110 protein-coding genes, 1 tRNA gene, 1 other RNA gene, 3 pseudogenes, 2 riboswitches and 1 other annotated feature (2 of these 118 running past the window's edge) are annotated in these 115,343 nt (G+C 36.6%); of the genes and pseudogenes, 22 read left to right on the top strand and 93 right to left on the bottom strand.

Features of this window, described 5'->3' with window-relative positions:
• Together IGJ04_RS13870 and IGJ04_RS13865 are read right to left on the bottom strand one after the other, a co-directional pair.
• Positions 1-139 carry the start of an aldo/keto reductase gene (locus IGJ04_RS13870; protein WP_002393437.1) on the bottom strand. It extends 734 nt beyond the left edge of the window, so only the first 139 of its 873 coding nucleotides appear in the window; it begins with the start codon at positions 137-139; its stop codon lies beyond the left edge, outside the window.
• Positions 140-167: 28 nt separating this feature from the next.
• The gene (locus IGJ04_RS13865; RefSeq protein ID WP_002358008.1) at positions 168-530 is read right to left on the bottom strand and encodes a hypothetical protein; all 363 of its coding nucleotides are present in this window, start codon (positions 528-530) and stop codon (positions 168-170) included.
• A 169-nt stretch (positions 531-699) separates the two neighbouring features.
• On the opposite strand from IGJ04_RS13865, the gene IGJ04_RS13860 reads away from it, so the two are divergent.
• A complete protein-coding gene (locus IGJ04_RS13860; RefSeq protein ID WP_002382128.1) occupies positions 700-1,620 on the top strand; it encodes a mechanosensitive ion channel family protein in 921 nt (306 codons plus the stop codon).
• Between the two features lie 44 nt (positions 1,621-1,664).
• Here IGJ04_RS13860 and IGJ04_RS13855 read toward each other — a convergent pair whose 3' ends face one another.
• The 10 genes from IGJ04_RS13855 to ulaG form a co-directional block, all read right to left on the bottom strand.
• A complete protein-coding gene (locus IGJ04_RS13855) occupies positions 1,665-2,834 on the bottom strand; it encodes an N-acetyldiaminopimelate deacetylase (RefSeq protein WP_002393436.1) in 1,170 nt (389 codons plus the stop codon).
• A gap of 36 nt (positions 2,835-2,870) precedes the next feature.
• Entirely contained in the window at positions 2,871-3,572 is a 702-nt protein-coding gene (gene dapD, locus IGJ04_RS13850) for a 2,3,4,5-tetrahydropyridine-2,6-dicarboxylate N-acetyltransferase (RefSeq protein ID WP_002371325.1), read from the bottom strand.
• Positions 3,573-3,652: 80 nt separating this feature from the next.
• Positions 3,653-4,141: a cyclic-di-AMP-binding protein CbpB gene (gene cbpB / locus IGJ04_RS13845; protein WP_002358013.1), complete on the bottom strand. Its 489-nt coding sequence runs from the start codon at positions 4,139-4,141 to the stop codon at positions 3,653-3,655.
• Between the two features lie 258 nt (positions 4,142-4,399).
• Entirely contained in the window at positions 4,400-5,110 is a 711-nt protein-coding gene (locus IGJ04_RS13840) for an L-ribulose-5-phosphate 4-epimerase (RefSeq protein WP_002363709.1), read from the bottom strand.
• On the bottom strand, positions 5,100-5,960 hold the full coding sequence (locus tag IGJ04_RS13835; protein WP_438840299.1) for an L-ribulose-5-phosphate 3-epimerase: 861 nt from the start codon (positions 5,958-5,960) through the stop codon (positions 5,100-5,102). Before IGJ04_RS13835 ends, IGJ04_RS13840 begins: the two co-directional genes overlap by 11 nt.
• 4 nt (positions 5,961-5,964) lie before the next feature.
• Positions 5,965-6,603: a 3-keto-L-gulonate-6-phosphate decarboxylase UlaD gene (locus IGJ04_RS13830; protein ID WP_002388019.1), complete on the bottom strand. Its 639-nt coding sequence runs from the start codon at positions 6,601-6,603 to the stop codon at positions 5,965-5,967.
• 13 nt (positions 6,604-6,616) lie between these two features.
• Positions 6,617-6,916 carry a PTS sugar transporter subunit IIB gene (locus tag IGJ04_RS13825; protein ID WP_033626820.1) on the bottom strand — a complete coding sequence of 100 codons (300 nt, stop codon included), beginning with the start codon at positions 6,914-6,916 and terminating at the stop codon, positions 6,617-6,619.
• A 14-nt stretch (positions 6,917-6,930) separates the two neighbouring features.
• Positions 6,931-8,418: a PTS ascorbate transporter subunit IIC gene (locus tag IGJ04_RS13820; protein ID WP_002366460.1), complete on the bottom strand. Its 1,488-nt coding sequence runs from the start codon at positions 8,416-8,418 to the stop codon at positions 6,931-6,933.
• A gap of 12 nt (positions 8,419-8,430) precedes the next feature.
• On the bottom strand, positions 8,431-8,889 hold the full coding sequence (locus IGJ04_RS13815) for a PTS sugar transporter subunit IIA (protein ID WP_002361607.1): 459 nt from the start codon (positions 8,887-8,889) through the stop codon (positions 8,431-8,433).
• A 17-nt stretch (positions 8,890-8,906) separates the two neighbouring features.
• On the bottom strand, positions 8,907-9,974 hold the full coding sequence (gene ulaG, locus IGJ04_RS13810) for an L-ascorbate 6-phosphate lactonase (RefSeq protein WP_010709332.1): 1,068 nt from the start codon (positions 9,972-9,974) through the stop codon (positions 8,907-8,909).
• Positions 9,975-10,166: 192 nt separating this feature from the next.
• Between ulaG and IGJ04_RS13805 the strand changes: the two genes are divergently transcribed.
• Positions 10,167-10,931, top strand: a complete 765-nt coding sequence (locus tag IGJ04_RS13805) for a DeoR/GlpR family DNA-binding transcription regulator (protein ID WP_438840298.1) — start codon at positions 10,167-10,169, stop codon at positions 10,929-10,931.
• 93 nt (positions 10,932-11,024) lie between these two features.
• On the opposite strand, the gene IGJ04_RS13800 is transcribed toward IGJ04_RS13805, so the two are convergent.
• The 3 genes from IGJ04_RS13800 to racE are packed head-to-tail and all read right to left on the bottom strand — an operon-like array spanning position 11,025 to position 13,725.
• Positions 11,025-11,537, bottom strand: a complete 513-nt coding sequence (locus IGJ04_RS13800; RefSeq protein ID WP_438840297.1) for a metallophosphoesterase — start codon at positions 11,535-11,537, stop codon at positions 11,025-11,027.
• A 12-nt stretch (positions 11,538-11,549) separates the two neighbouring features.
• Positions 11,550-12,905 (bottom strand): ribonuclease PH, encoded by a 1,356-nt coding sequence (gene rph / locus IGJ04_RS13795; RefSeq protein WP_438840296.1) that lies wholly within the window; start codon positions 12,903-12,905, stop codon positions 11,550-11,552.
• Positions 12,898-13,725 (bottom strand): glutamate racemase, encoded by an 828-nt coding sequence (gene racE / locus IGJ04_RS13790; RefSeq protein ID WP_016614961.1) that lies wholly within the window; start codon positions 13,723-13,725, stop codon positions 12,898-12,900. Before racE ends, rph begins: the two co-directional genes overlap by 8 nt.
• 264 nt (positions 13,726-13,989) lie before the next feature.
• Here racE and IGJ04_RS13785 point away from each other — a divergent pair, with 264 nt between their 5' ends.
• Genes IGJ04_RS13785 through IGJ04_RS13770 form a run of 4 tightly spaced genes read left to right on the top strand, consistent with a single transcriptional unit; the run spans position 13,990 to position 17,019 of the window.
• Positions 13,990-14,721 (top strand): amino acid ABC transporter ATP-binding protein, encoded by a 732-nt coding sequence (locus IGJ04_RS13785; protein WP_002361604.1) that lies wholly within the window; start codon positions 13,990-13,992, stop codon positions 14,719-14,721.
• A 34-nt stretch (positions 14,722-14,755) separates the two neighbouring features.
• Positions 14,756-15,583 (top strand): transporter substrate-binding domain-containing protein, encoded by an 828-nt coding sequence (locus IGJ04_RS13780; RefSeq protein ID WP_002360586.1) that lies wholly within the window; start codon positions 14,756-14,758, stop codon positions 15,581-15,583.
• Between the two features lie 45 nt (positions 15,584-15,628).
• Positions 15,629-16,342 carry an amino acid ABC transporter permease gene (locus tag IGJ04_RS13775; protein WP_002363695.1) on the top strand — a complete coding sequence of 238 codons (714 nt, stop codon included), beginning with the start codon at positions 15,629-15,631 and terminating at the stop codon, positions 16,340-16,342.
• Between the two features lie 11 nt (positions 16,343-16,353).
• Positions 16,354-17,019, top strand: coding sequence for an amino acid ABC transporter permease (locus IGJ04_RS13770; protein WP_002382114.1), 666 nt, complete (start codon positions 16,354-16,356; stop codon positions 17,017-17,019).
• Positions 17,020-17,214: 195 nt separating this feature from the next.
• Here the strand turns inward: IGJ04_RS13770 and pheT are convergent, their stop codons facing one another.
• The 9 genes from pheT to IGJ04_RS13725 form a co-directional block, all read right to left on the bottom strand.
• Positions 17,215-19,638 (bottom strand): phenylalanine--tRNA ligase subunit beta, encoded by a 2,424-nt coding sequence (gene pheT / locus IGJ04_RS13765; RefSeq protein ID WP_002382113.1) that lies wholly within the window; start codon positions 19,636-19,638, stop codon positions 17,215-17,217.
• Positions 19,639-19,645: 7 nt separating this feature from the next.
• On the bottom strand, positions 19,646-20,692 hold the full coding sequence (gene pheS / locus IGJ04_RS13760; RefSeq protein WP_002358034.1) for a phenylalanine--tRNA ligase subunit alpha: 1,047 nt from the start codon (positions 20,690-20,692) through the stop codon (positions 19,646-19,648).
• A gap of 56 nt (positions 20,693-20,748) precedes the next feature.
• Positions 20,749-20,967, bottom strand: a binding site (T-box leader).
• A 43-nt stretch (positions 20,968-21,010) separates the two neighbouring features.
• The gene (locus IGJ04_RS13755; protein ID WP_002358035.1) at positions 21,011-21,355 is read right to left on the bottom strand and encodes a winged helix-turn-helix transcriptional regulator; all 345 of its coding nucleotides are present in this window, start codon (positions 21,353-21,355) and stop codon (positions 21,011-21,013) included.
• A 69-nt stretch (positions 21,356-21,424) separates the two neighbouring features.
• Entirely contained in the window at positions 21,425-25,219 is a 3,795-nt protein-coding gene (gene addA, locus IGJ04_RS13750) for a helicase-exonuclease AddAB subunit AddA (RefSeq protein WP_156209216.1), read from the bottom strand.
• Entirely contained in the window at positions 25,212-28,802 is a 3,591-nt protein-coding gene (locus tag IGJ04_RS13745) for a PD-(D/E)XK nuclease family protein (RefSeq protein ID WP_033626823.1), read from the bottom strand. Before IGJ04_RS13745 ends, addA begins: the two co-directional genes overlap by 8 nt.
• 110 nt (positions 28,803-28,912) lie before the next feature.
• The gene (lepB, locus tag IGJ04_RS13740; protein ID WP_002358039.1) at positions 28,913-29,461 is read right to left on the bottom strand and encodes a signal peptidase I; all 549 of its coding nucleotides are present in this window, start codon (positions 29,459-29,461) and stop codon (positions 28,913-28,915) included.
• Between the two features lie 220 nt (positions 29,462-29,681).
• The gene (locus IGJ04_RS13735) at positions 29,682-30,401 is read right to left on the bottom strand and encodes a LutC/YkgG family protein (RefSeq protein WP_010716939.1); all 720 of its coding nucleotides are present in this window, start codon (positions 30,399-30,401) and stop codon (positions 29,682-29,684) included.
• Positions 30,394-31,866 (bottom strand): LutB/LldF family L-lactate oxidation iron-sulfur protein, encoded by a 1,473-nt coding sequence (locus tag IGJ04_RS13730; RefSeq protein ID WP_438840295.1) that lies wholly within the window; start codon positions 31,864-31,866, stop codon positions 30,394-30,396. The genes IGJ04_RS13735 and IGJ04_RS13730 overlap by 8 nt, the downstream gene beginning before the upstream one ends.
• A gap of 12 nt (positions 31,867-31,878) precedes the next feature.
• The gene (locus IGJ04_RS13725; protein ID WP_002365495.1) at positions 31,879-32,640 is read right to left on the bottom strand and encodes a (Fe-S)-binding protein; all 762 of its coding nucleotides are present in this window, start codon (positions 32,638-32,640) and stop codon (positions 31,879-31,881) included.
• Positions 32,641-33,009: 369 nt separating this feature from the next.
• On the opposite strand from IGJ04_RS13725, the gene IGJ04_RS13720 reads away from it, so the two are divergent.
• From IGJ04_RS13720 to IGJ04_RS13705, 4 genes are all read left to right on the top strand, one after another.
• Positions 33,010-33,297: a hypothetical protein gene (locus tag IGJ04_RS13720; RefSeq protein WP_002386008.1), complete on the top strand. Its 288-nt coding sequence runs from the start codon at positions 33,010-33,012 to the stop codon at positions 33,295-33,297.
• A gap of 485 nt (positions 33,298-33,782) precedes the next feature.
• On the top strand, positions 33,783-33,968 hold the full coding sequence (locus IGJ04_RS13715; RefSeq protein WP_002358046.1) for a hypothetical protein: 186 nt from the start codon (positions 33,783-33,785) through the stop codon (positions 33,966-33,968).
• Between the two features lie 171 nt (positions 33,969-34,139).
• Positions 34,140-35,492 carry an amino acid permease gene (locus tag IGJ04_RS13710; RefSeq protein WP_002382100.1) on the top strand — a complete coding sequence of 451 codons (1,353 nt, stop codon included), beginning with the start codon at positions 34,140-34,142 and terminating at the stop codon, positions 35,490-35,492.
• 110 nt (positions 35,493-35,602) lie between these two features.
• A complete protein-coding gene (locus IGJ04_RS13705) occupies positions 35,603-36,004 on the top strand; it encodes a YxeA family protein (RefSeq protein WP_438840294.1) in 402 nt (133 codons plus the stop codon).
• Here IGJ04_RS13705 and IGJ04_RS13700 read toward each other — a convergent pair.
• The 3 genes from IGJ04_RS13700 to ace form a co-directional block, all read right to left on the bottom strand.
• Positions 36,001-36,735, bottom strand: a complete 735-nt coding sequence (locus tag IGJ04_RS13700; RefSeq protein WP_002386601.1) for a class I SAM-dependent methyltransferase — start codon at positions 36,733-36,735, stop codon at positions 36,001-36,003. The genes IGJ04_RS13705 and IGJ04_RS13700 overlap by 4 nt on opposite strands.
• A 69-nt stretch (positions 36,736-36,804) precedes the next feature.
• Positions 36,805-38,406 (bottom strand): ATP-binding cassette domain-containing protein, encoded by a 1,602-nt coding sequence (locus tag IGJ04_RS13695; protein WP_438840293.1) that lies wholly within the window; start codon positions 38,404-38,406, stop codon positions 36,805-36,807.
• 124 nt (positions 38,407-38,530) lie between these two features.
• The gene (gene ace / locus IGJ04_RS13690; protein ID WP_379894713.1) at positions 38,531-40,552 is read right to left on the bottom strand and encodes a collagen-binding MSCRAMM adhesin Ace; all 2,022 of its coding nucleotides are present in this window, start codon (positions 40,550-40,552) and stop codon (positions 38,531-38,533) included.
• Positions 40,553-40,886: 334 nt separating this feature from the next.
• Between ace and IGJ04_RS13685 the strand changes: the two genes are divergently transcribed.
• A complete protein-coding gene (locus IGJ04_RS13685; RefSeq protein WP_002360604.1) occupies positions 40,887-41,192 on the top strand; it encodes a DUF898 family protein in 306 nt (101 codons plus the stop codon).
• Positions 41,193-41,330: 138 nt separating this feature from the next.
• Positions 41,331-41,697: a transfer-messenger RNA gene (gene ssrA / locus IGJ04_RS13680) on the top strand.
• Positions 41,698-41,831: 134 nt separating this feature from the next.
• Here the strand turns inward: ssrA and IGJ04_RS13675 are convergent.
• The 3 genes from IGJ04_RS13675 to IGJ04_RS13665 all read right to left on the bottom strand — a co-directional run bounded on the left by IGJ04_RS13675 (position 41,832) and on the right by IGJ04_RS13665 (position 43,077).
• On the bottom strand, positions 41,832-42,017 hold the full coding sequence (locus tag IGJ04_RS13675) for a hypothetical protein (RefSeq protein ID WP_002384733.1): 186 nt from the start codon (positions 42,015-42,017) through the stop codon (positions 41,832-41,834).
• Positions 42,002-42,514, bottom strand: coding sequence for an enterococcin EntV (gene entV / locus IGJ04_RS13670; RefSeq protein WP_002358120.1), 513 nt, complete (start codon positions 42,512-42,514; stop codon positions 42,002-42,004). The genes IGJ04_RS13675 and entV overlap by 16 nt, the downstream gene beginning before the upstream one ends.
• 359 nt (positions 42,515-42,873) lie before the next feature.
• Positions 42,874-43,077, bottom strand: coding sequence for a DUF378 domain-containing protein (locus tag IGJ04_RS13665; protein WP_002381996.1), 204 nt, complete (start codon positions 43,075-43,077; stop codon positions 42,874-42,876).
• 195 nt (positions 43,078-43,272) lie between these two features.
• On the opposite strand from IGJ04_RS13665, the gene IGJ04_RS13660 reads away from it, so the two are divergent.
• Positions 43,273-43,566 carry a hypothetical protein gene (locus IGJ04_RS13660; RefSeq protein ID WP_002358125.1) on the top strand — a complete coding sequence of 98 codons (294 nt, stop codon included), beginning with the start codon at positions 43,273-43,275 and terminating at the stop codon, positions 43,564-43,566.
• Positions 43,567-43,633: 67 nt separating this feature from the next.
• Here the strand turns inward: IGJ04_RS13660 and srtC are convergent, their stop codons facing one another.
• The 4 genes from srtC to ebpA all read right to left on the bottom strand — a co-directional run bounded on the left by srtC (position 43,634) and on the right by ebpA (position 51,360).
• On the bottom strand, positions 43,634-44,488 hold the full coding sequence (gene srtC, locus IGJ04_RS13655; RefSeq protein WP_002379311.1) for an Ebp pilus assembly class C sortase: 855 nt from the start codon (positions 44,486-44,488) through the stop codon (positions 43,634-43,636).
• A 93-nt stretch (positions 44,489-44,581) separates the two neighbouring features.
• Positions 44,582-46,465, bottom strand: coding sequence for an endocarditis and biofilm-associated pilus major subunit EbpC (ebpC, locus tag IGJ04_RS13650; protein WP_002379310.1), 1,884 nt, complete (start codon positions 46,463-46,465; stop codon positions 44,582-44,584).
• Positions 46,462-47,892, bottom strand: a complete 1,431-nt coding sequence (gene ebpB / locus IGJ04_RS13645) for an endocarditis and biofilm-associated pilus minor subunit EbpB (protein ID WP_023894532.1) — start codon at positions 47,890-47,892, stop codon at positions 46,462-46,464. The genes ebpC and ebpB overlap by 4 nt, the downstream gene beginning before the upstream one ends.
• A 3-nt stretch (positions 47,893-47,895) precedes the next feature.
• A complete protein-coding gene (gene ebpA / locus IGJ04_RS13640; protein ID WP_154230821.1) occupies positions 47,896-51,360 on the bottom strand; it encodes an endocarditis and biofilm-associated pilus tip protein EbpA in 3,465 nt (1,154 codons plus the stop codon).
• Positions 51,361-51,534: 174 nt separating this feature from the next.
• Here ebpA and IGJ04_RS13635 point away from each other — a divergent pair, with 174 nt between their 5' ends.
• Positions 51,535-52,956 (top strand): helix-turn-helix domain-containing protein, encoded by a 1,422-nt coding sequence (locus tag IGJ04_RS13635; protein WP_002382000.1) that lies wholly within the window; start codon positions 51,535-51,537, stop codon positions 52,954-52,956.
• A gap of 185 nt (positions 52,957-53,141) precedes the next feature.
• Here the strand turns inward: IGJ04_RS13635 and IGJ04_RS13630 are convergent, their stop codons facing one another.
• The 20 genes and pseudogenes from IGJ04_RS13630 to IGJ04_RS13535 form a co-directional block, all read right to left on the bottom strand.
• On the bottom strand, positions 53,142-53,537 hold the full coding sequence (locus IGJ04_RS13630) for a DUF805 domain-containing protein (RefSeq protein WP_002358131.1): 396 nt from the start codon (positions 53,535-53,537) through the stop codon (positions 53,142-53,144).
• A gap of 70 nt (positions 53,538-53,607) precedes the next feature.
• Positions 53,608-54,321, bottom strand: a complete 714-nt coding sequence (locus IGJ04_RS13625) for a DsbA family oxidoreductase (RefSeq protein WP_002369662.1) — start codon at positions 54,319-54,321, stop codon at positions 53,608-53,610.
• A gap of 139 nt (positions 54,322-54,460) precedes the next feature.
• Positions 54,461-54,907: a GNAT family N-acetyltransferase gene (locus IGJ04_RS13620; RefSeq protein WP_002396414.1), complete on the bottom strand. Its 447-nt coding sequence runs from the start codon at positions 54,905-54,907 to the stop codon at positions 54,461-54,463.
• A 369-nt stretch (positions 54,908-55,276) separates the two neighbouring features.
• The gene (locus IGJ04_RS13615; protein WP_002358134.1) at positions 55,277-55,519 is read right to left on the bottom strand and encodes a hypothetical protein; all 243 of its coding nucleotides are present in this window, start codon (positions 55,517-55,519) and stop codon (positions 55,277-55,279) included.
• A gap of 70 nt (positions 55,520-55,589) precedes the next feature.
• Positions 55,590-56,021, bottom strand: a complete 432-nt coding sequence (locus IGJ04_RS13610) for a universal stress protein (RefSeq protein WP_163401983.1) — start codon at positions 56,019-56,021, stop codon at positions 55,590-55,592.
• 52 nt (positions 56,022-56,073) lie between these two features.
• Positions 56,074-56,379 (bottom strand): hypothetical protein, encoded by a 306-nt coding sequence (locus tag IGJ04_RS13605; protein WP_002358136.1) that lies wholly within the window; start codon positions 56,377-56,379, stop codon positions 56,074-56,076.
• 17 nt (positions 56,380-56,396) lie between these two features.
• On the bottom strand, positions 56,397-56,594 hold the full coding sequence (locus IGJ04_RS13600; protein WP_002360617.1) for a hypothetical protein: 198 nt from the start codon (positions 56,592-56,594) through the stop codon (positions 56,397-56,399).
• A 71-nt stretch (positions 56,595-56,665) separates the two neighbouring features.
• Positions 56,666-57,055: a hypothetical protein gene (locus tag IGJ04_RS13595; RefSeq protein ID WP_002407077.1), complete on the bottom strand. Its 390-nt coding sequence runs from the start codon at positions 57,053-57,055 to the stop codon at positions 56,666-56,668.
• Positions 57,056-57,059: 4 nt separating this feature from the next.
• A pseudogene (locus tag IGJ04_RS13590) lies at positions 57,060-58,381 on the bottom strand (Y-family DNA polymerase).
• A 146-nt stretch (positions 58,382-58,527) separates the two neighbouring features.
• Positions 58,528-59,682 carry a multidrug efflux MFS transporter EmeA gene (emeA, locus tag IGJ04_RS13585; RefSeq protein WP_002358140.1) on the bottom strand — a complete coding sequence of 385 codons (1,155 nt, stop codon included), beginning with the start codon at positions 59,680-59,682 and terminating at the stop codon, positions 58,528-58,530.
• Positions 59,683-59,874: 192 nt separating this feature from the next.
• The gene (locus tag IGJ04_RS13580; RefSeq protein ID WP_002413534.1) at positions 59,875-60,315 is read right to left on the bottom strand and encodes a GNAT family N-acetyltransferase; all 441 of its coding nucleotides are present in this window, start codon (positions 60,313-60,315) and stop codon (positions 59,875-59,877) included.
• Positions 60,316-60,338: 23 nt separating this feature from the next.
• A complete protein-coding gene (locus tag IGJ04_RS13575) occupies positions 60,339-61,097 on the bottom strand; it encodes an aminoglycoside adenylyltransferase domain-containing protein (RefSeq protein ID WP_002386017.1) in 759 nt (252 codons plus the stop codon).
• A 30-nt stretch (positions 61,098-61,127) separates the two neighbouring features.
• A complete protein-coding gene (locus IGJ04_RS13570) occupies positions 61,128-61,640 on the bottom strand; it encodes a GNAT family N-acetyltransferase (protein WP_002407075.1) in 513 nt (170 codons plus the stop codon).
• A gap of 66 nt (positions 61,641-61,706) precedes the next feature.
• A complete protein-coding gene (locus IGJ04_RS13565) occupies positions 61,707-62,006 on the bottom strand; it encodes a hypothetical protein (RefSeq protein WP_002384750.1) in 300 nt (99 codons plus the stop codon).
• 27 nt (positions 62,007-62,033) lie between these two features.
• Positions 62,034-62,351 (bottom strand): annotated as a pseudogene (locus tag IGJ04_RS13560) (hypothetical protein); the annotation flags it as partial.
• A gap of 160 nt (positions 62,352-62,511) precedes the next feature.
• Positions 62,512-62,737 (bottom strand): annotated as a pseudogene (locus tag IGJ04_RS13555) (AAA family ATPase); the annotation flags it as partial.
• A gap of 9 nt (positions 62,738-62,746) precedes the next feature.
• On the bottom strand, positions 62,747-63,751 hold the full coding sequence (locus IGJ04_RS13550; RefSeq protein ID WP_002360622.1) for a LacI family DNA-binding transcriptional regulator: 1,005 nt from the start codon (positions 63,749-63,751) through the stop codon (positions 62,747-62,749).
• A gap of 6 nt (positions 63,752-63,757) precedes the next feature.
• Positions 63,758-65,248, bottom strand: a complete 1,491-nt coding sequence (gene galT, locus IGJ04_RS13545) for a UDP-glucose--hexose-1-phosphate uridylyltransferase (RefSeq protein WP_002360623.1) — start codon at positions 65,246-65,248, stop codon at positions 63,758-63,760.
• Positions 65,249-65,262: 14 nt separating this feature from the next.
• A complete protein-coding gene (gene galE / locus IGJ04_RS13540) occupies positions 65,263-66,252 on the bottom strand; it encodes a UDP-glucose 4-epimerase GalE (RefSeq protein WP_002379301.1) in 990 nt (329 codons plus the stop codon).
• Positions 66,253-66,267: 15 nt separating this feature from the next.
• Positions 66,268-67,431 carry a galactokinase gene (locus IGJ04_RS13535; protein WP_438840292.1) on the bottom strand — a complete coding sequence of 388 codons (1,164 nt, stop codon included), beginning with the start codon at positions 67,429-67,431 and terminating at the stop codon, positions 66,268-66,270.
• Between the two features lie 252 nt (positions 67,432-67,683).
• Between IGJ04_RS13535 and galM the strand changes: the two genes are divergently transcribed.
• The 3 genes from galM (at position 67,684) to IGJ04_RS13520 (ending at position 69,724) form a co-directional block, all read left to right on the top strand.
• Positions 67,684-68,688 carry a galactose-1-epimerase gene (gene galM, locus IGJ04_RS13530; protein ID WP_002399811.1) on the top strand — a complete coding sequence of 335 codons (1,005 nt, stop codon included), beginning with the start codon at positions 67,684-67,686 and terminating at the stop codon, positions 68,686-68,688.
• Between the two features lie 130 nt (positions 68,689-68,818).
• A complete protein-coding gene (locus IGJ04_RS13525) occupies positions 68,819-68,965 on the top strand; it encodes a hypothetical protein (RefSeq protein ID WP_002384758.1) in 147 nt (48 codons plus the stop codon).
• Between the two features lie 120 nt (positions 68,966-69,085).
• Entirely contained in the window at positions 69,086-69,724 is a 639-nt protein-coding gene (locus IGJ04_RS13520; protein ID WP_156235262.1) for a sugar O-acetyltransferase, read from the top strand.
• 44 nt (positions 69,725-69,768) lie between these two features.
• Here the strand turns inward: IGJ04_RS13520 and IGJ04_RS13515 are convergent, their stop codons facing one another.
• From IGJ04_RS13515 to IGJ04_RS13495, 5 genes are all read right to left on the bottom strand, one after another.
• Positions 69,769-70,200, bottom strand: coding sequence for a VOC family protein (locus tag IGJ04_RS13515; RefSeq protein WP_002395025.1), 432 nt, complete (start codon positions 70,198-70,200; stop codon positions 69,769-69,771).
• Between the two features lie 66 nt (positions 70,201-70,266).
• Complete coding sequence (locus IGJ04_RS13510) at positions 70,267-70,746, bottom strand: GAF domain-containing protein (RefSeq protein ID WP_002360627.1); 480 nt, start codon at positions 70,744-70,746, stop codon at positions 70,267-70,269.
• 234 nt (positions 70,747-70,980) lie between these two features.
• Positions 70,981-72,198, bottom strand: a complete 1,218-nt coding sequence (locus IGJ04_RS13505) for an amidohydrolase (RefSeq protein WP_438709701.1) — start codon at positions 72,196-72,198, stop codon at positions 70,981-70,983.
• A complete protein-coding gene (locus tag IGJ04_RS13500) occupies positions 72,195-73,445 on the bottom strand; it encodes an amidohydrolase family protein (RefSeq protein WP_002406992.1) in 1,251 nt (416 codons plus the stop codon). The genes IGJ04_RS13505 and IGJ04_RS13500 overlap by 4 nt, the downstream gene beginning before the upstream one ends.
• Positions 73,446-75,107 (bottom strand): peptide ABC transporter substrate-binding protein, encoded by a 1,662-nt coding sequence (locus IGJ04_RS13495; RefSeq protein WP_002406993.1) that lies wholly within the window; start codon positions 75,105-75,107, stop codon positions 73,446-73,448. It abuts the gene before it with no gap.
• A gap of 380 nt (positions 75,108-75,487) precedes the next feature.
• Here IGJ04_RS13495 and IGJ04_RS13490 point away from each other — a divergent pair, with 380 nt between their 5' ends.
• Positions 75,488-77,158 carry a PucR family transcriptional regulator gene (locus IGJ04_RS13490; protein WP_002358159.1) on the top strand — a complete coding sequence of 557 codons (1,671 nt, stop codon included), beginning with the start codon at positions 75,488-75,490 and terminating at the stop codon, positions 77,156-77,158.
• Between the two features lie 54 nt (positions 77,159-77,212).
• Here the strand turns inward: IGJ04_RS13490 and IGJ04_RS13485 are convergent, their stop codons facing one another.
• The 3 genes from IGJ04_RS13485 to IGJ04_RS13475 all read right to left on the bottom strand — a co-directional run bounded on the left by IGJ04_RS13485 (position 77,213) and on the right by IGJ04_RS13475 (position 80,020).
• Positions 77,213-77,638, bottom strand: a complete 426-nt coding sequence (locus IGJ04_RS13485; protein WP_002358161.1) for a universal stress protein — start codon at positions 77,636-77,638, stop codon at positions 77,213-77,215.
• Positions 77,638-79,236 carry an Nramp family divalent metal transporter gene (locus IGJ04_RS13480; RefSeq protein WP_438840291.1) on the bottom strand — a complete coding sequence of 533 codons (1,599 nt, stop codon included), beginning with the start codon at positions 79,234-79,236 and terminating at the stop codon, positions 77,638-77,640. The genes IGJ04_RS13485 and IGJ04_RS13480 overlap by 1 nt, the downstream gene beginning before the upstream one ends.
• A 268-nt stretch (positions 79,237-79,504) precedes the next feature.
• Positions 79,505-80,020: an AAA family ATPase gene (locus tag IGJ04_RS13475; RefSeq protein ID WP_002397861.1), complete on the bottom strand. Its 516-nt coding sequence runs from the start codon at positions 80,018-80,020 to the stop codon at positions 79,505-79,507.
• A 314-nt stretch (positions 80,021-80,334) separates the two neighbouring features.
• A riboswitch (M-box (ykoK) riboswitch) is annotated at positions 80,335-80,502 on the top strand.
• 41 nt (positions 80,503-80,543) lie between these two features.
• Here IGJ04_RS13475 and IGJ04_RS13470 point away from each other — a divergent pair.
• The 3 genes from IGJ04_RS13470 to IGJ04_RS13460 all read left to right on the top strand — a co-directional run bounded on the left by IGJ04_RS13470 (position 80,544) and on the right by IGJ04_RS13460 (position 83,733).
• Positions 80,544-82,316, top strand: a complete 1,773-nt coding sequence (locus IGJ04_RS13470; protein WP_002384764.1) for an ABC transporter permease subunit — start codon at positions 80,544-80,546, stop codon at positions 82,314-82,316.
• An 88-nt stretch (positions 82,317-82,404) separates the two neighbouring features.
• Entirely contained in the window at positions 82,405-83,184 is a 780-nt protein-coding gene (locus IGJ04_RS13465) for an ABC transporter ATP-binding protein (protein ID WP_002360638.1), read from the top strand.
• A 62-nt stretch (positions 83,185-83,246) separates the two neighbouring features.
• A riboswitch (M-box (ykoK) riboswitch) is annotated at positions 83,247-83,414 on the top strand.
• 64 nt (positions 83,415-83,478) lie between these two features.
• Complete coding sequence (locus IGJ04_RS13460) at positions 83,479-83,733, top strand: hypothetical protein (RefSeq protein ID WP_163401977.1); 255 nt, start codon at positions 83,479-83,481, stop codon at positions 83,731-83,733.
• Between the two features lie 172 nt (positions 83,734-83,905).
• Here the strand turns inward: IGJ04_RS13460 and IGJ04_RS13455 are convergent, their stop codons facing one another.
• The 14 genes from IGJ04_RS13455 to IGJ04_RS13390 all read right to left on the bottom strand — a co-directional run bounded on the left by IGJ04_RS13455 (position 83,906) and on the right by IGJ04_RS13390 (position 97,101).
• Positions 83,906-85,054, bottom strand: a complete 1,149-nt coding sequence (locus tag IGJ04_RS13455) for a tyrosine-type recombinase/integrase (RefSeq protein ID WP_438709677.1) — start codon at positions 85,052-85,054, stop codon at positions 83,906-83,908.
• A gap of 58 nt (positions 85,055-85,112) precedes the next feature.
• Positions 85,113-85,475: a DUF771 domain-containing protein gene (locus IGJ04_RS13450; protein WP_438709676.1), complete on the bottom strand. Its 363-nt coding sequence runs from the start codon at positions 85,473-85,475 to the stop codon at positions 85,113-85,115.
• Positions 85,476-85,847: 372 nt separating this feature from the next.
• Entirely contained in the window at positions 85,848-86,057 is a 210-nt protein-coding gene (locus IGJ04_RS13445) for a helix-turn-helix domain-containing protein (protein WP_438709675.1), read from the bottom strand.
• Between the two features lie 75 nt (positions 86,058-86,132).
• Positions 86,133-86,522, bottom strand: a complete 390-nt coding sequence (locus IGJ04_RS13440) for a sigma factor-like helix-turn-helix DNA-binding protein (RefSeq protein ID WP_438709674.1) — start codon at positions 86,520-86,522, stop codon at positions 86,133-86,135.
• 298 nt (positions 86,523-86,820) lie between these two features.
• Positions 86,821-87,000, bottom strand: coding sequence for a hypothetical protein (locus tag IGJ04_RS13435; RefSeq protein ID WP_438840290.1), 180 nt, complete (start codon positions 86,998-87,000; stop codon positions 86,821-86,823).
• Positions 87,001-87,200: 200 nt separating this feature from the next.
• The gene (locus tag IGJ04_RS13430) at positions 87,201-88,046 is read right to left on the bottom strand and encodes a MurR/RpiR family transcriptional regulator (protein WP_438709672.1); all 846 of its coding nucleotides are present in this window, start codon (positions 88,044-88,046) and stop codon (positions 87,201-87,203) included.
• A 63-nt stretch (positions 88,047-88,109) separates the two neighbouring features.
• A complete protein-coding gene (locus IGJ04_RS13425) occupies positions 88,110-90,017 on the bottom strand; it encodes a glucose PTS transporter subunit IIA (protein ID WP_438709671.1) in 1,908 nt (635 codons plus the stop codon).
• A gap of 481 nt (positions 90,018-90,498) precedes the next feature.
• Positions 90,499-91,416, bottom strand: a complete 918-nt coding sequence (locus IGJ04_RS13420) for a transketolase family protein (protein WP_438709670.1) — start codon at positions 91,414-91,416, stop codon at positions 90,499-90,501.
• Positions 91,416-92,243, bottom strand: a complete 828-nt coding sequence (locus IGJ04_RS13415) for a transketolase (RefSeq protein ID WP_438840289.1) — start codon at positions 92,241-92,243, stop codon at positions 91,416-91,418. The genes IGJ04_RS13420 and IGJ04_RS13415 overlap by 1 nt, the downstream gene beginning before the upstream one ends.
• A gap of 16 nt (positions 92,244-92,259) precedes the next feature.
• Positions 92,260-92,817 (bottom strand): 6-phospho-3-hexuloisomerase, encoded by a 558-nt coding sequence (hxlB, locus tag IGJ04_RS13410; protein ID WP_438709668.1) that lies wholly within the window; start codon positions 92,815-92,817, stop codon positions 92,260-92,262.
• Between the two features lie 363 nt (positions 92,818-93,180).
• Positions 93,181-94,311: a glycerate kinase family protein gene (locus IGJ04_RS13405; RefSeq protein ID WP_438709667.1), complete on the bottom strand. Its 1,131-nt coding sequence runs from the start codon at positions 94,309-94,311 to the stop codon at positions 93,181-93,183.
• A 55-nt stretch (positions 94,312-94,366) separates the two neighbouring features.
• A complete protein-coding gene (locus IGJ04_RS13400) occupies positions 94,367-95,176 on the bottom strand; it encodes an alpha/beta fold hydrolase (protein ID WP_438709666.1) in 810 nt (269 codons plus the stop codon).
• Positions 95,177-95,186: 10 nt separating this feature from the next.
• On the bottom strand, positions 95,187-96,269 hold the full coding sequence (locus IGJ04_RS13395; RefSeq protein ID WP_438709665.1) for a Gfo/Idh/MocA family protein: 1,083 nt from the start codon (positions 96,267-96,269) through the stop codon (positions 95,187-95,189).
• A gap of 1 nt (position 96,270) precedes the next feature.
• Complete coding sequence (locus IGJ04_RS13390; protein WP_438709664.1) at positions 96,271-97,101, bottom strand: sugar phosphate isomerase/epimerase family protein; 831 nt, start codon at positions 97,099-97,101, stop codon at positions 96,271-96,273.
• A gap of 169 nt (positions 97,102-97,270) precedes the next feature.
• On the opposite strand from IGJ04_RS13390, the gene IGJ04_RS13385 reads away from it, so the two are divergent.
• Positions 97,271-98,026: a DeoR/GlpR family DNA-binding transcription regulator gene (locus IGJ04_RS13385; protein WP_438709663.1), complete on the top strand. Its 756-nt coding sequence runs from the start codon at positions 97,271-97,273 to the stop codon at positions 98,024-98,026.
• A 47-nt stretch (positions 98,027-98,073) separates the two neighbouring features.
• On the opposite strand, the gene IGJ04_RS13380 is transcribed toward IGJ04_RS13385, so the two are convergent.
• The 17 genes from IGJ04_RS13380 to IGJ04_RS13300 form a co-directional block, all read right to left on the bottom strand.
• Positions 98,074-99,102 carry a lysozyme family protein gene (locus tag IGJ04_RS13380; protein WP_438709662.1) on the bottom strand — a complete coding sequence of 343 codons (1,029 nt, stop codon included), beginning with the start codon at positions 99,100-99,102 and terminating at the stop codon, positions 98,074-98,076.
• Complete coding sequence (locus tag IGJ04_RS13375) at positions 99,089-100,870, bottom strand: CD3337/EF1877 family mobilome membrane protein (protein ID WP_438840288.1); 1,782 nt, start codon at positions 100,868-100,870, stop codon at positions 99,089-99,091. The genes IGJ04_RS13380 and IGJ04_RS13375 overlap by 14 nt, the downstream gene beginning before the upstream one ends.
• Before the next feature lie 15 nt (positions 100,871-100,885).
• The gene (locus tag IGJ04_RS13370) at positions 100,886-103,408 is read right to left on the bottom strand and encodes an ATP-binding protein (protein ID WP_438840287.1); all 2,523 of its coding nucleotides are present in this window, start codon (positions 103,406-103,408) and stop codon (positions 100,886-100,888) included.
• Positions 103,409-103,421: 13 nt separating this feature from the next.
• Positions 103,422-104,108 carry a TcpE family conjugal transfer membrane protein gene (locus IGJ04_RS13365; protein ID WP_438709659.1) on the bottom strand — a complete coding sequence of 229 codons (687 nt, stop codon included), beginning with the start codon at positions 104,106-104,108 and terminating at the stop codon, positions 103,422-103,424.
• A 2-nt stretch (positions 104,109-104,110) separates the two neighbouring features.
• Positions 104,111-104,434, bottom strand: coding sequence for a TcpD family membrane protein (locus IGJ04_RS13360; RefSeq protein WP_438709658.1), 324 nt, complete (start codon positions 104,432-104,434; stop codon positions 104,111-104,113).
• Positions 104,435-105,454 carry a conjugal transfer protein gene (locus tag IGJ04_RS13355; protein ID WP_438709657.1) on the bottom strand — a complete coding sequence of 340 codons (1,020 nt, stop codon included), beginning with the start codon at positions 105,452-105,454 and terminating at the stop codon, positions 104,435-104,437. It abuts the gene before it with no gap.
• 18 nt (positions 105,455-105,472) lie between these two features.
• The gene (locus tag IGJ04_RS13350) at positions 105,473-105,835 is read right to left on the bottom strand and encodes a hypothetical protein (RefSeq protein WP_438709656.1); all 363 of its coding nucleotides are present in this window, start codon (positions 105,833-105,835) and stop codon (positions 105,473-105,475) included.
• Complete coding sequence (locus IGJ04_RS13345) at positions 105,832-106,317, bottom strand: antirestriction protein ArdA (RefSeq protein ID WP_438709655.1); 486 nt, start codon at positions 106,315-106,317, stop codon at positions 105,832-105,834. The genes IGJ04_RS13350 and IGJ04_RS13345 overlap by 4 nt, the downstream gene beginning before the upstream one ends.
• A gap of 12 nt (positions 106,318-106,329) precedes the next feature.
• Positions 106,330-107,631, bottom strand: coding sequence for a replication initiation factor domain-containing protein (locus tag IGJ04_RS13340; protein ID WP_438709654.1), 1,302 nt, complete (start codon positions 107,629-107,631; stop codon positions 106,330-106,332).
• A 444-nt stretch (positions 107,632-108,075) separates the two neighbouring features.
• Positions 108,076-109,284, bottom strand: a complete 1,209-nt coding sequence (locus IGJ04_RS13335) for an FtsK/SpoIIIE domain-containing protein (protein ID WP_438840286.1) — start codon at positions 109,282-109,284, stop codon at positions 108,076-108,078.
• Between the two features lie 219 nt (positions 109,285-109,503).
• Complete coding sequence (locus IGJ04_RS13330) at positions 109,504-109,908, bottom strand: DUF961 family protein (protein WP_438709652.1); 405 nt, start codon at positions 109,906-109,908, stop codon at positions 109,504-109,506.
• A 16-nt stretch (positions 109,909-109,924) separates the two neighbouring features.
• A complete protein-coding gene (locus IGJ04_RS13325) occupies positions 109,925-110,245 on the bottom strand; it encodes a hypothetical protein (RefSeq protein ID WP_438709651.1) in 321 nt (106 codons plus the stop codon).
• A 22-nt stretch (positions 110,246-110,267) separates the two neighbouring features.
• A complete protein-coding gene (locus IGJ04_RS13320; protein WP_438709650.1) occupies positions 110,268-112,931 on the bottom strand; it encodes a SpaA isopeptide-forming pilin-related protein in 2,664 nt (887 codons plus the stop codon).
• Positions 112,932-113,058: 127 nt separating this feature from the next.
• Positions 113,059-113,184 carry a hypothetical protein gene (locus IGJ04_RS13315; protein ID WP_438709649.1) on the bottom strand — a complete coding sequence of 42 codons (126 nt, stop codon included), beginning with the start codon at positions 113,182-113,184 and terminating at the stop codon, positions 113,059-113,061.
• Positions 113,185-113,194: 10 nt separating this feature from the next.
• Positions 113,195-114,331 (bottom strand): ImmA/IrrE family metallo-endopeptidase, encoded by a 1,137-nt coding sequence (locus IGJ04_RS13310; protein ID WP_185421016.1) that lies wholly within the window; start codon positions 114,329-114,331, stop codon positions 113,195-113,197.
• A gap of 15 nt (positions 114,332-114,346) precedes the next feature.
• Positions 114,347-114,961, bottom strand: coding sequence for a DUF5986 family protein (locus IGJ04_RS13305; protein ID WP_438840359.1), 615 nt, complete (start codon positions 114,959-114,961; stop codon positions 114,347-114,349).
• A gap of 311 nt (positions 114,962-115,272) precedes the next feature.
• Positions 115,273-115,343: transfer RNA gene (locus tag IGJ04_RS13300), tRNA-Leu, on the bottom strand; it runs 13 nt beyond the window's last position.

The raw sequence follows: 115,343 nt of genomic DNA, 5'->3' as shown, positions 1-115,343 counted from the left end.
CTTCTGAGCCATCTTCTACACGCCAAACACCTAAACCTAGGCGTGGCATTTCATTGCCGTTTGCTAATTTTTTTGTTTTATCCAAAGTCATGTGTTTCTTCAGTCCCTTCATTTTCATTACTTTTAGTATACTACGCATTCTTCTTTCACGAAACAATCACGACTTGTCAGGTCATTTTCTTTATTTTTAATAAGTAACGACGCCAATAAGTCAGCACTCCGATTAGTGCTACAACTACAATTGTTCGACCGCTAACGCTTCCAATCCACAGTTTAACTGCAAGTAACCAGATACAAAAGAGATAAACACAGGACCAATTAAAGGAAACTTTCAATGTACATGATTCCGCAATTTCGATTATCTGACTACTAAAAAAACGACTCCCTAATCGTAAAGCGACTGGATTATGGAAGATAAATGTTCGTCGCTTGTCAGCCGTCAAGCGAGTAGCACATCGCTCATCAATAAAAATTGTTACAGGTAATTTAGAAAGTAAATCATTTTTTGCCCATTCAATTGAAACTTTCACGCAGCACTCACAACCTTTAACAAAATTATAAAATATATTATTTATTTACAAAATTATAACATTCCTAAAAAAACATGTTAAGTCTTTAAAAAAACTTTCTATTTTCTTCCCCTTTCGCCGAGAGATTTAGTATACTAAAAGAAGAAATTTTAGAGAAAGTTGGATTTTTATGTTGATACTTGGTTTAGCCAGTACTGAAACAGTCGATTCTTCTGCTCCTGATTTAGCAGAAGCGACCGTAAAAAAAGTGAGCGCGCTACAACGCTTTTGGAACAATATTAATTGGGATGCCATTGTCGCTACCTTAATTGAAAAAAGTTTATCAATTTTATTTTTAATTTTTCTATTTTTTATTATTCAGCGAATCGGGAAATATTTAATTGATCGCACCTATGCAAATTATAGTAAAAAGCAACATTTTAGTGAAAGCCGTTTAAAAACATTACACACTTTAATCATTAATGCATTTCAATATACGCTGTTCTTTTTCTTCATCTATTCTCTTTTGACCATTGTCGGTGTGCCTGTTGGCTCATTATTAGCTGGAGCGGGAATTGCCGGTGTTGCCATTGGTTTAGGGGCTCAAGGATTCATGAATGACTTAATTACCGGATTTTTCATTATTTTAGAACAACAAATGGATGTAGGTGATTATATTCGCTTATTGGCGTTAAATATTGAAGGAACTGTTACTTCTGTCGGATTACGAACCACTCAAATTAAAGCGGTTGATGGAACTGTTCATTTTATTCCAAACCGAAACATCACCACAATCAGTAACCTGTCTCGTGCCAATATGCAAGTGTTAATTGATGTCCGCATCAATCCTGAAGAAGGTTATGAAAAAATTTGTGAAGTGATTACAGAAGTCAATGAAACGTTAAAAGAAAAGTATATCGAAAGTATTCAAACTGGGCCAGATATTTTTGGTATGGTCGATTTAGGCAATGGTAACTTTGCGGTGCGAACGACCATGTATGTACTAAACGGCAAACAATTTGCGGTCAAAGAAGAATTTCTAGCTCAATATATCAAAGCATTAACAGAGGCCGGCTTTACGATTCCCAATACGCCCATTATTGCAAAATAAAAAACAGCCACCAGATATTTATTAGTTATCTGGTGGCTGTTTTTCTAATTGTCCAATGATTTTAAAAACCCACTAACTGCCTCCACTCCAAACAATAACGCCTCTTCGTTCGGTTCAAACTTAGCAGAATGAAGGCTGTAGGGACTTGCCACGCCTAACCAAAACATCGTGCCTGGGACTTTAGACAATAGATAGCCAAAATCTTCACCTGTCATTGCAACCGGTGCTTGTTGAAATTGAACTGTTGCTTGTTTGCTTATATATTCAATAAAATTCGTGGTACATGCGGGCTCATTCACTACAGGTAAATACCCTTTCTGATCAAGATGAACAGTTACTTCACATTGAAAAGATTGCGCAATACCTTCACTAATTTCGCGAATTCTTCGCTGCGTTTGTTCATTAGTTTCTGCTGTCAATGTGCGAATTGTACCAGATAAAGTTGCTTCTTCGGCAATCACATTGCAGGCAGTCCCTGCATGAAAAGTCCCAAAAGTAACGACTGCCCCAACCACAGGATCAACATTTCGACTAACGATCGTTTGCGCTTGCTGAATTAAATTGGTGGCCGCTAAGACCATATCATTCGCTTGATGCGGAAAAGCCGCATGTCCACCTTTTCCTTTTAAGGTAATGTTCACTTCACAAGTGGCAGCAAACAATGTCCCTACTCTGGTACTAATAGTTCCGACTGGCAAATCAGGATTAACATGAAGCGCATAAAATTCATCAGGTAACCACTCACCAAACGCATGGTCTTCATACATCAACATCCCCCCTGCTTCATTTTCTTCAGCAGGTTGAAATAAAAATAAAAAGTTATTGTCTGGTTGCTGTTGACTTAATTCTTTCAAAACCCCTAAACCGATTGTCATGTGAAAATCGTGCCCACAGGCATGCATAAACCCTGGTCGTTTTGATTGAAAAGCAGAAACCACTTCCTCTTGAATAGGTAAACCATCAATATCAGCACGCCAGCCGATGGTTTTCTGAGGATTTTTGCCTTCTATGAAGACTAAAATCCCAGTTTGCCATGTTCGAACTTGCAGATAAGGTTGCTTCATTTTATCAATTTCATTAAGTAAAAAGGCTTGTGTTTCCTTTTCTTCTAAACCGATTTCAGGTATTTGATGTAGTTGCCGTCTAATCGCAATTAATTCTTCTTGCTCCACAAAAGCCACTCCTTCATTTTTTGGGTAATCGAAAGCCGCCATGAAGAAGTTTCTTCATCGCGACTGACTAATTTATTTTTAGAGTTTACGTAATTCTTCTAAAATCTCTGTTTTACTCTTGGTTTTATCATCAATTTGTTTAATTACTTTTGCTGGCACGCCTGCAACAACGGTATGCGCTGGAACGTCTTCCACAACTACTGCCCCAGCAGCCACAACGGCACCTTCACCAACACGAACCCCTTCTAGTACGACCGCATTCGCTCCAATGACAACCTCGTTTTCAATAACCACAGGTGCGGCACTTGGTGGTTCAATGACACCAGCTAAAACCGTTCCTGCGCCAATATGACAATGCTTCCCTACAGTTGCACGACCGCCCAAAACAGCGCCCATATCGATCATAGTCCCTGCACCAACGACGGCGCCAATATTTAGAATAGCCCCCATCATAATCACCGCTTGATCGCCAATTTCAACTTTTTCGCGAATCAAAGCACCTGGTTCAATCCGAGCATTAATGTCTTTCAGATCAAGAAAAGGAATTGCTGAGTTACGTGCATCGTTTTCTACAACATAATCCTCAATTTTTTCTTTGTTTGCTTCTAAAAAAGGTTTTACGTCAGCCCAATCGCCAAACAATGTCCCAGTTTTACAATTATTAAAGACCTTAATTGTTTCCGGAAACGTGACTTCTTTTAATTGCCCTTTCAGTGTTACTTTAACAGGCGTTTGCTTTTTGGCATTGCCAATATACTGAATAATCTCATATGCGTCCAATCACAGCACTCCTTTACTTCGTGTTATCATACAGAATAACGCATTTATGAGAAAAAAGTAAAGAGTTTCTTGCGTTTTATTTAAATTACTTTCATTTCTTCTTCTGATTTAGGCAGAACAAGATGATGTTTTTCTAATTCATGCGCCATATGATTGACCGCTTTTAAAATTTCTTTGCGTGTAATGATACCTTTAAAGCGTTGATTATCATCAACCACTGGTAAAAAAGAAGCATCTACTAATAAATGTAACACTTCTTCTAAATCCCACGATTCACCAATTACAGGAACATTGACTTCCATTACATCGGCCACAGTAAATTCATTCAATTTTTCAAAATCCACTGAAGTCAAATCAAACATTTTATCTACAACGTCTGTCAAGCCGATTAAGCCAACAAAGCGATCTCCCTTATCTAACACAGGAATCTTGGAATAGCGAACTTGCGATAAGACTAATGCCGCATGACTTAATGGATTTAAACACATTACGTTGGCGACATTTTCAGCGGGTACTAAAAATGTTTCTTGTTTTTCTAATAATAATTCTTTTACAGCAGTCCCTATCATGATTGGGTTGCCTCCATTTCTAATTCTTTAACACGTAACTTATTGTACCTAATTCTGCGGAAAAAGTCTTGGAATTCGCAAATTCTTCATAACTTAACAAACGAAAATTAACGTTTTGTTCTATTCTCCCCCCCAAAAAAGAGAACGCTTTCTTAAAAAAATAAAAACTTAGTTGTCCCATAACAGACAACTAAGTTTTTATAAAAGACCAATTAATCAGTCAATTATCCTTCTTTTTCACACGTTTCATCACAGCCATCACTGACCATAATAAGCGGAAATCCCATGTTTTCTAAGATAGTGTTTATCCAATAAAAAATGATCAATTGGTTCAACATCAGGATTAATTATTTCCGTCAAACGTGCCATTGAACAGATTTCATCTAAAATCAAACTGTTTTCAACTGCTTTTTCCGGAGTCATTCCCCAAGTAAATGGGCCATGTCCATAAACTAACACTCCTGGAACTGCTAAAGGATCTAATTCTTGTTCATGAAATGTTTCAACAATGACTTTGCCAGTCTCTTCTTCATAGTTTTCTTTAATTTCACTTTCAGAGAGCGCTCTTGTGCAAGGTACAGCGCCATAAAAAGCATCCGCATGGGTGGTACCGTAAGGAGGTAAGGCTCGCCCTGCTTGAGCCCACGTAACACTATTCAGGGAGTGCGTGTGCGCAATCGCTCCAATTTCTGGCATTTTTTGATAAAGATAAAGATGCGTGGGTAAATCAGAAGACGGCTTTAATGCATTGGTTTCCAATAGTTGTCCGTTTAAATCAGTCACTACCATCTGTTCCTTGGTCATTTCTTGATACTTGACGCCGCTTGGTTTAATTACGATAATCCCTAATGACCGATTGATTTCACTAACATTGCCCCACGTTAATTTGACTAAGCCCAGTTTTGGCAAAGCCAGATTCGCTTCATAAACACGTTGTTTCATTGCTTGGATGATCGCTTTATTGTTCATAATAACCCACCTCTGCTAATTTGGGATAGAGATACTGCTGCGCGGCTTGAATTTTTTCTTGAAAATTCAAATCCGTTTCATTCCACATTTCAATTAAAAAAGGACCACTATAGTTTAACCGCTTGAGTGTTTTCAATAAGCCTGTAAAATCAACACAGCCTTCTCCAAAAGTAACTTCCCGAAACTTCCCTTCAAATGTGTCTGTTACAGCGAAGGTATCTTTTAAGTGAATAGCAGCGATTTCAGCAATTCCCTTTTCAAGCTCAACCGCCGGATTATTTTCCGGCCAAGCAGACAAATTACCTAAATCAGGATAGACATGCAAAAAAGGAGACGGAATTTGTTCCTTAATTTCTAGAAATTTTTGTATGCTATTCATAAAAGGGTCATCCATAATCTCAACAGCCAGAATGACACCGTATTGTGCAGCTTCCTCAACGCCCTTTTTCAGACCTTGAAGAAAAAATTCCCTTGTTTCGGCAGTTTTTTCTTCGTAAAAGACATCATAGCCAGCTATTTGAATTACCCGTATGTTTAATTGATGAGCCAAACGAATCGCTTGAGATAAAATTTTCCGCCCTTTTTCACGTGTTTCTTTATTTAAAGAGCCTAAAGGGAACCGCCGATGACCACTTAAACACAAAGAATGGATAAAAAAATCTTCTTTCACCATTAATTGAGAAAGTTCTTGTAACTGGCTTGGTGTCCAAGCCAATCGTACTAAACGTTCATCGGATTCATCAATTGACATTTCTAAAAAATCAAATCCTAACTTTTTGGCCCATGTGAATCGTTCCGCCCAAGTTAAATTTTGCGGGAGTGCTTTTTCATACAGTCCAATTCGTGCCATTTTATCACTTCCAAATCTGATCGATTTTTTTTTGAAAATCTTTGGCTGCTTGTTCAGGATTTTTTGATTCAGTAATCCCACGGCCCGCAATAAATGTTGCAACTGCCATTGTTTGAAACAATTCAAGCGTTTCGACAGTTAAACCACCTGTGACGGACACTTCAAAGCCTAAGTCAATTAGTTCTTGAACTTTATTCAAATCTTTCTCTCCCCAGCTGCCGCCAGCTAAAAGAGCATCTCTACTTTGATGATAAATCACCTGATTAATCCCTAATTCTCGCCATTGTCGAGCTTGTTGCATTGTCCAATCTCCATATAGTTCTACTTGTAATTCTCGGACTTCTTTTTGAGCTGCAGCCATCGTTGGTAAGGTGGCGCAACAAATGACCGTCATGAAATCAGCGCCTGCTTGTGCGACATTACGAGCAACTGTACCGCCCGCATCAGCACATTTTGTATCAGCAACAATCGTTTTATTAGGAAACATGCGTTTTAAACAACGAATTGCTTTTTGGCCTTCTTGTAAACACAAAATAGTGCCAACTTCGATAATATCGACAATTTCTCCGACTTTCATACAATCTGCTAAAGCGTCTTCTAATCTATTATGATCTAAAGCGATTTGTAAGTTTGGTCTTTTCATCTTTCCCATCCTTTTATTCAGATTTTTGATAACGATCTGAAGCCATATATTTTTCTTGAATTTCTTTTGCAGACATTACATTTTTAATGCCAATCACTGTGACTCCACGTTTTTCTGCTTGCTGAAACATTTGTAAAAAATTGACTGGAGTAAAAACAACGTCGTATTGGCTAGCAGAGCTTTTTCCTTCTGAAATGGCGCAATGATGAATTTTTGTAATCGGTAGACCTAATTCTTTCATTGCTTTTTCAACACTCCGCATCATCATTAGACTCGTGCCAGAACCATTGGCACAGGAAACAAGTATTCTCATTTCAAATTCCTCCTTTAATTCTCTTGAAATTTTTTAGCATATTGTTCATAATCATTGACAATCATAAAGTAACCTTCTGGATTTTTCCGATACTGAAGTTGCGGAATTATTAGTAACCCAATCACCACCACTGCTACGCCAACATAGCCTAGAACTTTCATAATAATTGTAAATAACGGCCAAGCTGTCGCCCAATCGAACATGCCCAAATAACCGCCATATTGAGATAATCCAATCCATGTAGCAAATAAAGCTGAGCCACCTACTTGGATTAAACCTGAAAGGAAGGGGAATAAACAAGCAGCTTTTACTCCGCCACGATTATTTGCATAAACAGCTATGACAGCGTTATCAAAAAACAATGGGATAAAACCCGCAATAACGATTGTCGGAGACTTTAATAGAATCAGTAAGCCAATCATTAAAAACTGGCCTAATGCGCCAAAGAGAAACCCAATTGTTACTGCATTGGGCGAGCCAAACCCGAAAGTCGCTGCTACGTCAATCCCAGGAACAGCTCCTGGTAAAATGGTATTTGAAATCCCTTGGAATGACTGCGTCAACTCGTCAACAAAGGTTCTAACGCCTAATTGTAAGATAGCTAAATAGACAGCAAAATTTAATGAAGTGGTCATGATATAAAAGAAGAAACTCTGCCCTTCTTGCATAAATTTAGCTTGAATTAAATAATCTTGTCCCAAAACAAGCAAGATAATGCCAAAGAAAAAGAGCATCAAAATGGACGTAGCAACCATATTTTCATTAAAAATGGATAGAAATCCTGGTAATTCAATATCTTCCAATTTTTTATCGACCTTCTCTGAACGATGTTTCTTTTGATCACGTTTTTTCAACCATTCTGCTAATTTTGCAAAAATAAATATGCCAAACATTTGTTGATGGGCTACCGCAAAACCAGCACCTTCTGTTAATTCCTGCGTAATCCCTACCGTTAAATTTGAAGCAACTGCCCAATAACACCCAAGAATTAAGCCCATAAAAATTAGTACTTCGATTCTACCTAAGTTAGGAAAACAAAAGAGTAAAATCCAGAAAGCGGTAGCTGCTTGTTGAATCTGAACATTCCCTGTTGTAAAAACGGCTCTCAATTTTGTATATTTTTGAAAACGAACCAACAAAATATTCATAATAAATGCGATCAATAACAAAATCATCACATCACCAAAGGTTCGTCCAAAGGTTTTCATCAATCCTGCATCGACTGCATTTTGCCCGAAATATGGATCGGTAACCATCGCCTGTAAATTAAATCGCTCTTTCAATCCTACTAGAATAGGGCGAAAATTATTAACCAAACCACCAGAACCAACACTCAAAATAAAATAACCAACTGTCGCTTTCAGAAAACCTGCTAAACATTCATAAAAGGGCCTCCGTAACAAGAGATAACCTAATAACACGATGAAACCAATCAAATATGCTGGCTGTGTTAAAACGTTCGTAGCAAAATAAGTCCAACTATTTAACAAGAACTCCCCCATTGATTTTTCCCCCTATAATTGATATTTCTCCATAACTTCTTTAAAATCCATTGGCGTGTTTGTTTCTAACAAGTCAGCAATCACGCCATCCGTCATCAATAAATCCATCAATTGCTGAATATTTTCAAGATGTTCGGCGGGATTTTGGGCTGCCAATGTAAAAAATAATGTTGCTGTTTTTGCTTCTTGATTGCCAGTAAAAGTGACAGATTGCTTAAATTTTGTAAAAGAAATGGCCGTTCCAAAAACACCTGTGCTTTCCTCTGATGAATGTGGCATGGCTACTTCAGGAGCAATGATGATATAAGGTCCAAACGTTTCGACACACTGAATAATCTCATCGACATAACTCTGATCGATGATGTGTTTTTGGAGTAAAATCAAACAACTTTCCTGAATCGCCTCTTGCCAACTAACCGGTTCTTTATCAGAGTAATGAATAAGCTCTTGCTCCCAAAAATAAGTTAACATTGTACATCCAGCCTTTCTTACAAGAATGAAGGAAATGGTGTATCATTTTCTTTAACAAAAACATCATCAAAGCCACGATCAAAGTTAAATTCTAAGTTGTCTTTGTCATCTGGATAAACAAATTTGCCACCCACTTGCCAAATATATGGTTTAAATTGATAATGTAAACGATCTTTTTTAAATTTCCAAATTTCCATGATTTCTTTTGGATCCGCCATAAAATTAGACCAAATATCATAATGAACAGGAATGACTACTTTCGCATTTAAAGATTCTGCCATTCTCAACATATCAACAGAAGTTATTTTATCTGTGATACCGCGAGGATTTTCGCCATATGCTCCTAAGCAAACATCAATTGCATATTGATTACCATGTTTCGCAAACAAGTTAGAATAATGAGAGTCTCCGGCGTGATATACCGTACCACCTGAGGTTTCAAATAGATAATTGACAGCTAGTTCATTCATGTCCTGAGGCATTTTACCTTTAAATGTATTTTCAGGATCATCAGAAGTAATTAGCGCGGTTCGATCAAAAGCTTCCAAGGCCACTACATTCACATCATTCACTTTTATTTCTTGACCAGGTTCTATAACCCGTGTTTTTTCTGCCGGAACACCCCAACGCTGCCATGTTTTCACTACTTCTTTTGGACCAATAAATAGAGCCTTAGGACAGTTTTGATGAACAGCAGCAGCTGTGTGAATATCCAAATGGTCTGAATGAATATGTGTGACAACTAAAGCATCTACCTCTTTTATTTCAAAAGGATCAATCACAAAAGGTTGTGTTCTTAAATTAGGTTGCATTTTTTGGCAACCACTCATGCGCATCATTTGATGGCCATTTTTCATTAAGCCGTTCCCGTGCGTTTGTTTTCCTGTTCCACACCATAAATCACATAAAATATTCGTGTTCTCATGCGTTTTCAGCCAAATGCCTGTACAACCAAGCCACCAAAGTGCAACCGTTCCTTGAAGCACATTTGTCTGATTAATTTCTTCGTTTAAATAAGTGCCCCATTCTGGAAATGTCGCCTTCAACCAACTTTCTTTTGTAATTTCATGAATCGATTTGTTCATGCTACCACTCCTCTTCTCAAATGATTGTGTTATGCTTTATAAGAAAATCATAGCCGCAAAAAATCACAATGAAAACCCTTTTATATGATTGTTTGCACTTTTAATGATTCTTTTACGTGTTTTGTTTTCCTATGAGTTATACTATTTCATGGGGGACCGTGTACAAAAAATAACTAAAGGAGGTTGTATTACTTGAAAAGTTCATTAGAAACCATTGAAAAAAGGCAACAAAACATTCTCGCGCTGCTGCAAAAAAACAAACAAATGACTACCTATAAATTAGCAGATGCTTTAAATGTTTCCTTAAGCACAATTCGTCGTGATTTAAATGTCTTAGAAACTAAGAATGACATCATTCGAAAATATGGGTATTGTATTTACAACGACCAAAATCAGAAAGACTTTGATCAATCAGGACCGGAGTTATTAAAACAAGCCATTGCTCGTGTTGCTTGTAGCTATCTAAGTGATTATGATACCGTTTTCATCAATTCAAGTTCCACTGCTTTGAATATTTTCCATTATTTAAAGGCCGACCATCTGACCATCGTAACGAATAATTTAAAAATTGCCACCAAGCCTCATGTTTCTCAATACAATTATATTTTGACCGGAGGCGAATTACGTTTTCCCAAAGAAGTTCTGGTAGGAGATATTGCCATTAACACAATCACCGCAACGCATGCCGATGTTTGCGTAATTGGCTGTAGCGGGGTCAGTTTAGAACATGGCGTCACTACAAAAATTTTCAATGAAGCAAAAATTAATGAGCTTATGATAAAACAAACAACAAAAGTAAAAATTCTGGTCGCGGACCATCGAAAAATCGGCTTGACATCTAAATTTAAAATTGCTGATATTACCGCTTTTGATTGTTTGATTACAGACAAACATTGCTCATCAACTTTAATTACAGAACTTCGTAAGACCGGCTTAAAGGTTATCCAAGTCGACTAAAAAAAGAGCGTAGGACAAAAATCAAAAAGAGATTTTTGTCCTACACTCAAAATCTGATAAATAAAAAAGTAGCACTTATTTCTTAACATTCACTTACTTCGTAAACGTTGCCTTTAATCGTTCAAATGGTTGGTGCTCTTTGTTATAGTACTGAACGAGATATTGTTCAGGTGTACTTTCAATTATGGCATATGTTTTCTCTTGAACTGGTCCACGAGGTAAACGAATACTTCCCGGATTAACAAAGAGAATGTTATTGTGTCGCTCTGCGCCCAGTACATGAGTGTGACCAAATAAGGCAATTGTCGCTCCTGCTTCTTCCGCTTGTAAAGCAAGTGTCGTGAGCCCCATTCTAACATTGGCCAAATGACCATGTGTCATATAAATAACTTGATCCCCCACTTTTTTAGTCACAGTTTTGGGAAATTCATCATAAAAATCACAATTTCCTTGGACTACAATTAATTTCTGCCAAAGTTCATCTGTCGGTTCTAATTCAGAATCACCACAGTGAAAGAGTGCATCGACTTGTCCTTCATAATGATTCACTAAGTCAACTAAACAGTCGCGATCGCCATGGTTATCGCTTACTACCAAGATTTTCATACGTTTCAACTCCTATTTTTTTAGCCATTCTTCCCATTGTTCTTTTAATTTTGCCACTGCTTGTCCACGATGACTAACTTTATTTTTCTCTTCTCCAGACAATTCAGCTGCCGTTTTACCAAGCTCTGGGACATAGAAAAGTGAATCGTACCCAAAGCCTCCTTCACCACGAGGAATCGTGCCGACTTCTCCGGGCCATTCAGCTTCGACCACCAGACTTTCTTTCTTTGGTTCAGCAAAAACCAATGTACAATGGAAACGCGCTTGTCTTTTTTCTTTTGGCACGCCCGTTAACTCATGCAATAGTTTCGCATTATTTGAAGCATCGTTAGTTGGTTCACCAGCAAAACGAGCAGAATAGATTCCCGGCATTCCCCCTAACGCATCAACAATTAATCCTGAATCATCTGCCAATACTGGTTTCTGTAAAATTTCTGCAATTGTTTCAGCTTTTAGACGAGCATTTTTTTCAAATGTTCGACCAGTTTCTTCTACATCTGGCAAATTCGGATAATCTAATAACGTCTTAACTGTATATCCTTTTTCACCAAAAATTGAACTAAACTCTTTCGCTTTACCAGGATTTCTAGTTGCAATGACAATCACTTTCTCTTCTGAATCTTGCGAAGGGACTTCTTTAGAGGCTAAAGCATAAAGCGCTTCTTTCTGATACGCAATTAATTCCTCGATCCCTGTTTTTCCATAAAAGAGCATGGCATTTAACTCATCTCCTGAGAAGGTAGCTTCTTCACCCGTTCCTTGAATTTCCACAAATTCACCAGACTCGGTCATCACGATGTTCATATCCACTGCAGCATTCGAGTCCTCTGCGTAATCTAAGTCCAGCACACAATAACCATCGGGTAAAATACCCACGCTGACAGCAGCTAAATGCTCTTTAATTGGGTCTTCCGCTAGAGCACCAGTCATCAATAAATGATTGACTGCTAAGCGTAGAGCAACAAAAGCGCCTGTAATACTAGCTGTACGGGTTCCCCCATCTGCTTGAATCACATCACAATCGACAACAATGCTCCGTTCCCCTAACTTTTCTAAGTCAACAACAGCTCGCAATGACCGCCCAATCAAACGTTGAATCTCCATTGTTCGCCCTGTTAATTTTCCTTTCGCACTTTCCCGAATATTTCTTGTGTTCGTCGCGCGAGGGAGCATGCTATATTCAGCTGCTACCCAACCTGTTCCCCCGCCTCGTAAAAATGGGGGAACCTTTTCTTCGACAGTGGCTGAGCAAATTACTTTTGTATCGCCAAACGAAATAACCACCGAACCTTCTGGATGTTTAAAAATATTGGTTTCAATAGTGATCTTTCGCAATTCTTTTGGTGCACGACTATCATGTCTAATCATTTTCGTTTCCTCCTAGGTGAATCTGTTGTGCTTTTAAATTCTCTATACCAAGCCAACTGCTTGCAATCTCTTCAAACATTTTTGCAGAACCAGTTGTATAAAATTCATGGGTCTGTGTAGGCGCTTCAGGCGTATGGGCAATGTCAAAATAATCGAGAAGCATGCTAACTTCGCCAACTGTTTCGGCTCCTGAGTCAATTAATGTCACATGACTCCCCATCACATTTTGAATCACCGGACGTAACAACGGGTAATGGGTACAACCTAAAATCAACGTATCAAGTCCTTTTAATTGTAGTGCTTGAAGTGTTTCTGCCACAATTTTTTTTGCTACGGAAGAACGATATTGATTACTTTCAACAATGGGGACAAATTTAGGGCAAGCTAAACTAGTCACCTCAATTGCTGGTGCCTTACTTTTAATGGCGATTTCATAGGAAGCACTTTTGATTGTCCCTAAGGTACCTATGACACCAATTTTGTTATTTTTTGTGACTTTAACGGCTGCTCGTGCGCCAGGTAAAATAACACCGACAACTGGAATTGGCAAGGCAGCTTTAATTTCTTCTAATGCGACAGCCGTCGCGGTATTACATGCGATTACTAGCATTTTTATTCGTTTTTTCAATAAAAAATCGGCCATTTCCCAAGTAAACTGAACGACTTGTTCGGCTGGTCGTGGACCATATGGGCAACGGGCTGTATCTCCTAAATAAATTAATCGTTCATTTGGTAATTGTTTTAGCGCTTCCTTTAAAACAGTTAATCCACCAACGCCAGAATCAATTAATCCAATGGCTTCTTGATTGCTCATTCTCATCCTACCTTTGCCTTTTATTCACTGCCTTTATTTTCTACTTTTTAAGGACTATTGTCAATTTTTCCTGTTTTGCTCTCATTTATTTCTTTTTTTGAAGGAAATCTTTTTCGATTAAAAAACTAGTAATTCATTTTTTTGTATGTTATAATTCCTAACATTGAGAATACAATTAGAAATACATTTGGTTAATTTAATTTAAATAACATGTTTCTCACCGAATCCTCTGTTATCTTTTCTACCAAATGATTGCAAAGGAGACTGCCTATGATTTCTTTAGAACATGTAAATAAGTATTTTGGGGAGCATCACGTTTTAAAAGATATTACTTTGAATGTAGAACAAGGAGAAAAAATTGTCATTATCGGACCCTCTGGCTCTGGCAAAAGTACATTAATTCGGTGTATGAACCAATTGGAAAAAGTCAATGATGGTTCCGTCGTAATTGATAACATTGACATCACCAAACCGAAAGCACCGATTCAAAAGGTTCGCCAGAAAGTTGCCATGGTCTTTCAAAATTTTAACTTATATGCTCATAAAACGATTATTGATAATTTAACGTTAGCACCGATTAAAGTGATGGGCGTTTCCAAAGAAGAAGCGGTTCGTACTGGCATGGAGTATTTAGAACGAGTCGGTTTGGCTGATAAAGCTTCTGCTTATCCTTCGCAGCTTTCTGGCGGGCAGCAACAACGGGTCGCTATTGCTCGTGCCTTAAATATGCATCCTGAGATTATCCTTTTTGATGAACCGACTTCGGCACTTGATCCAGAAATGATTCAAGAAGTTTTAGATGTAATGGTCGATCTTTCCAAACAAAATATTACCATGGTTTGTGTCACACATGAGATGGGCTTTGCTCGTCAAGTGGCTGACCGTGTAATCTTCATGGACCAAGGACAGATTATTGAACAAGGAACGCCTGAACATTTCTTTACAAGCACTGAAAACCCTCGTGCAAAAGAATTTCTAAGTAAAATTATTCATAACGGGTAATGAATAAAAAAACAAAAAATTGGAGGAATGAACAATGAAAAAACAAAATAAATGGCTAGCTGGACTCTCCTTACTTGTATTAGCAGGCATCATTGTTGGCTGTGGTAGCGGCAACAATGACTCAACTTCCAAAAGTGCTTCATCAAACAAAACGGTCACAGTAGAACAATTAAAAAAAGCAGGGAAAATTAAAGTAGGTGTCAAAGAAGACATTCCTAATTTTGGCTATATGAATCCTGATACAAACAAAAATGAAGGAATGGAACCAGATATTGCACGCTTGATTGCGAAAGAAATTACCGGCAGCGAAGAGAATGTGGAATTTGTGGGCGTGACAGCGAAAACGCGCGGTCCCCTTTTAGACAATGGTGAACTAGATATGGTAATTGCTACATTTACAATTACTGATGAACGTAAAAAGACTTATAATTTTACAACTCCTTATTATACAGATGAGATTGGTTTCCTTGTGCGCAAAGAGGATAACTTCTCCAGCATGAAAGATTTAGACGGAAAAACAATCGGCGTTGCACAATCTGCTACGACAAAAGAAAACTTAGAGAAAAAAGCGCAAGAGGAAGGAATCAAATTTACTTATCAAGAATTAGGTTCCTATCCAGAATTAAAAACAGCGTTAACTTCTAAACGAATTGATGCATTTTCAGTGGATAAATCAATCCTATCTGGCTATGTGGATGGCAAGACAGAAATTTTAAAAGATGGTTTTTCGCCACAAGAATATGGAATTACCACAAAGAAAGCAAATACTGAATTAAATGATTATCTAAATGGTTTAATTGAAAAATGGGAAAAAGACGGCACACTAGAAAAAATTTATCAAGACTGGGGCTTAAAAAATTAATCATTCCTAAGACTTGAAGAATCAAAAATTTTAGGAGGGATTTTTATGTTTTTGTTAGCCAATATTTCCTGGCTTGAAGAAGGGCCATTTGCCTTATATCGTTGGGAGGCTTTATTTCAAGATTGGCGAATTTTTGGTCAGGCATTTCTCTATACTATTCTGCTTTCTTTAGGAGCGATCTTAGTTGCCTTTGCTTTAGGCATTTTCTTTGGCAGTTTATCAGCGACCAAAAGTAAACTTTTACACGCAATTAGTCGTGTCTATGTAGAATTTTTTCAAAACACACCTTTGTTGATTCAATTTATCGTAGTCTATTATGGCTTTCCTCTGCTAAGCCCGCTGCTTTCATTTTCTATTACTACGATTGCCATTCTGTGTGTAGGCCTCTATCATGGCGCCTACATTTCTGAAGTGGTTCGCTCAGGAATCGGAGCTGTCCCAAGAGGGCAATTTGAAGCGGCTTACTCCCAAGGATTAACGTACGGTCAAACGATGCGGTATGTGATTTTACCACAAGCATGGCGGATTATGTTACCGCCTTTAACCAATCAAGTAGTGAACCTAATTAAAAATACGTCAACAGTTGCCATTATTTCTGGCGCTGACGTAATGTTTGCTGCCAATAGTTGGTCGTCTGTCAACTTGAACTATATTCCCGCCTTTGCGCTTGCTGGTTTCTTATATTTCATTCTTTGCTTCCCATTAGCGAATTTGGCTAGAAAAATGGAAGAAAAAAATAAGAAAGCATATAGCAGATAGGAGGAAAACAGATGCCTTTTTCAGAAGAAATGCGTCAATTACTGACAGCAAATAATTTTCAATTTCTATTTAACGGCTTAAAATTGACGCTCTATATTTCCTTCGTCTCAATTATTTTGAGTACGATTTTTGGCACCATTCTAGCCGTTTTGCGAAATCAAACCCATGGACCACTGAAGTTACTTGCCAGTATTTATGTAGAAGTGGTGCGTAATATTCCAAACTTATTGTGGATTTATGTTATTTTTTTGATTTTCAAAATCAAATCCACACCTGCTGGAATTGTGAGTTTTACTGTGTTTACCACCGCTGCTTTAGCGGAAATTATTCGTGGTGGTTTAAATGGGGTCGACAAAGGCCAAATTGAAGCGGCACGTTCTCAAGGTTTTTCAAATTGGCAAATTCTTTATCATATTGTTTTGCCTCAAGCCATTCGCAATGTCTTACCAGCAATTGTTTCTCAGTTTGTTACTGTCATCAAGGATACAAGTTTCTTGTATTCCGTGATTGCTTTGCAAGAACTCTTTGGCAAATCTTATATCTTAATGGGGCGATACGCACAAACAGGACAAGTATTCACTATTTACGGAATCGTCGCCCTAATTTATTTCATTATTAACTTTAGTATCTCACAATTTTCACGTTGGCTTTCACGAAATTGGGCGAAAAGTTATTAATGTAGTTAAAAATAGGAGGCTGAGACAAAAGTGTTTAGCTCCAAGAAATAAGAAGGAATTTCCGAAAATTGTTCTTTAATTTTTGGAGAATTTCGGCTTATTTCTTGGAGCTGCTTTTGTTCAGCTGATTATCTTAAGATTTAGAAAGTGGGGCATAAGTCATTTCGACTTATGCCCCACTTTCCTGTTTTTATTTTATCTTACTTCTACTTGATGTTTTTCAATTAGCGCTTTTTCAACTTTTTCCATTGAACGGTTAATTTCTTCATCCACTAATGTCGCTTCTGCATTAACGAAAGTTAAACTATACGCCATTGATTTTTTGCCAGCGCCTAGTTTTTCACCTTGATATACATCAAATAAATGAATCTCTTTCAAATATTTACCTGCGTTATCTGAAATAGTTTTAACTAGTTCTTGATTGGTAACTGTTTCATCGACTAATAAAGCAATGTCTCGAGAAACTGCTGGGAATTTAGAAACTGCTTCATAAGTAACCCCGCCTGCTTCTATGGCTACTAATTGTTGCAAGTTTAATTCAGCAACATATGTTTCTGGAATATCGTACGCTTTCGCTGTCGTTGGGTGAACTTGTCCGACAAAACCAACCACTTCACCTTCTAAATAAATCCATGCTGTCCGGCCTGGATGCATTTCTGGAATCGCCGTTGTCGCTTGATAACTGATTTTTTCTGTTAATCCTAAAACAGCTACAATACTTTCCACTAAGCCTTTTACTGTATAAAAATCAACGGCTGTTGCTTTTGTTTGCCAATCTTTAACCATTGTATTACCAGTTAAAGCAAGTGCTAAGTGATTTTCTTCTGTAGGTAAATTTTTTGTTGGATCTTCTGTTTGGTAGAAAACGCGTCCTACTTCGTAGAAGGCGATATTATTATTTTTACGTGCCACATTGTATGCGACATCATCTAATAAACCAGAAATTAAGTTCATACGTAACACAGAACGCTCTTCACTCATTGGCCATTGCAAACGTGTTGTTTGACTTTCTTTCATCATAAATTGACGGGATTTTTCTTCTGTTGTCAACGCATAGCTGATGGCTTCACTCGTACCATGACCTTCCAGTAAGCTCTTTAATTGGCGCGTAACATGTTGTGCTTTGGTTAGACTTCCAGCAACTGTTTCTCCACTTGGCAATGTTGAAGGTAAATGATCATATCCATAAATGCGCGCCACTTCTTCAATAATATCTGCTTCAATCGCAATATCCCAACGTCTTGGTGGAATCGTAATTTCATATGCGCCTTGATTTACTTCATAAGCAAAACCGAGTGCTTCAAAAATTTCATTCACCGTTGCTTCATCTAATGCAGTGCCTAAATATTGGTTGATTCGCTCTAAAGTCACAGCTACCTGCGCTTCTTTAACGGCCACTTCAGAACCAACTGCAGTGCCTGAGACCACTGTTCCGTTGGCTAACTCTGCAATCATCGCGGCTGCCACATCACAAGCTAGCCCAACTGTCGCTTGGTTGATGCCTTTTTCAAATCTACTTGAAGATTCACTCCGTAAATTGAATTGTTTAGACGTTTTGCGAATAGACAATGGATTGAACAATGCCGCTTCTAAAGCCACAGTTGTTGTTTCTTGACTGATTTCAGAATTAGCCCCACCCATTACTCCGGCTAAGCCGACAGGCGTTTTTCCATTCGTAATGACGATATTTTCTTCTGTTAATTGACGTGTTTCACCATCTAATGTAATTAGTTCTTCTGTTGCTGTTGCTCGACGAACCAAGATTTCTTTGCTATCTAATTTTTGGTAATCAAATGCATGCAATGGTTGACCAAATAATAATAAAATATAATTTGTCACGTCCACCACATTGTTAATCGGACGGATTCCTTCATTCATCAATCGGTTTTGCAACCACTGAGGACTTTCTGCAATCGTCACATCTTTAATAACACGAATTTGATACGCTGGCGCATCTTGTGAATCTTCAACAGTCACTGTTACGTAATTTTCCACGTTATCTGAAGCATCTTCTTTGAGTTCGGGATCATTAAACTGAGGTGTTTGACGATAAATTGCGCCAACTTCATAGGCTACCCCTCTCATACTTAGTGCATCTGCACGGTTTGGTGTAATTGATAATTCAATAATCGCATCATCCATGTCTAAATAAGGGAAAACAGGTGTCCCATTCACTGCTTCTTGAGGTAAATAATAAATCCCTTCAGCATAGGCTTTTGGTACGACATTATCTGAATATCCTAGCTCTTCTAACGAACAAATCATTCCGTTAGAGACTTCGCCACGCATTTTACCTTTTTTAATTTTTTGATTTCCTGCAATTCTTGAACCAGGTAATGCTACGATGACTTTAATTCCGGCTTTTACATTTGGTGCTCCACAAACAATTTGTGACAATTCTTCTTCACCGATGTCTACTTGGCAAATTGATAAGTGGTCAGAGTTTGGATGAGGAACACATTCTTTTACTTCACCGACAACAATTTTCTTTAATCCTTCTTCAGGTACAGCAACGCCCTCAACTTCGATACCTGTCACAGACATTTTGTCCGCTAATTCTTGCGGAGTAACGTTTGAAAGATTAACATATTCATTTAACCATTTATAAGAAACTAACATTTTTCAACTACTCCTTTACCTTGAATTGATTTAAGAAACGTAAATCATTTTGATAAAAATTACGGATATCATTTACACCGTAACGTAACATAGCAACGCGATCTGGTCCTAAGCCAAAGGCAAAGCCTGAGTACTCTGTTGGATCAATCCCTGACATTTGTAACACATCTGGATGAACCATCCCCGCACCTAAAATTTCAATCCAACCTGTATGTTTGCAGACGTTACAACCTGCGCCGCCACATTTAAAACAGCTAACATCTACTTCGACTGAAGGTTCTGTAAAAGGGAAATAGCTAGGACGTAAACGAATTTTACGATCTTCACCAAACATTTTTTTCATCATGACTTCTAACGTCCCTTTTAAATCACCCATTGTGACATTTTTATCGACAACAAGGCCTTCAATCTGATGGAATTGGTGACTATGTGTCGCATCATCTGTATCACGACGGAATACTTTCCCAGGAGAAATCATTCGTAATGCACCTTTTGAAAAATCGTGTTTTTCCATTGTTCGAGCTTGAACTGGTGAAGTATGCGTACGAATTAACATCTCATCTGAAATATAAAACGTATCTTGCATGTCGCGTGCCGGATGATCTTTTGGTAGATTCATGCGTTCGAAATTATAATGATCGGATTCTACTTCGTATCCTTCCACTACTTGATAACCCATGCCTAAGAAAATATCTTCAATCTCTTCCATAACTTGTGTCAAAATATGACGTGTGCCTTGAGGCATTTGTTTCCCAGGTAAAGTTACATCTAAACTTTCTTCTTTTAGTGCCGCATTTAACGCTTCGTTTTCTAAAACAACTTTGCGCGCTTCAATTGCTTCTGTTAATAAATCACGAATTTCATTTGCAAAGCCCCCCACCACTGGTCGTTCTTCTGGTGAAAGGTTTTTCATGCCTCTTAATACTTCGGTGATTGGCCCTTTTTTTCCTAATGTTTCTACGCGAATTTGGTTTAATTCTTTTAAAGTAGCAACTTGTGCGATTTCTTTGAGCGTATTGTCTCTAAGAGCTTCTAATTGCGCTTGTAATGTCATTATGAGTTCCCCTCTATCTTTTATTTAAACTAAAAAAAACGATAACCCATTCCTTTCAAAGGAACGAGCTATCGTGTTACCATCCTAATTCATAACAAATTGTTGTCATGCACTCATTTCATTTAACGGCAATTACCGGTTTGCTTTCTTCTTGAAAACAAACAAACTCAGGAAGTGAATTTCGCTTGGTGACTGTGTAAATCAGCTTCCAGTCTCTGGCTGACTCTCCCTAAAACACGTCAATTCAAACTACTTGTTTCCATCACTGTTTTTTTAGTTATTTAATTACGTTTAGTTTACAAGAAGTTTTGCTTGCGGTCAACTGCATTCTTCGTCTTTTACCCATTTTTCTGCCCAATGTTGAATTTGTTCCATTGCTAATTGCAAGTCTTCGCCTTTTTCGGTCAGGAAATATTCTAAGCGATTTCCTTCACCGCAACGAACAGCTTTGGTGATAATTCCTTCAGCTTCTAGTTCCTTCAATCGCTCTACTAAGACACGATCACTTAACATTGGAATTTTTTCTTTTAATTCGCCAAAACGTTGAGGACCTCGTTCTAATAAAACATCAATAATTAAACCATTCCATTTTTTACCAAGTATTGAAAATGATTTTTCAAATTTGGGACAAAGTACAAACGATTCTGTTTTTACTTTTTCCATCTTCCTCACCTCTTCAATGAGTATAGCACATTCCTTACAAAATGTAAGTGTTTCTGCTTCTAATTTTTTCTACTTTATAAAATCTACAACATTTCCTGTCTGCATGTCAATAATTACTCCTCCATTTAATAAAATTAAATAGACGTGCGACACCTCTTTATGCGTTGCCTCTTGTAGTGCTCTACGATAAAGATTCATCTGTCCGCGATACCGTTCGACAATTTCAGAAATCGCTTGGGGAGAGGTGCTTTTTACATGATCGGTTTTATAGTCATACAAAATGCATTGATTGTCTAATTCGATATAGCCATCAATAATCCCATGAATTAATAAATCATCTTGTGTCGTCTCTGGATAATTTTGAATGAGCTCTTCTGCTTCAATCAGCATAGAAAAAGGTTGTTCCCTTCTAACGGTTTGATGGTGTTGAATCAATTGTTTTCCTAAGGCGGTGTCAAAGAAGGCCACGATTTGTTCCAGATTCATTTTTTCAGCAATTGCTGGTAAAATCAATTTATTTTCCACTAAGCGTTCTTGAACAGCTCGCACTTCCTCGTAAGAAGGTTGCTTACTTAAATCAATTAGTTGTAATAAATAATGGGTTGCTGTCCCAATTTCAGCTGCTGAGGGCGCTTGAACCGTATCTAAAAATTTAGGCTTACTTAAATCTCCTTCAATCATTCGATTGACAATCAACGGTTGCGCTTGAATAGTATTGTCTTCCCGAACCTCAATTTTACCAATTTCTTTGTTATCGGGGTCATCAAATACTCGCTTGATTTCAGAAACAGACTGATAACTGGTAGTCCGAGTAGCCACTTCATACGGATAGTTGAAACTTAACCGTGCAAGGCCACGATTGATTTTGTCAGCAGATAATTGCGCTTTTTCGGCTAAATCCTCTGCTTGTCTTTCTGGCAATTGTAATTGCTGAATGGCTGCTCGTAGTTGTTCTTCGTTGAACCACTGAATATGAAAGTTAGCTGGGTGCTTTTTGACTTGCGGAACGTTACTTACTACTACTTCTTGCTGATATTCATCGGCTTTTTGATGGCGTACCAATGTCATCCCAACCCAATTCATTAAACTACTTTTACTTTGCAAGCGATTTTCAGCTGGTAGCACCAGTGTTTCTACATCGCCAACTTTCAGCCACTCTTTCCACATCGCCGCTTGGTCTTTATAGGAGCCCACCAGAAAAAGTTTCTGTTCTGCACGTGTCAACGCCACATATAACTTCCGCATTTCTTCAGATAGTAATTTTCTCAATCGTACTTGTTTAATCGCCAAAAATGGTAAAGTATCGTACATAACTCGTTCTTCAGGTTGTAAATAACGAATGCCTACCCCTAAATTTTCTTCAAAGATATAGCGTTCATTCAAATCACTGACATTAAATTCTTTGGTCATATCTAAAACGAATACCACCGGAAATTCTAACCCTTTACTAGCGTGAATCGTCATGACGCGTACGGCATTCTCTTCACTTAAAACGACTGGTTCCGCTAAATCTTTGTCTTTTTCTTGCATTTTTTCGATGAAGCGAACAAATTGAAATAATCCGCGGAAGGTTGTTTTTTCATACGCCGCGGCCCGATCGACCAACGCATATAAATTGGCTTGGCGTTGTTTGCCAACAGGCAACCCGCCAACATAATCAAGATAGGCCGTTTCACGATAAATCGTCCACAGCAAGTTGCTAATCTGGTTGCGTCGAGCCTGTTCCCGCCATTTTTCTAATGATTCAGCAAAACGTATAGTTTTTTCCTGAACAACTGCTTCCTCCATGGTTGGTTCCATCTTTTGATTAAACGTTAAAAATGCTTCGTAGTAACTGGTTTCCTTATTAGCCAAACGAATAAGCACTAATTCGTTTTCTTTTAATCCAACAATTGGTGAACGTAACACAGCTGCCAAAGGAATGTCTTGATAGGGATTATCAATCAATTGAAGCAAGGCAATCATTGTACGAATTTCCGTTGCTTGGAAATAATTTTGAGCATCATTGACTTGAACTGGAATTTCTAATGATTTAAAAACATCTAAAATAGTTAAATTATTTTTCTTCGTAGGCGTTAATAAGACAATATCTTGATAAGTAATCGGTCGATCCGTTTTCAGCTTTTTATCATAAATTAAGAAATTTTGGTCAATTAATTCACGAATTTTCAAAGCAGTAACGTAAAGTTCCCCTTCTGTCTTATCTTCAATCAACAACTCAGGGGATTGTAATTCTGGAAATTCAACTGATTCTGTTGCTTTTTTTTCATAAATTAGCAATTCAGTTGAATAATCAGCCGCCTCCGAAAATTGATCAAAACCATGAACCAAAGCAGCTGACTCATCGTAAGCAATTTGGCCCACTCGCTCATCCATTAATTGACTAAATACTAAATTCGTAAAGTCTAAAACGTCTTTGCGTGAACGAAAATTTTCAGCTAGAATAATTCGTTTGCCCTCTTTGCCTTGCCCATACTGATTGTATTTTTCAATAAACAATGTAGGATCTGCCAAGCGGAAAGAATAAATAGACTGTTTCACATCTCCTACCATAAAAAGGTTTCCTTCTGTGCTAAGCGGACGGCGCAACCAATACAAAATAGATTCTTGTAATTGATTGATATCTTGGTATTCATCGACTAACACTTCATCAAATTTTTCGCGATAGTAAACCGAGGCTTCTGATGCATGCCAGCCATCTGCCTGATTTTTCGCTAAAATAGCTAACGTATAATGTTCTAAATCGTTAAAATCCACTAAATTTTTAAGCCGTTTTTCTGCGCCATAGGCCTCCATAAATTGTTTCCCCACGTGAGCCATTTCTTGAACAATGGGCGTGGCCTCTTTCAAGACTTGTTTCATGGCATCTGGAGAAAGTGTAAACAGTTGCTTTTTCAAATCATTTAACGCTTTTTTATTTTGTTCTCGTAACTGTTTGGCTTGTTCCGCGGTTGGTTTCAACTCTTCGGCACGAACCGTTGGGTAGCGGTCAAAGCTCAACAATTCAGTCAAATTATAGGCGCTCTCTAAATCATTTCTCTCTAAAAATTGTAAAAATTGTTTTGTTTGTTCCTTTTCATTTTGAGCTAAATACCAAATCTTTTGAAGTTTCTCTTCGCCCTCTGTTAAGGTCACCATTTCTTCGTAACGCTGAAGAGTTCGTTGTAACGTCTCAACGGCTAGCGGTTTTAAATACGTCTGAAATAACTTTGATTCGCCTAGCTGATCCCCTACTTCGTAGGCTTGTGTTAAGCCATTAATCCACGCCTCTGGATCAGGATTGGCTTTGGCAAATTCATAAAAAGAAAAAATTAAGTTAGTGAGTCCGTCATCACTACGGTCATTGGAAAAATTCGCTGTTAATTGGTAAAACGCTTCTTGATTTTCCGCATAAAATTGTTCACGTAATGCATCCCAAACATCTTCTTTTAATAACAATGTTTCTGTTTCATCTGTTAACATCCGAAAAACTGGATCTATGTCAATTAAATAATAAAAACGACGAATAACAGTTAAACAAAAGGCATGTAACGTGCTGATATTGGCTGTTGGCAAAAGAGCAATTTGACGAGAAAAATGCCGTCTTCTTTCTGGATCTTGTTCTTCATTCATTGCCTTTTGTAAAGCCACTTGGATACGTTCTTTCATCTCACGGGCGGCGGCTTCAGTGTACGTCACAATCAAGAGACGATCGATATCGACGCCGCTTTTGACTTTTTCAATGACACGGCGGACTAAAACGGTGGTTTTTCCTGAGCCAGCCGAAGCAGAAACTAAGATATTTTCATCGCCATCAAACACCGCTTGCCATTGACTGTCGGTGAATTGCTCATTGGCTGGACGTAGTGGAATTGTTTTACTCATCTTCGGTTGCTCCTTCCTCATCTTTGTTTAACAAGCGCGCCATAATTTCCTCTTTGGATAAATTCTCAATACGATGATAATTATTTTCTTTTAGCATCACATCAAAATCACAGACACTTCGAAACGGACAATAGCGACAAGCAATCCGTTCCTTGCCTTGATAAGCGGGATTAAGTTGAACTTCGCCGCCAATAATTTGATTCCCCGCTTCAATAAATTTATTTCGGTTATGGGAAAGCAACGCGCCTAATTCTGGTTCTGTCACAAATTTATCTTCTTGGCGACGACCAGGTTTAATTTGTTCTTTGGCGGATTCTTCAATCGGAAACAGCAACGAACTTTGTTTAGCTTGCAGACTCGTATCTAAATGATCCAATAAATCTGGGTCTTTCATCAAAAGACCATCAAACTGATATTTTTTAAGCATTTGTTGTTCAATGTCGTCTTTGCCTTCATAAGATAATGTAGGATTGTGTACATGCAGATAAAGTGAGCCAGCAGGTTTAGCTTCTTGACCAACTAATTGCACAGCATCCATTAAAGCCACATCCAAGTACGTCAGCATTTGCATGGCTAAGCCGTAATACGCTTCTGTCATATTAAATTTACGGTGACTCGATTTATAATCAATCACACCTAAATAGGTTGATTCGGGGGTAACCAATTGATCAATCCGGTCGATTTTTCCCCGAACATGAATCTTCCCTTGATTTTTTAATGGTAATTCCAAACCAGAAATTCCTTTTTTAGCGGCAATTTGGCCAAATAACACTTCCGTTTGAACAGTCGTCATGCCACTTCGTTGGCTTTGACGTTTCAGCGCCCAACTGACTTTTTTAATTGTTTGACTCAATTGATAGCGAATATAGTTCATGCGACTAGAGGTCGTTAATACAGAAAAACGCGCATCCCCTAAAATACTATTTAGTACTTCCTCCGCCAATAAATTGACTTCCTGATCGGTTAATTCAGATAAGTTCCGTTGATTCATAATCAATAATTTAAAGAACTGATCCAATGCTTCATGGAAAAATTCCCCTGTAGCTGCTGGCGAAAGCCCAAAGACATCTCTTTCTTTCAAACGTAAGCCATAGCGAGAAAAGTATTGATACTGACAGCGATAAAAACTCTCCATCCGAGAAACGGACGTATAAATATCTTTACCATATAAAGGTTCTGCTAAGACCTCATCAATCTTTTCAGGAATATTTTGATGCGTTAAACTTTCGAAAACTTGCTTGGCTAGCGGCGCAATTGATTGGTTCATTAGCGCTTTTTCCATATTTAACCAGAAAGGCAACAGTCCTTCTTGTGTTTCTTTCCGTTGTCTTTTCAAACGCGTTAATTCACCGATTAACGTCCGATACGTACTAATATGGGCTAAACTGGTCGTTTCATCATCGAAAATGGTTGTTTCATTTTTTTCAAAAACGGGCAAGTTTAAATCTTTTTGGATATTTTTAAAATAAGGAGACGGTTTGACTTCTTGAGCGGTATCTTTAACACTTGGATAGGTTAAATATAACCGTTCTCGCGCTGAAGAAAAGACAAGATACGCAACATAAGGTTCTTGCGCAATTTTGCGTCCGGTTGTCCCACGTAAATATTGGTTTTCCGTTAAAGTATCATTGATTGTCTGCCGTTCTTCATCAGACAATAGTGTTTTATTTTCAATCTTTTGTGGAAAAATTTCTTCCGTCATCCCAATAGCAAAAGTAACCTTGGCAGCGCCAGGTCGAGTTAAATCCATTGCGCGAACTTGTACTTGGTCAATCGCTGTCGGCACTTTACTATAGTGCAAACCTTCCAAACCACTAACAAATATTTCTTGAAACGTTGTAAAATCAAACGAACTTTCTCCGTAAACAGTGACGTATTCATCTAGTAATGACATCAATGCATCCCAAGTCTGTTCATGGTTACGAGCTGTTTCTAGTTGACCTGCTTCGATAGCTTGTAAGCGCCACATTTTTAATTGTGTTGCCACACCACTTTGCAGTAAAAAGTGATAGAAGACGGTCGCTGCTTCCAAACCAGTTTTGGCACTTATCATTGCTTGAAAGTAACTAGGTAACAGCCGTTGAAGCGATTGACGAATCGCATTTGACTCTTCTTCCATCGTAGCGACATCTTCTTGCTCTTCCGCTTCAAAATCATACCGAATAAATTCCCAATCTTTTTCTTGTGACCAATAATAACCTTCATAGCCGTATGCCAGGACTACATTTTCGGTAATATCAACTTTTCTGCGCCAAGCGTTCCGTTGGTTTAACCAATCAGTCAAGCTTTCTTCAGAAGTAGCGAGTTGATTCATTGGCATAAATAATTCCGTTCTCAAAAAACGGAGCACATCGCGATAACGATAATTGTACGAATGAATAGCAAATAAAGATTCAATCCATTCGACTAAAGGATGCCGATCCATAGCCATATCTCGGTCGACATAAACAGGAATCTCGTGTTCCGCAAAAATCGGTTCTAATAAATTTTCATAACAATCTAAATCACGAGTCAACACCTGAATTTCTTTGTACCGATACCCTTCTTCCACCACTAAACGGCGAATTTCGGTTGCAACATGTGTTAATTCTTCTTTAACGTTTTCAGCACGCCACAGAAATAAGCCATCGCCACTCCAGTCAGTTGTGCTTAATGGAGGCAGGTGTTCTTGCGATTGAATCCAATAATCATTTAATCCTTGCAAGTCTGGGTTTGTAATTAATACCTCTTTCTTTTCCACATAATCTGAAAGAATCGGGATTTGCTTCTGTCTTGCTAGTTGATAAAGCTGATGATAGGTTTGTCCCGCTTCATAAAATAACGACCGCGGATCAGGTAAGTCATGCGGATATTGTTTGTCCAATAAAAGGGCTACTTTCACAGAACCTGCTTGCGCCATTAGTACTTCAATCAACTTTAATTCTCTGGCAGTAAACTGCTGATAGCCTGAAATAACGAATTGGACATTCGACAAATCAACCGTTTGTAAATACTCGCTTAAATGTTGAATAATCTCCGCTGATTCATAGCCATACTGACTCATTTGCAATTGGAATCGCGTAAAAATTAACGTTAAATCTTGAAACTTAAGTTGTAAATCTTGTCCTTTAGGGTTCTCCATTTGTTTTTCTAAAAATGGATAAAGCTCCGCAATCTCAATATTGCCTTCGCGCATTTCTTGATAAAGCTGAAATAGTTGCTGAATAAAGCCGGGCTTGTTAATTTCACCTCTAAAAATTTGTAACTCTTCTTCTGCTTCTACTAAAATTTTGCGGAAAATCATCGCAGCGCCTGCATCAGATAAAACATCTGCCGAGTAAAAAGGTGTATGTTGTAAATAGTACCAAGCCAAACGATAAAAACTAAAAACCTGCAGACGGGTACTGGTTATTGAATCAGACGTAGTTGTCTGTAATTGACGTAACTTTTGCAAGACTTGAATTTCTTGCTCAAACTTAATATGGTTCGGGACTAAATAGAATACTTCATGCTGTGCGTCTTCCTCTAGCCATTGTTTTGTCGCCTGTATAAGTGGCGCTTCTAAGTCTGCCACGGCGGTTCCTCTAATAAACTGCACACTCATGGTTTCACATCCTTTTCCTTTGCACTGCCTTTATTTTACCACAAAAGAAGGACGGAAACATGTGTTTGTTTTTACACATTTCCGTCCTTCTCTTTTACTCATTGTATCTTTTATTGTTTTGACACTTCTGGTATTGGACCAAACCGTGAGAATGGCCACATCACAAATTTCACTTCACCCAAAATATCTTTTTTATGAATAAAACCAATGACACGACCGTCTTTTGAATTCCGTCGATTATCACCTAAAACAAAGTAGCTATCTGCTGGTACTTTTTCTTTTAATGAAAAATCGCCTGTCAAAGGTTGACCATCTGTTAAGGCTTTTTTAAATTCATCTAAATAGGGTTCGTCAACTTCTTTTCCATTGATGTACAACGTATCATCCTTGTACGCAATTGTATCTCCAGGTAAACCAATCACACGTTTAATATAATTTTTATCTGGTTCATCTGGCGCTGGGAAAGTAATAATATCGAAACGATTAATTTCTGTGTTTTTTAACGTAATTACCCGTTCACCATCTGCTAACGTTGGATCCATTGAATGACCTCTCACTACGACAGGCGTAAATACAAATTGTCTCAGTAAAAACAGACCCAAAGCTAAACAGGCAAAAAAGACGACTGTTTTAATTAATTCTTTTGATTTCAAACTCATTCCTCCAAAAACCTTATTATCTTATGTCTCATATTCTACCACAAAGTAAATCAATCCTATAGTGCTTAACACTCAATTAATTTTTATGTACGCTTTTTTTACAAAATGGTCAGAAAAAAAACGTATTTCTTTCAAATTTGATTCTTACTTTTTTGATCCTGCTCATAAAAAAAGCATAATCAATTCTAAAAAGGGCTGAATTGATTATGCTTCTAGCGTTTTAGCGATCCATCACAACCACGTAACAAACTTCTAAAGGACCATGCAACCCGACAACCAGTTGCATTTCAATATCTCCTGAATTAGAAGGCCCTGAAATAAAGTGAATCGCTGAGCCGATTTTTTCGCCTTTTTCTATTTTATCTGTATAAAAAGCTGCTGGCTGAGTCGAACGTGGAACGAGTTTGCTAAACGGTATAATTGAAATGTAATGCTTCGGTAAAAAATGTAAGGCTCTACCTTGTCCCGCATTGGACTCCACCACAATCGTTCCTGATTCAGCTAGTAAAAACTCAGCAAAGGCAATCGCAATATTTGCCTGAGCAGCTGTTTGAATATTCGCTTCTCGTTGCTCACTTCCAGGTTGCCATTGCTTAACAGAAACAGCCTCTAATGACTTAGCTAAATCAGCTAATCCATAGGCTTCAAAACGTGCATCTGTTGGCAATAAAAGATTGCCCCCACCGAACTCAGCAACAATTTGCTGAATCGTCGTCAGTAAATTTTCTTGTGTGGTTTCCACTAAGTTCGTGTGAATCGTTTCCACACGCTCTTTCACAATCGTTAATAGCTCTGCTGGTGTTTTATCTGCCAACTGTTCTTCTGGTAAATGATTAACTGGCTCAAATGGATGGGCCGAAACAGGCTGTTTTTCTACGCCTAATTTTTCTCGTAGATTTTGTAAAAAAGGTTCTCGATTTTGAATCGCTTCGTTAGTCATTTTTTTCACCTTCTTGATGTTTTTTGAACCAACTTCTGAAGTTTTCTGAAGATTTTGGTGGTCTTGGCAAATCACGAACATCGGTCCAACCTTTTACTAACCCTGGTCCTTTATCAAGGTAGCCCCCATGATTATACATGTTTTCAACAGTAATGTCTTTTTGTTTACTTAAAATGCCCGCTGCAGCATGATCGACTTTCATGGCTGCTTTAAACATTGCTGGTGAACCAGTGGCTTTACCTACCATACGCATTTGGAAATCTTCAAATCCATGTTTCATTTTCAGATCATCGGTCATCACTTTACGATGTTCAATTAATAATTCGTGCAATGGAATTTTCACAGGACACGTTTCCGTACATGCCCCACAAAGACTAGATGCATAAGGCAATTCCCCAAACTGTTTATATCCACCTAAAATTGGAGAAAGCACAGCACCAATTGGGCCTGGATAAATAGAGCCATAACCGTGCCCTCCAATATGGCGATAGACCGGACAAACATTCAGACAAGACCCACAACGAATACACTGTAAGACTGGCTGAAAGGCTGTTCCTAACGCTTTTGAACGTCCGTTATCCAAAATGACCACGTGAAATTCTTCTGGACCATCGGATTCATCCGCATTTTTTTGCCCGGCAAACGTCACATACGTTGTTAAATTTTGACCAACGGCACTTCTGGCTAAAAGGTTATCTAAAACCTCTGCTTCATGCATTGTTGGTACGATTCTTTCCATCCCCATTAACACGATTTGTGTCTTAGGAATACCGATGGTCAAATCAGCATTTCCTTCATTTGTATTTAAGTTAATTAAGCCGCTATCCGCAATAGCAAAATTACAACCTGTAATGCCAATCTCCGCTTCCAAAAAGAATTTGCGCATCACTTCTCGTGCACAGCGTGCCAAATTTACCGGGTCATTATCTCCTTGATACCCTAATTTTTTCGCAAAAACCTGACGAATCTGTTCGCGATTTTTATGAATACTTGGGAAAACAATATGTGACGGCTCATCCCAGTCATCCATTTGTAAAATGAATTCCGCCAAGTCTGTTTCCATTACACTGACATCGTCTAATCCCAATAACATTGGATCAATATCGACTTCGGTCGTCACCATTGATTTAGATTTCACAATTTTTTTCGCCTTTTTTTCTAGAACCACTTGCTTCACATATTCATTGGCCTCTTCGGCGGTTTGAGCAAAAAAGACTTTGCCACCTCGTTTGGCAACGTTATCACTGAACTCTTCTAAATAGTCAGGCAGATACTGAATTGTATGTTGGCGAATTTGTTCTCCCAGTTCACGCCATTGTGGCCAATTGCCTAAAGCTTCCCGCGCACCTTCTCGTTTCTCCCATTGGGCATCTTGTGCTTTGGCGACAGCCTTTTGCATAAACACATCTTTTTTACTTTCTTCAATTCGTTCACTTAACGGCTTATTGCTCGTTGATAATCCCACAGTTCTTCCCCCTTACCCTACCGATATGATTTGTGGTTGGTCCATGCGTGCTTCATCCACTTCGTGATTAAGGACTTCTGCAATATGCATAATCTTAATCTTTTTCCCATCACGATTGAATTTACCCCCGATATTCATCAGGCAACCCATATCCGCACTAATTAAAATTTCTGCGCCTGTATCAATCACATCGTTCATTTTTTCCGTCACCATTTGTTCAGAAATAGCTGGCATTTTCACTGAAAACGTTCCGCCAAATCCGCAACAATTTTCAAGATGTCCTAAAGGAATCATTTCTAATCCTTTCACATGATCCAACAAAACAAAGGGTGATTCTCGTTCATTTAAAATTCGCGTCATATGACAAGAACGATGATAAGTGGCTTTCCCATGTAACGTTGCGCCAACATCTTTGACCCCTAAGACACGATAAAGAAACTGACTAAACTCATAAGTTCGCTCAGCTAAACGTTGTGCTTTTGGTCCATAAATAGGATCATCTGCTAAAAATTTGTGGTATTCTTTCATCATGCCGACACAAGACCCCGCAGGTCCCACCACATAATCGGCACCGTCAAAACTATCAATTTGATTCTTAAGCGTTGTCGTGCTCTCTGTCACATAGCCACTATTGTACGTTGGCTGACCACAACACGTTTGGCTTGTTGGTAAAACCGTTTCACAGCCATAACGTTCCAAAACCTCTACCATTGCTTGCCCTACATTTGGAAAAAGTAAATCCACCACGCATGTCGAAAATATACTCACTTTCACGCAAAATAACCTCCTCGTTTTCTACGAAAAGGCTCCATGAAATTAATTGGGCGGCTGTCATTAAAAGTCACTTGGCTGTCGTCTCTAACTACTTCACAGTGCCTTTTCAACAAATACGTTATTTGTAACAAAAATCGTTTTTTAAAATGATTCTTATACAATAATTATTTTACCAGTATCTGGTTTTAACAGCAAACGATTCCAGAAATTTTGTGCATTTTCACACAAAAAAGGAGGCTTTTTTATAAAAGTTTCTTTTAACCCCTTTGAAATTCGTTTTTTCTGAAGAAAAGAGTGACGAAATTTTGAAATTTTGGTAAACTAAGAAAAAACGAGAAACGAGGGCCATGCATGTTCATTTCATTTAACATGTTTATTCTATTAATTGTTGCAACGATCCTAATGATTTTTCTGATTATCTATTTGACAGTCACTGGAAATGATAAAAATAATAAAAAGAAACAAAAGAAAGAAACAAAAAGAACTACGCCAACTTTAAACAAAAAAACAACTGTTCCCCCTTCTCAGAAGCCAAACGTTGTGACTGATGTTGCAAAAAAGAGCGAGCCGGAAAAGCAAGCCGTACAACGAACACAACAACCAACCACTAGAGAGGACGAGACTTCTCAATTTACACGAAGCCAACGTCATAAATGAAAATGGGCGTGGGATAAAAATCACTTTGGATTTTTACTTCACGCTCAAAAACTGATAAACGGCGGGAACAGAAGCAACACTACGCGTTGCTTCGTTCTCAACAACTTCTAAGAGCTAAACCTCTAAGAGTTGAAGGTCCTTCGGAAATAAGCCGAAATTGTTGAAAATCACGAAGAACGTAGTGATTCGATGATGAACAATACCTACTTGGTCTCCAAAAATTATAGAACAATTTTCAGAAATCCCTTCTTATTGCTGAGAAACACTATTTGCAAAGCAAATAGATGTTAAACAGTACCTACTTGGTTCTAGGAGTTAAACACTTCTGTCCCGACCTCATTTTCTAATTCTTAAGATAATCAGCTGAACAAAAAATCCGCTAGTTGTTTCACTTTTTCTTTTAATTAATGATAGTTTATTCTTCTTTTCAGGTGTATACTAAATGATTGAAAAGAGACTTTAACTAATTAGGAAGAGGTGATTTTTTGTCTGCAAAGCGGTTTATTCAATTATTCATTTGTTATGCTATTTCAATGATTGTCGCAATACTTTTAACGGACTTATTTAATTTCTCGAGTCCTATAGCTTATTTAGTAGTGGCTAGTATCATCGGCTATGTAGTCATTACTGTTCCATTAACAATTATGACTCTATTAAAAAATAAAAATTAATAAAAAAATTGAGCGATTTTAATCACTTAAATTGCTCGATTTTTTTATTTTCATAATATTTTTCACTTATTTTTTCATTTTCATTGACAGAATAGTTGTAATTGTCAGAAAATTGTATATAATGAAGAAAGTTATTTTCATATTATTTTTTTTCAATTAAAGGAGAATCCTATGAGTGAAACACAACAAACAACCTTAAAAAAACAATTAAGCTCGCGCCACATTACGATGTTAGCCTTAGGGGGAGCGATTGGCGCAGGTCTTTTTAAAGGAAGTGGCGAAGCAATTGGTATTGCTGGTCCTTCTGTTTTAATCGCCTTTCTAATTGGCGGTGCTGTTCTCTTCATCGTCATGAGTGGTTTAGGAAAACTTGTTTTAGATGGCGGAGACACACATCATGGTTTGTCTGGCTTGGTTCGACCATTTTTAGGTGCACATTCTGCTGATTTTATTGATTGGGTTTATTATTCCATGTGGACAATTAATATTATCGCAGAAGCGGTTGCCGCAGCTTCCTTTTTACAACTTTGGTTTCCTAATATTCCTGCTTGGTTTTTTGTTTTTATTTTAGCTATTTTAACGACGCTCATTAATCTTTACTCGGTTCGTTTATTTGCAGAAACAGAATATTGGTTGGCGTTTGCTAAAATTAGTGTCATCATTTTGTTAATTATTTTTGGTGTTTATCTGGTGGGACAACAAATGCTAGGCAGTGGTGTCTTCCCTACTTTACAAAGTATCACCGATCATGGTGGCTTCGCCCCACATGGCATGAAAGGTATAGTTAATTCTTTATTAGTAGTTATTTATTCTTATGGCGGTTCAGAATTAATCGCGATTACTGTCAGTGAAGCAGATGATCCTAAAAAAGCCATTCCTAAAGCGATTCGTGGTGTGATGGGACGGATTATTTCCTTCTATATCATTCCATTATTCTTACTTTTGATTATTTTCCCTTGGAATACCTTAGCAGGCACAACGGTGAGTCCATTTGTTATGGTTTTTGAAAAAATGAATATTCCTTTTGCTGCTGACATCGTAAATTTTGTGATTATTTTAGCCTTGTTTTCTTCTATTAATTCTGGAGTATACGCCTCTTCTCGCCTTTTATATTTTCGCTTAAAAGATAAAAAAGGACCCATGAGTAAACTAGCGGTTTTAAACAAGCACCAAGTACCTCAACGTTCAGTTTTCTTCTGCGCCAGTGTTTTATATCTGGGCGTTATTCTTTCTTATTTTGTTGGCGATGAATTATTTGGTTACTTAGCCGGTTCTCTCTCTTACACTGTCTTGCTAATTTGGATTTTAATTAGCGCTGCGGCGTTTGTTCTGTCTTTAAAACGAGGGTCTCTCTTTGAAAAAAGTATTAATCTCCTTGCGTTAATCATTTTAGGTCTCATCTTTATTGGCATCTTATTTACAAATTCGTTAGGCGTCACTCTTTTAACAGGCCTACTGTACTTTGTTATTTTCTTTAGTTATCGTAAGAAAAATGATTCCTTTCTACTCTCTGATGAAAGCTAAATAGACCAAAAAAAACGAACAGTTTTGTAAGATAACTGTTCGTTTTTTCGATGTTCCATCTCCTTCTTCTTTTGCTATGCTATTTTTGTAAATTGTTAGGAGGAGAAAAAATGAAAAAAATCGGCGCTATTTTATTTATTGGCTTATTCATTGTTGGTGGTTATACAGGCTATCGTTATTATGCAGATACATATAAGGTTGAAAAAGCCTATGCACAAGTTCCTCTAGAAATTCCTGAACGAAAACAAACAGTAGATGACAATCAAAAAAGCATAGATGGCCAATATTCTTTACACTATCGACTAACTTTTGTTAAAAGTAATGGAAAAACGCAAGTTATGGACTACGAACGGACAGACAAAAATCCTCAACCTTTGGAACCAAATGCTTACATAGAAGCAACCATTAGTAAAAAAAGAATCATCCAATCTCCTGTCAAAATTGATAAAAAAGAGATTCCAGAAAAAGCTTTCGCACAATTAAATAACCGAAAAACAACCAGCGATAATTAGTCATCGCTGGTTGTTTTTTTACATGGAATCGCAATTAATTCATAAATAATGGTACGCTGATTTTGCTTAATTTCATGAGAACCAAAAATTTCTTGTACGCGTTGTTCTAAAATTGGAACTGACCATTGTTCTTCAAAATAGCTGCGGAAAAAGTCTTTTGAAATAGCTTCTGATGCTTCAAAGAAAAATTTTTTTGTGAAAAAAGGTCGCTGTTCTTTTTTTAGAAATGCTTTGTATTGTGCCATCCATTTTAACTGCGGGTTGCTCTCTTGCTCAAAAGGAGAAAACAACGAATCTTGCTCTTCCACTAGCCGAAATATAAGACACCATTCTTCACTTAATTGGCACAATGCATTAACTTTTTCCGGCGTATCCAAAGCAGGGTTCATCGCTGAAAAAACGACTTGAAATTTTTTCCCAGTCTCAATCAGTCTTTCTTGGCTTTGGTGAAGAAAAACAACGTTGCTTTGTGCTTTTGCTTCCGCAATCTCCAACATTCTCTGAGAAATATCGGCTAGCGTATACTCCGTGACTTGCTCTTGAAAAAAAGGTAAGTATCGTCCCGTCCCACCTGCGATATCCAGAAATGTCTGACACGGAAAAATGCCTTCTTGGACCAAGAAATCACGTAATTCTCGAGCAATTGGAAATGGCGATTCTTGTTGAATTTCTTCATATTCTTCTGCAAATTCATCCCAAAATTCCGCTAATTCTTGCTCATTATTATTCATCAACAGTTGCCCCTTTCTCTCAATTCTTATAAAAAGTGTAGCAAAAGAAGCGCCAAAGAGCTAACAAGTTCACTCATTTAAATCAATAATTTCATCTACAAATCGCAGGGTTTTAGGTCGATGAGTAACCAAAATAGTCAACTTATTGTGGGTAAATTTTTGTACTTCTTGTAACACTTTTTCTTCGGTCTTTTCGTCCAATGCAGAAGTCGCCTCATCTAAAATAAGGATCTCTGCTTGTGTAAATGCTAAGCGTGTGAAAGCAATCCGTTGTTTTTCACCACCAGAAAAATTCATTCCTTTTTCACTCACAATAGTGTTTAAACCTTCCGGCAACCGTTCATAAAGTTCCCCCAACTGAAAACGATACATAGCTTCAATTACTTGTTCATCAGAAATTTCTTGATTAAATACAATATTTTCTTTTAACGTTCCTTGAAATATTGGCACATCTTGAGATAAATAAAAAACTTTTTCATAATAATCTTCCAAATTAAATTGTGTTAGAGGAAATTGATTCACATAAACTGTCCCCTCTGTCGGCTTCAATAATCCTAAAATCAATTTAATCAGGGTAGATTTACCTGTCCCACTTTTTCCAATCAAGCCATAGGTTTTATTCATTGAAAATTGTCGATTTTGTTGGGACATAATCGTTTGACTATCTACGCTAAAACACACATCTTTTAATGAAATTGTTTGAATTTCAGGTAACGCTTTGCCGGAAACCGCTAAGTCAGGATCATCTTCTTTTTTATAAAAATCTTCCAAGCGCTGATAGGCTACTTTATCCAAATTATATTGAACAAATAAAACATTAAATATGGCTATCGGCGTATAAATTCGATCGATATACATCACTATCGCTACAAGTCCACCTAAACTTAGCGTCACGACGTTAGTAAAACTAAGTACGACAATACTTACTTTGATAAGTGCAACTAACAAGGCAAAAAAGCCAAAGAAAAATTCATGGATCATAGTCATTTTTGTTATATTTTGACTATTTTCCTCTGCCATTAACGCGTAATTTTCAATCTCTTTTTTATATTTTCGATTAATTCTAAAAGTTACTAGTTCGGTCATCCCTCGTATCAAAGTAGCATTCATTGCTTCTTCAGAAATAAGTGTTTTTTCTTTCATTTTTTGTAGCGTTTTCAAAAGTATTTTGGTTAAAATAAATACAATCACATAACCAATTAGAATTGCTGGTAATAATTTTTTATCAATCAATGCTATGAAAAATAAATTAAATAACGTCTCTGGAATTAACTCTCGAAATAAGCGCCCATAAAAATTCAAGTGGATATTTCTCCCAGCTGCTGCACCAACTTCTACTTTTTGTAGTAAAGCCCCCGCTCCCAGTTTTAGATATTCTTCATAGGAAATCTTGCTCATTTTTATTAAACTTAATTTCTTCAAATAGAAATAGATGCCATTAGTTAAGTAAGCTTTCGGTTTCTGTTCACAGTAAGACAATAGAGGAATTAAAATAATTGTCGTTCCATACGCTACTAACAACCCTAGTTGGAAACTTTTTTGATAATGATCTAACAACTGTTGAAAAAAATAAATTGCTAAAGCACTAGCACTACATAATGAAACAATCACGCCAATCAAAATGTACCAAGTGAAGCTTTTCCGAAAGTGCGACCATATTTTTTTAGTCATTTACTCCCTCCTTTTCGAGCAGTACTTACCTTACTGTAGCATAGTTTTTGATTGGCGCCTATCAGCAATTTATCTCCAGATAATAGAAAAGCCCCCCAGCGAAAGCTGGATGGCTTTTCTATTGTTAATTCTTTCTGATTTGTAGATAACTTACACCTAAAACGGCAAATGTACTTGCCAGTATTCCTGCTATTAGCATAAACGGTGTTTTTGTTGTGCCTGTTTTGGGAAGTTCTCGTTGCCCGTTTGCTTCATTTAATTTTTGAATTGGTTCACTAAGCAGTTGGGGAGCCAACTGTGGGCTTCCTTCATTTTTCAATGTATTTAATGGAGCGTTTAGTATTTGTGGTTGATTTTTTGATGTAACATTTTTATTTTTCTCCACAGTTGTTTCTGTGGATGGCTGTTTTTTCTCAGTTGTAGTAATTTCTTTTGTTGGTGAGACATGAACTTCTGGCTGGCTGCTTTCTGCCGTTTCCGTTATACCATTCTCTTCAGTTGTTACGCTTGGTTTTTCAGGTATGATTGGTGCAATCGTGCCTAGTGTTTCACTTTCATCTGGATTTTCTTCTTCCGTTGGCGACACATGGACTTCTGGTTGACTGCTTTCTGCAGTTTCCGTTGTGCCATTCTCTTCAGTTGTCACACTTGGTTTTTCAGGTAGGATTGGTAAAATTGTACCTAACGTTTCACTTTCATCTGGATTTTCTTCTTCCGCTGGTGAGACATGAACTTCTGGTTGGCTGCTTTCTGCAGTTTCTGTTGTGCCGTTCTCTTCAGTTGTCACACTTGGTTTTTCAGGTATGATTGGCTCAATCGTGCCTAGTGTTTCACTTTCATCTGGATTTTCTTCTGTTGGTGAGACATGAACTTCTGGTTGGCTGCTTTCTGCAGTTTCTGTCGTGCCATTCTCTTCAGTTGTCACACTTGGTTTTTCAGGTATGATTGGCTCAATCGTGCCTAGTGTTTCACCTTCATCTGGATTTTCTTCTTCTGTTGGTGAGACATGAACTTCTGGTTGGCTGCTTTCTGCGGTTTCTGTTGTGTCTGTCTTTTCACTTGTTTCTGTTGCCTGTTCCGAAGTAGGTGTCTTTGGTTCCCATTCATCTATTGTCTCTAAAGGAATGTCTAGACTTTCTTCTGTTGGCATTTCCACATTTTGATTGCCGCTTGCCTCGCCTTCTACAAAAACATTTTTAACCTGTGATGTATTTTTTTCATTCGTTGCGTCTTGATTGTTTAGTTGATAATTGATGTCATAACTATTTTCAAATGTTGCTTGATGTTGGCCTGCTTCTGTGATTGTCGAAGTGTAACGGACGATAAAGGAAGTAAAGCGTGCTTTATCCCGATAAAAACGTAAGTTAAAGTCATTATCTGTTACGAAGTCAATTTTGCCATAACCTTGTTGCTCAAACTCGGCAAGTGAAATATATTTAGTTTCTTTGTCATTCACAATATCAAATGTAAAACTCTCTTTATTTAATTGTTGACCACTTCCTTGTCGATCCGCAATTGAAATATCTTCTGTGACATCGGATTTATTGAGGTTCACATTTAAAAACCAACGTACTTGATTTGACTCTCCAGCCAAATCGCCTACTTTATAAAAAAACGGATAGTCTCGCTCAATTTGGCCAGTCTCTGTGTTAGTCACTCCTTCAATCGTCAAACGTTGAGTCGCCGTTGCTGTTCCGAAATCCGTTTCTATCACATTCGGTTGAGAACTATTGGTGATAAGCGTTTTAATCCCGAAAGAAAAATGCCCATTCACATTATGTAAAGATTCAACTTTTTCGTTAAATGTTGCTACAACATGATCTTTATAGATAAAAACTTCCCCTAAACCATTTAAATTGATTTTTCGTGGTGAACTATCGTTCTCGGTCATTCCAACTAGTGCGTCTGGTAAAGTTAAAGTAATAGTATCTCCAGGTTTTATTTTCTGATTTTCTTTGTCACTAAAAGATACTTTAATTGAGGTCATCTCTCCTTGATATAAAGTAGTGTGATCTAATTCTACTTTGTCAACGATTGAACTTTTGCTCAATTCGGCGCCAAACGAAATTGGACCAATCAATAACGCCCCCGCAATTGGTAGAATCATTACCAACAGTAACACTAAAAATTTTACACTTTTTGTCATAAAAAATTATTCACCCTTCTTTTCTCTTATTTTTTCCACTTAGTGGTCTTTTTCAGAAGTTGACAATAGCAAAAAGATATATCTCACACAATATTAATGCTCATTTAAATAGCCTTTTTTTAAAATTTCTAATTCACTTTCTAAGGAAAACGGTTTATTATGGTAGTTACATTAGATAACATTTGTTACAAAATATCTAATGCTGCCAAATTTGAGTTGCATAAATAACATATTTCACATCAATAATGAATAAAAATACTTATTTCATCCTCATTTTGTTTCCCAGGCCATTTATTCTTGTTATAATAAAGTTTATGAGATAAGGAGGAAAAGAATGAAAAATTCATATTTTGACGGTGGTTTAGCAACGTATATCGGGACTTCAATTTTAGCAACCTTGATTACTGTCTTTACATTAGGCATTTGCGCACCTTGGGGAATTTGTATGATGTACAACTGGAAAATCAAGCATACCGTTATTGATGGTAAACGCCTTTATTTTGACGGTACAGCTATGCAATTATTCGGTCATTGGATTAAATGGCTTTTATTAACTATAATTACTTTAGGAATTTATGGTTTTTGGTTGAATATCCGTTTGCAACAATGGATTACAAAACATACCCACACACTTTCATAAAAAGAGGAAGGATGAACTGAGTTACGGTCCATCCTTCCTCTTTTTATGAATATCTAACAGAGTGTTATCCTACTCTTTGAAAAAACAAGGAATTTATGCTATACTTTGATAAGTATCAAGGGATACTTATGTTATTTCGGGGGCGTTACGGATTCGACAGGCATAGTTGAGCTTGAATTGCGTTTCGTAGGTTACGGCTACGTTAAAACGTTACAGTTAAATATAACTGCTAAAAACGAAAACAATTCTTTCGCTTTAGCTGCCTAAAAACCAGCTAGCGAAGATCCTCCCGGCATCGCCCATGTGCTCGGGTCAGGGTCCTAATCGAAGTGGGATACGCTAAATTTTTCCGTCTGTAAAATTTAGAGGAGCTTACCAGACTAGCAATACAGAATGCCTGTCACTCGGCACGCTGTAAAGCGAACCTTTAAATGAGTGTCTATGAACGTAGAGATTTAAGTGGCAATATGTTTGGACGCGGGTTCGACTCCCGCCGTCTCCATTTTTAGAAAAGTAGAGAAAAACAAAAAAGAGCTAAAACCTTATAAAATAAAGGTTTTAGCTCTTTTTTTCTATAAGCAAGAGAAGGCTCGTTACCTCCTCTTACACTTCCTATCACATTATCTTTCTAAAACCACTTCATTTTCTTTTTCTATTGGTGATTTTGGGTATTGCATAGAACATGGCTAAAAATATTATTGTTATCAAAAGAGTTTTTAAGATTTCAATTTCTCCTGAATCTATCCAAGTATACACAAAAGCGATGATAAAAGTAATTACTATTTCCGTAACATGATCTTTTAAATTCATTAGCTTAGCCCACATTGAACTGCCCATAAAGCTAGTTGTCCAGCTACAATAATAGCATTCGTCTTTAACCCATTGGCTTTAGCGAAGCGTAATACAGTCACTGCTAATTCTTTCCAGGCTTTCTTTTGTGCAGCTTTTACAATTGCGCTGATACTAATCATTGCAAAAAACTCATCTTTGATTTTGTTAGCAACGCAACTTCCTAATGCATTCCAATTAAAACGTGCTTGAACTACTGTTGAAGCATCAGAAATATTTACATTTAATTCTTCCTCAACTGAAGAAATCTCTTGCTGAGCAAAATTATTTTTGACATAGTTTTTAAAGTTATCTTCCGTCACTCCATTCGCATACATTTCTTCCAGTCCTTTTGCTACAGCCTCAACTTCTGAATCCTCTAGCTGGTCAGATGCATAAACACTTGTACCAGCGCTGATAAAAATACCTAATGTCATTAGTAATGCCATCGCCAAACAAAAAAATTTAGCCTTTTTTGTCACCTGTAATTCCATAAATAAATCCCTACTTTCTTTTTCCTTGTTATAATCATAACAAGGAAAAAGATAATTTATCATCGAAATCCCTATTTGATGCTTATATTTTCCTATATATCCTAGAGCTGATTTTTCTCACTAGTGATCACATCAATTTGAACTAATGATTCAAAAAAAGACACAGGTTATTTGAGGTACGTTCGAGGTAATGCTAGGTTCTATTTTGAAAACAACGCAGCTCTCTTGAAATATTTTTTGAGCTTGTCTAAACCTTCTGAAACGAATATAGAAAATAAAAAAAGAGTCCCCTTTCTCAAGGAAACTCTCAATTGCTAAGTCAAAATAACTTCACGTTATCTAAATCTTTTAAATCAATCCTATGGTTCGCGGAACAAAGGAGCTAAAAACTTAATAGAATAAATCGCACAAATTCCGACAATAATATAGATAATTTTTGCTAATGGTGTGGTTGCACCGCCACTAATTGTTGCAACTAAATCAAAATTAAATGCACCAACTAATAACCAGTTTAAACCTCCGACAATCAATAAAATTAAAGCAATAATATCCAGATATTTCATTTTTAACACTCCTTCCAAATTTGATAAGCCAAGAGTAACACGTTTATTCTTTATTTACGAAAATAATGATTCAGGAAAAAAAACTTTTTTCAATTATTTTCTCGAGTCATTTTTTCATTATTAAGAATTTTATGATATAACTAAAGAGTAGACAAAAACAGATTCATTATCTCTGATAAGAAATGGTGGTTTATTATGCGTGCTAAGTTATTTTTAATTTTGCGGAATCGAGTGTTATCCCGTGTTGTCTTTGTCATTCTATTTTTACATGTGCTTTTTACCACAAATGATTTCACGGTGTTGCTACTCCTCTTACTATTGAATTATTTACTCACGCTTGAGGATAGCGCGAAAAAAAACAGAAAAATCCAAACTTGGCAGGAATTTAAACAGTCGATTGATTGGCCCTTTGTCGCTTTTTATTCAGGGCTTGCTCTTTTAGTTATTTCGTTAATACTTCTGTTTCTCTGGTTCAATTATGCACGATAAGGAGGATTAAAAATTGAAAAGCTATTTTTTTACTCTTTTTTTTAGTATGTTTAGCCTTTTCGTCATACTACTTTGGTTTTCTGGTCGTCTTTTTCCGTCGCTTGTACCAGATAATGAAGCCGCTAATAATTAACGCACAGGCAATTAAAAGTAATGTCCATAATAGTAAATTTTGTTGTTGTGCCACTTTTTTCATCCCCGCTGCTGCTTTTTCTGGTTGATATGGGATACGATGTCCTCGAACTAATAACCGATGACTGTTTATCATATACGGTGTGCAAGTTAATAAAGTGACGAGATCTTGGCCAGACTCAATGTGTAAATCTTTTGTATCAGTTGGTTCAACGGTTTTTATTTGATCTACTTGATAAGCAAGCGTCTTCCCATTGACTTCGATATAAAATTCATCGCCTTTTTTTAATTCTGGCAAATCTGTAAATAATTTGGCTTGAGGGAGACCACGATGGCCTGAAATGACCGCATGTGTATTCGTACCACCTGTAGGATAGGAGGTTCCTTCTAACAAGGAGCTTCCTTTTTCCAATAGCAATGCATTCGTTTTATCAAAAATTGGTAAACGGACATTTATTTTTGGAATGGTTAAAACACCAATCGTATGACTTTCAAAATAGGATTTGTCTGGTTTTTTCGTTGTTTTTTGCGTTTCAGAAAAAGGATCTAATCCAGGATTGCTGCCTTTTTTCGCTAATTCTTGGTTTTTCTTTTCCATTTTTTCTTGAAGTTCAGCCATTTCTTTGGTGTTTTCTTGGCTTGCTTTTGCTTGATAATGAGCGATAATTTGTTGATCCAGATAGTTATTTAATGCATCGCTAACAAAAGGATACGCAAATGCACCTATTCCAATAATCAGTAAAAGAATCATAAAACCATCAATGATACGACGTTTCTTTTTTGACTTCATTGCTTCCTCCTTAAAAATAAAGCATGAGAGCCTGGGACAGTGATTGGCCCAGGCTCTTTGTTTTTCTAAAAATTTCTTCGGTGATGCTAGAAATTAAGCATTTTCTTTTCTACGTCTAGCAAAGTAGACTCCTGCAATAAGTAGCAAGACTGCGCCACTTCCTAAGTAAACGTAGATTCCTTTGCCACCTGTTGAAGGTAAGGTACCTTTGTGTTTGTTTGGTACTTTTTCTGGTGAAACTAGGTTTTCTGTTGTGCCATATGATTGTTCATTGACCACAAATTCAATCCGATTTGTTAACAAGACATAATCATCAGGAGCTACAGTTTCTTCTAAATAATAGGTACCGTATTTAAGCCCTGTGATATCAACTAATCCATCAGCCGTTGTTGTAAAAGTAGTTGCTTCAGCTTTTGTTTTCACCCAAGTTGCTGCTTTCGTTGTTTCATCGATTTTCAAATAATTTGCTGTGTCGCTGTTTTGATCACGGACGACAAAGGAAGCTCCCGCCAAGGCTTGTGTCGCTGTCACATCGCCATCGACTTTAATGAAACGTTTCCCACCTGTCACAACTTCAACAGTTGGTGGTGTTTGGTCGTCGGTATGACCGTTATCAACATTCGCCTCATTTTTAAAGCCTTTCGTAGGATCTGCTTTTTCATTTAAATGCATAAAGTAAACGAATTTTAGTGTGCCGCCTGGTGTTAGCGTAGGAATATACGCTGGATTAACGGCGACAGTGAAGCCATTTGCTTGTTCAGTCACTTGATAATTTTCAGGAGCAATCACTGTATCCCCATCATATAACGCATAAGCATACTCTCCAGAAGTCACGTTATCAAAAGTTAAGGCTGCATCATGTTTATCAACTAAATTGAATTTGACGTATTTATTAGCGTCGCCTTCTTTGTCTGCAATCCCCAATGGAATATTTACAGAAATTTGATATTTAATTTTTTCGCCAATTGCCACATCTTTACCATCTAAGCTTGGTGTTGTTTTATCAACTTTAGAGGTATCATTTTTGACTGTTTTTTCAACAGGTGTTTGATTGTTTGCTTCAATTGTAAATGGTGTTTTTGTTTGATTTTCAATTAATTCTGCATTATTTGGAGCTTTTACTTCTTCTAAAATATACGAACCAACCTCAAGATTTTTAACTGTTAATTCTCCCGTTCCATTCTCTGCTTCTGTGAAATCATTTTCGCCAATTTCATAACTTTTCCCAGTAATAAAGCGTTTTGCTTGTTCTTTATCCGTTGTCCATGTATATAATCCATCTTTGACTCCTTGGATATATTTTACTGTGCCTGGTGAGCCTTCGCTTTTAGAAATAACAAATTCTGCGCCATTTAATCCTTCATTTTCAGCAGTTCCTACTTTTTTCACATGTAAACTACCATCATTGGCTACCACATTTTTAGGATAAATATGAACAACCGCTAATTCTTCTGTTCCATATTTATAGGAACCATCTGTTTGCTTGATCATTTCGTAAACTGGGAACGCCACCACCATATTCGTAGCAGCAACTACACCCTCTTTTGGTTCTTCTTTAATGGTATACACTGCATCTTTACCATTTTGTTTTTTAGGTAACTGAACAGTGACATTCCCATTTGCATCGGTGGTTCCTTGAGCAACAGGTTTCCCAGGAGTTAAACTTTGGACAGCTTGTTTAGCTGCATCAACGCTTGCGCCTGCCGCTCGTTGCTCGTAAAATTCGTTCGTCACGTTATAAATACTAAACGTCACATCTGCCAGTCCTTGATATTTATCAAACTCGCTCATTTCTTTCCCGCTATTTTGAATAAGCGGATCTGGTAAATCCGTCATTTTCTTTTTGTGAATCACGAGCTGTGCGCTCTCCCCATTTTCTTCTGCAAATGCAGTTGTTGTCCCTAATACACTTGTGAAAAGTGGCAAAATTAGTAACAAGGTACTAACGGTGTACCAAACTTTTTTTAATTGCTTCATTTTCTCTCTCCTCTTTTTTGTTTTTGATAAAATAGCCAAATGACTACCATCCCAATGATTAGCAGGCCTGCAATCGTCAACCAAATAGAACGTTCTTCATTTGTTTTTGGTAAGAAGCCTGACTCTTTTACTTTTTTATTGATTACATGTAACGGTGCTGTTCGTTGTCCGTTCGTTGCATAAGAATTTTTTCCCACCGTAAAAGGAATTTCTGTTTGATTCAGAAGATAACCTTTTGGTGCAGAGATTTCTTCCAAGAAGTACTGGCCATCTTTTAAGCCTTTAACTGAAAATTCACCGGCTTGATTAGACGTGAATTTTTTAGCTAATGCTTTTTCTTTTTGCCAACGATACCCGTTTGCTGTTTCATTGAGGTATTCCCCCGCTTGATTTTTGACGATAAAAACAGCCTCTGGCAAGGTGATTTTCGCATTTTCACTATCAACTTTGACAAAAGACTTGCCGCCTGTACGAACTGTGGCTCTTTTAGTCAAGGTATGTTTGTCCGTGACTAATTGTCCTTCGTTGTTAATCGCAGTGTCAGGTTCAGCGGTCTTTTCTAAACGCATTTGATACGACACAGTCATTGTTTGATTTGCAAAGTTTTGTAAGTCTTTAATTGAAAAATCAAGCGTAAATCCATGCTTTTGCGTCGTCAGTGTGTAACCTGTAGTAACTGTTTTTCCAGCCACTTTTACCTCAATTGATTCTGGTAAAAGTGTCAACGTTGTATCCGCCTTATCTGACAAACGGAATTCCTGATATCCTAAAATATTCGCTGGAATCTGAGTCGTTAACTGATAGTTAATGTGCTCTCCTTGATTAAAGCCTTGTTGCTTATCGAGTACCGTTTTTTCAAGTGGTGGTAAGTCATAGGCATTTTCTTCATTTTTTGGATATAAATGAATATGCGTTAACGATTGCCCTTGTGGATCTTGAACAGGCAAAATCACTACTAGGTTGCTAGCTTTTTCCTTTACCACTTCTGGTGCTTCCGCTTCAACAAATAAATAGGCTTTATCTCGTTGCTGCGAATCTTTGCTAGCTAATGAAAAAGAAACCACTCCATCTTCTCCATTTATTGTCTGTGTTTTATCTTCTGCGATCGGTTTTCTATTTGTTGCACCGGTTTCTGCTAATTGACGCTGTGCCTCTTGGACCGTTTTTCCTTCAGAACGAAGCTGATAAAACGGATCCGTCACATCATAGACTTGATAAGTGACGTCATTTAAGCCCCGATAATTTTGAAGCAGCGTTCCCTCTTCCCCTGTGTTTTGCTGCTGTTCTGGTAATTGACCATCAGGGAACAATAATTTGTGCAACGTAACTTGAACGCTTGCTTGCGATGCCTCTGCTAATGCTTGATGTGAAAACCCGAAAAGAGCGAGTAGCATGACGCAAATACTTAACCAACGTGCGTTTTTCATTGATTACACACTCCCTTCTGGTCGTCTAATAAAGAGATAAACACCCGCTATCACGAATGTACTAATCGCTATCAAGTAAAACCACAAGCGTCCTATGCCACCAGTTTCAGGTAAAGGAACCTTTGCTTGGTTAGTAACATCTAAAGTAATTTGATTATTCTTCTCTCCAGAAATTAAAACATCTGCTACTTTTTCCCCATCTATCGTGACTGAACCATCTTCACGAATTATTAATTCGATTGGTTCTTTTAACCCCTGATATCCTTCTGGCGTAAAGGTTTCTGTTAGAACATATTTCCCTGGTTTTAAGTTTTCAAAAACAAAAGTATCCGTTTCTTTGCCATCTTTTGGTAATTCAATATCCGTATCTGGTCCTGTTAAACGGAATTTCGCTCCTTTAAGTGGCGTCTGATTATCGGCTTTTTTATGAACCGTTAAGTCAAAAGGTTTCAAATGATTTTGATGTGTCAGTGTCCATTCTGGCGCATTTTCTTCAATATTTTTGCCTGCATAGTGAATTTCCCCATATTTATCAACAGTAAATTCATAATTTCCAGCAAGAGTGTCGTATCCTAATGGTCCTGATTGTTCCACCATTCGATACTCACCAGGTTCACTAATTTTAAAATAGCTCAATCCTGCAGTATCTGTTTTTTGAGTTGCCACAGTTTGGTAACTTCCTTGAGCATTTTTTCTTTGCAACGCAAAAGTCGCCTCTGCTAAGTTCACTTGTTTGCCATTTTGCATGGTGTATTTTCTAATTCTGATTGGCAAAGAAGAAAATTTATTTTCAATTTCCAATGGAATAACTTGATTTGTGGTGGTCACTTCTTGTCCATCGATGCTTACTTTGCCTTGCTCATTCACCTCAATTTGCCAAGTCGTTTTCTTACCTAACTCATGTCCTGCAGGTGCTTTTACTTCAGTTAATATATAGCGTTCCCCTTTTTGTAGGCGCACATCTTTTGGCAAGGAATAGCTACCATCTTTATTGTCCACTAATGTTGTCTGAACATTTTTACCACTCAATTCAAAAACGGCTCCCACTAAGTTTTTCTCACCTGAGGAAGAATTTTTGATTACTTTTAAATCTAATGGCTTGAACTGCTTCGTGTTTTTCCAAGTAGTATCGTCGATTTTTTCTTGACTGTAACCAGGAACTGCTAATTCACGGGTTGTTTGATAATTGAAAGCTTGTCCTTGATTGTTGTATTGGGGAAGTCCAAGAACTTCTTGATAGCTTTCATCCGCGGTTTTGGAAAGTTGGGTTACATTTTTGCGCTCCCAACTATTGCTGGTATCATTTTCTGGTTTTGATAATTTAATATACCCAGTTTGCCAGTTGGCTGTGTCAGTTACTTGCTTTCTACTAATTTCATAAATCACGTTATCTGGCCGACTTATTGGGTCTTGATCATACTCTTCCCAGATTTTTTTCACGTTTAACTTCACGCCAGGTGCTTTTCCCGAAGGAACCCCAAAATCAACTTTTTCAGGGGCCGTGGCTAATGGCTGAAACGTTGTCCGACCATTCATTTGATACCAAAAATCAGGTTTGAAGTTTTCTGACTCTGTTTGAATACGTACTTGATAATGAATTTGAATTTCTTGCCCTTTACCCAAATAAATCTCATTACTATTAATTGTAGCGCCTGTTAGCGACACTTCTGGTAATGTTTGAACCTGAACAGGACCCACACTTTTCATTGATAATGTATTTGGCTCGTATTTAAAAGGTTCAGCAATTGGATCAACTACTTTTCCGTTTACAACCGTTCCTGAAATCTGAACGGCTTTTTTCGCTAAATAATCAGAAATGTCTGGTGCATAATCCGCTGATTCATAATAAAGGTCTCCATTTTCATCGGCTGACACCATCTCACGCATTTTATCTTCAACTTGTTGTTTAGATAAATTAGCTCGTGGATCGCTTTGCAATTGAATGCCCAATCCATGTATTTCAATCCCGCGTTGTTTTAAGGCCATTGCCTCACCTATCGTGGCGATAAACGTACTGTTAATTCGTTTATTGATATTGTTTTGATCTGGCGCATTATAGCTACCAGAGATATAAGAAGTGCTACCTGGTTGATCTTGTCGATTCGTAAATTGTGTCCCGTAAAAGCGACCATCCGCCTCTGTTTGAACTCGACTCACTTTATAAGAGAAGGTTGGGACGCCATCCGTTAAAAGTACAATAACTTTCTTATGTCCATTTGGCGTTGCTAACATATCACCAGCATCTCTTAATGCTTTTTGAGTGAAAGTTCCTCCTCTAGTGCTACTTGGCGTAATATTTTTAATTGGATTTTTGACTGTATCAAACGGCCCCATTTGAATGGCGTTGTTATTATAACCGTCACTTGAGTAGCCAACATAGCCCATGTTGATGTTATTGGTAATACCGCTATCTGCCAATGTATCAACAAAACGGTTCACTCCTTTTTGAACTTCACCAATCCGATTGTTTTCATTCATACTACCGGACCAGTCAACGACTAAGACCAAATCCAATGGCGTGATTTCTTTCTGAACATTCCCACGCACATTAAGATATACATCAAAAAGCCCTGGTGTTGTTGTTTCTCTAGCATATTTTCGGATGGCATAATCGGCTTGGTCTCCTGTACCGCCATACTCAATATAAGAATTTGTGCGATTAGTAGGGTCCCCATTCCAACTCGTTTGGCCGTCCCATTGTGCACTACCGTCTTTATTCCCTTGATGGTTTAACACATTTTGATTGCCTGTGGGCTGCCAATTAGCTGTCGGATAAGTCCCAGAATTATCCGTCGTGTATTGTGGTGCAATTAAAGGCAGTGCCAGATTCGCTCTCAAAGTAGCTGGCGCCATTCTTGCTTCTGCAAATGGATTGGTTACCTCTTCTGTTGCGGTCGGCTGTTCTGTTTTTTCTGGAGCCGAATCATTTTTGTTAGTTTCTTTCGTATTTTCTGGTACAGTTATTTTTTCTGGTTCAGTTGATTCTTTAGCAGAATCCTCTACTGTTATTTTTTCAGAAGTAACTGAAACATCATATTCGTTGTTTTCATACAATAACTTAGGTGGCTGAGCTGTTTGAAGCGAACTTTGCTCAACAGCTAACGAAAGCTGTACCGGCTTTTTTACTTGTGCGTCCAAAGTCAGATAAAGCGTACCATTAGTCACTTGGTAAGAATATCCGTCTTTTTCAATTACAGCAGTATCCATGAACTGTGCATTTTTCAATTGAATTTCTCGTTGTAATGGCTGCTCTGTTTGGTTGAGAAGATTTAACTCGATATTAATATTCGTTTTATCATTCTCATCTGTTATCATTTGAGCGGATGTAATTTCAACTTCTTTGGCTGTTTCTGCATAGCCAATGAGCGGTATGAAATAGGATGAGACAAGTAAAAAGACTACGCCGAAAACCCCAAATTTCTTTAGTAATTTAATGTCTGTTCTCTCCTTTCTTTTATGAATTAACAGTTAAATTAGAATTGCCTAGCACGTAAAATTTCATTATTCTAATCTGATAATTATTATACAGAGAAGGAGCTCATTAAATCACACCAGCTTTCATACCAAGCGGTTTCATTTCTGAAATTGCGTTATTGTTTCGATGATTGTTTCATTAAAGTAAAGGACTTGGGAGGAAACAATATGATTAGGTTTTTAGAAAAAAATTATCGGAAAATGGAAGAAATCATTCGTGTCTTATCCATTTCTGATAAATGGATGACTAAAAAAGAACTTGCAAAATATATTGGTAGTTCTGAGTCTACTTTTATTCGTTATATTGAGGAGATTAAACAGCGTTGGGGCGAAAGTTTAACCATTAAAACATCGCATAAATTAGGCTATCGTTTAGAAAACTTTAATGTGTCCTTATATTTAAACGTGCTGACGGATATGGCAAAAACGTCAACGACCACCCAATTGCTCCATGAGTTTATCCAAAATCCTGGCAAAACCATCGAATATTATTGCGATACCATCAATATTAGTCGCTCTTCTTTTGCTCGAAAATTGAAGCAGTGTAATCAGGTCTTGGAAACTTACTCTCTTCGCGTTATCGTTGATCAAGGCTATCAATTAACTAGCCAAACAGAAGAATTGCCTTTACGTATTTTTACAACCTTTTTCTTTTTAATGTATTATGGTCATTATGAATTGCCTTATCAATTAGATAAGCAGGAAATCAAACAATTAATGCGTCGTAATCAATGCCAATTAAATATTATTAGTATGGATAACAGTTATGAACACGATTTCTTTATTATGTATTTTATTGTTGATTTATTAAGAGAGCATCAAGGATTTCAACAACGTTTCCAGAAAAAAACAGATAAAAAGAGTCCGATTAAAATGGAAGATTATCTTTTACTCAGTCGTCATTTTACTGGGCTCAGCCGTGAAACCTATCGGGAAGTTCTCCGATATTTTCAAAGAGGCGCTTTTCAGCAATACTACTCCGAAGACCAAGAAGTCATCAGTCAAAGAATACGTGAAAATTTAAAATTTAATGCTTTTTCACAGATTGAACAATTAACAGAAGAAGTCGTCGACTTCGCTGTTCACTTGTTAACCTGTCTTTATTTGTTTTCTCAATTAGTGCCTTTTGACACCTCCGAATTGACACAAAGGGCCACCTTTTTCACTCGACAAATTCATTTTACTCAGCTTCACTTATATGCACGATTAAAAGCAGAATTGCATTTCTTTTCCGCTCTTTTAGAAACAAATCTATTAAACTATTCATCTTCTTATATTTTTTGGTTGCTTAATACTTTTCCAGAAATTAACCAGAGTTTCGACTCAAAAAAGATTTTGATTATTAGCGACATGGGCCTGAATCATAGTCAATATATTGGAAACTATGTCCACGATATTTTAGCTTTGCATCGGATTCGTTCAAATACGTTAGCAATTACGGAAGAACAATTAGGTGACCATCGACTCGAAGAATTTGACTTGATTATTACCAATCAACCAATTATTGAAACCAGTGTTCCAAGTATTTTAATTAATGATGCTATCTTATTTTCTAACAAAAGAGAATTGCTCGATTTATTAAACTTTTAACGTCTTAATGGTTTTCCCTATCTACCAAAAAGATAGCCCTTTTAGCAAGAACCGCGTAATGTGAGGTGCCATCATACAGAAGATATTTTTATTTTTCTGAAATAAAAAAGAAAATAGGACATAAGTCATTCCGACTTATGTCCTATTTTCACTCTTAAGATAATCAGCTAAACGAAATCAGCAAATTAAATTTCTGATTGATTCACTGGCCATCTTGTGTGACTTTTACTTGGCAAAATTAATGTAATGAAGATCACTAAAGTACCGATAAAAGGAAGTAAATAGAATAAAATCCACCAGTTACTGTGGTCGCGATCATGCAATCTTCTTGCTCGAACAGTAAAGTTTGCCAACCAAATTAAAGCAGTCAGCAAGAAAAAGATAATGGTCACAGTATTCCATTCTTTAATGATTGTTCCATCATTGGGTGTTACTTCAATATATCTGTAAACGCCCGTAATTGCTGAATAAATCCCTAACACCAAATAATTAATTAATTGTGGCCACCAATATTGTGCTCGTGTTGCTGACGCATTCATTGTTGTAATATTATTCCAGTATTCTCTATACGCGTTAAACATATTATCACCCCCGCATTAACTATTACAGAAGTCTTTCGTTTTGTCAAAGAATAACGTTATTTTATGCCGCTTAATGACACGTCCATGTGCCTTCCTTAAACTCACACGAAGCTGACTCTTCAGAAGAAGGAGTTAATGAAACTAACGGTTGCTGTTGTTTTTCTTCTGCGAGAATTTTTTGAATAGTTTGGCTGATTTGCTGTTTCGGTACTGCACCATTAATTAAATATTTTTGATTAATGATTAGTGCGGGAACTCCTTGTAGACCATAAGCAGAAGCTAGCGCGAAATCTTCTTGAACCGCCGTCCAAACAGCCTCGGAAGCAACAGCTTCTTTCCATAAAGCAAAATCAATCGTTGTCTCTTTTACTAGCTCCTCAATTACTTCTGGCTCTTCAATATTTAAACTTCTCATAAATAAACCTTCTTGTAACTTATCAAACAGTAACCAATAGGTGTCTTGATTGCCAATGTATCCAGCTGCTTTTGCTGCTAATAATGCATTCTTTGATGTTGGAAAATCAAATCGTTGCTTCCTCATCCCTTCAATATTAAAACGATGCTTTGAATCGTTTTGATTGGCATGCACCCAATGCGTCAAAACTTCTTCTTTTACTGCTGCTCGTGAGCCAAACATTGTTTCAAAATCGTTTGCTGACCACCCCAACGCAAACGACCGATGAATCAATTCAATTTCAGGAAATTCTTGTTGAATCTCATGCATGCGGTCAGACATTGGAAAACAAAAACTACAAATAACATCATGGAAAAATTCTATTTTCATCCTTACCCTCCAGTAACTCTTTTTTCAAAACAGATTGAACTAAATTTACCATTTTACTTACTAAAAGTAAACAAATGAAGCCAATTAAAAGAAAAAGATGAAACAAAATGCGCTATGGCTTTTGTCTCACCTGTTCTATCTACTTATTCTGATGTGTCCATTCCATTACCCGCTCACCATTCGTATCTAATTCACCATTAAATACAAAACCGAGTTGTTGATACAACCGAATTGCTGAGCTGTTCGTATCATAAACACTCAAGTATAGCTTGTTTGTTTGGTATTTTTCTATTAGCATTAACATTAAAAGTCGACAGGCTGCTTTCCCATAACCTTGTCCTTGGAACCGTTGATCAATTAAAAAGCGGTCTAGCCAAACGCGCCCATCTTGCCAACGTCCATACATAGCATAGCCGATTAATTGATTGCCGTCATAAATACCTGCCGATTCCCATTCTGGAAATTGGTCTGATTCTTTTAGATTTTCTGCCATTGATTCAATGAAGGTTTGTTGTTCAGCGAAAACTTGTAGGTTTTCCACTGCTTTACGATTATCGCTTGTTACTTTTTCAAAATGTATTTCCATTGTTTTCACCTAATTAGTTGTTATTTTCTGCATACTTGTATTCTTTCTTGCTTCTTATTTTAACATACTTATTTCCCTTTGCTTTCTCTAACTCTCTGTGATTATACATTTCTCTTTTTTATGGGAAATCTTCCCTATAAATGGAGACTCTTTTCAAGAGATTTCTTTTTACACTACCCGTTTCAAATGATATAAATGATATATAGAGTGTTTTAACTATGTGCAACATGATTAAAAGTTAACTGTTGGGGAGCAGTTAACTTTTTCTTTTTAACCACAAAAGAGAGGATCCGCTGTGAGAAATAACTGCAGTGGATGCTCCCTTTTGTATATTATTTATTTACTAGCCGATAGTTGAAAGCTTTCCCGTTACTCAGTAGTATCGATTTTGTCTTCTTGACTATCTAAAGAACGGTCAACTTTTTCGTCGTAACTTTCCATGGAATTTTCATTTTTATGTTTCTGCTTATCGACCGTTTTATCGACTTTTTCTTTCTGTCGATCAATTGTTTTTTCCATCTCTTCGCCAGCCGAGGTACAACCACTCAGTAAAAGGAAACTTGTGAATAAAAACGCTGACAAGATAACTGTTTTTCCGATTTTTGTTTTCATAAACTCACCTCTCGTTTAATTTAAAAAAACGTCCCGATAAAACATTGTTCCCTTGATTATTTACTCACAATTAGCGAACGACTAAGACATTGCACAAAGCATGGTTAACCACATAATCTGTAGTAGAACCAATCAAGGTTCGTTGAATAGCACCTCTTCCCGTGGCACCTAGCACAATTAAATCTATGGTATAATTTTCAGAAATCGTATTGGCAAGATAACGTTTTGGGCTCCCAAGTTCAACAATTTTTTTGACTGTTTTTACACCAATTTCACTCGCTTGTTTTGCCTTTCCAGTGAGCATCTCTTCTGACTTGTGTTTTTCTAAATCATACAATTCTTCAAAAGAAAATGGACTCGTCGTAAATTCAGCATCATTAATAATTGTAGCTAAATAAAGAGTGGCTTGTTCCTCTTTGGCAATCCTGACAGCTTCATGAAAAGCTTTTTCAGATTGATCTGAGCCATCAAGAGCAACCAAAATATGTTGATATACTGACATTTTATCCGCCTCCTTAACCAAATTAAGAATCAAAACTAACACAACAGCTGTGTTACATTTTAGTGGCTATCTGTTGTAATTTTTCCACGGTTAATGCTTGATAATTTGTTTCTTCAAGTAGTCCCGTTTGAATTTCAACAGAAACATCTTCCGTACATGTTTCTAAAAACATTGTGGCATAATCAAACTGTTGCTCTAAGAATGTTTCATACTCCAGTCGACAACGTAAAAATTCTTTCGCGGTATCCGAAACATGTAAACACATGCGGCGCTTATTCGCTTTCTTGGTTATCACAAAATAGGTTCCCTCTAAAATCGTGGTAATCTCTTCAATAATATACGCTGCATCTTTTACCATTCTGTCAATCCAGTCCTTTATTTGTTTTCAGTGTCGTTGCTTTTTTCTTTGTCGTCACTTAACAGCTCTTTAATTTTTTCACGATTGTCGTATAACTTTTTTCCTACGCCCACTAAGGCGCCGCCTGCCAATAACTTTGTTAAAAAGCCGCCATTTGCGTTTGTTTTTTTGCCATGGTGTCCTTTTAAATGATGTCCCATCCTAGCCACCTCCATAATTTTTATTTCTATTACCCATGAACATTATCTCATATGTTTTCACAAAACGCACGTATAACAATAGTTTTTTAATCAAGGCTCGACCACTTTGTAAACTCATGACTTTTAATATGCCGAATCTCTTCAAATAAAATATGTGTATGTCCAACTTTTGCATACTCCATTGAACTCATCCCTTCAAAAACACCAACAATTGGCGGTTGAACACGGCCATAATCATCCAATGTATTCAATTGGATTTCTAAAACCTGGTTATTTTTTAAAGACTGCTCTAAGTATTCTTCAATTTCTTCTGTTGTCTGTTGCGGTAAGCGTTCAAACGCTCTCTTAGAATATTCGTCAGAAGCTTCGATTCCTTCTTGTAACTCCCCCAATGCAAAAGCGGTCGCCCATTTCAGTTCAAAGGGCCGATCATGGTACTCATTATAAGGTGTAAATTCTTTTTTTGTTCGTTTCATGATGTTATCCTCCTAAACCGACATTTCCTCCAGCATGTCCACCGACTAATCCTGAACGATGAATTGCCGTCGCGCCTTCCAACAAAGAAGAGGCGTGGATTAAAGCTTGAAAGCCAAATTTTTGTCGGATTTTATCAATCAGATAGTTTAACTCCATTTCACTAATTTGCTCTTCTGGTTCCGAAAATAAATCTAATTGTAAAGATTCATTCCAAACTAATTTCCCATATGAAAGCCCTAATTGCCGGACATCGGTTCCCGCTAGATAATGTTCTCTAAAAAGGGCTAATACATAGGTGATCAAAACTTTTGTATTGTTTGTTGCAGGAATCGTTTGTTGTTTTCGCCAACCAGTTCGTCCTTCACGGTCAATTTGACCTTTGGAATAACCAACGTAGACTGTGATACATTCCGTTTGACAATGCGCTTTTCTTAAACGAGCAGCCACTTGTTCTGTCAGTTCCTTTAAGACTAGTTCAATCTGATCTCTTCGCGCATAATCTCTCGGTAAAATCTGACTATTTCCAAATGATTTTTCAGCTTTATGTGGTGCTTTTTTCCCTAAAAAAGTACGATCAATCCCCCATGAATGAGCATACAATTGAAGCCCCATCACGCCAAATGTTTCTTGTAAAAGATGCGGATTCGCTTGCGCTAACTCATATACAGAATCAATTCCTAAACGATTCAGTCGTTTAGCCATTCTGCGACCAATCCCACAAAAATCTGTCAAAGAAGGCAACTGCCAGACAGTATCTGGTACACGATCATACCGCCATTCTGCAATAAAATCTGGCGAATGTTTGCACCATTGTCCAACGCCAATTTAGCCAGTAACGGATTGTCCCCTATCCCAACGGTCACATAAATACCCACATGATTATAAACGACTCTTTGGATAATCCGAGCCATCTTATAGGCGGTTTCACAATGAAAATAACTTAAAGAAGCCGTTACATCAAGAAATGATTCATCTACACTAAACACAGAGTGATCTTCATCTGCGACAAACTTTTTATATAAATTATTGATTTCTTGATTTTTTTTCATGTACAAATTCATTCGTGGCGGAACCACATATAAATCAGGATGAGCGGGCACTTGATTTTTACGCGTAACATTTGAAACACCTAAAACTTTTTTTGCCATTGGCGATGCTGATAAAACTAATCCCCCCGCATTTTCGGCATTACTCATCACTACTAACATCGTTTTCAACGGATCTAACCCACGTTCTGCGCATTCTACACTAGCGTAAAAACTTTTGCAATCAATACAAAGAATATCGCGACTAGGTTCTTTTTCATAATCAAATTTCACAAACATCACCTCACTTGCAAAACCATTATACGAACAAACGTTCGATTAATCAAGCGAACACTGTTTATTTTTTTGTTTTTTTTCAAGAACGGTTGGTGATCAAAAAAAATAAGTATTCGGAATTTTTATATTCCAAATACTTATTTTTTCTTTTACATCTTATTTCGATTTAAAAATAATGATAAAAAGCCCGTTCCTAACAGAATTACTGCTGAAACATAATAAGGGAAAAAGTGATTGATATCAAATAAAGCTCCTGCTGCCATTGGTCCTAAAATATTACCAAAACTTGTAAATGTCGAATTTAGACCGTTGATGGTTCCTTGTTGATCTCCAGCATGTTTGGATAAATAAGTAGTTACTGCTGGTCTAAACAAGTCAAACGCTAAAAAGACAATAAACGTTGAAAATACAACAACTAAATTATTTTTTGTAAAGGCAATCACGGCAATAAAAATGGCACTTGCAAAAAAGGTTAATTGGATTAAACCCATTTCACCTATTTTTTGGACGATTGCATCAAAGAAAAACAACTGACAAATCAACGCTAAAATACCACTAACCGTAATCACGATTGCTATTTCACTTGTGGTAAAGCCAAAATTAATAGTCGCCATAATACTATAAATAGATTCGAACGCTTGCAGGCCAAAAGAGGAAATTAAGATAATCACAAATAATGAGGTAAACATTGGATTTCTTAAAATATCCATAAATGAACCTTTTTTCGCTTCAACAGCGGCTAAAATTCGTTTCTCTGGCTCCTTCAAAACAGTTAATGTCAAAATAAAACCAATAAACGCTAAAAATGCGGCCGCAAAAAATGGAGCGCGAATACCTAAATAAGCAATAAAACCACCAACTCCTGGTCCGATAATAAAACCACCACTAATTGCAGCTGACACAAGTCCCATCGCTTTCGGACGTTCAGAAATCGTGGTCATATCTGCCACAAAGGCTGTCACTGACGGCATTAATAAAGCGGCGGCAATCCCACCTAAACCACGAGAAATATAAAAACCGCTTTTCGCTTGGGCTAAACCAAATAATAACTCAGAAATTGAAAAAACCAACATGCCCGTCGCAATCATTTTTTTCCGACCAATTTTATCCGAAAGGACACCTGCGATTGGCGATGTGATTAATTGGGCAATCGCAAAAATAGAAATCATCATTCCCATTGTGGTACCAGAAAAATGCATTTCTTCTTTTAATTGGGGAATTACGGGAATGACTAGGCCTACGCCTAGAAAAACAAGAAATAAGTTAGAAATTGCTAAGTACATCATACTATTTTTTTTCGTCATAATTTGCCTCCTCCATAAAAAAACAGCCATCAAAAATGGCTATTTCTGTTTCTTTGTATGTACTTTCTTTGACAGTGTTTCGGCTGAAACACTCGTTGAGTCATTGAGATACATTTTACACTAATTCACTGAAAATTTCACTAGTTTTTACTTATTTTTTTAAAGGAAATTGTTATTTTTTAAAGACATAACTTAAGTATCCAAGTATTTAATGAATCGCTTTTGTTTTTTATCAGAAACATAGCCAATGTGTTCATAAAATTGATGTGCTGCTGTACGCTGTTCCCCTGAATTTAAGCGAATCGCAGACAAGTTATACTTTTTAGCTTCCGTTTCTAGGTTCATCATTAATTGTTTGCCAATTCCACGGCCTTCTGCTTCTTTTGCCACTGCTAATCCCAGAACGTTCAATAACGTTTGGGAATAAATTGTTTCATACAGTTGCGCATGCACATAGCCTAAAATCTTGCCTGTCTTCGTTTCTTCATAAACATATAAAAACTCTCTGTCACTGGCTAGTAGTAATTTCTCAATCTGTTTACAGGTCACGTCAACGGGAACTTCATAGCCCAATTGTTCTTTATTAATGATAGTTAACGCCGCTGCATCTGTTGGCTTCATTTTTCTAATCAAGGGTAACACCCTCCTTTACATTCTTACTTAAATAATAACGAAAGCGTAATATCCGCAAAATCATTTAATTCTGAATCATTGTATTGCTCTAACAAAACTGTTTCGCCTCGATACTCTTTTAAAGCTAGTTGTATCAGCGAATGATAATTAGTAGGAAAATGTACTAGGCCCCATTCCCCGCCAGCCCTTTTTGATAAAATTTTATTCTCTTGCTTAAACGCCATTACTCTACACAGATTTAAAATAACGTACATAGGTTGTTGAACAATTTCTTTTTTTGCCTCTTTCACATCAGCTACAATGCTTTCAAAATATTTCTTTTGATCTATCCAGCCAAAAACGGAATCAATCGGTTTTCCTACGAGTACTTTTCCATATAATTTTGTAATCATAAGATGTGCCACTAGATCCTCATCGTATCCCATCATATCTTCAATATATTTATTTTTATTAGTCAGATATCTGGAACGATGTATCGGAGAAAAATGTAAATCGAAGGGAATCGGATAACTCAAATTTATTGTATCTTTTAATTGTAGCACATGGAATTCTATCCCTTTTTTTGGTGCCCACTTATCTAAAATATTAATTGTATAATCTAATAATTGTTTCTTCTCATCAATAGTAAGCTTTTCATAAACCACAATCAGTACATCCAAATCACTTACTGAATGACAATAGGTTCCAAAAGCATAAGAACCATGAAGATATATTCCAACTAAATTTTCTTTTATTATTTTCATATATCCATTTTCCATTTGAGCTAATAATTGATGAACCACGATTATTCCTCCATTATTGATTGACAATTGCTATAGTTTTTTCGATAAATAAAGAACTAACTCATCATCATTAACACACCGTTCGTTTGGTTTCAGCTGCTTATTTTGAAACCAAACTCCTGAACCATCTGGCACATATCCTTGTTTGATATATAATCTTTGCGCTGCACCATAACCAGGATGCAAGCCTACTCCCAAGGAAACAGTATCTGCATAACTTTTGGCAACATTTTCTGCACGATTTAATAATAACCGCCCCACTCCTTGTTTTTGAAATGGCAAGAATACATTGAAATCAGCTATTTCAGGATATAAATTTTTAAAAGGTCCTTCCTTAGCTAATGGCAGTAACGTCACATAACCTAACAGCGTTGCCTTTTTCTCCGCCACAAAAACCGTTCGTTGCTTGACTAATTGTTCTTCTAAATAGTTCATTACAATCTCTTGGCGACTTGGCCAACCTTGTTGGACAAATTGAGTATCCAGCGCTAAGATATCTTTCTCTTGCATTTCTCTAATAACCACTAGCTCAGACATTAGCATTCCCTCCCGAAAAGCGTTTTCATTTTATAAAACGAAGCGAATAATTCTTCGCTCCCTTATTCATTTTCAAAAACCATCGAGTTGATGATATTTGGGCAAAACAGCAACACATGTTTTTTCTGAATTAACAGCAATAACGAACCCTTGCCATAAGGACCACGTCACCGCTTCACCTAATTTCTCTTTCACTCGTTGAATCATTTCAGCTTGCGTTAAGTCTCGTGCAGGAAAATGTTGAACTTTATCGTTACTGATTAAAAAAATAAATGATTCTGAAAAAGCTGTCATGACTTCAGGTGGTAAATTTTTTAATCGTTCTTGGTAATCCATTGAAACCACTCCTTCTTTTTTATCATACCACAACATCCATTTCTCTAAAAAGCGCAGCACTTACTACTGAATATCTGCTAAAATTTGCCTGATAATCTGCTTTTCAGACAGTTGTTCAGATAACCGCTGTTCTCCCGCAAGCCCTAAATAATCTTCTGGTAGCCACCAACGTTTCATTTCCACGACACCAAATTCTTGATTCTTGTTTCTCTGGCTATGTCTTTTCAACGTTTCTTCAAAAGAAATATCAAAATAATAAACCTGAACGTTTCCTTCAAAGAGATGGATTATTTCCTGAAAAAAGGAATGATAAATGGCTTTTTGAAAAATCCCTTCAACAATCACATACTGGCATTCTTGATAACCAAAAGCCAGAGGTCGGGACAGGAGTGTTTAGCTTCAAGAAATAAGAATAAATTTCCGAAAGATGCTTTTCGTCTTTCGAGGAATTTCGGCTTATTTCCGAAGAAGCTGCTCCTCTCCCGCCGTTTATCTTAAGATTCAAGTCTAAGAAGGTAAGTCGTTTCGACTTACGTCCAAAAGACTGTTTCATCTTTAACACGAAGCATTTCTCTGCGCACCACATCTTGAGAAATCAATAACGATTGTTCTTTAAGACACTGATGAAGCGCGTTAGCTATCGTTGTTTTACCACTACCAGAATTACCACGTAAAATAATTAATTTCGGTTGCATCTGTTTCCCTCCATTTTCTTGATTGTTGAAAACCAGCAGAAAAGAGCAAAAAACTTGGAAAAAACTCTCCAAGTTTTGCTGTTATTTTGATGAATGTTTCGTTGAATCTCGCTGAATGAATTCCGTTCCGACAATAATTTTTCTAGGAACTGGTGGGGTATTCAAGCATAACTCTTTCATTGTCTCAACGGCTAGCTCACCCATCCATTCAGTATGAACTTTGACTGTTGTTAATGTGGGTGAAACATATTTTGCGACACTAATATCATTAAAACCAATGATAGAAATATCTTCTGGCACACGAATGGCTGCTTCTTGTAACGCCCGCATCGCACCAATTGCCAACGTATCACTTGCAGCGAAAAAAGCGGTTGGACGAGTGTCCGCTTTTTCAATAAAGTCTTTCATCGCTTGATAGCCTTCTTCAACAGAAAAAGCTGCTTCGACAACCCATTCTTGATGATAAAGGTCCAAATCTTTTAAGGTTTCTTTAAAAGCGACAAAACGTGGATCAACCAATGCCACGCGGGACTCTTTCGTATATTCTTGCCCAGAAAGCATACCGATTTTCTGATGCCCTTGCGCCAAAAATTCTTGCACAATTGTTTTAACACTTCCAGCAAAATCAACAACAATGGAGTTTTGGCCAAAAGCCATTGCATCAAAGTCTACAAATAGAAGAGGTGCGCCTAAGGCGGCTAAGGCCGCCACTTGCTTTTCATCAAATTTTCCTAGGGCAATTGTCCCATCAAATCTTTTTTGAGACAGGTTTGTCAGAGATTCTTTGACTAAAAGAAAACCCAATTCCTCTGCCCGCTTTTCAACACCTAAACGAATCGATAAATAGTAAATATCATCCAGTTCTTCTGGATCGCTGAACCATTGGACAAACCGAATTTTCTTTTTGCCTGCTTGTTTTTTTCTGGCTCGCTTTTTATAATTTAACGTTTCTGCTGTTTCAAATATTTTCTTCTTCGTTTCATCACTAACTGATAATGTTTCATCATAGTTCAAAACTCTCGAAACTGTCGCTGAAGAAACACCGACTTGCTCTGCTATATCTTTAATGGTTACGATGTTCCTCACCTCAAATTAATCATTTTCAATACATTGAATAAATCGTTCAAAAGCACGACGGCCTTCTTCGTCACGTTTAAAGACACCGGCATCTGTTAAAATTTGAACAAAAATTGTCCCAATTCCTTGTTGGATCACTTCTTTGACATTGGCTTCAGTGATGGTTTGCTGACTGAGTTCATCCGCCCAAGCTCGATGACTTTCAGCAATTTGATTGGGTTGCTTTAATAAATACTTTTCGACTTCTCTTAATTCTTGTGCCAACCTTGGTGGCAAAATAGCTAGTCCCATTACTTCAATTAAGCCAATATTTTCTTGCTTAATATGTTGTACTTCTGGATGTGGATGAAAAATGCCATCTGGAAATTCCTCCGAAACATTATTATCTCGTAAAACTAAATCCAATTCAAATAATGACCCTTTGCGTCGGGCAATTGGCGTAATCGTATGATGCGGTGTGCCATCTTCTGAATAGGCCCGAACTGAGACTCGTTCATCAGAATAATTGCGCCATTTGGTCAAAATTAATTCGGCCGCCTCAACGAGTTCCTCTTGATGATCACTTTGAAGACGAATCACAGACATCGGCCATTTTAAAATACCCGCAGTTATCTCAGGATATTTTTTCAAAGAAAATCTTTTTTCCATTGGTGCTAAATCCATTGGAAATGTATGACGTCCTGCTTGGTAATGATCATGAGATAAAATAGAACCACCAACAATTGGCAAATCTGCATTAGAGCCCACAAAATATTCAGGGAATAACTCCGTAATTTTAAGGAGCCGCTGGAACGTTTTTTTCTCGATTTTCATTTCTCGATGTTGTTGGTCCAAGAAAATCGCATGCTCATTATAGTAAGCATATGGCGAATATTGAAAGCCCCAAGCTTCGTCCTCTAAATTTAGTCGGATAATCCGATGGTTTGTCCGTGCTGGATAATTCACACGACCATAATAGCCTTCATTCTCCATACATAACATACACGCTGGATATTTTTTTTGACTCATTTTCTTTTCAGCCAAAATTTTTCGAGCATCCTTTTCTGGCTTCGATAAGTTAATGGTAATTTCTAGTTTACCATAGGGTGAGTCCATTGGGAAAATAATATTTTTGGCGATTGCTTTCGTTTTAATGTAGTTATTCGTTTTACATAACTGATAAAAATAATCCGTTGCTTTTCGTGGAGACTCTTGATAATAATCCATAAACTTCCGATTAATGATGGTTGGGGTCGGCGTAATAAAATCCATTAACTCCGCTTCTAGTTGTTCTGCTTCCGTAATTGAGTCATCGATTTGGTGATTGGCTTGTGCAATATTTAAAAGATGTTCCACCACACGCAACGGTTCTTGCTCACAAGCAACCGCTTCTGGTTGTTCAAAAAAATCACAGCCAACTAGTTTGGCAATCCGATTCGTCAAATAATAGCGGTCTGTTTCCGTCCAATCGCCATTTTCTATGATTATCTCTACAAATGCAGCAATCCATTTACTACTTTCTTTCATCATCTGATGTTCTCCTATTCATTATAGCCTTGAGGATGTTTCACATGCCATTGCCAAGCGGTGGCGATAATATCCTTGACCTCAGTTACTTCTGGTTGCCAGCCTAAAACTCGTTTGGCTTTTTCACTAGAAGCAATTAACGTACTAGGATCCCCTGCTCGGCGTGGGGCGATTGTCGCAGGAATTTCTTGACCTGTCACTTCGCGAGCAGCATCTAACATTTCTTTAACAGAATAGCCGTTGTTGCTACCCAGGTTAAAGACGTCACTTTCGCCGCCATTTTTCAAGTATTCTAAAGCCAAAATATGTGCTGCAATCAAGTCTTCAATGTAAACATAATCTCGAATGCACGTGCCATCTGGTGTATCATAATCATCCCCAAAAATACTTAGCTCTGCTCGTTGGCCCAATGCCACTTGTAAAATAATTGGCACAATATGCGTTTCTGGCGTGTGATCCTCACCAATTGAGGCATCTTTTTTTGCTCCTGCAACATTAAAATAACGCAAAGCAACATATTTCATTTCATAAGCGTTGTCGCACCATTTCATGATTTTTTCCATCATTAATTTACTTTCCCCATACGGGTTTTTAGGATTCGTTGGGGTTTCTTCTGTAATAGGCATTGCTTTTGGTTCGCCATAAGTGGCCGCTGTGGAAGAAAAAACAATGTGTTTCACTCCGAATTCTTGCATGACTTCCAAGGCAATTTGAGTGCCGTGAACATTGTTATTGAAATACATTAACGGTTTCTCCACGGATTCTCCTACTAAAGAATTGGCCGCAAAGTGCAACACCCCTTCAATTGATTCCTTTTCAAAGACACTACGTAAAAAAGCTTTATCACGAATATCGCCTTCATAGAAAGTCGCTTGTTCATGAACTGCTGAACGATGCCCCGTTAATAAATTATCAACAACAACAACGGCATAGCCTTTTGAAATTAATTGATCGACGGCATGTGAGCCGATGTAGCCTGCGCCACCTAATACTAAAATAGACATTTAAAGCCTTCCTTTCTAAAATAACTTTCTGGCACCATCATCAATTGATGCAGGATAAAAATCAGCAGCATAGCCAATTTTATCTTGATAACTCTGGCCAACAGCTTCAATAAATGCATCTATATTTTGCTTTGGTACCAAAGCAATACTACAACCGCAAAACCCTGCACCAGTCATCCGTGCGCCCAAAACGCCTGGTTGTTCTTGCGCACAAGCCACTAAGGTATCCAACTCAATGCCAGTTACTTCGTAATCTTCTTTTAGCGAACGATGTGAGGCATTTAATAATAAGCCAAATTCTTCCAAATCCCCTTCAGTTAGCGCTTGTTTTGCCAATAAAGTTCGTTCATTTTCTGTGACGGCATGACGCGCTCGTTTAATCAACGCTGGATCTCCAATCAATGCTTGATATTGTTCAAATGTCTCGCTGTCTAATTCACCTAAAAATTCAATAGATAACTCTTTTTGAAGCAAACGAACGGCTTCTTCGCATTCTGCACGACGTTCATTATATTTTGAATCTGCTAATTCACGGCGTTTGTTAGTATTCATAATGACAATCGTATACTCACCTAATTTGGCGGGAACCATTTCATAGTGCATATTATTGGTATCTAGTAGAATAGCTTGATCTTTTTCTCCCATCCCTACGGCAAATTGGTCCATAATTCCTGAATTAACGCCAATAAATTCATTCTCCACTTTTTTACCGATTTGCACCAATTCAAGCATTGGACAGTGTAAAGCATATAAATCATTACAGATCGTTCCCATTAAAAGTTCAATAGAAGCAGAAGAAGACAAGCCAGCACCATTAGGAATCGTACCGTAGAAGAGCACATCTAAGCCAGAATCAATATTGTGTCCGCTTTCAATCAAGTAATTTAAAACGCCTTTAGGATAATTTGCCCAATCATCTGAATCTGAATAGGTTAAATCTTCTAATGAAAATTCGATGAGACCAACCTCTTTAAAATTATCAGAAAACATCCGAATTTTTTGGTCGTCTCTTTTTCTTGCCACACCAAATGTCCCTAAAGTAATAGCCGCTGGGAAAACATGACCGCCATTGTAATCTGTATGTTCACCAATCAAATTAATTCTTCCAGGGGCAAAATAACAGGCTGTCCCTTTCTCACCAAATATTTCTACAAATCGATTCATTAACAGTTCTTCCATCACTAATCGCTCCTTTCACTAGTAAACAAATTGTACAATATTTACTAAACTTTTGCAAATGTTTACTTAATATTTTCTTAATTGTCATTTCAATTGAAAACGTGTACAATACAATTAAATAAAGATTTATTTTCTTAGCATTTCTTTTTGACTATTTAAATAATCTAAACAACAAAGTTAAATTTACTAAATATTTACTTAAAGGAAGGATTGATTATTTTGACTATTTCAACTGAATCATTTGGACAAGGAATGCTTCTTTACACACTGACGAATAAAAATGGTGTGACTTTAAAAGCAACAGATTTTGGTGCGCGAATTGTTGCGCTCGACGTTCCTCTTACAAAAAATGAATCCCGATCACTCGTGCTAGGCTTTCCCTCAGCAGATGAATATTTGTCTAAAGACTTATATTTTGGTGCAACAATTGGTCGAACAGCTGGCCGAATTGCCGATGGCTCCTTTGAACTAGCGGGTAAAAAGTATCAAACGATGATTAATACTCCTACTCAAACAACACTTCACGGTGGCACACCTGGGTTTGAAAGTAAAAAATGGCACAGCGAAATCCAAGAGGCACAAGCGAATCCTTCTGTGAAATTTTGGCTAGAGAGTCCTGCTGGTGAAAATGGTTTTCCTGGAAATCTCACTGTTTCAGTCACGTATACATTGACTGAAGAAAATGAATGGCAAATTGAGTATCAGGCAACTACAGATGAACAAACACTTTTTAATCCAACCAATCATGTCTACTTTAATTTAACTGGAAATCCTACAATCCCCATTGATGCGCATGAGTTACAAATAAATGCCCAAAAGTTTGTCCCGCTTGATGAAAGAGTTTTACCGCTTGGAGAATTAGCTTCCGTCGACCAGACAGCTTTTGATTTACAAAAACCTAAAAAATTAGCTGAGGTTTTTTCAAGTAACGATGAACAAATCCAAAAGATGAACGGCTTCGATCACCCTTTCATCTTAACCAATCATGATTTAATTAACCCGGATGTTATCTTAAAAAGTCCTACTAAAGATATCACCTTAGAGATGTTCACTGATCAACCTTCAGTTGTTATTTTTTCAGCAAATTTTGCTGATAACGGTCCCGATATTCAAGGGCAAAAATTAGTCAATCACGGAGCGCTCACATTTGAAACCCAAGTCTGTCCTGGTGCTGAAAGATTTCCGTTGTTCGGTTCTATCACCCTCTCACCTGAACAGGAATTTCACTCAACGACCCGTTTCAAACTAATTTATTAAGTGAAATGGTGCTCTTAACCAAGCTTATCTTCGAACTAAAAAAGATAAGAATGGTTAAGAGCACTTCTATTATTTGACATTTTTAATCGCTCCATTTACACTATTTTCAATTAGAAAGGCGGTGATGTCTATGTATGCAATCAAATTTTTTCATGGCTATTTAACTGCAGATGGTAAACGTACGCGAGATAAATCAGGTTGTTTAGTTTACCACTCTGAAAAAGAAGCACAAAAATTAGCAGATAAAATTGGCGGGAGAGTTAAAAAAATTGGATAACCTTAGATAAAGGATAGATAAGCAAGGCTATTTTGCTATCTGTCCTTTTTTATTTTACATATTCCTCGACTTATTGTATTGATTTGATACAATAGAGAAAAAGCCTAAAGGAGCGCTTACATGAAACAAAATGACTTTGATTATATGCAAATGTTAAAAGGTGAATTATATTACGCCCCCACCATTTTACCCGAAAACAAATCAACAAAAGGCAAGGTGTTAGCTCAAAAAATCAATCAACTTCCTATCGATAATGTGAAAGAAATTGTGGCCCTAGAAAAAGAATTATTAGGAAAAACTGGCAATGAGTTATATATCACCCCACCCCTCCATGTAGATTACGGTCGCCATATTGAGGTAGGAGAAAATTTTTATGCAAATATGGATTGCATTTTTTTAGATGTAAACAAAATCATCTTCGGTGATAATGTCATGGTTGGCCCTCGTGCTAGTTTTTATACTGCCGGCCATCCAATTGATCCAACGATTCGAACTGCAGAATTAGAATTCGGGACGCCAATTATTGTTGAAGATAACGTGTGGATTGGCGGAAGTGCCACCATTTTACCTGGCGTTACAATTGGAAAAAATGCTATTGTCGCTGCTGGTACTGTGGTTACAAAAGACGTTCCTGCCAACACGATTGTTGGAGGTAATCCAGCAAAAGTCATTCGCAAAATTGATGAAAACGATCAGCAATTTTGGACAGAAAAGCAACGGCAGTATCAAATCGCTAAGAAGCAATTCTTTCATGAATAAAAAATCCCCAATCCAATGAAAATAACGGATTGGGGATTTTTATTTTAATTTTCTTCATAATAATTAAACATCCAATGGATGCCAAACTGATCTTTTAGGGAACCATACTTTTTGGACCAAAAAGTTTCAGATAATGGCATTGTAACAGTGCCACCTTCAGATAATCGTTTAAATAAGCGATCAATTTTTTCATCATCATCTGTGCTAACCACGAGCGAAAGGTTATTTCCTTCCGTAACTTCAAAACCAAACATATCAGGAACATCTGAAATCATTACATAGGTTCCTTCAATAATGATACTTGCGTTCATCACTAAATCCTTTATCTCGTCGTTTATAGGATGCTCAGGATCTTCAGGTGCTTCGCCAAAAGTCATTAAATTTTGACATTTTGTATCAAAAACATCTTCATAGAACGTAATTGCTTCTTTTGCTTCACCTTTAAAATTTATATACAGCTCTAACAAATGACTCACCTTCTTTCATGATCAAATTTTATACTTTATTTTCTCATGATTTGTCAGAAAGCAAAAATAGTCTGCTTAAAAATCTGATTTTTCTAGTAACAAGGTAACAAATTTTTCCAAATACAGTTGGTCAACCGCATCATAGCTATTTGTTACACCACTATCAATATCTAAAACACCGACCAATTGATGATTTTTTACCATCGGTACAACGATTTCAGACATCGCAGCTGAGTCACAAGAAATATAATTGGCGTGTGTCTTCACGTTATCAACAATCAATGTAGCTTGTTTTTCCGCGGACTCACCACAGACACCTTTGCCCATTTTAATTCTGGTACAAGAGACTTTCCCTTGAAAAGGCCCCAAAACTAATTCTTCATCTTTATATAAATAATACCCAGCAAAAACGGTATCTGGTAATGTTTGTGCAAGTAACGCGGACGAGTTTGCTAAATTTGCAATAGCATCCGTTTCTATTTCTAACAAACCGCTCAATTGTTGTAAGCACAATTCGTAGGCTGCTTTTTTGTTTTCTCTCGTTTGTTCAGTCATGCTTGGTTCATCTCCTTCATTTTGTCTTATTATAAAGGAAGATACGCAAAAGTGCTATGTTAAAGTGAGTCAAACAAACTTGAAACGCTGATCCACGTTGTGAGCAGAAGCACTTTATAAGGATTAAACTGTGACGAGTAACCGCTGGACTGACACTATGCGTTGCTCAGAGCTGAACCCTGTGTCCTCTGTTTGGCTTTTTAACATTCTATTTCTACCTAATTTTAAAGCAAGTTAAACCCATTGTCCTTTCAACATAATCTGGCGTTTCTGTGGTTTTCTAGCAATCACTTCTGCTGTAGAAGCTGCTTCTGTAAAAATAAAGTTTGCTTCGTCGCCTTCTGTAAACCAAAGACGTTCTTCTTCAAATGAAAAAGGTGCTTCTTTGCCACAGCCATGGACGTAAGCTTGAGTAAGTTGCTCTTCTGTAATCTTTCCTGTCATTTCACAAAAATTACGTAATTTTTCAAATAAATCACCTGAAACATTAGAACTCCAAGAGTCAAAAAAGCCATCACTACCTAAATGAACCGATACACCAGCTTGGCGTAACACATCAATTGGTGGCAATAAATAACGAGGATCATAGGGAATTGTAGACATAATCGCCGTTTGATGCGTTGCCAAGCGTTGGTATAGTTTTTCTTTTTCTGCTGGACGTACATCTAGCAGCGCAAAGGCGTGACTGATAGCGGTTCGCTGAGTAAATTTTCGTTCTTCCAAAATGTCTAAAAATTTATCAATTGTATAAACACCCACTTCCCCCGTATCATGCAAGTGGATATCGATTCCTACTTGAAATTCTTCTGCCAGATCGAAAATAGTTTCTAAATATTCTTCAATTGCATAATCAATGCCTGCAGGATCTAAACCACCAACCATTGTTCCACCATTTTTTAGAGCTTCTCTCATGAGTAAAACCGTTTGGGGATTTTTTAATAATCCATGCTGTGGAAAGACAACAATATCATAATCAATCACATGCGCATATTTTTCTAAGGCTCTTTTGACGCCCCAGAAGTTTTCTAGTTCTACATAAGGATCAATGTTGACATGTGTCCGAATATAAGAGGCTCCATACCCAATCAATTTTTCAATCATGGCCGTCGCTCGTTGTTCTGTTGACGGAGCTAACAATTTAAGTTCACTGGCTTCGTCTGCTAAACGCTCTTTTAAATTTTTAACAGGTTGGCTAGCACGCCAGCCTAATGAAAGGTAGGTTTTATCTAAGTGATTATGGCTCTCTTGAAAAGCGGGAATAGCCAGTTGTCCGTTTAAATCAGTGCCTTGTTGCTTTTCAGTGACTTGATTTTGCGGAATAATCGCTTGGATTTTGCCTTCTTGAATCGCTAAAGTATAGCGTGCGGTTTTAGTATACGTTAATTCGTGGTGGTCTTTAGCAAAACCAGTTTCTAAACGAACATTATTCAAATAAACAATGGATGCTGTCATTCTCTTTCCCCCTTTTGAACGGCTTCAACCAGTTGTCCTTTTAGTATCAGTTGTTGGATTGGCTGTTGGCGTGCAATCACGTGAGCAGTGCTCTCAGCATTAAATAGTAGGAAATCTGCAGAATCGCCGACGTTTGGCCAAATGCGCTGCCCGTTAGGATCAAGAGGCGTTACAAAATTACTCGCTAAGCCCCATAAACGATTCAAGCGATACTCATCGCTAATTTTAAATCTTTGAGCGGCTGTATTTAATTTTTCTATTGTATTGCCACTGCCAAAAGGCGACCAATGATCCGTCAAACTGTCATGAGCCACGGAGATCTTAACACCTTGTTCAACCAAGGTTGGAATCGGCATGGTGGGCATTCCAATCGGTACAGTCGAAGTCAAATCAATACCTGTTTCGATGAATTTTTGCGCAACATCTCTAATTGCTGCTTCTTCTAAGCTCCCCAAAGCTAAAGCATGACTTAAAGTAACTTTGCCAAACATTTTTGCTTGTTCTGTATAATCAACAAATTTATTAAATTCATAAAGTCCCAAAGTATCACGGGCGTGTAAATGAACATCAATTTTTTTATTAAATGTGGTAGCTAATTCAAATATTTTTGCAATTGAATGATCCACATGACGATCCACAAGGGCTGGATCAACGCCGCCGACATGAGTTGCCCCCATGCGTAAGGCTTCGCGCATCAAAGGTTCGACTTGTGAGCGGAGTAATCCGTGTTGAGGAAAAGCCACAATTTCATGAGTAATGTATTGTTCATATCGACTAAATGCTTCTTTAGTGATTTCAATATGTTTCGTTCCAATAGATGGATCTACATTACAATGACTGCGAATATGATAATGGCCTTGTTGAATATACTGCTCAATAACTTGGCAAGCACGTTCTAAACTAGTTGGTAATTGTTCAGGTAACAGCCAAGTTTCTTCTTCAATACGTGTTAAAATTCCTTTCGTTAGTGGACGACAGGCCTTCCAAGGTCCCCCAAAATACGTTTTATCAATATGAATATGCATTTCTCTTAGAGCAGGTAAAACGAGTTGCTGATTCACATCGATAACTGTTTCGTTCTCTAAAGGCCTTAACTGCGGTGCGACCGCAGTACAGACCTCGTTTTCAATTCGAATATCATAGCTAGCTGTTTCTGTCGCAACAATTCGCTGATTCACAGTAGAAAATCCTGTTTCTAATTTACAGTTTTTTAAAAGCATGACAAACCCCTTCCTACCTTCATTCAATTAGTTAACATAAGCCCATTTTAAACTGTACGTAGGTCCAAATGAATGCCAATACAGATCCTTGATTTTTTGATTAGCTAATACAGAAATGCTTCGATTGTAGATTGGTGCTAAAACCGTTTCCTGATTCACCAAAATATCTTGTGCTTGAGCAAAGTCATTTAAACGAGCCTCTTGATCAGCCGCATGTGTTGTTCTAGTTTCTTGAATTAATTGATCATACGTATCACTCTTGAACGTTACGCCGCCCAAGGTACTATCCGAAGTAAAGATGCGCATAACTGTTAATGGATCACGATAATCGGTTCCCCAACCAGATAATTCTAAATCATAGTCTCTCGTTTGATCACGATCAACACGAATAGTAAAAGGAACTTGAGTAACATTCACTTCTAATCCATCTAGATTTTCTTCCAATTGAAATTGGAAAAACTCAGCAGCTTTTTTGGCGCTGTCTGTATCATCTGTTAAAAATTCTAATTTGATTTTATCCAGCCCAATTTCTTTTTTCCCTTTTTCCCAGAATTCTTTTGCTTTCGCTGTATCGTAGGTTAAGTAGCTATTTTTCTTAGCAGCTAGTTTTGTGAAATCTGTTCCATCTGGCGCAATCGTTTGCCCCGGCGGAATTACTTGATCTGTAGCCGTGGATTGATCTTGCAAGACTTCTTTTACAAAACTTTCTTTATCAAAAGCTTGTGCCAACGCTTTACGAATATTGTTGTTCGCTAAAGCCGGATTTTCTTTTCCATCACGAACACTGTTCATTTTTAAAAAGTATGTGACGAATTGAGGAATTGAAAGAAAGGCTGGATTATCAACATAACCAGGAATAAATTCACCACTTAGCTTATTCACTACATCCAATTCATTCGAGTCAAACAAATTCACCGCTGTCGTTGGGCTCTTAATTACTGAAACTTTCGCTTCTGTTAATTTAACTTTTTCAGCATCCCAATACGTATCATTTTTTTCGTAGGTCCAGTCATCGGAAGAGGCATTATCCCATTCTTTCAATTTAAAAGGACCATTATAAATCAAATGTTCTGCATCAGTGGCATATTTATCCCCTTGTTCTTTGATATATTTTTCATTTTGTGGAAACAAAACAGGAAACGAAAGTAATGATTTCAAATAAGGGGTGGGCCGTTCTAAAGTTATTTCTAACGTTTTATCATCTAGCGCCTTAACCCCAAGAGTATTCACATCTGCGCCTTCTAAAGCAATTTCCTTAGCATTTTTAATGACATCAAAAAATAACGCTTGATGAATCGACCCTGATTTAGGGGAAGCAACTTGTTGCCATGCATAAACAAAGTCATTTGCTGTCACTGGATCATCGTTCGACCATTTGGCATCTTCTCTAATCTTAAATGTATAAACGGTTTCATCTTCAGAAATCGCTGGTTCTTCGGCAGCGACCCCCAACTCTAATTCATCTTCTTTACCTAAAACATAGAGTCCTTCATAAACTTGATTCATGACTAAAGTCGAGGTCGTATCCCCCGCTGTGTGTGGTTCCATTGTCGAAATAGCCGCTTCAGAACTAATTGCAATTTTTTGTTCCGCTGCTTTGTTACTATCAGCCGAGTTTCCCGTTCCCGCCTGACAAGCCGTTAAAGCTAAAAGCAAACCGACGCATCCTAACATTTTTAATTTCTTCATACCGATCCCTCCATTTTACAAACTATAACCTTCAAAGTTACCAGAATTTTCTGATAAAATATAGAAAAAGAAGCATATCTGATAAGAGTCTCAAAAAACTTACAGATTATAGAAATACTTGAGAAATTTAAAGTAGCTGAAACAATAGTAAAAGCATTAAAAATTAAGTATACTATTGCTATATCTTTAAACGATGCGTTTCTATAGGTTGTAAGCGCTGATTGTTCTTATTTGGTCATTTGTGACTACCAATCACGTGATGACTTGGAACTTTTTTCTATTAGTATAAGGATACCTTATTTTCCCTAAAATAGTTTTGTAACATCTTACAATAAATACACTTAATTTTTAGATAATTCATACAAAAGGAGGCCTTGCTAATGATGACGGTCAATGATCTACTCCATGCAGAAGAACTACCTGGTTTAACCTTATTGACGCACGAGACCAATTTAGATGCGCCAATTCTACAAGCAAATATTTTAGAAAATCCTGATGCTTTTGACTGGTTAACGCCAGGAGAAATTTTATTAACTACCGGCTATATTTTCAAAGATCAGCCTTGCTTGCAAAAACGTCTTATTCAAGAACTAGCAAATATGAACTGCGCTGCTCTAGGCTTTAAAGTCCAACGTTATTTCAATGAAGTTCCACAAGAGATGATCCAATTAGCGAATGACGTCGGATTACCAATTCTCTCAATCCCTTATAATTACAACTTTTCTCAAATTATTTCATTGGTCAATCGCCGAGTCAATCAACCTGACGAAACGATTAGCCAACATTCTGTTCATATGCATAATAAATTTTATACAATTATCAAAGCTGGCGGAAAAAGTACCCAATTACTGGAAGTATTAAGTGCCGCGATTCAAGCGCCTGTAATGCTTTTAGACGAGCGTTTTCAGATTATGAATCATTTTGATTTACCTGATGCGCCAACAAGAATCACCAGTATTTTAAATAACGCGACTCTCAAAAAACAGTTTGAGACAGCTTTAAAAGCCCAGAACAATGAGCTCCTATTATTTTATAAAGAACCATTGACTGTTGAATTTTCCTTAGCGAACCATCAGTTATCTTTGCGAATTTTACCCATCAAAAAGAAAAATCTCAGCTTATCTTACTTAGTGATTTGGCAAACTACCAAAAAATTACAGACGATTGATTTATTATCTGTGGAGGTCTGTGCTCACTACCTTTTACCACAACTTCAATTAGAATCTTCGGAAAATTTAACAACGAGGCAAAAGATCGGGGCGCTGTTTCAAGACCTTATCCAAGAAAAAAATACCAATCCTCAAGCTTGGCAAGAATTTAGTAATTATCTGCAATTAAATGAAAAAGATACATTTAGTCTCTTGCTTGTAGCCATTGAACAATTGGAACAACTGTTTAATCCGACTATTCAAATGAATAGCATTGGCCATCAATTGAATCATATTTTAGAAGGATATCGACAAAAAATTACTGCCTTTCCTACACAAACTGGCTTTATTTTATTACTAGAAAATCCAGCGCAAGAGGAAGCCACCTACCTTGCACAAACCACTCATCTTGCCAAGAATTTACTAGAGCAACTAATGAAACTGAATCCAAAATTATCATTTAAATTAGCGATTGGGCCAACTGTCAAAAAAATCACCAATCTGTGTGATTCTTATAAATTAGCACAAGAAACATTCCACTTAGCACAAGCAAGTCAAGAATTACAACAACGAACTATTTTGAATTATGACGACCTCTTTTTTTATCGTTTAATGATCGAAACCCTGACCAAACAAGCCAAACAAAAAATATATCAACGATTGATTGAACCATTGGAAAAAGAAGATCAAAAACATGAAAGTTCCCTACTAGAAACCATCAACACCTACTTTCAGTCGAATAAAAATATTTCGTTGACTGCCACAAATATGTATGTACATCGTAATACAATTATTTACCGCTTAAAAAAAATAGAAGAGATTCTTCACTTAACTTTAGAATTTCCTGATAGTTCGCTACAACTAAGTTTGGCTGTTTATTTATATAAACAAAAATTACTATAAAAAGGCCACCACGAATAGTAAATCGTGGCGGCTTTTTTAACTGTTTCAATTTTGTTAGCGAATAATCATTACAGAAATTGGGGCATATCGAGCCATATAAGCTGCTTGGCTACCAAAAAAGCTTTTTAATTTGCTAGTTGACTTGGAGCCAATAATTAACAAATCTGGTTTATTCAAAGGAATAAGCTTATTAATAATTAATTCTCCTGGGTTCCCTTCATTGACAATTACACTTACTTTATCGATGCCATTCGCTAACGCTTCTTGTTGATATTTTTCCGTTTGTTTCTCTAATTTCGCCAACTGTTCTTGCCAATAATTTTTATCTAACGATTGGTAAACATTAATCTCTTTCTCTTCTAAAATCGAAACAATAACCAATTCAGCTTGTTCTTCTTTTGCTTTTTGGATAGCATAATGAAATGCTTTTAACGCATCTGGCGACTCTTCAACACCAACCATAATTTTTGAAAATTTCATTATTTAACCTCCTCTACTTGTTGCTCCATAGCTGCAAGCTGCTGTGCATATCGTTTATCGCCTTTATATAATTCCACAACCGTCCAAACTAACAAGAGGATGACGAGTGCTATGATGACATAGGCAATATTATCGGCTAACGTAATTTGACTCGCTGTCGGATTATCACCGAAGAATCCTTCAATTTGATCAGGTAATCCTTTCATATTGAGGTAAATTAAGCCAATGACAGAAACCCAGCCTAACAATTTAATTAACCACGAGTTTTTAAAATGTTCACCCATTTCAACACGGCTATCTGTAAACATCAGTAAAGGCAACATCGAAAATGGCAAAGCAAATGCTAGAAAAACTTGTGAATTGTTCATTAAATTATTAATCGCAATATGCTCCTCCACTGTACTTTTTCCGCTGATCATTAAAACACAGATTAAGACAGGAATAACAGATAACAAACGTGTGACCATCCGACGTAACCAAATTGGTACGCGCATATGAATAAACCCTTCCATAATGATTTGACCAGTTAACGTTCCTGTAATTGTTGAATTTTGTCCTGATGCCAATAAGGCTACCGCAAATAAAATTGATAAAATTCCAGAACCTGCAATATGCGCTAAAATAGAATTACTCATAACCGCTGGATTTGATAAAGCATCAAACAAACCAAAGAATGAAGGATCTTTGACACTGCCGGATTTAAAAACGGCCACACCCATAATCAATAATAAAGAGTTAACAAAAAATGCCATCGTTAATTGAATATTAGAATCCCAAGTTGAAAAGCATAAAGCGCGTTGAATATCGGTTTTATCTTTACGATCAATTTTACGACTTTGCACAACAGAAGAATGTAAATACAAATTATGAGGCATCACTGTTGCACCAATAATCCCCAATGCACCTGTCAATGGCGTTTGCCCATTCACCGCATGTGATGTAGAAAAAGCTTCTGCGCTAGGAACCAGCCCTTTAATTACATCTCCCCATACTGGATTTGACAATGCCACTTGATAAGCAAAAATCACAAAAATAACAACAATTAAAGCAACAACAATAGCTTCAATTTTTCTAAAACCAATTTTTGTCAATAACAACAAAAGTAAAACATCAAATACCGTAATGAAGACAGCCAGACCTAAAGGAATATGAAATAATAAATATAAGGCAATTGCGCCCCCGATAACTTCAGCGATATCTGTAGCCATAATTGCTAACTCTGTTAAAATCCATAATACAATACCTAACGTCTTACTAGTTCTAGCACGAATCGCTTGTGCTAAATCCATCTGTGAAACAATGCCTAATTTAGCAGCCATATATTGGAGCAACATTGCAATCAAACTGGAAATTAAAATAATCGACATCAATAAATATTGAAAATTTTGTCCCCCAGTAATTGAAGTAGACCAGTTTCCTGGATCCATATACCCCACTGCTACCAATGCTCCTGGACCTGAGTAAGCAAATAACGTTTTCCAAAAACTCATATTTTTAGGCACGTCAATGGTGCCATTAATTTCTTCAAGCGAAGGACCATTTGCATATTCAATCAAATGATGTCTTTGCTTTGGTTCATGTTCTTCTGAATTTTTCAATTCAATTCCTTCTTTCGTTTTGCAATAATTTTAAAAGGCCCTTCCCGTTAGAAGGTTAACCTCTAATATATTTTAGGTACACCTAAAATATACTGCTAAAAATAACAAAATGCAAGACTTGAAAGAAAATTTTGACAGTGTAAAAATAGGTTGTCGTAAATGTGCGATCTTAAAGTTTGAAGAAATTAGGGTAGCTGGTAGTTGATTATCTTAAGAAGTAGAAAATAAGGGACCTAAGTCATTTCGGCTTAGGTCCCTTATTTTATTTTTATTCGGTTATTCTATTAAGAATGGTTGCTACAATTTCTGTCGTGTCAGCTGAATGATTTCTAAAAATCTCGGTAAACTGAATCTGACGAAAACCTTCAAGTACTTCGGGCAACTTATTTTTCCCCCATTCAAAAGTTCCATCATTTCTTTTCAATAATCTCTGTAAAATTTCTTCTTTCTCGACCGCTAACAAAAAATGATAAACGTCAATGCCTGCTCGTCTCAAATAACCAATCAGCTCTTCTTCATATTCTTTTTTATAAAGGGTCATTGGAACAATAATCGGCCGTCCAGACTCTTTGGACATTCGTTTTAATAAATGAGCATTCCAGCAACGCCATTCCTGATACTCTTGAAAATCATTTTCTTTCATTTCTTCGGGAACTAACTCCATCAATGCACTACCAATAATTTCTGGATCATAAATGATTGCATTGGGAAGTTTTTGTTGTAACTCATGTGCAATGGTCGTTTTTCCGGCTCCAAACGCACCGTTTAACCAAATAATCATCATAATTTCCTTTCTTCTGAACAAATTTCTTTGTTGTTTAATTTAGGTGCTAGATTACTTTTAATTTTTTTAGCCATTCACTTATAGTTACTACTTACATCTTTAACAGTAAACGAGACAAACTAAAAATACAACATCCTACGCTATTAACCTCGGGTTATATAACATACTCATCTGATAATTTCTCCCTAAAAAAACAGAATGTGGGCAATCTTTTTAAGAATCATTGAATAGAATAACAACAAACAGTAATTCAGGTATAACCAGCTAGAAATTGTTTTATTTTTAGTCACGAGTATGATAAGCATGTAAATCAAATAGAATCATATTAGGTGAGGTTACTCTGAAGAACACAGGTTATCGCTCGGAAATGTCGAGAGACAGTAACGAGTAAAGCAGGGATTGTCGAATTAAGGCTTTCCTAAGATAACTAGAATTTTTTTCTTACGTCTCAGAAAGCCAAAGCTCAATTATTGTGATTACCCTATAATCTTCTTTTATTCGGCGACCTCTTTAATATGATTAATTGGAGGTTTTTAAATTGAAAGCTGTCACTGCATCATCTAAGAAAAATACCCTACTTGCTAAAAGTATCGGGAATCTTACCTTGCTCATCATTTTAGGCATTTTCATTTTTATCATCGTCTTCTCTTGGCTAAAAATGAATCGCCCTCTCCACACCCTTCCCTCAGAAGAATTCCTCGCAACACCAAGTAAAACAGATGATTTCTTATCTCCATCAAATCTTTTTTACTTTTCAATTCGAACCATGTTTCGAATGATTGTGGGGATGGCTTGGTCCTTCCTGTTTTCCTTTGTTTTTGGTATTTTAGCCGTAAAATATAAAACGGCACGAAGAGTCATTTTACCATTAGTTAATTTCCTTGAATCTGTTCCATTGCTAGGTTTTTTGACCTTTACAACTGCTTGGTTACTTGGTTTATTTCCAGGAAATGTGATGGGCGCAGAAGCGGTTGCTATTTTTGCCATCTTCACAGGTCAAGCTTGGAACATCATGTTGACTCTTTATCAAATAATGGAAGTTATTCCTTCAGATCTAGTCAATGTGACCGATCAGTTCAAGTACAATGCTTGGGAAAAATTTTGGCGGCTTGAATTTGTTTACTCAATTCCTGGCTTACTTTGGAACGTTATTATTTCTCAAACTGCGGCTTGGTTTGCCTTGGTGGCCAGCGAGCAAGCTTCTGTTGCCTTTCCTAAAGAAACCAACCTTTATTTACCAGGAATTGGTTCTTATATCCAAGTAGCATTAAATCGAGCCGACTTTAAATCCTGTTTATGGGCTGTTTTTGCCTTATTAATCAATGTGGTGATTTTAAACTTTTTAGTTTTTCAACCTTTAGTTCGAGCCACTTATTATTTTAAATATGAAACAGATGTCGAAAGTACGACGCCACCTAAATCCATCATTTATCATTTATTAAAAAAAGCAACTTTAACGAAATACTTTTCAAAAGCTTTTGTGAAATTCAGTCATTTTTGGATTTACGATTTACCAAAAGTTTGGTACTTTTTCAAGCTAGACTATCTCTATCGATTACTAGCAAAATTACGCCATTTCTTCAAAACATTATGGTATGTCAGCTTAACCATTATTGGGGTTTATTGTTCTATTAAGCTCTATCATTTCTTGCCCCATCAAGATTTCAGCATGATTCCTAGATTAACCCTTTATACTACGCTACGGGTTACCTTGGCTATGGTCGTTGCTGGCATTATCTTTACTCCCTTAGCAATCTGGGTTGCGAATGATAATCGGCGCTTAAGTATCGTTCAACCGATTGGACAAATTTTAGGCTCCATTCCGTCAAATGTTTATACTCCATTCATTGTGTTGATTATTAGTATGGGCTTCAACAAATTAGAATGGTGGATTCTACCACTCATCATGGTTGGTTGCCAATGGTATTTTTTCTTTAATGTAATTGCTGGCTACTTAGCCATCCCTGATGATATTCGTGACGTAACCAAACTTTTTAAATTATCTAAATGGCAATGGTGGACAAAATTTTTGATCCCTTCTATTTTACCTTACCTCATTACAGCAATTATTAACGCTGCTGGTGCTGCTTGGAACGCTGATATCGCAGCAGAAAGCATTCAATGGGGCAAAAAATCAATAGATGTTACTGGCCTAGGACAATATATTGCGGCAAACGATGGCGTAAAAGATAAATCTGCCTTAGGAACCTTAGCGATGTGTTTCGTTGTTGGTTTATGTATCGCCTTTGTTTGGCAACCTTTATATCGAGCAGCAAAACAAAAATTTCACTATTAATAGCTGGACGACTCAACTCGACTAAATTTTTAAGATAAACTAGAGAGGAGAACGATAGGTGATTTCCCTTGACCTATCTAATAAGACGATGGAAAATAAAGAATTATTAAGCATAAAATCAGTATATAAAGAATTTGAAATTGAAGGACATTCAGAACATTTAAAAGTCCTTGAAAATATTGATTTAACAGTTAAAACGAATGAATTTTTAAGTATTATCGGACAATCAGGAACAGGAAAATCAACGTTGCTCAGAAGTATCGCTGGACTTCTTCGTACAACTAGAGGTGAAATTACTTTTGAAGATAAAATCATTAATGAGCCTGATGCCAATATCGGCATGGTTTTTCAACATTTTGCCCTTTTTCCTTGGTTGACAGTTGAAAAAAATATCAGCTTTGGCTTAGAAAACCGTAAAGAAATTTCTCGCGAACAAATAAATAAAAGAGTCAGTAATCTCATTGAAATGATTGGTTTAACTGGTTTTGAAAAAGCTTATCCCAGAGAGTTATCTGGTGGAATGAAACAGCGTGTAGGCTTTGCTCGTGCTTTAGCCATCGAACCTAGCTTATTGCTCTTAGACGAACCTTTTTCAGCTTTAGATATCATTACAGCCAGCCAATTATCTAACGATTTATTAGAAATTTGGTTAAACAATCAAATTGCGACTAAATCAATTGTAATGATCACGCATGACGTTCAACAAGCAGTCCAACTTTCTGATCGGGTTGTATTAATGGATGCAAATCCTGGTCGTATTGCCAAAATTTACTCAATCGATATCCCCAGAAATCAACGTTCGCCAAAAACAACCATTGATATTGTAGAACAAATAACAGAAGAAATGGTTCGTCGCATTCATTTGTAAATAGAACTGTTTTGACTTCTGCTTATGTCTTGACAAAGAGTTACTTAAAAGACTATTATTTCTTTATAATAAGTTAGGTGAGGCTCCTATACAAACATAGGCTATTGCTCAGAAATGTCGAGAGACACCAATGAGTAGAACAAGACTGGTCGAGGAGAAGGCTTTTCTCAAAATAGCTAAGAGTGATCTTTACGTTGTATAGTGCTAAAGCTCAACGTTCATGTTGATGTATATTTTTAGTCTCTAGTCAATCAGTTAAGTACTTTTATTTAAAATTAAGAGAGGAGTGAAAGTATGACTACTATGTTAGCAATCATTGGAACTGTTGTAATCATCACAGTTCAAGTTATTGAATATAATATGACAGAAATTCATATTCCCACTGCAGGAACATTTAATGACGATGATGCAGAACCCCCACATTCTTCTGTAACCCTTGTATTTATTCGCACTATACTTATCACTCTCTCACTTAACTTTCCATCTCATTTTTTTGAGATGGTTTTTTATGTTGTATTCGAGAAAATAATAAACAAAAAAGACTGTTAAATCATTGATTTAACAGTCTTTAGTATACCGGCGGCCAGAGCCACATGATAAAAAATACCATTAAATAGTTTTTAAATCTCTTTTATTTAGAGGTTTTCATAAAATACCTTTAAATACATTTCAATTCCTCGCACCATTTTCGCACCCATGTTTTTCATGATTAAATAACGATTTAAAAAAGTGAGTTCATCAAGCCACGAGTTTTAGACCTAGTTCTCGCATCGTATTCTTGAAAGACATGATAGTATGTTTTTCTAATTTCTTCTGGCATATCACCAACAATTAATGCCACTTCTTCTACAGCATACCCTTGATAAATTAAGAAAGAAACAAATGTATGTCGGCAACAGTGCATAGAAAATTTTGGCTTATCTATTATGCCACACTCAACAAGAATTTTCTTAATCTCAATATTGGCTTTTCGGTTATTACATATCCCCTCTTGCCAATCAAAGAAAACTTGTTTACGAGGATTGGGAATATTCCTAGCTTGGCATCTTTTTGATTGATACTGCCATAACTCTCTAACAAGCTCAGCCAAATTCTGTGACATTTCTACTTTTCGATAACTATTGGCATTTTTACAAGGAAGCCAATCAGTCGAATTTGAAGGAGGTTCAATGTAGTCATAGGTCTTGTTGATGTCTATAAAACCCTGCTCAAAATTCAGATCATCAATGGTAAGTCCAACAATTTCAGAAAAACGACATCCTGTTAACAAAGCAAAGATTATTGCATAGTAGATAGAAGAATCCTTATTTCTATGTTGCACCACATATTGCACAACTTTTTTATACTGAGCATCATCAATATATTTTTGATAGACTGGTTTCTCCTTTGACTTATCCCCTAACCCTCTTAAAGAGCTTCCAGAAGTAAACTCAACAGAGATATGACCTAGAGCAAACGCTTGTTTTACACATGCACGCATGTGAGTGTGAAATTTTTCAAGCGTAGCTGGTGCATAATCTCTCGAGAATCTATTTAATAAATCCACGTACCTATCATTAGTTAAATCAGATAATGAGATTTCTCCAAGATAATCTTTAATGTATCTCTTGCTATCTTGATAATGTCCTTGGGTCTTTCTTGAGCTAGATTCCTTTTTATATTTCTGAAAAAACCATTCAAAGTATTCATAAAAGGGAACAGCAAAAGCCATTTGTCTATCTTTTGAAGAGATTGAATGTGCATACTCTACAGCTTTCATGGCTTCAAACTTAGTTGAAAAGCTACCTAATGCTTTATTTTCATACCCTCCTGTTTCTTTTTTCACACTTATAAAGGCACGCCATTTTGTACCACGCTTGCTAACACCCATTCAAACACCATCTCTTTCTAGATGAGTGTTTAAACAGCTATATATATGGTCAATGTTATTATACCTCATTTTTTTCAAAGTTAGTAAAAATTTCTGGAAAATTCTCTTCAATAAAAGTTAATAATTTGCTTTCTAGTATATAATATTTTCCTGAGCTACCACCTTTAGGATATGCGACACATCCATTAGGGTTCTCTTTAATATCTAATGTCTTTTTGAATTTTGGATTTAAAAGAATTAGCTCATTAAACATGGGTCTACTAAGGCAAGTGTGCTTCTTTCTAAAATCCTCTACAGAAACGCAGTTTCCTTTAAACCCTAATTCTTTTAAAGCTTTATATTCATCTTTTTGGATTAGAACAAAATTTTCTGGCAATACGATACGTGCCTGATACTCAATGATTTGTTCCAAATTTATCACCTCCAATTTTTAACCTATCTATACTTACTTTTCTTAGATAACTGTTTCATTTTCTAACTACTTTCAAATCGCTTTAGGTAAAGCACATAGGAATTTCACCTCTCCTCAGTCTACGGGAGCCTTGCGGAAGTATCATTATATTCTGCCACCGTCATTGCAACTTGATTGCCTAAATCAAATCCTGCATTAACTAGATATCGCTCACTAAAGTCTTGGCGTAGCTATGCTGTAGCTCTGGCAACAGAAAACGTAATTTAAAAGTTCATTATTCAATTTTCAAGGAACGATCGGCATTATTTTTGCCTTCACTAGATAAATAGACAAAGACAGACATTTTGAAACTATAAAATTTCAAAACATCTGTCTTTTTGCTTATTCTTTTAAATATTTATCAATATCAAATGACTGCACCGCCACAATAAATTGAGCGGCTAGTTCTTGATAACAATCCTTATTCACTTGCTTTGAGTATCGTCGCGAATGATTAATAATGGACGGCTCAAAAGAAAGAAATAATTCGAGCAATGCCTCTTCATCTCCATTTTTTGCTCTTTGAAGAAGAGGAACTAAGTTAACTGCCATAATATCTCCACCTTAATCATCAAGTTTATAATTTTAAACTTTTTTCAGGTGGTGATTTATTTCGAGCAACTATTTTTAAAATAGAAAGTATTCTTTTAACTTGGCAAAAGCTTTGCGCTTTTTTTTAGAAATCATTTGGCTGCTTACATGAAGTTTCTTTCCAATTTCCGCATCTGAAAGTCTTTTCGAATACTTCTCACTGAGAATAAAGAGTTCGTCATTAGTTAGACATGAAAGGCTTAAACGAAGCTGTTCATTCTCAAAATTCATTTCAAAAATTTCTTCAGGAGTAAATCCTTTTTCATTGAGACTTCCTGTTTGTTCATTTTGATTAAACTCTGTCAGTTCTTGAGATTCGTGAGAAAATATCTTTCCTTGCTTGTTATAAAAGGCATTTGCCTGACGTTGTAAAGTAACAGTAATATAACGAATAAAAATATAAGTGACGTCCATTTCTGTTTTCATTTAGCAAACGCCTCCTACAATTTTGGCAGGTGATATTGCCAGTAACCACGATAGGCACGCTCAATCGGCAAAGAGCGCTCTTTTAGCATTTTAGGTAAAATGTTACAAGTTAAGTTCTTGTAGGAAATACATAGTTCATATTCTGTATTTATTTTTTTTAATAATTGCTGATTACTCAATGGTACTGGGCTTTGCTTTAAAATAGATAAAATATTTTTAGATACACGATCAAAGGAAACATGATGTTGCGTTTTATTTTTTCTAAATAGGTAGTCTTTACTTTGTGTTTTTTCTTTTTCTAATACTGAAATGTTTTTTTGTTTCCAGACAATATTTCAGCAGATAACTGCTCCATAGAGTTTAAGTTATCTAAGCGTTGCTTTAGTTCCTCATATTGTTTATTCAGTTCTCTTCTTTCATCAATAAGCTTTCTTAAAAGGTCGTAGATCAATTGCTTTTCTTTTTGAATATCTAACATAAATATCCCTCCTACATAATAAATAGGTGGGAGTCTTTTTTTTGAAACCATAAACTAATATTAATTATCTTAAATACTATAAATATCTAAAACTATTCACCATGGCTAAATATGCATTATGGTAATTTTTGACCCTTAAGTCTATAAAAAAAGTGCAAAAAGATTTTAGACTTTTCGCACTTTAAAAATTAATCAAAAAACTATGACTTGTATTTAGCTAAAAATTCCTCTCTATCAGAACTATAACGATGGTATTTGCCATCTTCATCAACTGACAGTAAAAGTAAGAGCATATCAATAATTGCCATGTGTGCCATTCTAGTAGAACTAATTGCTTCAAAATAAATTTTCTCACTTGTAAAGCTCAAAAGAACTTGATCTACCAAATTAACTAATGGCGATTTTGCATAGCTAGTTATTGCAATTGATGGCGTTTTACGTTCCTTAGCGATTGTAGCGATATCCACAATCATGTTAGTGCTTCCTGAATTAGATATCAATAAACATGCATCTTTTTCAGTCATTTGAAAAGCAGCGTTTGTTTGCATTTCAGGACTTATATCGACATTCGTTCTGATACCATATTGATTAAACTGATAAGCCGCATAAACTGCTAATGGATTCGTATTGCCTGCACCAAATATATAAAGAGTGTCACAACTTTTAATAAGCTCAAGTGATTTTTTTACCATTTCTCTGTCAATGAGTTCATCACATTTCTTTAGCTCTTCACATTTATATTGAAAAATATTTTGAATTGATGTATTGTAATCGTTCAAATTAATTTCAAAATTAGAATCAGTATTTTCTTCTTGAATATTTCTAGCTAATGATATTTTAAAGTGATAAAAACCCTTACAGCCAGCTTTTTTCGACATTCTCATAACAGTTGCTTCACTAACATTTGTTTTCTCCGCTAATTCTGTAACACTCATATTTGTTACTTCATTTGGGTGTTCCATAACAAAATCGGCAGCTTTTTTTTCTTGTTCAAACAAATCATCATAAATATTTTTTAACGATAGTAAGACATTTATATCATTCATAAGCAACCTCCATATTATCTAGTCATTCATTAATTATAAACCATGGAGGCTTTCCAACCAAGCTTAATTAAGTTCTACTGTTGCAACAAGGTCTCCTCTGTGTCCTGTTGAACCACCATCATATTCAAATTCCTTTACATCAATCATATTAGTTACAACAACAATCATCTCATCAGACTTACCTGCTGCTATAATTTTTTCCAAATCAACTTTAGCAATTGGAGTATTTTCTGTTACCTTATCCCCTACTTCAACAAGTATTTCAAATGGTTCTCCTTTTAATGAAACCGTATCGATTCCCATATGAACCAAAACGTCTAATCCATTTTCTGTTCTAATGCCGATAGCATGTTGTGTTTCAAATATTGTACTAATCACTCCAAAAACTGGTGAATACATTGTTGAGTCGGACGGTTTTACAGCATAACCATCACCCATCATTTTCTGTGAGAAAACAGGATCGGATACATCTTCCATGGGAATAACTTGCCCATCACATAATTGAAATAGATCAATTTCTTTGACTGTTTCAGTGACAACAATAGCTTCATCAACCGATGTTTCGGAAGCTTCTACAGCAACACCTGCCGTTTCAGGTTCCCCATCATATTGTCGTTTGTTTTTTAAACTGAATAGATAAGTCATTCCAAATCCTGCAATCGCAGAAAAAGCAATTGTAATTAAACAAAATATGAAATTAGTCATGCTGCCGTCAGGTGAAATATAAACTGGTGAGGTCACTAATCCTGGACCTGCGTATACATATTGTTTTAAATCTACAATTCCTGCAAATACAGAACCTATCGCCGCACCTGTCATTGCGCCTAGTAATGGCGTTCTAAAATTGAGACAGATACCGTACAACGCTGGTTCCGTGATACCAATAATTGCAGTAATACCCGATGATGCTCCGATTGATTTTGTATCTGTATTTCTACTCAAATACCATACTGCTAATGCTGCACCACCAATTGCAGAGTTACCTGCTAAACCACCTGGCAAGAAAATATTGTCGAAACCAACTGAGTTTAAATGTTCCATATTAATAAAGTAAACCGCTTTGTCCATACCTGTAATAATACTTAGAGGTGTAAGGAATCCCCAAATCGCTAAAGCTCCAAGCTTAAAGTGAGCTGCTATCAAATTCAAAAGCCACATTAATTTAGTCCCAGCAATATAACCAATTGGGCCTAAAATTACTAAGGTAACAGGAATCGCAATAACCAACGTTACTAAAGGTAAAAGGAAGTAGCGACCTGCCTGTGGTATTTTATTTTTGAAGAATCTATAAACCATAGCTAAAAAGGCTGTACCAAGAAGCATTGGTAAGAAAGAACCATTGTATTGTACTTGTGTTACTGGAAGTCCAAGAAAATCAAGTCCACCAACATTATTTATATCTGCAGCTAATAAAGTCATTCCTAAAAGTGCTCCTAGCGCTGGATCTGCTTTTAATTTCGCTGCAGCTGACCAGCCTAAAACGATTGGCATAAAGTAAAAGCCAGCTCCTGCTGCAGCATTTAGAATAACTACAGCACCACTATCAGGGTCTAAACCTAGGAAATTCGTACATATTGTCAAGAAAGCCAGTAACATTCCACAACCAAGATAAATCGGAATTACTGGAGCGACAGTCCCACTAACATATTCTACTACCATAGAACCAAAACCTTTTAAGGTTAACTTTCCTTTTGTGGCTGTTGCACCGCTACCAGTTCCCTTATAGCCAGTAATATCCATAAATTCTTCATAAACATTACTTACATCTGTTCCGATAATGATTTGAATCTCGTTTCCTTCCATTACTCTGACACCCATAACAGCTTTTGTCTTTTTCAATTCAGCTTCATTTAATTTTGTCATATCATTCAACTTAAATCGAAGCCTAGTTGCACAATGACCTGCACTTGTTAGGTTAGAAAGTCCACCAATATTCTCTACGATTCCATTTACTGTAGCTTCATATTTCATATTAAGCTACCTCCTTTTCCCATTATATATCTATCATTTTATAATTTCTGGAAATAAATTTATTCACTTATAATAAGACCATTTACGCTATAAATACTCTGTTAGCAAATTGTAAAAATTTACATCTTCTTTATTAAAATGAATCACTCTTATCTGGAACTATTGTACCAAAGGGTGACTTTTATGACCCTCTATTAAAGATTCAACTATAGGGTATACTTCATCAGCATTCCATTCTAGGTCGAAAGGAAAGCGATTGCAAAAACCGTTGAAAATCTATTCTACAACTCTTTTTTGTTTTCTATTTTTCAAAAAATTTATAAGTATCAGTTCTTTTATCTATTTCTTTAGCTTAGTTTAATAGGACACTTATTGTTTTAAAAACATCACTTAGACACTTTTAGTGCCTAAGTGATAACTAAAACTTCCAACTGTAACAGTATGATCAAACTCATTAGTTCAGTTTACTATTATCAACTGATTATAAACTTTTAGCTGCTTCCACGATGTTTGCAACAGTCAAACCGTACATTTCAAATAACTTATCAGGATTACCCGATTTACCAAACTTATCTTGAACACCAACCATTTTAATTTTCTTTGGTTCATTTTGCGAAAGTAATTCGCTCACTGCACTACCTAAACCGCCATGAACATTGTGCTCTTCAACAGTAACGAATCCTTTTACCTCTTTAGCTGTTGATAATAAAAGATTGGCATCTAAAGGCTTAATAGTAGAAATATTAATGACTTTTGCATCAATACCTTCTTGAGCTAATTTTTCTGCTGCTTCTTTGGCTTTTGCAACCATCAAGCCAGTCGCAACAATGGCAACATCCTTACCTTCTCGGATCGTTTCGCCTTTACCAATTTCAAATTTATATTCATCTGAATGTAATGTTGGTGTTGGAACTCGACTCATCCGTAAATAAACTGGACCATCGTACTCTGCAGCTGCTAAAACTGCTTGTCTTGCTTCAACATCATCACAAGGATGAATAACAGTCATATTAGGTAAGCTACGCATTAATGCAATATCTTCAATTGTTTGATGGGTTCCACCATCTTCTCCTACACTAATTCCTGCATGAGTTCCTACAATTTTAACATTTGCATTTGGGTAACACACAGAGTTTCTAATTTGATCGAAAGCTCTTCCTGTAGCAAATACAGCAAATGTACTTGCAAAAGGTATTTTACCACTTAGTGCTAATCCTGCTGCTGTTCCAATCATATCGGCTTCGGCAATTCCTGCATTAAAAAATCGTTCAGGACATTCTTTAGCAAACATCATTGTTTTAGTTGCATGTGCTAAGTCGGCATCTAATACAACTACATCTTCATTTTTAATTAACTCTACTAAGGTCTTTCCAAAAGCTTCTCTAGTCGCTAAATTCATTATTTTTCACCTCTCAATTCATTGATTGCAGCTTCTTTTTGCTCAACATTAGGAGCAACACCGTGCCAATCACCATTGTTTTCCATAAAAGATACACCTTTACCTTTGACTGTTTCAGCAACAATCACTGTCGGTTTTCCTTCAACTTTTTTAGCTTGATCTAATGCAGAAGAAATTTGATCTAAATCATGTCCATCAATTTTAATAACTTCCCAATTAAATGATTCAAACTTTTTATCAATCGGGTTTACAGTCATAACTTCATCATTCGTACCATCGATTTGTAAACCATTGTGATCTACTATAGCAATAACATTATCTAAGTTATAGTGGGCTGAGCTCATTGCAGCTTCCCAAATCTGTCCTTCTTGTAGCTCACCATCACCTAAAATCGTATAGATTGTGTGATCTTGATTATTTAGCTTCGCAGCTAATGCCATACCATTTGCAATACTTAATCCTTGTCCCAAAGAACCAGTAGAAGCATCCACACCTGGAGTTGATTTCATATCTGGATGCCCTTGTAACATTTCACCAGCTTTACGCAATTTCATTAATTCTGCTTTTGGAAAATATCCCTTATTTGCTAAAGTTGTATACAAAGCTGGAGCAACATGTCCTTTTGATAGAACTAAACGATCTCTGTTCTCCATTTTAGGATTTTCTGGATCAATATTCATTTTGTCGTAATACAAAACAGTTAGAATGTCAATAATTGATAGGGAGCCACCAGGGTGTCCAGAACCTGCCTCAGTAATCATTTCAATGATATCTATTCTAGCCGAATTAGCAATCTCTTTTAATTCATCTGTCGTCAATACAGTCATTTTTTAATCCTCCAAGTTATTCTAAATTTGAATGTCTTTTAAACATTTCTTCATTTTCTTTGTCTGATTTTTCCATTAACCCTAGTACAATAGAATCTCCAAGTAATAACACTGATTGCTCATATAGAGATGCCATTGGCTGAACAGAAGTGAAATCACTCTCCTGAACATTTTTGCTTGGTGCAGGAATCACTACTTTCGCATCAGACAATTTGGCTAACGTAGATGTACCATTCCCTGTAAATGCTAAAACTTTCCCACCAAATCCTTGAGCTTTCTCAGCCATTTGTATAAATTGCTTCGTTTCACCTGAACCAGAGGCAATGACCAATAGATCATTTTTTTCAAAGTTTGGTGTAATTGTTTCACCAATTACATATGCTTCTTTCCCCATGTGCATTAAGCGCATTGCAAAAGATTTAATGGCAAAACCTGCTCTTCCTAAAGCTAATACAAAAACTTTTGGGGAGCTTTCAACCAAGTCCAAAGCTTGATCAAACTCATCATTTGAAATTTTTTCTAAAGATTGCGAAATTTCTTTTACGATTTGTTCTTCATACTCATTCAACTTCAAATCAGATTCCTCCTTACGAAATTTTTTTCGTCTTCAAATTGATTATAAGCGCTTAACAGTTTATAGTCAATGATTTTCGCGAAAATTATTTCGTCAAAATTCGTTTTTTTTATTAAAAAATACTAAAACGGAATATTTTTTTCTTTAAAGCGAAATTTTTTTCGTTACAAAAATAGATTACAGAAGTGCTACACTATGAGTTTTAAACTTGTATCATTAGCTTCATTGATCACAAAAAATATTTATTTTCATTAAAAAACACCACTGACAAAACTATTAGTCAATGGTGTTTACTCTTCAAAAATTTGAAATACTGTTTAAAATTCTAATTACTCAACAAAGCTTTTTCTATTTGATTGTGTTTCATTCAGAGATATTATTTTGTACAGCCAATAGATTTTTAACCATGACAGAAGCTTTCTTCAAGTTACTATGAGCATTCAACATAGCTTCTTCCAGAGAAGTTATACTAGAGACAATTGGTACTACAACATCTATACCTGCCTTTTTAAATAATTCTAAATCTCCCTCAAATAGACCTACAAAAGCAATAACTGGTAATTTATGGATTTTTGCTAACTCACTTATACCTACAGGAACCTTTCCTTGTAAACTTTGATTATCCATCTTACCTTCACCAGTTATGACTAAATCAGCAGTTTCTAATTCATTATTGATTCCAGAATATTCCGATAAAAGTTTCAATCCCGACTTTACTTGAGCATTAAGCAAGATGCGTAAACCTAGTCCAAGACCTCCTGCAGCTCCATCACCACGCTGAAAATTCCTATCAAAAACCATCTTTTGTTGATAGTGAAGCATATCCGTCTCATATTGTTCTTTTTCTGCCTCACTAATCCCCTTTTGTCTTCCGAACATTTTAACTGCACCAAACTCTCCAGTTAGATAGCTGTCAATGTCCGTTGCTAAAATGAACTCTACCTTTTTTACCAGAGGATTAATGTTGCTATATGAAATTTTGTCTATTCTTCCTACATTTCCACCGATTGGTTTTAGAACTTCCCCTGTGGCACCCAAAAATACTACACCTAAAGCTGCCATAGCTCCGATACCACCATCAACTGTTCCAGTACCACCTAAACCAATGATAATTTTTTTAGCACCATTTTTTAAAGCAAGCAGAATTGTTTCTCCCACACCAAATGTACTTGTCTCTCTTGGATGGGTTTCAGCAACATCTCTCAAAAAATGAATACCTGCTGTATCTGCTGATTCAATAACCGCTAATTTTTCATGTTCTATCCATGCATAAGTCGCTTCAAATTTATTTCCGCACATATCATGGACAATTCCACTCTTTTTCTCTCCATTACAATTTTCTAAAAATGCTGCTACTGTTCCTTCACCGCCATCAGCAATAGCAATTTTTTTTACTTCTGTTTTATCGTCTGAAAATACTTGCTCAATAATATTATTTGCTTCTATGCTCGTCATAGAACCTTTCATAGAATCAATTGCAGTAATAATCTTCACAAAACTCCCCCCAATCTACTAGAGAAATCAACATTCAGAATGCTAAATGATTCTTCTAATACTTATTTATTAAGAATGACTGAATTGCTTCATAAGACTCTGTGGCATGTAATTTTCCAGACACTGTTTTAGACGTAATTTGTTTAAACTCTGAATGCGGGATATACTTATGGAGTAATTCTCCATATTCATATGGATGAAGAGGGTCTAAATGGCTGCCTAGAATTAAGGTTGGAATGTTTAACTTTTTCCATTCATCCCTATCTGAATTAGGACAATCCGTTGGTATGCAAACTAGCTTCAAAGACGTTTCAGTAGCATACGGATAATCAAACTGTCCTAATAATGTTTCTCCAGCATAGCTAGATAGCTGATTCATTGTTTGATAAATTTCTTTTTGTTTATAAGCAGACTTTTTATCAGTTATCGCTGAATCATTTAAAATCTGATAAACCTCTTGAAAAGCTTTTTGAATCATTTCAGGTTGTGGGCAGTCTTCCCATGCAGGTCTAGAAAGAATCAAACGTTCCATATTTTCTGGATGTCTAAGAGCAAAATTTAAAGAAACTCCAGCTCCTGTAGAAATACCACCCAGATAGAACTTCTCTAATTTCAAAAAATCAATAAGTGCTTTTACATCATCCGCAAATTTGTTAAAGCTAAGCATAGATTTATCACCAAAATACCTAGTTCTTCCATGACCTCTAAAGTCTATCACAATTCTTCTTATACCTGACGTTGCTTTCATCAAGCCAGCTGTTTGCTCAGTACTTCCACCTAAACCATGTAAAAAAATAAATGGAATCCCTGAATTTGCATCGTCTTCATAATAAAAATCAATGTTGTCATGTTTAAAAAAAGCCATTTTATTCCTCCTATAACTCACCAGAAACAGAATTAACGTAGACTTTTTGTCCTGATTTAACAGATTCTTGAACTGCTTGCATCACCTTCATGGCTTGAATTCCATCATAAACAGTTGCGCCTCTTCCAACAGTACCTGTCAATATTGTTTGAGCAAAATCTTCAATTTGTCGGCGATAGAAATGTCCATCTGCTGCAATCGGACGATGGAAACTATCATCTGCTGATTTAAAGATTTCAACATCACTACTTTTGAAAATCCAAGGATTATATGTTTTCGCTACTATTGAACCATTTTCTCCATATACTTCAAAGCCTTCATGCCAATCCATTCTAACTTGTAAGGTTAAATCAAGCTGTCCAACAAAGCCATTTTCAAATTCTGCTGTAACAAACCAAGAATAAGAACCATACTTTTCTGTTAACCAAGCTGTAACCGCCACAATTTCTCCACCAAGGTATCTGGCAGTATCAAACAAATGGCTACCGTGACCTCTCATGTAGTAGCGACGTTTGTCAGCTTTAGGATCTCCAGCTGGTTTTTTCGCATTTGGTCCCGTTAGAATTACTGGTTGAACGTTATCAGTAGTTGTATAACGATAGGTATTATCACAGTACCAAGCCTTCAATGCTAACATTTCACCCATTTCTGAGTCAATAAAGTCTTTGGCAGCTTCAACGCCTGGATCGAAACGCTTCATATTCCCTACTTGAACATGAACTTTTGATTGGTCAACAATTTTCCCAAGCTTCTCTACTTCTTCAATAGACATTCCTAAAGGTTTTTCAACTAATACATGTTTGCCAGCTTCTATTGCTTTGATTGTCATTGGGACATGGAAATTATCTGCAATACCAATAACAACCGCATCAATCTCAGGATCATTTAACATTTCATCAAAATCTCTATATAATTTTTGAGGATGATAAATGTTGTTCATTTCATTCAATAAAAATTCATCAACATCACAAATTGCATATAACTCTGCATTCTTTGATCTTCTAATTGAATCAAAGTGTGCTGCCTGTGAAATTTGTCCTGCTCCTAAAACGCCAATTTTTACAAGTTTCTCTTCTTTTTTTATGTTTGTCATATTAGTTTCCCTCCACCATATCTAAATAAGATAATGCATATTCAATGTCCGTTTCTTCTAGTCCATGCATGATTATTGGACCTGAGTAAAATTTTGTTAATTCTGTTAAATAATCATTCAAAGGAATCGTTCCTTTTCCAACAGGTGCAAATTTAATTTCTTTTTTTGTTACATAAGCATCTTTACAATGAGCAATAGCGATAACATCTTTTAACTGTTCAAGACTCGATTTTATTTTACTAAGTTGATTGTCCGCATCTGCCGTAGTTACAATATTTGCTGGATCGTACAAAACTTTTAAATATTCCGAATCAAACATATTAATTAGTCTTAATGAATCTTTAGTAGAACTAACAACATTTGCCTGTTCAGGTTCAAACACAATCGTCACTTGATTTTCTTTAGCAATTTCAAGCATTTCTGTTAGTGACCCATGTAATAATTGCCAAGCCTTTTCTGTGTGATTATCAGGATGTGGGCTCCAAAAATCTGCTTGATTAAAACTTCCTGTGGAGATAGAGACATAGGGAACACCTAACTTATTGCAAGCTTTGACTACTTGTTCAAAGCCTTTCAAGTTCTCTTCTCTTTTGATTTTATTCAATTCTAATGTGTTAAACGTTCCAGAAATCAATGCAATTTCTACACCAGATTTCTTACACAGCTTTTTGATATCTTCAATTACTTGGTTGTCTATAGATTTAGGTAAACTAGATAAACCAACATTTGCAAAATTGAATTGAATGGTGTCAAAACCTGATGCAGAAATCCTTTCTAATGCTTCTTGAAACGGATACTCCAGAAATACTTTTGAAAAAATCCCAAACTTCATATACATTTCCTCCTCATTTATTTCTAACAAAAATTTTGGCTTGCTCTATACATCAAAAGAAAAATGGATTAAAATAGCAGTTGTTAACATATAATCGATTTTTCTATATTCGCATGATACAATAAAATTCGATAGCTTTCAATAAAAATCGATTAAAGGAGGTATGAATATGTTGAAAAGTGAACGACACCAATTCATTTTAAATAAAATTGAAACTGAAGGAAAAGTTCTTGTTAATGATTTGACTAAAGAATTACAACTTACAGAAGATACTATTAGAAAAGATTTGCAAGAATTAGCAAAACTTGGGCTTGTCCAACGTGTTCATGGAGGAGCATTGAGGTTAGATAATACCAATCTTCCATTTGAACACCGTATAGACCAGCACTCTACTAGTAAAAAATTATTAGCTAAAGAAGCAGTTAGTCTAATTGCAGGTAAGAAAGTCATTTATATTGATAGTGGTACAACTAACCTATTTTTCGCTGAAAGCATTCCTAACACATATAATGGAATAGTGATTACAAACAGTCCTACCATTGCTTTATCTCTATGCAATCATGAACATGTCACAATCAATTTACTTCCTGGTGAGCTGGATAAACACTCTAAAGTATTAAAGGGATCATCTACTTTAAAATCAATAGAAGAAATCAATATTGAATTATGTCTATTAGGGATTTCTTCAATCGATTCTGATCGAGGAATCACAGTTCCTTCTTTTGAAGAAGCAGCAATAAAAAAACAATTAATTAAGCAAAGTTCTTATACCATTGGAATCATTACTAAAGAAAAATTAGGAACTACCTCTACTTTTCGTGTTGGAGAAGCTAACGATTTAGATACTATCGTAACTGAAAAAGGTATAAGTAAGTCTTTATTGGCAACTTATCGTGATTTAGGTATTGATATTCAACAAGTTTAAGAAAAAACGATTAAAATCAGAATATTGATTTTAATCGTTTTTCTATTTTAGAGATTTCCATACCCCATAATATACGAACTGTTCTTTTCATAATTTCTCTTCGCAATAATATCTCCAGAGTTCCCTTCTATCGTGTAGACAGTATTATTTTCAAATTTTTCTACAATCCCTACATGATCGCTGACACCATCACCATCCCAATCAAAGAAAATGATCGCTCCGCTTTTCGGTTCTATACCTCCATCTTGCCATTGATTATTCGCTTTAAAATTGTTGATTCCAGTTGGGCAATAGGCAAATCGTTCCATCTTGACATTTGCTTTATCAGCCACATAAGAAACGAAGGTAGCACACCATTCCACACGACTGTTAAAGCCATACCAACTCCAGTATTTTTCGCCACCTTCATGAATACCTTCTGCTAGTTCATTTGATGCAATTTTCGCAATCTCGGAATTCCCACTAGTGCCAGTATTACTAGAATTGGAAGAGATATATTGCTTCACAATTTGACTATAAAACATGTTGCCATACGCATAGCGATAGTCATAGCCTAAGCTAATTGCCACTGGATTTGTATAGGTGACTCTCTGTCCATTTGCTTGATTCTTGGAAAATTGTATGGCACTTTCCAGTGAGTAGCTTTTACCAGAATGACTCAAAAAGCCACCTCCGAAATTGTATGCCTGCACAAGATTTAAAACCTCATACTCTTGATGCCCTTTCCACATATCCGCAAAATACTTAACCCCGACTTCTATTGATTCATCGGGGTCTGTTATAGAATTTGGTGGTCTTCCTTGGCTCTCGCTACATTGCATAATATCGGGATATTTTTCAGAATTCCCACCCGACTCTACCATGATAATTCCTAATAAATAAGGCACAGCTTCGGGTATCTCATTTTTAACTGCCTCTTTTGTTACTTTTTCTTTCCAGCGAAGCACCGCTTCTGGAAGGGTTTGTTCCTCTTCTGTTCCAGTAACACTAGTTGAAGAACTGGCTCCCCCGATCAGTAAAATGAAGAGAAGAAAGAACCCCAGTAGAAAAAGTGGTATACTCTTAGATAACTTCATAGACGGCTTCCTCACTGACTTCTACGTCCTCATAGTTTTCTTGTCTAAGCTCACCCATTTCTTTTGCTAATTGCTTGGCTTCTTCTGGTTCTACAGGTACTGGTTGATGCTGAGGTTCAGAAGTAAAATGAGTCGATTCAAATGACTCTTTGCCCTTTCCTTCAATTTGCTGTGTCTGTTGCTGCTCCACTTCCTCCGAAATAGGTTGCTGGTAAAGAAGCCCACCATCCATTTCTTCCACTGGCAAGACTGTTTCTTGTCCAACTGTTGATGCCACTGAGACTGACTTTATGTCGGATTCACTATAATAAGGTACTTCTTCTTTCTCATCAAGACCACTTGACTCTTTACTATCAGCTGAGTCATCCCTTGATTCAATCGTAGGCTCTGCTGATGCCGTATCGAATGAAACAGGCTCAGGAGAAGTAGCGTCATTTCCAGCTTGAACCAATAAATTATCTTGGAAATCATTCTGTCGGTATACATGATCTAGCTCTACGCCTGACCGAAGATAATCATTTTCTGCGGTTTGTGTCTTATACGCTTGCTCAGCCAGTCGGTTTTGTTGATCTTCACGCTGCTCCATCTGTTGTTGCCGATTATTGACAGCTCTTTTAGGAAAGCTAAAACCTCGTAGTTCTGTTTTCCCTTTCGTTAATGACCGAACAATCTGTCCTTTATTCTTCCAAACAAATAGCCCTAATAAGACTTTGATAAATAGTCCCGCTAACATGGTGACAATGTTTGTAACGACAAAGAAAGAATCCAATAGATTGATAATGGAAAAGAGCAACCCAAAACCAAACCCTATTCCAACCTTTGAAGCAAACAATGTTCCTAGCATCATAAAGCCATTTTTTAACAAATGATGCATATTGGGAATCAGTGCTAAAAAGAGCAGGGATGGAAAGAGAAAAATGATCCCGTAAATCAATAGCTGAACCAAAATATTGGCAACTCCTATTAGTAACACCGCAATCCCTATCACGAGTAACATCACAAATGTATTCAATAATACAGCGACTTTTTCCGTCATACGATCCGAAGTTAGGTAAGAGTTTTTTTCAGAATCCTGTTTGATTTTTTTCTCAATTTCTTTCGTTTTCGCTTTGTCAAAGGGTTCTCCTTTTTTGACTAAATACAGCTCAAATTGTTCTTTTGTAATGTCTGTTTTTCCGAAATTGAGTAGCGCATAAGGCTTAATAATAAATTCATCAAAAATCAGGTTACGAATATTGCTGGTACCATCTAGTTGCTGCCCGCCACCAATCAACTTTTCTGTTGTAGATTGATTGCTGCTGTTTAAGCTACCACTCGTTAAATCTACTAGCTGCCCTTGGACGTTCTGCGAAATCGTATTGACCTCTTGCACTTTGGCGGCACCGTCTGAAAAGAATGCCATGCTGCCTGCATAAATCAATGTAAAGATACCAAATCGTATCAAGGCTTTACTAATCCCTTTTTCAAAGAAATCTTTAACAGAAATGACAATCACAAAGGTGAAAAGTAAGATACCTAGCACGCTAAATAATTGGTTATAGATAGAACCAGCTGTAGAAAATAAATCTGGCAATATCCCTTCCAAAAGATTTAAACTAAACAATTTATCAATGACATAATCAAGCGCAAGAACCATGTATTTAATCAGTCCAAAAGCAAGGTTAATTAAGGCATTTAGAACACTTTGTAAATTCTCATTGATACTAAACCAGCCGCCCTTTTCAAAGAAAGACTGGAAAGAATCAATGTCAAATACATCTTTTAACAATAGACTCGCTCCCTTCTATGCACTAAAGGCAGTTTCCACGTCTGCACTTGAATTTTTCTTCACGGTTTGCAACATTTGATGCAATTCTTCATAGGGACAATAAACCAACATTTTCCCAACACGTCCTCTTAAATCTAAATAAAGACAATGATACTTAGGTAAATTCTTTAGCCACTCAATGTTTTCCTCACTTACTTCTAACCCTAAATGACGAAGAATTTCTTCTCGTTCGTCCTTATCGTCATAGGCAAAGATACGCCCAAAATTCCCTGTGTCGTCTTCTTCTGCGGTATCTTTTACAGACTGTGTCACAATAATCAAGGTATTATTAAAGCTTCGACCAACTCGGCGCATAGATTTAATAATCGCTCGTCCATTTTTTGACGTGTTAAAAATCCAGCTCTCGTCAAAAAGTACCACTGTGCTTTCTTCTCGATCTCGCAAGCCAAACAATTCACAGAACTTCCCAATACACATCATTAACATGATTGATTTTCTTTGGGTAGCACTATAATCACTACTTGGTGTTTCTGCTCTTGGCATTTCTAATCCTAACACTTCCAGTACAGTCACTTTGTTATGAAGATTTAAGCCTTCATTTTCACCATAACTAAATGCCAATTCTAAAATAGATCCTTGAACGGATTTTTTGATCAAATTAGCAGTATCTCGTACTTCTTCATTATCATTTTCTAACATGAAATCAACCACATGAAGAAGACCCACTTGTTCTCCACTATCTCGTTTCTTCAAGACAACTTCAATGCCTTCTAACATGGCTAGACGAGATTTTTTTTCTCTAGAACTCGTAAAGTCATACAGTTCTTCAAATAAATCTTGTGCCATATCTTTTGCTGCAACTCGGTTTGGAATAAAACAAATAGGATCTAGAACGCCTTTATTACTCTCTTTGTCTGGATCAAGTCGTACTTGATGAAAATGCTGCTGAACAAAGGTACATGTTTCAGGATACTTTTTCTGATACATTGGGTCATTGATCACTTCCATGATCCAATCAAAGAATTCGGATTTTGGGTCAACATAGAGCCCTTTTCCTTTCATCAACACAGAGAGAAAGAACACAAACTTAGCCAAATAAGATTTTCCATTTCCTGTGGGCCCTGTAATAGCAATGTGCGGACTATTTGCTTTCTTATCAGCGATATCACTTTGATTGCCAATAGAAGTATTAAAGAATACTGGTTTACGACTAGTTTTCGCAATTTCTTTAGGTGTTAAATTCCGTGTGTTTTTCAATTCTGAAACCATGCCAATTGGAATGCCTACATTGTCCCCAATTCTATTTTCTACCCCTAGCATCAATTCACTGATTCCCTCTACTGTGGTATAATGAATCCAATTTTTTTCGGGTCCTAGTTTATTTCCAGACAAGAATTGATGAAACAGAAAGACTTGATCTGCTAATCCTTTCACAATATCCACATTACGAGACTGACACAAAGAGAGTACTGTACGAATTCGGCTTCGACACTCTTCTGGTGTTTGTCCAAAGACACCAAAAAGCCCCAACCATTTAATGACTGGGACTCGTAAATCAATTTTATTGTTTAAATCAGTCAAGGCATACCGATTGAATCGACTGGATTTCATTTCAGCATCCCCCATCGATAGGGTTTCTTTGGCACTATTCTTTAAGCGTTTGGATGCCCTTGAAGATTTCCCTTTTAAGCCCTTGCCGCCTTTCAAAGGCTCAAAATGTGCCTTTAATCGGAACTCTACTGGAAAAGGCAGGCTTTGAACAAGTTCTGCCACATGGTTAAATGCCAAATTTGGCGCAAATTTATGAATTGGTAATAGCGCAATATAACTGGTTCCTTCTAAACTTCGTAATTTTAATAAACCCTGCTCCTCTGTAGGATCAAGAATCGTATCAGTTAAGGAGTACCCTTCTTTTTCAATAAAATCACTATCAAAAGAAGTGTCCATCCCACGAACATAAGGATAGCGACAAACTTGTAATACTTCTTTTTCAGTTAATCTTCGACCATTAATTGCCCCGACTAGCTGAAAGACTTCGGCTTCAATGATACGATAACGTGCCAAAAAATCCTCGTCAACGGTCATGTGATACTGCGTAATCGCTAAGAGTTTGCCTGCATAATAATCCACCAGTTCCATTGCTTTTCCTTTAAGAGACGTAGCAGACGACAGACTAGACAGTTTCACACCAATATAAAATTTCTCTGTTGTAATCACTCGTAACTGACTTTCTAATTCAGACAACGTGCGATCAATTAAGGCATCGCCCATGTTTTGGGCTTGTTCATCAAAACTTTTAGAAAAAGCAGACAATCGTTCATTGAGATTATATGAATGAGGATTAAGAAATAATTCAAAATCTTCAAAGCGCCGCAAACTTTGAAGAAACTGCTGCCATTTTCGCTTATGTTTTTCTTGCACCTCTTTGTTTTGACCAATGACATACTCACTTGGACATGTAAAATATGCCCACACCTCATTTTCTGTCGTAATCAACACATTGCGGTACACTTTATGAAAGGGTTGTTTTAATCTCATACTTTTCCTCCTTTTACAATAATCGAGTAATACGTTTGCGTATGGATTGCTTGATTAATGGTTGGTATTGGTCTTTCAACTTGGACACCTCTGTCAGTGGAAGGAATCCATCTGTATAATGCCGATGAAGGGTCTTTTTCATAAGCAATACCTCATCATCTGTTTCAAATAATTCATAGAATCCTTCTTCTCTAGCCTGTATCGACTCAAATTCATGGATGAGTTCTGGAACAATGGCTTCTTTTATTTCTTGTTTCACTTGATCAACGGTTACGGTACTCATAAAGTTAGGTTCCTCCTTTATCAATAGTTGTTTCACTGGACAGCGGTGATAAATAACTTTTTCTTGTTTTATTGTTTGAAGCTGCTCATGGTATAACACCTGATGCTTCGTGACATACGTCACTAAATAACTCAGGTAATCTTTTAAGAATATGTCGGCTCGTTTGCCATCTGGTTCCACACGATTAAACAATTGAACTAGCCCGTAAGGAATCGCAATAGAGACCATAATTACTAATTGATTCATTCCAAATAAGAGCAATAAGCTACTGAATACCAGCGCAAAGCTCACAGTAGCGACAGTAAAATCTTGCGCATAGACCACGAACGGTAAATTGACATTTTTCGCAATTTCTCGAATCATATAGGGGGCATTAAACGGCTCACGATAATCCAAAATCTGTTTTTCTCTGTTCATGGCTATAACCCGAAATAACTTTTTAGATTAGACAATGAATTTAGAACACTAGCTGGGTCTTTAATCACGGCATAAATAATGCCACCAAAAAACAGAATCGCAAAACCTTGTATCCACTTTGAATTCATAAATTCTTTAATGACTAAATAAACAACAACGACACCAAAAATTGGGGCAATCCAGTCATTTAAAATATAATTACTAGCTTCTTTTGCACTCGCATCTGCATAAGCTAAGGATGAGGTTGAAAAAAACAGGAAAATTGCATTACAAAGAACAGAGAGTTTCATTGTTAGACATTGCTTTTTAGAATAGGGTTGGTTCATTTAAATTCCTCCTAGATAGTGCTGTAATTTTTCAATAAAGTACGTGTTGTCTCGGTGTTTCAGTCCTAATGTCATCGTTTCTATATGACTACTTTTGGTCTGTCCATCCACTAGTTTGAACGTAACAAAGACGACAATCTGTTTCTCTTTTATCAAGGGTTCAATCGCTGCATCTGTAATTTGATAATCACCAGTCAATAACTCTGGTTCTTTCATCAAAAAGCTCATGTCTTCTATCGAATCTGAAACATATTTTTCAAGAAAAGCTTGCACAAAACTGGTAACTGCCTTTTCTTCTTTATTCTCTAATCTTTGGTACTGAGATCGATCAATTGTTGATTGAAGTGCCTTTCCAGATGTTAAAGAAGGTTCCATTGAAAAATAAGGATACGCAGTGACTTTAAACGATTGATTGCCTAATTGAATAAAAGGAATATTGAGTAACGTTTTTACTTCACTTTTCTCGTAATCGATGTATTTTTCTTTGCCCGTTACTTCTTTGTCTCCTTCTTTTTTCTTTACTTCTCGTTCTTTTGTGACAGGTGTGGTAATTTCATAAGCAATCTTGTATTTTGCGATCGTTTGTCCCTGCTCACTCACTAAATCATAAAAATCAGAAGATAGTAATTTCCTCTCAAGCCCTGTATTTTTCTCTTCTTCCAGCTCAAAGTTGAAATACGTGTCTTGTAACGTATTAAGCCTCTCCTCAAACGCTTTTTGATCAGTTGGAAGTGAGATATAGGTAGTGATAAAGGGATGTAAGAACTGCTTGTATAATTCAGATGCAACAGGTGTACTCGTATTTTTCGACAGTTCTTCTTGGATGATTTTGGTTAATGCTGCTTGTTCTTTTTTTATCCTTCCTTGCATCTTGGAAGACTGAAACAACGCAATTGGGCCACTTACCACTAAAAAAAGTGTCAGAATAAGAACACTCAAACGAACCGTTCGGATACTCGCTGCTTTTTCTTCTTTTGGGACAACTGGTTTCGGTTGTTTTTTCTCTTTTATAAAGTTCATAGAGTCACTCCTTGTTTTTTAATGTAAAAAAGAGAACCCCTTTACTAAATAAAGAAGTTCTCTTGTAGAAAGCTGGGTCCCATAAATTTTCAAACGACTAGGTTGGGAGCTAAACAGATAGGTTGCTTTGTAGAAATCGTGGGAAAAACCACGATAGACACCAGTCTCACTCAAACGCTCCAGTCCTTCAATATAGAGACTCGTATTCTTTGACAACATTCGTTCAAAGCAAAGCTCCCTTTTAGGCTGAAACACTAAATTCTCTCGTTGTGTCAATTTCTTAACGGTAAGAAATTGTCGGGCTTGTCTCTCAGGGATTTCCCCTTCCAAGCAAACAAATCCATAATACTTCAATTCCTCGGCTAATTGTTTCTGGTTCATGTCATAACCTCAATAATGGTATTGTCACTTGCTTGATAGAGCCTCCCGTCCCGACGTAAATCCTCTCCGATCCCTTCATAGTCAATATTCCATTTGATAATATCTGGTACGCCAGAGAGATAGCCAAGATCATCCATTAGTTGTTCGGCATAATCTTTGTAAGAATAACAATCAGAGTAGACTTGAATTTCATCAATCTGTTCAAAAGCTTCCAGTATGCTTGTAAAGAAACCATATTCCACTAATTCACCTATATAGTTAACAACTGGATTGTTCCCATTTTCATCCAACTCTTCTGCGATTTCATTCATTTCATTAAAATTTTCGTAATGGCTTATTGTAAATGGTGCCATATAATCCGTTACTAAATGTTCATGACCATCTTCAAGTCCGATTTTATCTTTCACTTCTTCCCATTGAATTGGGAGTTCAAACCAACGACCTTTATGCGTATGAAGGTTTTCAATATATAACTCAATCATTTCTTTCACCTCTTATTCAAATAAAAATTGGGCTAACAGCTGTTCCACTTCTTCTTGTGTAACAGATACTGTTTTAGAGGATACAACCTCTTCCTCTTCTTGTATTAACAACTCCTTAATGGTTGTGGTCAACTTCGCCAATTCCTCTTGGTCTTTTTCTTTCAATTCTGCTTGTTTAATACGGGTCATTAGTTCATCTGTCCCAAACGTTTGATCCATGATCCAAATTTTCTTTAGAGTTGGGGCAAGATAGTTGGAGAGCCAACGTAATGATTTTTCATAATTAGGTTTCTCTCCTTTCATGGTCAGTTTCAATTCTTGCATACTTTCAATGACCATTCGCCAGTTGGCGCTGTATTGAGTACGCAATCCAGCTTCATCACAGTCATAAACTTTGATTGCAGTATCAATTAGTTCTTTGACGATCCACTCCAATGTTTCACCAGTGGATAATAAATATTCGACAAAGAGATAGGCTTTTTCATCTGCTAATCGAATCTCATACCGATTCTTAATGCCATATTTTTGACGGGCCATTTCAACAGATATCTCTTCTTTTTTCGCTAGTTCGTAATCCTTTTGATAGAAATTCAAATAAAATGGAGACTGACGTGAGCCAAAATATAAAGACAGTCCCTTATTTAAGCGTTGCCCATTTTTCACAACAATTCCGCCAGTAAAATCAAAATTACGAAACGTTGTGTCAACTAATCCTTGCTCGTATTTTTCTTTTAGTTCAAATAAATCATAGTTTGGGTATAGCAATGAAACCTGTTCATCCAATGCCAAATCAATTCTAGTAATCTTTGTATCAATCATTAGGCGATCACCAAAGAGATTCGTTTCATACAGTCGCCAAAAAAACTCTGCCCATGTTTCTTGCTGCTCTTCTAACACTAGCTCATACTCACGACACCCTCGACCTCGTAATTCAATCATGACACCCATGTCTAAGTTTTCAGGATTAGCAAACACAAATATCTCACTAAAACAATAGGTTTCTGTGTAATGGTTAAACCCATAATTTTTATAAATAAATACGTCTGGATTCATTCGTAATACCTTTTCAATGACTTGGTCTGGGGAATGGATTTTAAATCGAATCCGAAGAAAATCAATTTTTGCCTCCATTGGAAGAATCCCACCTTCTACACAAAATATTTGGTTGATTCGTTCAATAGCAGTTTTGGTGATGGTGCGTCTCCCTGTTTCAATCATTGATAAATAAGATTTACTCCAGTGAAGTTTGTCTGCAAATTGCTGTTGGGATAACCCTAGTCGATTGCGTAATTGTCTGATTTCTTGATTGGTCATTTTTAGCCTCTTACCTTTCTTGTACGTTCACAAAATCAATCCAAATCGTTCACACGTTTAAATGTCTATTCAAGCTAGGAGATATAAGGATTTCTGACGATTCTGTGTTCTCATTTTTAAAAAGTTACCCCCATGTTATTAAGCGGGAGGTAACAGGTTAGAGCGAGCGTTGCTCGCCCTAACCTCTACACAGTCACAGACAGGATACCTGCCTGTTCCTTTTCGTTCTAGCGCCACCCGTTAAGACGTGCGGCTTTCACAAGGAAACCTTGTTCATAGACGAAGTAGTGCATATCAGCTCCTTCCATCCACTGAGGCAACGAAAAAAGGAAAACGAAACACACTTCTTTTCCTTTCCCTTTTTTCATTGAAATTGGTTGGTTTACCATGCACTTGTTCGCCACTATTTCTCATCATAATTTGGAGTAACTCCCCTTATTTCTCTTATCGAATTACTTCAAATACTTCTTGTGCCTCTTCAATTTCCTCAATAGTTGGATCAACCTCTCTGGTATCTAATAGTTTCATTGATTCAATTTTTTCAAATTCCTTTAAAAAGTTATAGCCTCTAGGAACAAACGGTGCATAAAATTCTCTTGGTACAGCCGAGCCATCATCTACATACCCTCTTCCTTTGATTGACTTATTGATGAATGCTTTATTTTTTTGATCCGATCCAAAAGTCATATAATAGCCCTGTTCTTGCAATTTTCCAACACTCACTCGAAACAGGATATTATCCCGAATCCCTCCACCAAAGTTCTCTGCATCAGGGCGTTGTGTCGCAATAATTAAGAAAACACCTGCTTGACGAGCCTTCAATACCAATTCTTTGACATACCCTAGAATTTCATCCTGTTCTTTATAATTCAAGGTGCCAAAAAAAGCCGCCCACTCGTCTATGATGATGAAATAAGGCGGAATATCGTAATATGCAAAGTTCTTCCCTGTTGTATAGGTTGGAAGGAGTTTCATATAGACATAGCGGCGATTCATTTCTGCCACAGCATTTTTTAAGCAACGAGTAATCCATTTTGTTCCAGTAAAGACATGTCCTTTGAATAGTTTAAGGTCTTGTAAATCCTTTAAATCCGCTTCTTTTGGGTCGCAAATATCAACGGTTCCCACCTTTACTAATGCTTGAATCAATGTCAAAATCAGGTAGGTTTTTCCTCCTCCGGTGCCACCTGTAATCAACATATGTGGCACTTCTGCATAATCCCAAACCACGCCATCCATTAGTTTTACTTGACCATTTGTGACAACACAATCTGAAATAGCAATCCGTTTACTAATGACATCGATCATCAAAGAATAGGTTGTAAAGCCCATTTCTTTCTGTACATTGATAAAATCGGCAATATACATTTCTTCAAAGGTTTTCGCAATCTTTTCAAATCGATCATGCCACTTCATCCCGTCTGTCGGAACCGTTAAATAAAGAATTTCCTTTGTATTTCGATAATAGACTTTAGGGAAAATCATCTTTTCTGTGGTTCGCTCATTTGATTTTCGTTCTTTCTTATCATACAAGCCATTACTTTTTAACATCCGTGCTAACATTTGACGTTGATAGGCACGATAAAAGAAACCACCTTTGAGAAAAGATTGTCTTCTCCCCCATAAACAGATGAACAACGGAAGTAAGAGCAATAAAAAAAGCCCTCCAACTGGAAGAAGGAGAGCAGCATAATCTACTGATTTTTTTCAGAAAATTTAGTTACTAATGGATATAGTACGAAATAGCCATATACAGCACTAGCAAGGAGCGCTGGAGACCACGTACCGAACAAGTAATGACGATAGAGATTCAAGTGATACGGGCGAATTCTGGTACCTCTATAGTTTAAAAATTCCATCTCTTATTACCCTTTACCCTTGTGTCGTTCCAGTTGGTTTTTGTTTTTCAGGTTTCTGATGAAGTGCTGTTACCTTTTTAATTCCACCAGCTCGGATTTTAAAGGCTTGTTCGGATTGAATGGAATCATTGTACCCTGCGTAAGAAGAGAGCCATGCTAACGCAGTCACTTCACCTGTCAGTTCAATTTCATCATCATAAGAAAATGAAGCTAAATCCGTTGTTTCTGGCAATGCAACATCAATTTGATCATTTTTTGCTTCGGAATAGACTGTTACACGCTGTTCCCTTACCATTTCTGTTCGGTTCCCTTCGCTATCGTTTTCATAGATCGATTGATTACTTAAATAATAACAAGTGCCAAATGTTTTCTTGATATCAAAATCCTTAATAGTGTTTTCTTCAAATTTTAAACTCATTTATTTTTCCTCTTTTCTAGTTTAGTGTAATTAGCTGTTTAGCAAAGACTTGCAATTCTAACGTCCGGCTAGCCGTTCCAATGTTGTTTCGTTTAGCACTAGGAACTAGTGTAGCATCCTTCAATTCCACTTCTTTTCTCCCATCAAAGCGTTGTGAATTTCTCAGATTTGGCACAATGATTTCAAAATCTGGATGTAGTGCAGATGAAGCAGTGAAAATACGACAAGGAACTCGTTTTCCTTCAACATAAATTTCTCGTTCCTCTTTCACCGTAGCTTTGATTTTAGCACCAAGCTGTTGATCCTTTAAGGCAATACTTGTGACACGATTTGACATAATTGATTCCTTCTTTCATTTTTTATTTTGTTTTATTTCCTTGTTTTTTCTTTGCATAAAAGTAGCTAGCAACGCCCATCAGTAACAAGCTTCCAAGCGCAATTTCTAAAATAGATGTTGTTTCACCTGTTTGCGGCAAATTTCCTTTTTCAGTTGGAGTAAGTTGATTGGTCATGGTACATTTGACGATCTCGCCATCTTCTTTGATTTCAAATTGAATCGGTGTTTCGTCTAATTGATAACCTGATGGGGCATCAAATTCTTGGAAATAGTACACACCTTTTGGTAATTTTTCAAAGGTAAATTGACCTTGGTTGTCTGTTTTCCCTTCAATCACTACTTTTTTATCTTTATCAAGAATACGAATGCCAGTATTTGGCAGAGTTTTTCCATTCGAAACGTCTGTTTTTGTTAATTCTGCATTCCCTTTAACCAAATGGTTTTTAATCTCTAGTAACACGATTGGTTCATCTTTTTTAGGCTCCTTAGAATCAGGCTCTTCGGTCTGATCGATACTTTCCTCTTCTTCTCTTGTTTCTTCATTCATTGTTTCACCAAGAAGCTGACCTTTACTATCATAGACTTGAACGCCTTTTAGTGTAGAGATAATTCGATAGGTTTCAGAAGAACCTACATAATCCTCAGAAGATGGTTGCTTCTCTTTCAAATAGAACGTTCCGACAGGTACATTCGTGAACGTAGCCAAAGAATTCTTATTAACTGTGACTGTTTGAATTACTTCTTTGTCTTCCGTTTCTAGGGTGAAAATAGCACCCTCGCCATTTCCAGTGAAGGTAAACTCATAGCCATTTTTTTCTTCTAACGTTGCTTCTTCATTTATTTTCTTTAATGAAAACTGATTAAAATGAAGTTTATTTAATAATGGTAGCGATTCATCCTCTTGATTGTCTTTAGGTGCATAGAGTTCAATAACTTTTTCTGTCTCATGATCCGTTGCTTTAAACTCAAATTCATGATGGGTCAAATCAATATCATGGTTTTCTCCAGCATCCAATTCTTGAATGTAGTACTTTCCTTCCATTAATTTTAGATTTGGAAAGACAAGTTCCCCTTCATTAACTGTTCCAAACGCTAATAAAGCATCAGCTGGCACAGTCGTGTTGTCGGTCATTGGATATTCTTGGTTCGTAAATAAGCCAAATACTTTGTCATTTGCTTTCACCTCTTCTAGTACTGGCACATTTTCCTTCCATTCCCGAATCTGTTCTTCATTTTTATGAACAGTAATCTTTAGCTGTTGAAAGTCATTCTTTGCTTCAAGTGATTGAGAAACCAGCTCAACATTTTGTCCTTCATAGGTAAACTCAAACGGCAGAGGTGTCGTATTCATTAGGTATCCAGCAGGAGCCGCTGTTTCAATGGCTTCATATTTTCCTAGATATAGCTTAGGCATATTAATTAATTCGCCATTTGCATCTGTTTTTACAGTCGCAACAACACTTCCTTTTTTGGCATGAACATAATCACCTACTTTAATGTCTTCACGAGCTTTAATAGTAAACGTCACATCAGCTAGAGGAACATAATCAAAGGTGATATCATGTAGCTTTCCATAGTCAGAATCCGTTATGGTAACTGTGGTCGCTTTTTGACCTGTCTTTTTCAATTTTAGTAATCCTTGTTGGGCTTTGTTTCCAAACACTACTTCAATTGTTTTATTTGGTTCAATCGTGATTTCTTTTGATTCTCCTTTATTCACAAACCCATTACTAGCAGTTACCTCCGTAATTTTGACCTTCGTACCTGCTTTTAACCCATCGATTTGAGCAAGACCATTCGTGTCAGTCACAATTTCTTTTGTTTGTCCGTTATACTCAAATTTCATTTTCGTATTGGGTAAAGCTTTCCCTGTATCTTCATCTACTTTTTTCAATTTTATATTACCATTGAGGTTCACTTTGATTGCTAAATTCATTTCTCCAGCATTGGATAATTTAAATGTCGCTACAGTCTGTTCACCAGGTTTCTTGTAGATGAAACTTTGACCTACTTGATCTTTTGGCACCATACTGTATTGAAGCTTACCAGACTCCTTAGAGCTAGTCGTAGCAGTTAATTTTAGCGTATTTCCATTCTTTTCGATTTGCAAGTTTGCGGAATTTTCTAAAAGATTGCCATATTTTGATAAAACATTATTTGTATCTGTTAACGTAATGGAATCACCAACATTTAAGGTGAGACTTTGATTCGTAAAACTTGGCTTAATTTTGTGATTAGCTACTTTCGTTAGAATTTCATTTTTACGATTGGCGTAGTTTGGAAGTTGTGTGCTTAATAAGGTATCACCAAATTCTTCCCAAATGATATTTTGAGTAATGCCATAATTTTCTACAGTGGGACTAAGTTGATAACCGTAATAGGAAATCAAAGATAGTCGCTCTTTTTCAGCACTGTTTAACTCAGATGGTTCAAATCCTGAGCCACCGTTTAATAAAACACCATGTTCAATACAAAAAGCAGGTTGGTTATCTGCTTTGATCATGTGCACACCATTATCTGTCCAGTGTAATCCTCCTAGGGAAGCAACATGCCAAGTAGAAACATAATCTCCAATTTTTTCATAATTGACTGAAGCTGCAAGAGCCATAATTGGGGTAATAAAAAAAGCAATCATCACTGTGAGTACACCCACTAGCGAGATCGCTTGTCGTTTTTTCTTATTCATTTGTTTTCTCCTTTGTTTGAAATTTTCATTTAATTTGTTTTGATGTTGGATTTCTTATTTTGAATATAGTAGTTTCCTCCAAAAAAAAGAACCCTGTTTTTACAGGATTCTTCAGCAATATATGTGATTAGTGTTTTTTATCTTGATGGTTCTTTAAAGTCTTCCCTGCCTTAGTTTTTGCAGACTTGCTACTACTTTTAGACGATAATGTTTTTCCAGCTTTCCCTACTTTTCCACCACTATGTTTAGCCATCTTACCCCTCCTAACTCTTTTTCATTTGAACAATCTTTCCTCTATTCCCATTACTTAATGCATCTATTGATATTCCAAGTAAATCAGAAAGAATATCGTTAGGCAGTGTAATTCCATACTGTCTATTAAGAAGATCAGCTAGCGTATCATTTCCAATTATATTAGCTTGAATTAACAGTTCATATGCTTGTTTCATAATTGTAGGTTTAGGAACTGGATGAACTGAGTCAAACGGTTCACTTCTTCTCCAACCTCTTGAGCTCATTCTTTTTTGTAATCTAAGATATTGCTCAGAAGATATCAGTCCCAGACTCTTGGATCGATAAACCATACTTGCCGCTGATACTTCCCACTTGGATTTCAATTTTAGATACGCATCTAGATCATCTTCATAACCTCGAATATCTCTGGAGAAAGCTTCCTCAGGCAACAAAAAACTAGAAGCAAAAATATTGGCTTGCTTCTCCATCTCCCGATATTCCTGAGGTTCTAGTTCTTGAGGGTTAATAGATTTCGAATGGAGAACCCAGTGCCCTAATTCATGAGCCAAACTAAATTGTTGTCGATAGAAAGAATTATTATCTTGATCAATCAGAATACAGTAGTAATCTTTTCCATTAACTTTAGTTTGGCTACCAAAAGCATCTACTTTCTCAGAATTAGAGTTAATTGTTGCTAGTTGAAACCCATGAATTTCTAATAAATGAAGTACATTAGGGATTGGAGAACTACCTAATCCCCATTTTTCTCTTAAAAGTCCAGCTGAGGCAATAGGATCTTCAACGTGATCTAGTTCTTTTAATACTGGAAAATCCACATAACTTTCAAAAAAATTAGCCAAAACTGCTAAATATTTTTTTAATAACTCACTAGGTTTTTTTTCAGATTGAGTAGACGATAGCCTACTTCTATAAAATGTTCCTAAATCATCATATGAAAATTCATCGCCTTGCTGGAAAAAGCTTAGAGGAAACCCAAGTGCCAATACTAATTTTTGATACGTTTTCGGACTCGGCTGAGCATCACCATGCTCATACTTTGAAATCATCTGCTTTGAAATATCTACTTTCTCAGCAAGTTGCGGTATAGACATTTGTCTAAAACGGCGTGCTTCTTTCAGTCTCTCTCCATTAAAAGGCATAGACATTGAATATCACTCTTCCTATTCTGTTTTTTTGATACTTTTTAAAGTTACTAAAGGTTGCTCGGATTCCATTGGTTGAGTACCATCATCATCCATTACGCTATCACCTGAATAAGCAGTATTTAACATATATGAAACATCTTTTTCAAATGACAATTCAAAATTAGCCGTATATTCTTGAAGTAATGCTGCAATTGCTTCTCCATCATGATAGGAAACACTTACCATAATTACTTTTTTTACATTTTCAGCATCTTTACCAAGCATTTTTTCTATATCTTTTTGTCTTCTTAAATTCAGTCTTTCAATTTCTTCATCTGTAAAAGGAATCAGTTCAACTGTTTCTCCATCCATGGGTAATAACCCAACATTTTTTAATAAGAAACTAACTGAATAGTGAGTACTTTTACCCTTTTTCACATATTTATTTCTGACTTGAGATAATGTAGTGTCTGAAAATAAAAGATAAATATTTCCAGTTGTTTTATCAAAAACAGGATCTATTTGCCATAACTTAGTTCTTTCGATATGAAAAACCTCAATGTCGTTGTGTTTAGCAAATTGACTTTCCAAATCATCACAACGCCTAGCCCAAACATTAAACGATAAACCATTTCTATTAGTTTTTGAAATAGAGCCTTTAAAATCATCAACAACATCTTTTTCAAGTGTTTTTCCGGTTAAAATAGACTAAAAATAGAAATGGTGTCATTTATGTCTATCCAAATTACTTCTCATAAATAAAAATTCATTTCACACCAATTAAAAAAGGCACTGAAATTTTCCAGCACCTTAACCATATTTGATAACTGTTCACTTCACTCAACTAATTATTAAATAACTAAATTTTGTTCTAAAAAAAATTCAAAATTTAACATTCGCACCATTTTCGCACCACAAAACAAAAAAAGACTGTCAAATCAACGATTTAACAGTCTTTCGTATACCGGCGGCCGGGGTCGAACCGGCACTCCCGTGAAGGAACTGGATTTTGAGTCCAGCGCGTCTGCCAATT

Source organism: Enterococcus sp. AZ050, assembly GCF_051715085.1.
GTDB classification, from domain to species: Bacteria; Bacillota; Bacilli; order Lactobacillales; family Enterococcaceae; genus Enterococcus; species Enterococcus faecalis.
This window is presented reverse-complemented; position numbering and strand designations above follow the sequence as displayed.

What these genes read in the sequence shown, in the direction of transcription:
- IGJ04_RS13860 (WP_002382128.1), top strand. Translation starts at nt 700, where the DNA reads ATGTTGATACTTGGTTTAGCCAGTACTGAAACAGTCGATTCTTCTGCT.
- IGJ04_RS13855 (WP_002393436.1), bottom strand. Translation starts at nt 2,834, where the DNA reads ATGGCGGCTTTCGATTACCCAAAAAATGAAGGAGTGGCTTTTGTGGAG.
- cbpB (WP_002358013.1), bottom strand. Translation starts at nt 4,141, where the DNA reads ATGATAGGGACTGCTGTAAAAGAATTATTATTAGAAAAACAAGAAACA.
- IGJ04_RS13840 (WP_002363709.1), bottom strand. Translation starts at nt 5,110, where the DNA reads ATGAACAATAAAGCGATCATCCAAGCAATGAAACAACGTGTTTATGAA.
- IGJ04_RS13835 (WP_438840299.1), bottom strand. Translation starts at nt 5,960, where the DNA reads ATGGCACGAATTGGACTGTATGAAAAAGCACTCCCGCAAAATTTAACT.
- IGJ04_RS13830 (WP_002388019.1), bottom strand. Translation starts at nt 6,603, where the DNA reads ATGAAAAGACCAAACTTACAAATCGCTTTAGATCATAATAGATTAGAA.
- IGJ04_RS13825 (WP_033626820.1), bottom strand. Translation starts at nt 6,916, where the DNA reads ATGAGAATACTTGTTTCCTGTGCCAATGGTTCTGGCACGAGTCTAATG.
- IGJ04_RS13820 (WP_002366460.1), bottom strand. Translation starts at nt 8,418, where the DNA reads ATGGGGGAGTTCTTGTTAAATAGTTGGACTTATTTTGCTACGAACGTT.
- IGJ04_RS13815 (WP_002361607.1), bottom strand. Translation starts at nt 8,889, where the DNA reads ATGTTAACTTATTTTTGGGAGCAAGAGCTTATTCATTACTCTGATAAA.
- ulaG (WP_010709332.1), bottom strand. Translation starts at nt 9,974, where the DNA reads ATGAACAAATCGATTCATGAAATTACAAAAGAAAGTTGGTTGAAGGCG.
- IGJ04_RS13800 (WP_438840297.1), bottom strand. Translation starts at nt 11,537, where the DNA reads ATGAAAATCTTGGTAGTAAGCGATAACCATGGCGATCGCGACTGTTTA.
- rph (WP_438840296.1), bottom strand. Translation starts at nt 12,905, where the DNA reads ATGATTAGACATGATAGTCGTGCACCAAAAGAATTGCGAAAGATCACT.
- racE (WP_016614961.1), bottom strand. Translation starts at nt 13,725, where the DNA reads ATGAGAATGAGCAATCAAGAAGCCATTGGATTAATTGATTCTGGCGTT.
- IGJ04_RS13785 (WP_002361604.1), top strand. Translation starts at nt 13,990, where the DNA reads ATGATTTCTTTAGAACATGTAAATAAGTATTTTGGGGAGCATCACGTT.
- IGJ04_RS13780 (WP_002360586.1), top strand. Translation starts at nt 14,756, where the DNA reads ATGAAAAAACAAAATAAATGGCTAGCTGGACTCTCCTTACTTGTATTA.
- IGJ04_RS13775 (WP_002363695.1), top strand. Translation starts at nt 15,629, where the DNA reads ATGTTTTTGTTAGCCAATATTTCCTGGCTTGAAGAAGGGCCATTTGCC.
- IGJ04_RS13770 (WP_002382114.1), top strand. Translation starts at nt 16,354, where the DNA reads ATGCCTTTTTCAGAAGAAATGCGTCAATTACTGACAGCAAATAATTTT.
- pheT (WP_002382113.1), bottom strand. Translation starts at nt 19,638, where the DNA reads ATGTTAGTTTCTTATAAATGGTTAAATGAATATGTTAATCTTTCAAAC.
- pheS (WP_002358034.1), bottom strand. Translation starts at nt 20,692, where the DNA reads ATGACATTACAAGCGCAATTAGAAGCTCTTAGAGACAATACGCTCAAA.
- IGJ04_RS13755 (WP_002358035.1), bottom strand. Translation starts at nt 21,355, where the DNA reads ATGGAAAAAGTAAAAACAGAATCGTTTGTACTTTGTCCCAAATTTGAA.
- addA (WP_156209216.1), bottom strand. Translation starts at nt 25,219, where the DNA reads ATGAGTAAAACAATTCCACTACGTCCAGCCAATGAGCAATTCACCGAC.
- IGJ04_RS13745 (WP_033626823.1), bottom strand. Translation starts at nt 28,802, where the DNA reads ATGAGTGTGCAGTTTATTAGAGGAACCGCCGTGGCAGACTTAGAAGCG.
- lepB (WP_002358039.1), bottom strand. Translation starts at nt 29,461, where the DNA reads ATGAGTTTGAAATCAAAAGAATTAATTAAAACAGTCGTCTTTTTTGCC.
- IGJ04_RS13735 (WP_010716939.1), bottom strand. Translation starts at nt 30,401, where the DNA reads ATGACTAACGAAGCGATTCAAAATCGAGAACCTTTTTTACAAAATCTA.
- IGJ04_RS13720 (WP_002386008.1), top strand. Translation starts at nt 33,010, where the DNA reads ATGTTTATTCTATTAATTGTTGCAACGATCCTAATGATTTTTCTGATT.
- IGJ04_RS13710 (WP_002382100.1), top strand. Translation starts at nt 34,140, where the DNA reads ATGAGTGAAACACAACAAACAACCTTAAAAAAACAATTAAGCTCGCGC.
- IGJ04_RS13705 (WP_438840294.1), top strand. Translation starts at nt 35,603, where the DNA reads ATGAAAAAAATCGGCGCTATTTTATTTATTGGCTTATTCATTGTTGGT.
- IGJ04_RS13700 (WP_002386601.1), bottom strand. Translation starts at nt 36,735, where the DNA reads ATGAATAATAATGAGCAAGAATTAGCGGAATTTTGGGATGAATTTGCA.
- IGJ04_RS13695 (WP_438840293.1), bottom strand. Translation starts at nt 38,406, where the DNA reads ATGACTAAAAAAATATGGTCGCACTTTCGGAAAAGCTTCACTTGGTAC.
- ace (WP_379894713.1), bottom strand. Translation starts at nt 40,552, where the DNA reads ATGACAAAAAGTGTAAAATTTTTAGTGTTACTGTTGGTAATGATTCTA.
- IGJ04_RS13685 (WP_002360604.1), top strand. Translation starts at nt 40,887, where the DNA reads ATGAAAAATTCATATTTTGACGGTGGTTTAGCAACGTATATCGGGACT.
- IGJ04_RS13675 (WP_002384733.1), bottom strand. Translation starts at nt 42,017, where the DNA reads ATGTGGGCTAAGCTAATGAATTTAAAAGATCATGTTACGGAAATAGTA.
- entV (WP_002358120.1), bottom strand. Translation starts at nt 42,514, where the DNA reads ATGGAATTACAGGTGACAAAAAAGGCTAAATTTTTTTGTTTGGCGATG.
- IGJ04_RS13665 (WP_002381996.1), bottom strand. Translation starts at nt 43,077, where the DNA reads ATGAAATATCTGGATATTATTGCTTTAATTTTATTGATTGTCGGAGGT.
- IGJ04_RS13660 (WP_002358125.1), top strand. Translation starts at nt 43,273, where the DNA reads ATGCGTGCTAAGTTATTTTTAATTTTGCGGAATCGAGTGTTATCCCGT.
- srtC (WP_002379311.1), bottom strand. Translation starts at nt 44,488, where the DNA reads ATGAAGTCAAAAAAGAAACGTCGTATCATTGATGGTTTTATGATTCTT.
- ebpC (WP_002379310.1), bottom strand. Translation starts at nt 46,465, where the DNA reads ATGAAGCAATTAAAAAAAGTTTGGTACACCGTTAGTACCTTGTTACTA.
- ebpB (WP_023894532.1), bottom strand. Translation starts at nt 47,892, where the DNA reads ATGAAAAACGCACGTTGGTTAAGTATTTGCGTCATGCTACTCGCTCTT.
- IGJ04_RS13635 (WP_002382000.1), top strand. Translation starts at nt 51,535, where the DNA reads ATGATTAGGTTTTTAGAAAAAAATTATCGGAAAATGGAAGAAATCATT.
- IGJ04_RS13630 (WP_002358131.1), bottom strand. Translation starts at nt 53,537, where the DNA reads ATGTTTAACGCGTATAGAGAATACTGGAATAATATTACAACAATGAAT.
- IGJ04_RS13625 (WP_002369662.1), bottom strand. Translation starts at nt 54,321, where the DNA reads ATGAAAATAGAATTTTTCCATGATGTTATTTGTAGTTTTTGTTTTCCA.
- IGJ04_RS13620 (WP_002396414.1), bottom strand. Translation starts at nt 54,907, where the DNA reads ATGGAAATACATTTTGAAAAAGTAACAAGCGATAATCGTAAAGCAGTG.
- IGJ04_RS13615 (WP_002358134.1), bottom strand. Translation starts at nt 55,519, where the DNA reads ATGAAAACAAAAATCGGAAAAACAGTTATCTTGTCAGCGTTTTTATTC.
- IGJ04_RS13610 (WP_163401983.1), bottom strand. Translation starts at nt 56,021, where the DNA reads ATGTCAGTATATCAACATATTTTGGTTGCTCTTGATGGCTCAGATCAA.
- IGJ04_RS13605 (WP_002358136.1), bottom strand. Translation starts at nt 56,379, where the DNA reads ATGGTAAAAGATGCAGCGTATATTATTGAAGAGATTACCACGATTTTA.
- IGJ04_RS13600 (WP_002360617.1), bottom strand. Translation starts at nt 56,594, where the DNA reads ATGGAGGTGGCTAGGATGGGACATCATTTAAAAGGACACCATGGCAAA.
- IGJ04_RS13595 (WP_002407077.1), bottom strand. Translation starts at nt 57,055, where the DNA reads ATGAAACGAACAAAAAAAGAATTTACACCTTATAATGAGTACCATGAT.
- emeA (WP_002358140.1), bottom strand. Translation starts at nt 59,682, where the DNA reads ATGACGAAAAAAAATAGTATGATGTACTTAGCAATTTCTAACTTATTT.
- IGJ04_RS13570 (WP_002407075.1), bottom strand. Translation starts at nt 61,640, where the DNA reads ATGCTAATGTCTGAGCTAGTGGTTATTAGAGAAATGCAAGAGAAAGAT.
- IGJ04_RS13565 (WP_002384750.1), bottom strand. Translation starts at nt 62,006, where the DNA reads ATGTTGTGGTATGATAAAAAAGAAGGAGTGGTTTCAATGGATTACCAA.
- galT (WP_002360623.1), bottom strand. Translation starts at nt 65,248, where the DNA reads ATGAAAGAAAGTAGTAAATGGATTGCTGCATTTGTAGAGATAATCATA.
- galE (WP_002379301.1), bottom strand. Translation starts at nt 66,252, where the DNA reads ATGTCTATTTTAGTATTAGGTGGCGCAGGCTACATCGGCTCACATGCC.
- IGJ04_RS13535 (WP_438840292.1), bottom strand. Translation starts at nt 67,431, where the DNA reads ATGGAAGAACTGTTAATGAATCGATTTGTAGAAATATTTGGTGAGAAA.
- galM (WP_002399811.1), top strand. Translation starts at nt 67,684, where the DNA reads ATGCTTCTTTACACACTGACGAATAAAAATGGTGTGACTTTAAAAGCA.
- IGJ04_RS13525 (WP_002384758.1), top strand. Translation starts at nt 68,819, where the DNA reads ATGTATGCAATCAAATTTTTTCATGGCTATTTAACTGCAGATGGTAAA.
- IGJ04_RS13520 (WP_156235262.1), top strand. Translation starts at nt 69,086, where the DNA reads ATGAAACAAAATGACTTTGATTATATGCAAATGTTAAAAGGTGAATTA.
- IGJ04_RS13510 (WP_002360627.1), bottom strand. Translation starts at nt 70,746, where the DNA reads ATGACTGAACAAACGAGAGAAAACAAAAAAGCAGCCTACGAATTGTGC.
- IGJ04_RS13505 (WP_438709701.1), bottom strand. Translation starts at nt 72,198, where the DNA reads ATGACAGCATCCATTGTTTATTTGAATAATGTTCGTTTAGAAACTGGT.
- IGJ04_RS13495 (WP_002406993.1), bottom strand. Translation starts at nt 75,107, where the DNA reads ATGAAGAAATTAAAAATGTTAGGATGCGTCGGTTTGCTTTTAGCTTTA.
- IGJ04_RS13490 (WP_002358159.1), top strand. Translation starts at nt 75,488, where the DNA reads ATGATGACGGTCAATGATCTACTCCATGCAGAAGAACTACCTGGTTTA.
- IGJ04_RS13485 (WP_002358161.1), bottom strand. Translation starts at nt 77,638, where the DNA reads ATGAAATTTTCAAAAATTATGGTTGGTGTTGAAGAGTCGCCAGATGCG.
- IGJ04_RS13475 (WP_002397861.1), bottom strand. Translation starts at nt 80,020, where the DNA reads ATGATGATTATTTGGTTAAACGGTGCGTTTGGAGCCGGAAAAACGACC.
- IGJ04_RS13465 (WP_002360638.1), top strand. Translation starts at nt 82,405, where the DNA reads ATGGAAAATAAAGAATTATTAAGCATAAAATCAGTATATAAAGAATTT.
- IGJ04_RS13460 (WP_163401977.1), top strand. Translation starts at nt 83,479, where the DNA reads ATGACTACTATGTTAGCAATCATTGGAACTGTTGTAATCATCACAGTT.
- IGJ04_RS13455 (WP_438709677.1), bottom strand. Translation starts at nt 85,054, where the DNA reads ATGGGTGTTAGCAAGCGTGGTACAAAATGGCGTGCCTTTATAAGTGTG.
- IGJ04_RS13445 (WP_438709675.1), bottom strand. Translation starts at nt 86,057, where the DNA reads ATGGCAGTTAACTTAGTTCCTCTTCTTCAAAGAGCAAAAAATGGAGAT.
- IGJ04_RS13440 (WP_438709674.1), bottom strand. Translation starts at nt 86,522, where the DNA reads ATGAAAACAGAAATGGACGTCACTTATATTTTTATTCGTTATATTACT.
- IGJ04_RS13435 (WP_438840290.1), bottom strand. Translation starts at nt 87,000, where the DNA reads ATGTTAGATATTCAAAAAGAAAAGCAATTGATCTACGACCTTTTAAGA.
- IGJ04_RS13430 (WP_438709672.1), bottom strand. Translation starts at nt 88,046, where the DNA reads ATGAATGATATAAATGTCTTACTATCGTTAAAAAATATTTATGATGAT.
- IGJ04_RS13425 (WP_438709671.1), bottom strand. Translation starts at nt 90,017, where the DNA reads ATGAAATATGAAGCTACAGTAAATGGAATCGTAGAGAATATTGGTGGA.
- IGJ04_RS13420 (WP_438709670.1), bottom strand. Translation starts at nt 91,416, where the DNA reads ATGAATTTAGCGACTAGAGAAGCTTTTGGAAAGACCTTAGTAGAGTTA.
- IGJ04_RS13415 (WP_438840289.1), bottom strand. Translation starts at nt 92,243, where the DNA reads ATGACTGTATTGACGACAGATGAATTAAAAGAGATTGCTAATTCGGCT.
- IGJ04_RS13400 (WP_438709666.1), bottom strand. Translation starts at nt 95,176, where the DNA reads ATGGCTTTTTTTAAACATGACAACATTGATTTTTATTATGAAGACGAT.
- IGJ04_RS13395 (WP_438709665.1), bottom strand. Translation starts at nt 96,269, where the DNA reads ATGACAAACATAAAAAAAGAAGAGAAACTTGTAAAAATTGGCGTTTTA.
- IGJ04_RS13390 (WP_438709664.1), bottom strand. Translation starts at nt 97,101, where the DNA reads ATGAAGTTTGGGATTTTTTCAAAAGTATTTCTGGAGTATCCGTTTCAA.
- IGJ04_RS13385 (WP_438709663.1), top strand. Translation starts at nt 97,271, where the DNA reads ATGTTGAAAAGTGAACGACACCAATTCATTTTAAATAAAATTGAAACT.
- IGJ04_RS13380 (WP_438709662.1), bottom strand. Translation starts at nt 99,102, where the DNA reads ATGAAGTTATCTAAGAGTATACCACTTTTTCTACTGGGGTTCTTTCTT.
- IGJ04_RS13370 (WP_438840287.1), bottom strand. Translation starts at nt 103,408, where the DNA reads ATGAGATTAAAACAACCCTTTCATAAAGTGTACCGCAATGTGTTGATT.
- IGJ04_RS13365 (WP_438709659.1), bottom strand. Translation starts at nt 104,108, where the DNA reads ATGAACAGAGAAAAACAGATTTTGGATTATCGTGAGCCGTTTAATGCC.
- IGJ04_RS13360 (WP_438709658.1), bottom strand. Translation starts at nt 104,434, where the DNA reads ATGAACCAACCCTATTCTAAAAAGCAATGTCTAACAATGAAACTCTCT.
- IGJ04_RS13355 (WP_438709657.1), bottom strand. Translation starts at nt 105,454, where the DNA reads ATGAACTTTATAAAAGAGAAAAAACAACCGAAACCAGTTGTCCCAAAA.
- IGJ04_RS13350 (WP_438709656.1), bottom strand. Translation starts at nt 105,835, where the DNA reads ATGAACCAGAAACAATTAGCCGAGGAATTGAAGTATTATGGATTTGTT.
- IGJ04_RS13345 (WP_438709655.1), bottom strand. Translation starts at nt 106,317, where the DNA reads ATGATTGAGTTATATATTGAAAACCTTCATACGCATAAAGGTCGTTGG.
- IGJ04_RS13340 (WP_438709654.1), bottom strand. Translation starts at nt 107,631, where the DNA reads ATGACCAATCAAGAAATCAGACAATTACGCAATCGACTAGGGTTATCC.
- IGJ04_RS13330 (WP_438709652.1), bottom strand. Translation starts at nt 109,908, where the DNA reads ATGAGTTTAAAATTTGAAGAAAACACTATTAAGGATTTTGATATCAAG.
- IGJ04_RS13325 (WP_438709651.1), bottom strand. Translation starts at nt 110,245, where the DNA reads ATGTCAAATCGTGTCACAAGTATTGCCTTAAAGGATCAACAGCTTGGT.
- IGJ04_RS13320 (WP_438709650.1), bottom strand. Translation starts at nt 112,931, where the DNA reads ATGAATAAGAAAAAACGACAAGCGATCTCGCTAGTGGGTGTACTCACA.
- IGJ04_RS13315 (WP_438709649.1), bottom strand. Translation starts at nt 113,184, where the DNA reads ATGGCTAAACATAGTGGTGGAAAAGTAGGGAAAGCTGGAAAAACATTA.
- IGJ04_RS13310 (WP_185421016.1), bottom strand. Translation starts at nt 114,331, where the DNA reads ATGTCTATGCCTTTTAATGGAGAGAGACTGAAAGAAGCACGCCGTTTT.